Source organism: Streptomyces sp. NPDC044003, assembly GCF_056435185.1.
The window spans coordinates 56,331-147,281 of sequence record NZ_JBWKFA010000008.1 but is presented as its reverse complement, the minus strand read 5'-3'; the positions used below and the strand labels follow the sequence as shown (position 1 = coordinate 147,281).

Annotated in this window: 95 protein-coding genes and 1 pseudogene (1 of these 96 cut by a window edge); 38 read left to right on the top strand and 58 right to left on the bottom strand. The window is 72.2% G+C overall.

Annotation, left to right across the window (positions count from 1 at the left end; genetic code table 11):
* Positions 1-204: 204 nt before the first annotated feature.
* From AC07AW_RS29010 to AC07AW_RS28995, 4 genes are all read right to left on the bottom strand, one after another.
* The gene (locus AC07AW_RS29010) at positions 205-930 is read right to left on the bottom strand and encodes a TIGR04222 domain-containing membrane protein (protein ID WP_478818409.1); all 726 of its coding nucleotides are present in this window, start codon (positions 928-930) and stop codon (positions 205-207) included.
* A gap of 48 nt (positions 931-978) precedes the next feature.
* Positions 979-2,031 (bottom strand): TIGR04222 domain-containing membrane protein, encoded by a 1,053-nt coding sequence (locus tag AC07AW_RS29005; RefSeq protein ID WP_478818408.1) that lies wholly within the window; start codon positions 2,029-2,031, stop codon positions 979-981.
* Between the two features lie 2 nt (positions 2,032-2,033).
* On the bottom strand, positions 2,034-3,422 hold the full coding sequence (locus tag AC07AW_RS29000) for an MbnB/TglH/ChrH family RiPP precursor modification enzyme (protein ID WP_478818407.1): 1,389 nt from the start codon (positions 3,420-3,422) through the stop codon (positions 2,034-2,036).
* Between the two features lie 111 nt (positions 3,423-3,533).
* The gene (locus tag AC07AW_RS28995; protein ID WP_478818406.1) at positions 3,534-4,316 is read right to left on the bottom strand and encodes an MBL fold metallo-hydrolase; all 783 of its coding nucleotides are present in this window, start codon (positions 4,314-4,316) and stop codon (positions 3,534-3,536) included.
* A gap of 85 nt (positions 4,317-4,401) precedes the next feature.
* Between AC07AW_RS28995 and AC07AW_RS28990 the strand changes: the two genes are divergently transcribed.
* Positions 4,402-5,001, top strand: a complete 600-nt coding sequence (locus tag AC07AW_RS28990) for a CGNR zinc finger domain-containing protein (RefSeq protein WP_478818405.1) — start codon at positions 4,402-4,404, stop codon at positions 4,999-5,001.
* A gap of 52 nt (positions 5,002-5,053) precedes the next feature.
* On the opposite strand, the gene AC07AW_RS28985 is transcribed toward AC07AW_RS28990, so the two are convergent.
* Entirely contained in the window at positions 5,054-5,737 is a 684-nt protein-coding gene (locus AC07AW_RS28985; protein WP_478818404.1) for a peptidyl-tRNA hydrolase, read from the bottom strand.
* A 71-nt stretch (positions 5,738-5,808) separates the two neighbouring features.
* On the opposite strand from AC07AW_RS28985, the gene AC07AW_RS28980 reads away from it, so the two are divergent.
* Genes AC07AW_RS28980 through AC07AW_RS28970 form a run of 3 tightly spaced genes read left to right on the top strand, consistent with a single transcriptional unit; the run spans position 5,809 to position 7,980 of the window.
* Positions 5,809-6,486: an AIM24 family protein gene (locus AC07AW_RS28980; protein WP_478818403.1), complete on the top strand. Its 678-nt coding sequence runs from the start codon at positions 5,809-5,811 to the stop codon at positions 6,484-6,486.
* A 10-nt stretch (positions 6,487-6,496) separates the two neighbouring features.
* A complete protein-coding gene (locus tag AC07AW_RS28975; RefSeq protein ID WP_478818402.1) occupies positions 6,497-7,333 on the top strand; it encodes an ATP-binding cassette domain-containing protein in 837 nt (278 codons plus the stop codon).
* A complete protein-coding gene (locus AC07AW_RS28970) occupies positions 7,330-7,980 on the top strand; it encodes an ABC transporter (protein WP_478818401.1) in 651 nt (216 codons plus the stop codon). Before AC07AW_RS28975 ends, AC07AW_RS28970 begins: the two co-directional genes overlap by 4 nt.
* A 215-nt stretch (positions 7,981-8,195) precedes the next feature.
* Here the strand turns inward: AC07AW_RS28970 and AC07AW_RS28965 are convergent, their stop codons facing one another.
* Positions 8,196-9,053 carry a polysaccharide deacetylase family protein gene (locus AC07AW_RS28965; RefSeq protein WP_478818614.1) on the bottom strand — a complete coding sequence of 286 codons (858 nt, stop codon included), beginning with the start codon at positions 9,051-9,053 and terminating at the stop codon, positions 8,196-8,198.
* A gap of 47 nt (positions 9,054-9,100) precedes the next feature.
* Positions 9,101-9,298, bottom strand: coding sequence for a hypothetical protein (locus tag AC07AW_RS28960; RefSeq protein WP_478818400.1), 198 nt, complete (start codon positions 9,296-9,298; stop codon positions 9,101-9,103).
* A gap of 114 nt (positions 9,299-9,412) precedes the next feature.
* On the opposite strand from AC07AW_RS28960, the gene AC07AW_RS28955 reads away from it, so the two are divergent.
* Complete coding sequence (locus AC07AW_RS28955) at positions 9,413-10,900, top strand: helix-turn-helix domain-containing protein (protein WP_478818399.1); 1,488 nt, start codon at positions 9,413-9,415, stop codon at positions 10,898-10,900.
* Here AC07AW_RS28955 and AC07AW_RS28950 read toward each other — a convergent pair.
* From AC07AW_RS28950 to zapE, 5 genes and pseudogenes are all read right to left on the bottom strand, one after another.
* Positions 10,886-11,511: pseudogene (locus AC07AW_RS28950) on the bottom strand (polyphosphate kinase 2 family protein). The gene AC07AW_RS28955 and the pseudogene AC07AW_RS28950 sit on opposite strands and share 15 nt — an antisense overlap.
* Entirely contained in the window at positions 11,435-12,856 is a 1,422-nt protein-coding gene (locus AC07AW_RS28945) for a nucleobase:cation symporter-2 family protein (protein WP_478818398.1), read from the bottom strand. Before AC07AW_RS28945 ends, AC07AW_RS28950 begins: the two are co-directional and overlap by 77 nt.
* Before the next feature lie 93 nt (positions 12,857-12,949).
* Positions 12,950-14,311, bottom strand: a complete 1,362-nt coding sequence (locus AC07AW_RS28940; RefSeq protein WP_478818397.1) for an alkaline phosphatase PhoX — start codon at positions 14,309-14,311, stop codon at positions 12,950-12,952.
* Positions 14,312-14,446: 135 nt separating this feature from the next.
* Complete coding sequence (locus tag AC07AW_RS28935) at positions 14,447-14,872, bottom strand: OsmC family protein (RefSeq protein ID WP_478818396.1); 426 nt, start codon at positions 14,870-14,872, stop codon at positions 14,447-14,449.
* Positions 14,873-14,906: 34 nt separating this feature from the next.
* On the bottom strand, positions 14,907-15,992 hold the full coding sequence (gene zapE / locus AC07AW_RS28930; RefSeq protein ID WP_478818395.1) for a cell division protein ZapE: 1,086 nt from the start codon (positions 15,990-15,992) through the stop codon (positions 14,907-14,909).
* Between the two features lie 36 nt (positions 15,993-16,028).
* On the opposite strand from zapE, the gene AC07AW_RS28925 reads away from it, so the two are divergent.
* The 4 genes from AC07AW_RS28925 (at position 16,029) to msrB (ending at position 19,322) form a co-directional block, all read left to right on the top strand.
* Positions 16,029-16,799: a pyrimidine reductase family protein gene (locus AC07AW_RS28925; protein WP_478818394.1), complete on the top strand. Its 771-nt coding sequence runs from the start codon at positions 16,029-16,031 to the stop codon at positions 16,797-16,799.
* Positions 16,800-16,905: 106 nt separating this feature from the next.
* A complete protein-coding gene (locus AC07AW_RS28920) occupies positions 16,906-17,376 on the top strand; it encodes an indole-3-glycerol phosphate synthase (RefSeq protein WP_478818393.1) in 471 nt (156 codons plus the stop codon).
* Positions 17,377-17,504: 128 nt separating this feature from the next.
* Positions 17,505-18,902 (top strand): UDP-N-acetylmuramate--L-alanine ligase, encoded by a 1,398-nt coding sequence (gene murC, locus AC07AW_RS28915; protein WP_478818392.1) that lies wholly within the window; start codon positions 17,505-17,507, stop codon positions 18,900-18,902.
* Positions 18,903-18,917: 15 nt separating this feature from the next.
* The gene (gene msrB / locus AC07AW_RS28910) at positions 18,918-19,322 is read left to right on the top strand and encodes a peptide-methionine (R)-S-oxide reductase MsrB (RefSeq protein ID WP_478818391.1); all 405 of its coding nucleotides are present in this window, start codon (positions 18,918-18,920) and stop codon (positions 19,320-19,322) included.
* 33 nt (positions 19,323-19,355) lie between these two features.
* Here msrB and AC07AW_RS28905 read toward each other — a convergent pair whose 3' ends face one another.
* The 8 genes from AC07AW_RS28905 to AC07AW_RS28870 form a co-directional block, all read right to left on the bottom strand.
* Positions 19,356-19,775 carry a hypothetical protein gene (locus tag AC07AW_RS28905; RefSeq protein WP_478818390.1) on the bottom strand — a complete coding sequence of 140 codons (420 nt, stop codon included), beginning with the start codon at positions 19,773-19,775 and terminating at the stop codon, positions 19,356-19,358.
* A 577-nt stretch (positions 19,776-20,352) separates the two neighbouring features.
* Positions 20,353-20,892 carry a hypothetical protein gene (locus AC07AW_RS28900; protein ID WP_478818389.1) on the bottom strand — a complete coding sequence of 180 codons (540 nt, stop codon included), beginning with the start codon at positions 20,890-20,892 and terminating at the stop codon, positions 20,353-20,355.
* A gap of 23 nt (positions 20,893-20,915) precedes the next feature.
* Complete coding sequence (locus AC07AW_RS28895; protein WP_392157244.1) at positions 20,916-21,626, bottom strand: vWA domain-containing protein; 711 nt, start codon at positions 21,624-21,626, stop codon at positions 20,916-20,918.
* 16 nt (positions 21,627-21,642) lie between these two features.
* A complete protein-coding gene (locus AC07AW_RS28890; RefSeq protein WP_478818388.1) occupies positions 21,643-22,797 on the bottom strand; it encodes a protein kinase domain-containing protein in 1,155 nt (384 codons plus the stop codon).
* Positions 22,794-24,152, bottom strand: coding sequence for a PP2C family protein-serine/threonine phosphatase (locus AC07AW_RS28885; protein ID WP_478818387.1), 1,359 nt, complete (start codon positions 24,150-24,152; stop codon positions 22,794-22,796). Before AC07AW_RS28885 ends, AC07AW_RS28890 begins: the two co-directional genes overlap by 4 nt.
* Positions 24,152-25,348, bottom strand: coding sequence for a hypothetical protein (locus tag AC07AW_RS28880; protein ID WP_478818386.1), 1,197 nt, complete (start codon positions 25,346-25,348; stop codon positions 24,152-24,154). The genes AC07AW_RS28885 and AC07AW_RS28880 overlap by 1 nt, the downstream gene beginning before the upstream one ends.
* A gap of 29 nt (positions 25,349-25,377) precedes the next feature.
* Positions 25,378-27,627 (bottom strand): hypothetical protein, encoded by a 2,250-nt coding sequence (locus tag AC07AW_RS28875; RefSeq protein WP_478818385.1) that lies wholly within the window; start codon positions 27,625-27,627, stop codon positions 25,378-25,380.
* Positions 27,628-27,732: 105 nt separating this feature from the next.
* Entirely contained in the window at positions 27,733-28,131 is a 399-nt protein-coding gene (locus AC07AW_RS28870; RefSeq protein WP_478818384.1) for a hypothetical protein, read from the bottom strand.
* A 211-nt stretch (positions 28,132-28,342) separates the two neighbouring features.
* Here AC07AW_RS28870 and AC07AW_RS28865 point away from each other — a divergent pair, with 211 nt between their 5' ends.
* Positions 28,343-28,816, top strand: coding sequence for an SUKH-3 domain-containing protein (locus tag AC07AW_RS28865; RefSeq protein ID WP_478818383.1), 474 nt, complete (start codon positions 28,343-28,345; stop codon positions 28,814-28,816).
* Between the two features lie 19 nt (positions 28,817-28,835).
* Here the strand turns inward: AC07AW_RS28865 and AC07AW_RS28860 are convergent, their stop codons facing one another.
* Both AC07AW_RS28860 and AC07AW_RS28855 read right to left on the bottom strand, forming a co-directional pair.
* On the bottom strand, positions 28,836-29,621 hold the full coding sequence (locus AC07AW_RS28860; protein ID WP_478818382.1) for an SDR family NAD(P)-dependent oxidoreductase: 786 nt from the start codon (positions 29,619-29,621) through the stop codon (positions 28,836-28,838).
* A gap of 107 nt (positions 29,622-29,728) precedes the next feature.
* Positions 29,729-30,301, bottom strand: coding sequence for a TetR/AcrR family transcriptional regulator (locus AC07AW_RS28855; RefSeq protein ID WP_478818381.1), 573 nt, complete (start codon positions 30,299-30,301; stop codon positions 29,729-29,731).
* A gap of 131 nt (positions 30,302-30,432) precedes the next feature.
* Here AC07AW_RS28855 and AC07AW_RS28850 point away from each other — a divergent pair, with 131 nt between their 5' ends.
* The 3 genes from AC07AW_RS28850 (at position 30,433) to AC07AW_RS28840 (ending at position 32,751) form a co-directional block, all read left to right on the top strand.
* On the top strand, positions 30,433-31,440 hold the full coding sequence (locus AC07AW_RS28850) for an aldo/keto reductase (protein ID WP_478818380.1): 1,008 nt from the start codon (positions 30,433-30,435) through the stop codon (positions 31,438-31,440).
* A 39-nt stretch (positions 31,441-31,479) separates the two neighbouring features.
* Complete coding sequence (locus tag AC07AW_RS28845) at positions 31,480-31,989, top strand: SUKH-4 family immunity protein (protein ID WP_478818379.1); 510 nt, start codon at positions 31,480-31,482, stop codon at positions 31,987-31,989.
* A gap of 312 nt (positions 31,990-32,301) precedes the next feature.
* Complete coding sequence (locus AC07AW_RS28840; RefSeq protein WP_478818378.1) at positions 32,302-32,751, top strand: hypothetical protein; 450 nt, start codon at positions 32,302-32,304, stop codon at positions 32,749-32,751.
* Positions 32,752-32,881: 130 nt separating this feature from the next.
* Here the strand turns inward: AC07AW_RS28840 and AC07AW_RS28835 are convergent, their stop codons facing one another.
* Complete coding sequence (locus AC07AW_RS28835) at positions 32,882-33,343, bottom strand: MarR family winged helix-turn-helix transcriptional regulator (RefSeq protein WP_478818377.1); 462 nt, start codon at positions 33,341-33,343, stop codon at positions 32,882-32,884.
* A gap of 65 nt (positions 33,344-33,408) precedes the next feature.
* On the opposite strand from AC07AW_RS28835, the gene AC07AW_RS28830 reads away from it, so the two are divergent.
* Complete coding sequence (locus AC07AW_RS28830; protein WP_478818376.1) at positions 33,409-33,777, top strand: VOC family protein; 369 nt, start codon at positions 33,409-33,411, stop codon at positions 33,775-33,777.
* A gap of 112 nt (positions 33,778-33,889) precedes the next feature.
* On the opposite strand, the gene AC07AW_RS28825 is transcribed toward AC07AW_RS28830, so the two are convergent.
* Positions 33,890-34,627: a transposase gene (locus AC07AW_RS28825; protein ID WP_478818375.1), complete on the bottom strand. Its 738-nt coding sequence runs from the start codon at positions 34,625-34,627 to the stop codon at positions 33,890-33,892.
* Positions 34,628-35,425: 798 nt separating this feature from the next.
* Between AC07AW_RS28825 and AC07AW_RS28820 the strand changes: the two genes are divergently transcribed.
* Entirely contained in the window at positions 35,426-36,376 is a 951-nt protein-coding gene (locus tag AC07AW_RS28820; RefSeq protein ID WP_478818374.1) for a hypothetical protein, read from the top strand.
* Positions 36,377-36,494: 118 nt separating this feature from the next.
* Complete coding sequence (locus tag AC07AW_RS28815; RefSeq protein WP_478818373.1) at positions 36,495-37,148, top strand: class I SAM-dependent methyltransferase; 654 nt, start codon at positions 36,495-36,497, stop codon at positions 37,146-37,148.
* Between the two features lie 23 nt (positions 37,149-37,171).
* On the opposite strand, the gene AC07AW_RS28810 is transcribed toward AC07AW_RS28815, so the two are convergent.
* The 3 genes from AC07AW_RS28810 to AC07AW_RS28800 form a co-directional block, all read right to left on the bottom strand.
* Complete coding sequence (locus AC07AW_RS28810; RefSeq protein WP_478818372.1) at positions 37,172-37,897, bottom strand: DUF4232 domain-containing protein; 726 nt, start codon at positions 37,895-37,897, stop codon at positions 37,172-37,174.
* 103 nt (positions 37,898-38,000) lie between these two features.
* Positions 38,001-38,180 carry a DUF397 domain-containing protein gene (locus tag AC07AW_RS28805; protein WP_478818371.1) on the bottom strand — a complete coding sequence of 60 codons (180 nt, stop codon included), beginning with the start codon at positions 38,178-38,180 and terminating at the stop codon, positions 38,001-38,003.
* Positions 38,177-39,010 (bottom strand): helix-turn-helix domain-containing protein, encoded by an 834-nt coding sequence (locus tag AC07AW_RS28800; protein ID WP_478818370.1) that lies wholly within the window; start codon positions 39,008-39,010, stop codon positions 38,177-38,179. The genes AC07AW_RS28805 and AC07AW_RS28800 overlap by 4 nt, the downstream gene beginning before the upstream one ends.
* 149 nt (positions 39,011-39,159) lie before the next feature.
* Between AC07AW_RS28800 and AC07AW_RS28795 the strand changes: the two genes are divergently transcribed.
* Together AC07AW_RS28795 and AC07AW_RS28790 are read left to right on the top strand one after the other, a co-directional pair.
* Positions 39,160-39,654: an ATP-binding protein gene (locus AC07AW_RS28795; RefSeq protein ID WP_478818369.1), complete on the top strand. Its 495-nt coding sequence runs from the start codon at positions 39,160-39,162 to the stop codon at positions 39,652-39,654.
* Positions 39,644-40,033, top strand: coding sequence for a VOC family protein (locus AC07AW_RS28790; RefSeq protein WP_478818368.1), 390 nt, complete (start codon positions 39,644-39,646; stop codon positions 40,031-40,033). Before AC07AW_RS28795 ends, AC07AW_RS28790 begins: the two co-directional genes overlap by 11 nt.
* Before the next feature lie 83 nt (positions 40,034-40,116).
* Here the strand turns inward: AC07AW_RS28790 and AC07AW_RS28785 are convergent, their stop codons facing one another.
* The 4 genes from AC07AW_RS28785 to AC07AW_RS28770 form a co-directional block, all read right to left on the bottom strand.
* Positions 40,117-40,530, bottom strand: coding sequence for a cytidine deaminase family protein (locus AC07AW_RS28785; RefSeq protein WP_478818367.1), 414 nt, complete (start codon positions 40,528-40,530; stop codon positions 40,117-40,119).
* Positions 40,531-40,722: 192 nt separating this feature from the next.
* Positions 40,723-42,714, bottom strand: coding sequence for an elongation factor G (gene fusA, locus AC07AW_RS28780; RefSeq protein WP_478818366.1), 1,992 nt, complete (start codon positions 42,712-42,714; stop codon positions 40,723-40,725).
* 256 nt (positions 42,715-42,970) lie between these two features.
* On the bottom strand, positions 42,971-43,378 hold the full coding sequence (locus AC07AW_RS28775; protein WP_478818365.1) for a VOC family protein: 408 nt from the start codon (positions 43,376-43,378) through the stop codon (positions 42,971-42,973).
* 162 nt (positions 43,379-43,540) lie between these two features.
* Positions 43,541-44,224: a MerR family transcriptional regulator gene (locus AC07AW_RS28770; protein ID WP_478818364.1), complete on the bottom strand. Its 684-nt coding sequence runs from the start codon at positions 44,222-44,224 to the stop codon at positions 43,541-43,543.
* 187 nt (positions 44,225-44,411) lie between these two features.
* On the opposite strand from AC07AW_RS28770, the gene AC07AW_RS28765 reads away from it, so the two are divergent.
* From AC07AW_RS28765 to AC07AW_RS28755, 3 genes are all read left to right on the top strand, one after another.
* The gene (locus AC07AW_RS28765; RefSeq protein WP_478818363.1) at positions 44,412-45,764 is read left to right on the top strand and encodes a YhgE/Pip domain-containing protein; all 1,353 of its coding nucleotides are present in this window, start codon (positions 44,412-44,414) and stop codon (positions 45,762-45,764) included.
* 70 nt (positions 45,765-45,834) lie between these two features.
* Positions 45,835-46,470: a nucleoside/nucleotide kinase family protein gene (locus AC07AW_RS28760; protein ID WP_478818362.1), complete on the top strand. Its 636-nt coding sequence runs from the start codon at positions 45,835-45,837 to the stop codon at positions 46,468-46,470.
* 22 nt (positions 46,471-46,492) lie between these two features.
* A complete protein-coding gene (locus AC07AW_RS28755) occupies positions 46,493-47,002 on the top strand; it encodes a YcxB family protein (RefSeq protein WP_478818361.1) in 510 nt (169 codons plus the stop codon).
* Between the two features lie 94 nt (positions 47,003-47,096).
* Here the strand turns inward: AC07AW_RS28755 and AC07AW_RS28750 are convergent, their stop codons facing one another.
* Positions 47,097-47,834: a CTP synthase C-terminal region-related (seleno)protein gene (locus AC07AW_RS28750; protein ID WP_478818360.1), complete on the bottom strand. Its 738-nt coding sequence runs from the start codon at positions 47,832-47,834 to the stop codon at positions 47,097-47,099.
* Between the two features lie 96 nt (positions 47,835-47,930).
* Here AC07AW_RS28750 and AC07AW_RS28745 point away from each other — a divergent pair, with 96 nt between their 5' ends.
* The 4 genes from AC07AW_RS28745 (at position 47,931) to AC07AW_RS28730 (ending at position 51,598) form a co-directional block, all read left to right on the top strand.
* Positions 47,931-48,455, top strand: coding sequence for a tetratricopeptide repeat protein (locus AC07AW_RS28745; protein WP_478818359.1), 525 nt, complete (start codon positions 47,931-47,933; stop codon positions 48,453-48,455).
* Between the two features lie 4 nt (positions 48,456-48,459).
* Positions 48,460-49,341, top strand: coding sequence for a LysR family transcriptional regulator (locus AC07AW_RS28740; protein ID WP_478818358.1), 882 nt, complete (start codon positions 48,460-48,462; stop codon positions 49,339-49,341).
* A gap of 49 nt (positions 49,342-49,390) precedes the next feature.
* Positions 49,391-50,350 carry a DUF1444 domain-containing protein gene (locus tag AC07AW_RS28735; RefSeq protein WP_478818357.1) on the top strand — a complete coding sequence of 320 codons (960 nt, stop codon included), beginning with the start codon at positions 49,391-49,393 and terminating at the stop codon, positions 50,348-50,350.
* Between the two features lie 105 nt (positions 50,351-50,455).
* Positions 50,456-51,598, top strand: coding sequence for an aminopeptidase P family protein (locus tag AC07AW_RS28730; RefSeq protein ID WP_478818356.1), 1,143 nt, complete (start codon positions 50,456-50,458; stop codon positions 51,596-51,598).
* 7 nt (positions 51,599-51,605) lie between these two features.
* Here AC07AW_RS28730 and AC07AW_RS28725 read toward each other — a convergent pair whose 3' ends face one another.
* The 3 genes from AC07AW_RS28725 to AC07AW_RS28715 are packed head-to-tail and all read right to left on the bottom strand — an operon-like array spanning position 51,606 to position 55,269.
* Entirely contained in the window at positions 51,606-52,460 is an 855-nt protein-coding gene (locus tag AC07AW_RS28725; RefSeq protein WP_478818355.1) for an alpha/beta fold hydrolase, read from the bottom strand.
* A gap of 36 nt (positions 52,461-52,496) precedes the next feature.
* Positions 52,497-54,248, bottom strand: a complete 1,752-nt coding sequence (gene treZ, locus AC07AW_RS28720; RefSeq protein ID WP_478818613.1) for a malto-oligosyltrehalose trehalohydrolase — start codon at positions 54,246-54,248, stop codon at positions 52,497-52,499.
* Between the two features lie 55 nt (positions 54,249-54,303).
* Positions 54,304-55,269 carry a GNAT family N-acetyltransferase gene (locus AC07AW_RS28715; protein ID WP_478818612.1) on the bottom strand — a complete coding sequence of 322 codons (966 nt, stop codon included), beginning with the start codon at positions 55,267-55,269 and terminating at the stop codon, positions 54,304-54,306.
* 319 nt (positions 55,270-55,588) lie between these two features.
* On the opposite strand from AC07AW_RS28715, the gene AC07AW_RS28710 reads away from it, so the two are divergent.
* The 3 genes from AC07AW_RS28710 (at position 55,589) to AC07AW_RS28700 (ending at position 58,005) form a co-directional block, all read left to right on the top strand.
* Entirely contained in the window at positions 55,589-56,137 is a 549-nt protein-coding gene (locus tag AC07AW_RS28710; RefSeq protein WP_369147217.1) for an FHA domain-containing protein, read from the top strand.
* Positions 56,138-56,268: 131 nt separating this feature from the next.
* Positions 56,269-57,438 (top strand): cytochrome P450, encoded by a 1,170-nt coding sequence (locus tag AC07AW_RS28705; RefSeq protein WP_478818354.1) that lies wholly within the window; start codon positions 56,269-56,271, stop codon positions 57,436-57,438.
* Positions 57,439-57,516: 78 nt separating this feature from the next.
* Positions 57,517-58,005 carry a hypothetical protein gene (locus AC07AW_RS28700; protein ID WP_478818353.1) on the top strand — a complete coding sequence of 163 codons (489 nt, stop codon included), beginning with the start codon at positions 57,517-57,519 and terminating at the stop codon, positions 58,003-58,005.
* On the opposite strand, the gene AC07AW_RS28695 is transcribed toward AC07AW_RS28700, so the two are convergent.
* Both AC07AW_RS28695 and treY read right to left on the bottom strand, forming a co-directional pair.
* Positions 57,983-58,552, bottom strand: a complete 570-nt coding sequence (locus AC07AW_RS28695) for a hypothetical protein (protein ID WP_478818352.1) — start codon at positions 58,550-58,552, stop codon at positions 57,983-57,985. The genes AC07AW_RS28700 and AC07AW_RS28695 overlap by 23 nt on opposite strands.
* 34 nt (positions 58,553-58,586) lie before the next feature.
* Positions 58,587-60,914, bottom strand: coding sequence for a malto-oligosyltrehalose synthase (gene treY / locus AC07AW_RS28690; RefSeq protein WP_478818351.1), 2,328 nt, complete (start codon positions 60,912-60,914; stop codon positions 58,587-58,589).
* A gap of 90 nt (positions 60,915-61,004) precedes the next feature.
* On the opposite strand from treY, the gene AC07AW_RS28685 reads away from it, so the two are divergent.
* On the top strand, positions 61,005-62,234 hold the full coding sequence (locus tag AC07AW_RS28685) for an MFS transporter (RefSeq protein ID WP_478818611.1): 1,230 nt from the start codon (positions 61,005-61,007) through the stop codon (positions 62,232-62,234).
* Here AC07AW_RS28685 and glgX read toward each other — a convergent pair.
* Positions 62,203-64,323 (bottom strand): glycogen debranching protein GlgX, encoded by a 2,121-nt coding sequence (glgX, locus tag AC07AW_RS28680; protein ID WP_478818350.1) that lies wholly within the window; start codon positions 64,321-64,323, stop codon positions 62,203-62,205. The genes AC07AW_RS28685 and glgX overlap by 32 nt on opposite strands.
* Before the next feature lie 139 nt (positions 64,324-64,462).
* Between glgX and AC07AW_RS28675 the strand changes: the two genes are divergently transcribed.
* From AC07AW_RS28675 to AC07AW_RS28660, 4 genes are all read left to right on the top strand, one after another.
* The gene (locus tag AC07AW_RS28675; RefSeq protein ID WP_478818349.1) at positions 64,463-65,314 is read left to right on the top strand and encodes a Tat pathway signal sequence domain protein; all 852 of its coding nucleotides are present in this window, start codon (positions 64,463-64,465) and stop codon (positions 65,312-65,314) included.
* A 66-nt stretch (positions 65,315-65,380) separates the two neighbouring features.
* Positions 65,381-66,706, top strand: a complete 1,326-nt coding sequence (locus tag AC07AW_RS28670; protein WP_478818348.1) for a copper amine oxidase — start codon at positions 65,381-65,383, stop codon at positions 66,704-66,706.
* A gap of 121 nt (positions 66,707-66,827) precedes the next feature.
* Entirely contained in the window at positions 66,828-68,150 is a 1,323-nt protein-coding gene (locus tag AC07AW_RS28665) for an SAV2148 family HEPN domain-containing protein (protein WP_478818347.1), read from the top strand.
* An 87-nt stretch (positions 68,151-68,237) separates the two neighbouring features.
* Positions 68,238-68,963: an exonuclease domain-containing protein gene (locus tag AC07AW_RS28660; RefSeq protein ID WP_478818346.1), complete on the top strand. Its 726-nt coding sequence runs from the start codon at positions 68,238-68,240 to the stop codon at positions 68,961-68,963.
* Positions 68,964-68,980: 17 nt separating this feature from the next.
* Here AC07AW_RS28660 and AC07AW_RS28655 read toward each other — a convergent pair whose 3' ends face one another.
* The 4 genes from AC07AW_RS28655 to AC07AW_RS28640 form a co-directional block, all read right to left on the bottom strand.
* Positions 68,981-70,828, bottom strand: a complete 1,848-nt coding sequence (locus AC07AW_RS28655) for an alpha/beta fold hydrolase (RefSeq protein ID WP_478818345.1) — start codon at positions 70,826-70,828, stop codon at positions 68,981-68,983.
* A 309-nt stretch (positions 70,829-71,137) separates the two neighbouring features.
* A complete protein-coding gene (locus tag AC07AW_RS28650; protein WP_478818344.1) occupies positions 71,138-71,272 on the bottom strand; it encodes an alpha/beta fold hydrolase in 135 nt (44 codons plus the stop codon).
* 33 nt (positions 71,273-71,305) lie between these two features.
* Positions 71,306-71,968: an alpha/beta fold hydrolase gene (locus tag AC07AW_RS28645; protein WP_478818343.1), complete on the bottom strand. Its 663-nt coding sequence runs from the start codon at positions 71,966-71,968 to the stop codon at positions 71,306-71,308.
* 46 nt (positions 71,969-72,014) lie between these two features.
* Complete coding sequence (locus AC07AW_RS28640) at positions 72,015-72,872, bottom strand: phosphotransferase enzyme family protein (protein WP_478818342.1); 858 nt, start codon at positions 72,870-72,872, stop codon at positions 72,015-72,017.
* A 144-nt stretch (positions 72,873-73,016) separates the two neighbouring features.
* On the opposite strand from AC07AW_RS28640, the gene AC07AW_RS28635 reads away from it, so the two are divergent.
* From AC07AW_RS28635 to AC07AW_RS28615, 5 genes are all read left to right on the top strand, one after another.
* Positions 73,017-73,961: a carbohydrate ABC transporter permease gene (locus AC07AW_RS28635; protein ID WP_478818341.1), complete on the top strand. Its 945-nt coding sequence runs from the start codon at positions 73,017-73,019 to the stop codon at positions 73,959-73,961.
* Complete coding sequence (locus AC07AW_RS28630; protein ID WP_478818340.1) at positions 73,958-74,800, top strand: carbohydrate ABC transporter permease; 843 nt, start codon at positions 73,958-73,960, stop codon at positions 74,798-74,800. The genes AC07AW_RS28635 and AC07AW_RS28630 overlap by 4 nt, the downstream gene beginning before the upstream one ends.
* Positions 74,797-76,089, top strand: coding sequence for an ABC transporter substrate-binding protein (locus AC07AW_RS28625; protein ID WP_478818339.1), 1,293 nt, complete (start codon positions 74,797-74,799; stop codon positions 76,087-76,089). Before AC07AW_RS28630 ends, AC07AW_RS28625 begins: the two co-directional genes overlap by 4 nt.
* Before the next feature lie 139 nt (positions 76,090-76,228).
* Positions 76,229-76,783, top strand: a complete 555-nt coding sequence (locus AC07AW_RS28620) for a DUF1697 domain-containing protein (RefSeq protein WP_478818338.1) — start codon at positions 76,229-76,231, stop codon at positions 76,781-76,783.
* Positions 76,784-76,912: 129 nt separating this feature from the next.
* On the top strand, positions 76,913-77,548 hold the full coding sequence (locus tag AC07AW_RS28615) for a mycothiol-dependent nitroreductase Rv2466c family protein (protein ID WP_478818337.1): 636 nt from the start codon (positions 76,913-76,915) through the stop codon (positions 77,546-77,548).
* Positions 77,549-77,551: 3 nt separating this feature from the next.
* Here AC07AW_RS28615 and AC07AW_RS28610 read toward each other — a convergent pair whose 3' ends face one another.
* From AC07AW_RS28610 to AC07AW_RS28535, 16 genes are all read right to left on the bottom strand, one after another.
* Positions 77,552-78,295 carry a sirohydrochlorin chelatase gene (locus AC07AW_RS28610; RefSeq protein ID WP_478818336.1) on the bottom strand — a complete coding sequence of 248 codons (744 nt, stop codon included), beginning with the start codon at positions 78,293-78,295 and terminating at the stop codon, positions 77,552-77,554.
* Positions 78,296-78,303: 8 nt separating this feature from the next.
* On the bottom strand, positions 78,304-79,188 hold the full coding sequence (locus tag AC07AW_RS28605) for an ABC transporter permease (protein WP_478818335.1): 885 nt from the start codon (positions 79,186-79,188) through the stop codon (positions 78,304-78,306).
* Positions 79,175-79,969: an ABC transporter ATP-binding protein gene (locus tag AC07AW_RS28600; RefSeq protein WP_478818334.1), complete on the bottom strand. Its 795-nt coding sequence runs from the start codon at positions 79,967-79,969 to the stop codon at positions 79,175-79,177. Before AC07AW_RS28600 ends, AC07AW_RS28605 begins: the two co-directional genes overlap by 14 nt.
* Before the next feature lie 33 nt (positions 79,970-80,002).
* Positions 80,003-81,118, bottom strand: coding sequence for an aliphatic sulfonate ABC transporter substrate-binding protein (locus AC07AW_RS28595; protein ID WP_478818333.1), 1,116 nt, complete (start codon positions 81,116-81,118; stop codon positions 80,003-80,005).
* A 207-nt stretch (positions 81,119-81,325) separates the two neighbouring features.
* Positions 81,326-82,669, bottom strand: coding sequence for a sulfate adenylyltransferase subunit 1 (locus AC07AW_RS28590; RefSeq protein ID WP_478818332.1), 1,344 nt, complete (start codon positions 82,667-82,669; stop codon positions 81,326-81,328).
* Positions 82,669-83,604: a sulfate adenylyltransferase subunit CysD gene (gene cysD / locus AC07AW_RS28585; protein WP_392157161.1), complete on the bottom strand. Its 936-nt coding sequence runs from the start codon at positions 83,602-83,604 to the stop codon at positions 82,669-82,671. Before cysD ends, AC07AW_RS28590 begins: the two co-directional genes overlap by 1 nt.
* Positions 83,601-84,167, bottom strand: a complete 567-nt coding sequence (gene cysC, locus AC07AW_RS28580) for an adenylyl-sulfate kinase (RefSeq protein WP_478818331.1) — start codon at positions 84,165-84,167, stop codon at positions 83,601-83,603. The genes cysD and cysC overlap by 4 nt, the downstream gene beginning before the upstream one ends.
* Entirely contained in the window at positions 84,164-84,871 is a 708-nt protein-coding gene (locus AC07AW_RS28575; RefSeq protein ID WP_478818330.1) for a phosphoadenylyl-sulfate reductase, read from the bottom strand. The genes cysC and AC07AW_RS28575 overlap by 4 nt, the downstream gene beginning before the upstream one ends.
* Entirely contained in the window at positions 84,868-85,047 is a 180-nt protein-coding gene (locus AC07AW_RS28570) for a hypothetical protein (RefSeq protein ID WP_478818329.1), read from the bottom strand. Before AC07AW_RS28570 ends, AC07AW_RS28575 begins: the two co-directional genes overlap by 4 nt.
* Positions 85,044-86,741, bottom strand: a complete 1,698-nt coding sequence (locus AC07AW_RS28565; RefSeq protein WP_478818328.1) for a nitrite/sulfite reductase — start codon at positions 86,739-86,741, stop codon at positions 85,044-85,046. The genes AC07AW_RS28570 and AC07AW_RS28565 overlap by 4 nt, the downstream gene beginning before the upstream one ends.
* A 136-nt stretch (positions 86,742-86,877) precedes the next feature.
* Positions 86,878-86,961 carry a putative leader peptide gene (locus AC07AW_RS28560; protein ID WP_351188065.1) on the bottom strand — a complete coding sequence of 28 codons (84 nt, stop codon included), beginning with the start codon at positions 86,959-86,961 and terminating at the stop codon, positions 86,878-86,880.
* A 145-nt stretch (positions 86,962-87,106) separates the two neighbouring features.
* Positions 87,107-87,676, bottom strand: a complete 570-nt coding sequence (locus tag AC07AW_RS28555) for a GNAT family N-acetyltransferase (RefSeq protein ID WP_478818327.1) — start codon at positions 87,674-87,676, stop codon at positions 87,107-87,109.
* 262 nt (positions 87,677-87,938) lie between these two features.
* Entirely contained in the window at positions 87,939-88,961 is a 1,023-nt protein-coding gene (locus tag AC07AW_RS28550) for a LacI family DNA-binding transcriptional regulator (RefSeq protein WP_478818326.1), read from the bottom strand.
* Positions 88,962-88,994: 33 nt separating this feature from the next.
* A complete protein-coding gene (locus tag AC07AW_RS28545; protein ID WP_478818325.1) occupies positions 88,995-89,801 on the bottom strand; it encodes an ATP-binding cassette domain-containing protein in 807 nt (268 codons plus the stop codon).
* Complete coding sequence (locus AC07AW_RS28540; RefSeq protein ID WP_478818610.1) at positions 89,798-90,739, bottom strand: ABC transporter permease; 942 nt, start codon at positions 90,737-90,739, stop codon at positions 89,798-89,800. Before AC07AW_RS28540 ends, AC07AW_RS28545 begins: the two co-directional genes overlap by 4 nt.
* A gap of 112 nt (positions 90,740-90,851) precedes the next feature.
* On the bottom strand, positions 90,852-90,951 hold the final stretch of the coding sequence (locus tag AC07AW_RS28535) for a substrate-binding domain-containing protein (RefSeq protein WP_478818324.1). 923 nt of this gene lie beyond the right edge of the window; only the last 100 of its 1,023 coding nucleotides appear in the window; its start codon lies beyond the right edge, outside the window — the gene reads right to left on this strand; it ends in the stop codon at positions 90,852-90,854.

Genomic DNA, 90,951 nt, shown 5'->3' with positions numbered 1-90,951 from the left:
TGGCCTGACGGCCGTACGAAACCTGGTGGCGCGCCCGGCTCCCGGCCGGGCGCGCCACCCCTTGACCCGGAAGATCAGACGGCGGGCGGCACCATGTGCCCGCCGCTCCAGCGACACCGGGTCCGGCTCCGGGTGCGGCGCGCGTCACGCGCGCCGCACCGGCGTCATTTCCGGGACTTTTTCCCAGGCCCGCAGGGCCGCTTCTCAGGCCTGCAGGGCCGCGCGGAGCTCCGGCTCCAGGACGGCGGGACCGCGGGTCGCGAGAGCCGTGAGCGGATCGTCCGGCGACAGCCCGGAGAGCAGCCGCTGCCCGGCCGGCGACGCCCAGCGGGTATACGGATAGACCTCGATCCCCTCGATCAGCAGGCAGAGCCCCGACCCGACCAGCGGCAGCGCGAAACCGGCGACGACCAGGGCACGCTCGTCACCCGGCACCAGCAGCGCGGCGACCGTCCCGAGCACCAGCGTCAGCAGGAACCCCGCCCGGACCGCCCGCACCCCGGCCGCCATCTCCCGGCGCGCCTCCTCGGACACGGCGAGCCCCCGGTCGACGAGTCCCTCCGCGAGCAGACGTACGGATTCGGCGGCGGCGACCACCGGACGCACGGCGGGAACCGGCGACTGCCCTCCGGGCCCGATGGCGCCGAGGACCGCGCGCTCGAACTCGTCCCCGGCGCCCGCGGCGTCCACGACCGTCGCCCAGCCGGTGCGCGCGAGCAGCAGCCGCCGCGCCCGGTGCATCGACACCAGGGTCAGATCGGTGACCCGGAACGGCCCGCCGGCGAGGTAGGCCGCCTCACACACGGTGAGCTCCTCCGTACCGCCGGACGACCCGTGGGGCCGGGCGGCGGCGAGCGAGGCACGGCAGACCCGCACACAGCCGACACCGGCCACGACGAACGCCACCAGGAGAAGCGGAACCCAGATCATGTCCCGGTTGTACGGGAGGAGCGGCGGGGCCGCCACCCGAATGGCCCCTCAGCTGCTGGAACTGGAGCTGGAGCACGAACTGGAGCTGGAACTCGAACACGAGCTGCCGGAGCTGGAGCCGCAGCTGGAGCTTGAGCAACTTGAGCTTGAGCCGCCGCAGCTGGAGCCGGAGCACGAACTGCCGCCGGAACCGCCGCAGCCCGAGGAACAGGACCCGGTGCCCGAGCAGGAACCACCGCCCCCACCTCCGCAGGAACTGTTGGTCGCGCACCACTCGGTCGCCACGTCCAGGGCGGCCGCGTCCGAGGAGGAGAAGTGCGTCGGCGCGGGCCGCCCGCCACCGCGCCGGTTCCGCCGCGGCGGCGCGGAGATCCGGGCGGCGGTGACCAGCTGCTCCCGGAGCACCGGGTCCGGCAGGGCCCGCAGCCCGTGCAGGGCCACGAGATGACCGGCGTCCGCGAGATGGCCGTGCGCCCTCCCGTACGCGAGGACCGCACGGCGGCCGGCCGAGGTGACCTGCCGGGCGGAGACCGACCCGCACACGATGCCGGTGATCAGGGCGGCGAACAGCACGGGCGCCACCTTGAAGACGAAGGGCAGCCGGAACTCGTGGTCGACGGAGAAGTCGATCACCGTCAGGACGATCGAGACCGGGAACAGGACGAAGGCCGTCAGGATCAGGGTGGTGCACCAGCGGGCCGTGGTCCGCCGCGTCGCCGGGTCGACGACCAGCCGGCGCGCCGCGAGACCGTCGCCGATCTCCTGGACCGCCGGGTGCCGCATCACACTCAACCGCAGGTGGTGCAGGGCCCCGTGCGGGGCGGCGGCGTGCTCCTGGAGGACGGCGCGCTCCACCGGGTCGTGCGTGGTGGGGCGGACGACCGCGACGATGCCGGGGCCGCCGATCGCCAGCCTGCCGTCGGCCTGGAGGGCGGCGAGGGCGGTGTCGACGACGCGGGCCGGGCCGCCGTTGAGGAAGGCGACCTCGTACCGGTCGTGGACCGGCCTGCCGGGACCGCCGCGCGTCCGGACGACCCGGGTGATGACGAGGGCGATGCCGAGGGCGCCCGCGAGATACATGAGCACGACGAGAAGGTTCATGGTCATCTCCGTACGAGGGCGTGGCGGGCGGCCCGTACGAGCCGGGTGGCACGGCCCGGCGGGCGGCTGCCGGAACGGTCCTGCCACCACTCCGTGAGCCGCCGCCGTGCCGCCGGGTCCTCCGGACGCCCGGCGAGCAGCAGGTGCTCGACGAAGTCGAGCGCGTCGCGGCGGTAGCCGCCGGTCATGGGACGGGACCGGGCGTACGCGAGGAACGCGGGCCGGAAGTCCTTGCCGAGGATCTCCGGCAGCTCCGGCGCGACCTTCGCGACGACTCCGGCCCGCTTGGCGGCGAGGGCGCGGCTCTGCACCCCGATCCGGCGGGTGTCGAAGCCTTCGGGGACGGGGGTGCCGGCGACGAGGGCGGAGAGGAGCGCGGCCTGGGTGACGGCCAGGCGTTGGCGGGCGTCTTCTCGCGGTGCGGGCTCCTCCACGAGGGGCGTGCCGCCCGGCATCGGGCCTCCGGAGACCCTCGCGCCGGCGCCGATGAGGAGCGCCGCGTCTCGGGGTGCGGGTACCAGCGGTCGGGCGCCGTGCGCGTGGGCTGTGCCCACCTGTTCCGCCCTTGCGGAACGTATGCCCACAGCGGCGATCGCCTCCAGCTCCGCCGCCAGCTCCTTCTCCGGCGGGAAGTCGTCGTCCCGTTCCAGGAGGACCCCCGGCGGGGACACCCGGGACGTGAGGTCCGACAGGATGCCGAGGACCTCCCGCGGCACCGGGTGGGCGTGGGTGTCGTGCCAGACCCCGTCCCGCTCGACCCCGCCCGCCACGTGCACGTACGCGATGGCCTCGACCGGCAGTTCGGACAGGGCCCGGGCCGGGTCCTCGCCCCGGTTGACGTGGTTGGTGTGCAGGTTGGCGACGTCGATGAGGAGCCGTACCCCCGTACGCTCCACCAGCTCCGCCAGGAACTGTCCCTCCGTCATCTCCTCGCCCGGCCAGGCGATCAGGGCCGCGATGTTCTCCAGGGCGAGCGGTACGGGCAGGGCGTCCTGGGCGATGCGCACGTTCTCGCAGAGCACGTCGAGCGCGTCCCGGGTCCGGGGCACCGGCAGCAGGTGGCCGGCTTCGAGCAGCGGGGTCGCGGTGAGCGGCCCCCCGGCCCGTACGAACGCGATGTGCTCCGTGACCAGCGGCGCCCCCAGGGCGACCGCCTTCTCCCCGAGCGCCGCGAGCCGTGCCGGGTCCGGCCGGTCCGCGCCGCCGAGTCCGAGCGAGACGCCGTGCGGGACGACCGTCACGCCGCGCTCGCGCAGCCGGGTCAGGGAGTCGGGCAGATGGTCGGCGCAGATGTTCTCCGCGACGACCTCCACCCAGTCGACGCCGTGCAGGGCCTCCACCGCCTCAGCGATCTCGGGACGCCAGCCGATGCCGATGCCGAGTTCCGTCATGTCCCCCTCCTTCGGTCCTCAGTCATCCACCTGATGACCCCGGTGGGTACGTTCGAACCCCAGGAGGGGGACGTTCAGAGCTTCATTTGAGGTTGCGCACCCGGGTGGCGCTCACTCGCCCAGGTCCAGGCGGTCGATCAGCCCGGCGTCGGTGAAGGCGGCGACCAGGTCGTCACGGCCCTCGGTGAAGTGCGCCCAGCTGTCGCAGTGGACGGGCACCACCCTGCGGGCGCCGAGGATCGTGGTGGCCTCGACGGCCAGTGCGCTGTCGAGGACGATCAGCGCGCCGTCGAAGAGCTGGGGGAAGCGAGGAGCTCCGGCGAACAGGATGGCGGTGTCCACCTGGCCGAACCGGTCGGCGATCTCCTTGACCGGGCCGAGTGCGGCGTTGTCGCCGCTGACGTAGACGGTGGGCAGGCCCTCCCCGGTCAGGACGAACCCGACGACCTGGCCGGTTACCGGCTCGACCTCCTCTCGGGGGCCGGGCCCGTGGAGGGCCGGGACGCCCGTGACGGTGACGGTGCCGCCGTCGGGGCGGTCCAGTTCGACCTGCTCCCAGTCGGCCAGCCCCCTGGCCCCCGCGCCCAGGCGCTGTCCGCCTCCGGGCGTGGTCAGGGTGAGGGCGACGTCGGCGAGCAGCGCCCGGCCGGACTCGTCGAGGTTGTCGGGGTGTTCGTCGTGCGAGAGGAGGACCACGTCTATCCGGCCGAGGTCGGCCGGCGCGGCGGAGGCGGGCGCGGTCTTCGTCAGCCGGCCGCCCGGGACGGGGTAGTCGCGGGGGCCGTCGAAGGTGGGATCGGTCAGGAAGCGCAGGCCGCCGTACTCGAAGAGCGCGGTCGGGCCGCCGAGGATACGGACGGGGAACTGCTCGGTGGGCATGCTGGTGTCGACCATGAGAACCTCACGAATAGATGGTGGCGTATCCGTGAGGATCATAGGGGGTGACTCACGGATGAAGGCAACCCGTACCATGACAGTCATGAGCGAGACCTCGACCGTCGAATCCGTGCACCCGCCCGCGCCGGGAGCGGAGGACCACCTCGCCCTCGACTTCGTCAACAGCGCCGTCGCGCTGGCGGGAGGGCACTTCGCCGACGCCCTCAGCACCCCGGGCGACGTGAACCGGTGGCTCACCGCACACGGACTCGCGCCGGCCGACGCCGGGGTGCAGGAGATGTGCGTCGCGCAACTGCGCGCCCTGCGCGAACACATCAGGTCCCTGTTCGCCGCCCGCGTCGCCGGGCTGCCCGCTCCGCCCCCGGCGCTCTCCGCCGTCAACGAGGCGCTGAGCGGGGCTCCCGCGGCCGCCCTGCTGTACTGGGACGAGAAGAACGGCCCCTACCGTGCGGCGCTCTGCCCCACCGACGAGATCCTCGCCCGCGCGCTCGCGACGCTCGCGGCCGACGCGGCCGACCTTCTCACCGGTCCCGAAGCCGAGCGCCTCACCGCCTGCGGCTCCGCCCCCTGCAACCGTTACCTGCTGCGCCGCGGACGCCGTCACTGGTGCTCCACCCGCTGCGGCGACCGCGCCCGCGCCGCCCGCGCCTACGCCCGCCGTACCCGACCGGGGGCAGACTGAAGAACCCCGCACCAGATGCCGGTGCGGGGTTCGGGGAGCGGGGACGGCGGAGTCAGGCGAGCTTCGGGAACGCCGACACCACCGTGCACGAGCCCGGGGCGATCTCCGTGAAGCCCGCGTCGCGGACGACCGGGAGGCCGCTCGTCGTCAGGCCCGCCCAGGCCTCCGCCGGCGCGGTCCGCACCGCGAGCGGGAATCCCGCCTCGCGCCAGGCCTTCCGGTCGTCCTCCGCCATCGCCCACCACAGCAGCTGCGCCCCGTGGCCGGCCTGCGCCATCGCCTTGCCCGCCGACATGTCGAGTTCCGGGTTCAGCCACAGCACCGGCGCCCCCTCCGGTACGGGGCCGGGCGCCGCCGGGTCGTCGAGGTCGGTGCCCGACACCTGGAGCTTGGCGAGGTCCTTGGGCCAGCCGTCCAGCGGGACCGGCGGGAAGACCCGTACCTCCGCCTCCGCGCCGGTCACCGTGATGCCCGGCAGCGTGTTCGCACGGCGCCACTCCGCGCCCCGCGCCCGGCGCACCACCTTGCGGATCCGGGCGTCCTGCCAGTCGGTGATCGCCTGCGCCCACTCGCCCTCGCCGAGGGAACGGTCGTCCGTGAGGATCTCCAGGACGGCCCGCGCCGCGGTCTCCAGCGCGTCGGTACGCGCCGGGGGCGCGTCGCGCTCGATCCTGACGACCAGGGGGAGGACGAACTGGGGCTTCTCATCGCGGAGATCGGTCTCGTTGCTGCTCACTCGGCAAGTCTGCCATCGCGTCGAGGAGCGATTCTTGTGGGAATCATCCCTTCCGGGCCAGGATGCCCCTCATGAAGAGCGATCTTTTCGCCAGCGAGCACCTCGCCGAGGCGGCCACCTTCCCGGGCATGACCCTGCAGAACGCCAAGTCGGTGAAGTACACCGTGAACGGCGAGATGCTCGCCCGCCAGGGCTCCATGATCGCCTTCCGGGGCGACCTCCAGTTCGAGCGCAAGGGCCAGGGCATCGGCGGCATGCTCAAGCGGGCCGTCACCGGCGAGGGCCTGGCGCTGATGGCCGTACGGGGCCAGGGCGAGGCCTGGTTCGCGCACGAGGCGCAGAACTGCTTCATCGTGGAGATCGAGCAGGGCGACGCGTTCTCGGTCAACGGCCGCAACGTGCTCTGCTTCGACAACACCCTGCACTACGAGATCAGGACGGTGAAGGGCGCCGGCATCACCGGCGGCGGCCTCTTCAACTCCGTCTTCTCCGGCTACGGCAAGGTCGCCCTGATGTGCGAGGGCAGCCCGATCGTCATCCCCGTCACCCCGGAGGCGCCCGTCTGCGTCGACACGGACGCCGTCGTCGGCTGGAGCGAGCAGCTCCGCACCTCGCTGCACCGCTCGCAGTCCCTCGGCTCGATGCTCCGCGGCGGCTCGGGCGAGGCCGTGCAGCTCAGGCTGGACGGCCAGGGCTTCGTCGTCGTCCGGCCCAGCGAGCTCACCCCGCAGAAGAACTCCTCGAACTGAGGCTGTCGCGTTGAAGCTGGAGAACGTCGGGCGGCGGCACGGCCCGCGCGGGCCGTGGGCGCTGCGGCAGGTCTCGCTCGACCTGCCCGCCGCCGCCCTCGTCCGGGTCGTCGGCACCAACGGCACGGGCAAGTCCACGCTGCTCCGGCTGCTCGCCGGTATCGACGCGCCCACCGAGGGCCGCGTCACCGGCCGGCCCGCCCGCACCGGGTACGTCCCCGAACGCTTCCCCGTCGCCCTGCCGTTCACGGCCCTCGACTACCTGGTCCACCTCGGCCGGGTCCAAGGGCTCGGCCGTGCGGCGGCGCGGGCCCGGGCGGGGGAGTGGCTGGAGCGCTTCGGGGCCGGCACGCACGCGCGTACCGGTCTGTCGGAGCTCTCCAAGGGCACCGGTCAGAAGGTCGCCGTCGCCCAGGCCCTCCTCGCCGACCCCGCCCTGCTCGTCCTCGACGAGGCCTGGACCGGCCTGGACACCGGCGCCCGCGCCGAACTGGACACCGCCGTCCGCGAACGCCTCGCGGCGGGCGCGACGGTCGTCTTCGTCGACCACGACCCCCGCCGGCTGGTGGGGGAGGCGGGGACGGTGTACCGGGTCGGGGAGGGGCGGGTGCGGGAGGTGACGTCCTCGCACGAGGGGACGGACGTGGCCGCGCCTCCCGTCCGGATCACGGTCTCCGGCGGTCGGTTGCTTCCCGCCCGTCTGCCCGGCGACCCGCTGACCACCCCCGGTCCCGACGGCACCACCCTCCTCACCGTCGACGCGCCGCACTCCGACGCCCTCCTGGGCGTGCTCCTCGCCGCGTCCTGGCACATCCACCACCTCGGCACCGAAGGCGTACGGGTATGACGGCGCTCCTGCGCTACCAGTCGGGTCTGCTTCTCCGCTCCCAGCGCTGGCTCGCACCGCTGCTCCTCTACGTGGCCTTCATCGGCGTCGGTATCCAGGCACGGGAACCGGTCCTCGGCGCGCTCGGCTTCACCGCCGCCGCCCTGCTCCCGGTGTCCGCCTGGTCCGTACGGATCTGCCTCACCCAGGAACCGCCCGCCGCCCGCGGCGTGGTCGCGGCGGCGGCCGGCCGGGAGCGCGCGCATCTCGCGGCGCTGCTCACCGGCGCCGCCTGGCCGGCCCTCGTCGGCACGGTCGCCGTCCTCGCGGTGACCGCGATCGGCGACCGGCACGGGGTCACCGTGCTCGCCGCCGTCACCGCCGGCCTGCTCGCGGCACTGGCCTGCGCCCTGACGGGTGCCGCCGTCGGCGCGCTGGCCTCCCGCCCCTTCCTCCGGGCCCCCGGCTGGTCCCTCGCGGCCCTCGTCCTCGGTTCCCTCCTGGCGCTGGTGACGACCGGCTCCCCGGCGAAGTACGCCATGACGGCCCTGGTCGCCGGCGCCCGTACGACGACCGCCGACCCGCCCTGGCTCGCCTGCGGCGGCGCGCTGCTCCTCGCGGCGGCGACGGCGCTGCTCGCGTGCCGGGCCACGGCGCGCCTGGAGTAGGGACCGCCGGGCCCTAGGGGGGTGTCCGGGAAGTCCCGCACAGCACCCACGGCGCCCGGCACGCACCCTCGCCGCACCGGCCGAAGACCCAAGTAGCTCCTCCCCCACTCTCGGCTTCGCTCGAGCGGGGGGACCCCCATCGAAGGCCTTCGTCCGGCACGCCGAGGGCACGCACCGGACACCGCGGGCACCGCACGGGACTTTCCGGACACCCCCTAGCGGCTCATGAGCTCCGAGACCTTCACGAAGCGGTAGCCGCGCGCGCGGAGCTCCGGGACGATCCGGCGGATCGCCTGCTCGGTCACGGGGGCCGCGCTGCGCGTGCAGTGCATGACGACGAGCGAACCGGGCTTCACCCCGTCGAGGACCTGTTCGGCGACGGCGTCCGCGTCCTTCGCGAAGGCGTCGCCGCTGACCACGTCCCACTGGACCGCGGTGACCCCGACGGGCGCGAGGGCGCGCAGGGCCGCGTCGTCGTAGCAGCCGCCGGGGAAGCGGAAGTACGGGACGACGTTGATGGCCCCGGCGTCCCGGAAGGCGTCGAAGGCGCGCTGCACGTCGGAGGCCATGTCGGGCCCGGGGACGGTCGGCAGGCCGTAGCAGGGGGACGCGAAGGCGTAGTGGCTGTAGGAGTGGTTGGCGATCTCGAAGCGCGGATCGCCGCCGATGGACTTCGCCTGGTCCGGGTACTCCTCCGCCCAGCGGCCGGTCATGAACACGGTCGCGTCCACCTTGAGCCGGCGCAGGGTCGCGATGAGCTCGGGGTTGTCGAAGTGCTCGCCGCGTGTGGCCCGGGGGCCCTGATCGGCCGTCATGTCGGCGTCGAAGGTGAGCGCGACGACCTTCTCGGTGCCTTTCGCGCGGCGCGTGTAGACGGGGGTGAGGCCGCCGGGCCCGGGGGCCATCGTGGGCGGGGCGGCGGGGACGCGCGCGGGCCTCGGGCCGGGGGCGGCGGCGCTGGCCTTCGGTGCGGGGCTTTCGACGACGGCCGCCTTCGGCTTCGGCGCCGGGACGTCGGCCGCGCCGCTGCCGCAGCCGACGAGGGCGGCGCCCAGAAGACCGAGCGCCGCCATTTTTCGTACAGAAGTGTTCACGATCGGAAGTTAACCGATCAATGTGCTTATCGCTCGCGACTCGACAGCAGCAGCACCCGAGTCCACGCGCTGAGCTGACGCACCATCGCCTGGGCGTGCGCGGCCCGCTCGCGGCGGAAGGGCAGGACGAGCAGGGCGGGGACGAAGGCGAGGGTGACGAGGAGCAGAGGCAGGGAGGCGACCAGAACGATCAGGGCGCGCTGGGCCCATCGGAGCGTACGCATGGGGTTCCTCGGGGTAGGGGGCTGGGACGGACCCCCACCGTCGGCGGCATCCGATACGGTGCGAAAGCCGCAACCGTTGCCGGTGTCGTGGCAACGCTCCGGGGGAGGGGTGCGATGACCGAAGTGGCCCGTACGCAGGGGAGTTCGTCGGAGGTCGAGCGGGGAGAGGTCCCGGAGGTTGCGGAGCTCGGCAACGTGTTGAAGGGCCTGTTCAACCGGCTGGGCATCAGCCAGAGCCAGTACGCGTACCGCGTCCACCTCGACAAGTCCGCCGTCTCCCGCTACCTCGCCGGCCGCCGCGTCGCGCCGCAGGACTTCGTCGACCGCCTGGTGAAGGAGGTGGAGGACCACCTGGGGACCCCGCTCCAACTGGAGGCCAAGGAGGCCCTCCACGGCCGGCGCCTCGAGGCGCTGCGGGTCTGCAGCCCGGACGAGCACCGGCTGGAGAGCCTGCGGGACGAGCTGGAGCGGTCGCGACGGGAGACGCAGCGGGCGTACCGCAACATCGAGGCGCTGCACGCGCTGCTGGAGAAGAAGGAGGAGGAGGCGCGGGACGTCGCGGACGGCCTCACGAGCCTCCGCCTGGACTGGGGCGTGGAGCGGTCCGCCCTGGTCCGAGCCCAGGAGGACCTCCGCCGTCAGGTCGACCGGCTCAGGGAGGACCTGGGGGACGCGGAGCACCTCCGACAGGAGGCGGAACGCCACAGCGCGGACCTGCGGGACACGGTCCTGCGCCTGGAGGAGGAGCTGTCCCGGAGCGCGCCGAACGACCTCCCGCTGGAGGCGTTCAAGAACCTGCTGCTCGCGCTGTGGGAGGAGGAGGACCTCCCGGGCGCGGCACGGGAACTGACCGAGGCGGCGTGGTCGCGTCCGCAGGGGGAGGTGGAGGAACTGCTGTACTGGCTGGGCGAGACGCAGGCGTACACGGAAGCCGAGGCCTTCGCTGTGGATGTGGCACGGCTGAGGCCGCTGGACGAGGTCCTGGACACCTACGACGTCGTGAAGGAGCTCGGCTGGGCGGCGCTCCGGGAGACGTGGACGTCCGCCGTCGCGGCCCGGGTCACCCGGAACAACGCGGCCGTCGTCCGCGAGCGTCTGTGGCACACCGACGTCGACCAGGTGCTGGCAGAGGCCGTGCGCCGGGCGGGGAGCGATGCCGACGCGGTCGCCCTCGTCATCGCGGCCTTCTCGGGACAGCCCGACCCGCCGGAGCTCGTCCACCTGGCGAGTGCGGTGGCCGGCGGACGTCGGGACGACTGGCTGGGGCTGCGCGTCATGGTCGGCCTCGCGGAGGCCGGAAGGGCCGACGTGGCCACGCGTCTGCTCGAAAACGGCCTCAGGGTCGTTTCCTACGACAACCTCCCTCGGCACCTGAAGGACCTCCGGAGCGAACAGATCGACACCCTGTTCGCCCTCGTGCCACGACTGGACGACGGGCTGCTCATGACCATGTTCACCGCGAGCGTGGGGCGTGAGCCGGACCTTCTCGACCGCCTGCTCACCGCGCTGACCCAGCAGGGCAGACTCGACGCCCTCGACCCCACCATGACGAAGTCCCTGGCCCAGGCCATCACCCGCTGGCGCCGCTCACGAGGCCAGTAGCCGCGCCCTGCACTCCTCCACGTCGAAGTCCCCCGGCGAGTACTTCGGGTCCAGTGCCTCCAGGTGCTCCAACAGCAGCTTGCTGATCGCCCAGTTGCGGTACCACTTGCGGTCCGCCGAGACCAGGTACCACGGGGCCTCGTCCGTCGTGCAGCGTTCCAGGGCGATCTCGTACGCCTGCTGGTACGCCGGCCACAGCGCCCGCTCCTCGATGTCGCCCGGGTCGAACTTCCCGTGCTTGTCGGGGTTGTCCAGGCGCCGGAGGAGCCGGGCGCGCTGTTCCTCGTACGAGAGGTGGAGGAAGACCTTGACCACGGTCACCCCGTCCTCCGCGAGGGACTTCTCGAAGCGGTTGAGCGTCGGCGGTCGCCTGCGGTGCTCGCCGCGTACAGGCGTTCCTGGAGTTCGGCGAGGCGCGGCCCGAGGGCGGCGGTGGCGGCGAGGCCCGCCGCCTTGTCGGTGGGGCCGGCGGGGGTCGCCGAGGCGTCGTACGCCGTGAGGTCGATCCGGTCGCCTTCCGGGACGCGGAGGAGCTCACGCAGTACGGGTTCGGGGGCCGTCCGCTTCTTCTTGCCGTCCTGCTTCGCCACCGCCGGCCCCTTCCGCCGCACCGCTCGTCCTCTCCCGATCCTGCGTCGGAACCCGGGCCTCCGCGCCCGCGCGCCTGCCGGGTGCGTGGTGGAAGAGGAGGTTCAGGAGGAAGGCGGCGAGGGCCGCGCTGGTGATGCCGCTGCCGAGGATGATCCGGGACCAGGCGGGGAAGCCGTCGTAGATGCCGTCGGCGACCTCCGGCAGCAGGCCGACGCCGAGGGCGACCGCCGCGATCGTGAGGTTGTGGCCCTGGTCCAGGTCGACCCGGCGCAGGGTGTTCACGCCGACCATGGTGACCGTCGCGAAGAGCACGAGGCCGGCGGCGCCGACGACGGGTCCGGGCAGGGCGGCGACGACGGCGCCGAGCCGGGGGAGGAGGCCGAGGACGACGAGGATGCCGCCCGCGACGGCGGTGACGTACCGGCTGGCGACCTTGGTGATGCCGATGAGGCCGACGTTCTGGGTGAAGACCGTGTCCATGAACGAGTTCATCGCGCCGCCGAGGACCCCGGAGAGGCCGTCGGCCGCGAGCCCGCGTGCCAGGTCCTTGTCCGTGACCGGGCGGCCGGTGGCCTCGCCGACGGCGATCATGGAGGCGGTCGACTCGGTGAAGATCACCAGCATCACCACGCACATCGCGATGACGGCGGTCGGCGGGAACTGCGGTGCCCCGAAGTGGAAGGGCGCCGCGAGGCCCACCCAGTCGGTGCCGGAGACCCGGGAGAAGTCGGTGAGTCCGAGGGGTACGGCGGCCAGGGTGCCGAGCACGAGCGCGAGCAGGATGCCGACCTGGCCGAGGAATCCGCGGGTGAAACGGGTGAAGAGGACGATGAAGAGCAGGACGGCGGCCGCGAGCGCCAGGCGTTCACCGGAGGCGTGGTCGGGGGCCTTCGGGTCGTTCCCGGTGATCAGTCCGGCCGCGACCCCGATGAGGGAGAGGCCGACGACGGTGATGACGGTGCCGCTGACGAGCGGCGGGAAGAACCGTACGAGCCGGGCGAAGGGCACCGCCACCAGAAGCCCGAAGAGTCCGGCGGCCAGCATCGAGCCGTAGACGGCCCGCATGCCGTACTCCTGCTCGACCAGGATCATCGGGGTCACGCCGGCGAAGGTCGCGCCGGTGACGACCGGCAGCCGGATGCCGAGGATCCGGCCGACCCCGAGGCTCTGGACCAGGGTGACCAGGCCGGCGATCAGCAGGTCGGCGTTGATGAGGAGCGCGACGGCCGCCGGGTCGAGACCGGCCGCGCCGCCGAAGACCAGCGGGACGGTGACGCAGCCGGTGTACATGATGAGGACGTGCTGCGCGCCGAGGGCGGCGAGCCGCCCGAACGGTGGCCGCCGGTCAATGGGGTGAAGGGTCACCCGGGCATTCACGCAAGCGCTCGTTGACGGTGTGGGGCGGCCGCGCTACGTCCGTGTAACGCGCGTGGCGCGGCCGCCTGAGCGCTCGTCAGCTCAGCACCACGGGCCCGTCACCGCGAACGTCGTACCGGGCGTGTAGCAGTTGACGTACATCGTCGAGCGGTCCGGGGAGAAGGTGACGCCCGCGAACTCGCCCCACTCCGGGGCCTCCGGCGTCCCGATGTTCTGCGCTCCCCGGGCCACCGCGTACACCTCGCCCTCCGTGCTCACCCCGAAGACGTGCTGCGCCCCGTCGCCGTCCTCGCAGACCATCAGGCCTCCGGTCGGCGCCAGACAGATGTTGTCCGGGGACTCGCCGGGGAGCTGGACGTCGGTGCTCGGGCCGAAGACCACGACGAGGGTGAGCCGGCGCCTGTGCGGTTCGTACTTCCACACCTGGCCGAAGTGCGTGGCCGCCGAGCCGTCCTTGGCCCGCGCGAAGGAGGACACGAAGTAGACGGCACGCCCGCCCCAGTAACAGCCCTCCAGCTTCTGGGCGTGGGTGATGCCCCGGGGCCCGAAGTCCTGGTGGCGGATGGAGGTGGTCGTCGCCAGCGGGTCCGGTACGGGGACCCATTCGATGCCGTCGAAGCGGGCGCCGGCCTCCTGGACGACGGACAGGTCGGGTACGCCGGGCACCCGCATGGCCTCCAGGGCGCCGCCCGCGCGCAGCGAGCCGGTGCCGCCGAGCGGCTTCTCCGGGAGGAAGCGGTAGAAGAGCCCGAAGGGCCGTTCGAAGGCGTCCTCCGTCTCGTACACGATGCCGTTCGTCGGGTCGACGGCGATCGCCTCGTGCTGGAAGCGGCCCATCGCGGTGAGCGGGACGGCTCCGGTGCGGTGCGGGTCGGCGCCGTCGACCTCGAAGATGAAGCCGTGGTCCTTGGTGTAGCCGTTGGTGCCGGCCCGGTCCTCGGTCTCCTCGCAGGTCAGCCAGGTGTTCCAGGGGGTGGGCCCGCCCGCGCAGTTGACGGCGGTCCCGGCGATGGCGACCCGCTCGCCGAGGACGTTGTTGCGGCCGTCGAGTTCGAGGACGGTACAGCCGCCCTTGCCGGCGGGGTCGTACGTGAGGCCGGGGACGGTGGGGACGGCGATCTTCCCGGTGACCCGGTTCTCGTGGTTGCGGACGAGGTGCACCCGGCCGCGGCGGCCGGCGAAGGCGCCCATGCCGTCGTGGTTGCTGGGCACGGGGCCCTCGCCGGAGCGGAGGGGGTCGCCCTGCCGGGAGAGCACCTTGTAGCGGAAGCCGGCCGGGAGGTCGAGGAGACCGGCCGGGTCGGGTACGAGAGGGCCGTAGCCGCCCCGGGCCGGCGCGGCGGCGGCGGTTCCGGCGAAGAGTTCGGAGAGGGCGCCCGTGAAGGCGATCCCGGCGACGGAGGCTCCGGTGCGGGAGAGGATCTGACGTCGTGTTGCGGACATGAGGCAACCACTTTTCCTGTTGGCGGACAGGTGTGTGATGTGACGTGTGACCCGCATGTGTGTATCACGCAGTGTGGTGACACGTGAACCATGCGGGCCGCAACGGCCTCATGTGGCGCGCATGCTGACCAGGTGTCAGGCCAGTTCGGCGGTGAGGGTGATCGTGACACCGGTGAGGGCCTGGCTCACCGGGCAGTTCTTCTTGGCGTCCTCGGCCAGCGCCTGGAACTTGTCCGCGTCCAGACCCGGGACCGTGCCGCGCACGGTGAGGTGGCTGGTGGTGATGCCCGTGCCCGGCACGAAGGTCACGTCGGCCTTGGTCTCCAGGCGCTCCGGCGCGTTCCCGGACTTGGCCAGGACGTTGGAGAACGCCATGTTGAAGCACGAGGAGTGCGCGGCGGCGATGAGCTCCTCGGGGCTCGTCTTGCCGTTCGGCTCCTCGGTGCGGGCGGGCCAGGACACGCCGTACGAACCGAGACCGGAGGAGTCGAGGGAGACGACGCCGGAGCCCTTGAGGAGGTCACCCTCCCAGACGGCGTGAGCGCTGCGCGTTGCGGCCATGGTGGATCCCTTTCGATCGGGTACGGCCACCAAGCTACTGCGCGACGAGCCCCTTCGCGTCGCGGGCGAGCGCGGTGAGCCGGGAGATCGCCCGGAAGTACTTCTTGCGGTAGCCGCCGTTCAGCATTTCGTCGCTGAAGAGCTTGTCGAAGGGGAGTCCGGAGGCCAGTACGGGTATCTCGCGGTCGTACAGACGGTCGGCGAGGACCACGAGCCGCAGGGCCGTCGACTGGTCGGGGACCGGCTGGACGTCGGTGAGGCAGACGGCGCTGAGGTCGTCCGTGAGGGCGCCGTACCGGCTCGGGTGAACCCTGGCCAGGTGTTCGAGCAGGTGCGGGAAGTCGTCGAGGGAGGCGCCCGGCGTGGCGTACGCGGTCTCGGTGACCACCTGGTCGGAGTACGGGGACGGGGCCTCGGGCAGGCCGCGGTGGCGGTAGTCCTCGCCGTCGATCCGCAGCGGCCGGAAGTGCGCCGAGAGGCCCTGGATCTCGCGGAGGAAGTCGGCGGCGGCGAAACGGCCCTCGCCGAGCTTGCCCGGAAGCGTGTTCGAGGTGGCGGCGAGGGCCACGCCCGACTCGACGAGCCTGCCGAGGAGGCTGGAGACGAGGACGGTGTCGCCCGGGTCGTCGAGCTCGAACTCGTCGATGCAGAGGAGACGGTGTCCGCTCAGCGTCTTCACGGTCTGCTGGAAGCCGAGCGCGCCGACCAGATTGGTCAGCTCGACGAAGGTGCCGAATGCTTTCAGCGCGGGCTCCGCGGGGGTCGCGTGCCACAGCGAGGCCAGCAGGTGGGTCTTGCCGACGCCGTACCCGCCGTCCAGGTAGACCCCGCGCGGGCCGCTCGGGGCGGCCGGCTTCTTCGCGAACCAGCGGCGCTTGCCCGCGCCGGTGGCGTGCGCCCCGCCGAGGCCCTCGGCGAAGGTGCTCAGGGCCTTGACCGCGTCCGTCTGGCTCGGCTGGTTCGGGTCGGGGAGGTACGTGTCGAAACGTACGGAGTCGAAGCGCGGTGGCGGCACCATCTCCGCGACGAGACGGTCGGCGGGGACGTGGGGCTCTCGGGAGCAGAGCGAGAGCGGGGCCGCTTCGGGAGAAGCGGCTTCGGTGAGGGCACGGGTCGACACAGTTCCCCACTGTAAGCGCCGTGTCAGACTTCGATCATGCGCCAGCTCTTCCCTGTGACGGACATGACAGCCCCCGCCGCCGCCTCCGACCGGGAGTGGTCGCTCGACGCCCTCGCCGATGCCTACGCGTATCCGGAGGTCGACGTTCCGTGGCTGCGGGCCAACATGGTCTCCTCGCTCGACGGGGCAGGCCAGCACGAGGGGCGCTCCCAGCCGCTCTCCTCCGAGACGGACATGCGGATCTTCGGCGTTCTGCGCGGGCTCGCCGACGTGGTCGTGGTGGGTGCGGAAACGGTCCGCCTGGAGGGCTACCGCCCGGCACGCGCGCGTGAGGCCTTCGCGGCCCGCCGGGCCGCCGCCGGACAGGGCCCGGCGCCCGTGATCGCCGTGGTCAGCGCCTCCCTGAACCTCGACTTCTCGCTGCCCCTCTTCACGGAGCCGCTGGCGCCGACCCTGGTGCTCACGGGTGCCGCCGCGCCCGCCGAGCGGATCGAGGCCGCCCGGGCGGCGGGCGCCGTGGTGCTGACCGCGGGCGACGGGCCCGGGGTGGAGCCGGCCCGCGCGGTGGCGGCGCTCGCGGAGCGCGGGCTCCGGCGCCAGCTGACCGAGGGTGGGCCCCGGCTGCTCGGCCAGTTCGTGGCGGCGGGGGCCCTCGACGAGCTGTGTCTGACGGTCTCGCCGACGATGACGGCGGGTGACGCCCAGCGGATCGCCGGAGGCCCTTCGGTGGCCGTCCCGACACGCTTCCAGGTGGCTTCCGTGCTGGAGCAGGACGGCTTCCTCTTCACCCGCTACCGTCGGATCTGACAATCGGCGGAATTTGTCGTTCCGCTTAGCGTTCGCTGGGCAGACTTACTGTCGCAGACCCCGTGCGGGCACGGGGAAGGATGGTTTCCGCAGAAGGGCTCCTGAGGTGTTCACAAGCGTTCTGATGATCGAGAAGCCCCTCACGTCCGTCGACGTGGAATTCGTCACCACCCTGCACGGCGAAGAGGGCGTGTCCTTCATCGTTCTCATGCAGCCGCGTGGTGACCAGGCCGATGTACTGCTGCGTGCCATCGACGACGTCGCCATGGGCGAACTGAAGGAAGCTACCCGGGAGGGCGACGAACCGGAGGGCAAGGAGGCCCGGCCGCTGGCCGAGCAGGGCCTGGAGGTCTCGCTCCAGGCCCTGAGAGCAGCCGGCTGCGAAGCGGTCGGCCAGGTCGTCGAGGACCACCCGCTCGACAAGATGAAGGCGGTGGTCGCCGGGTCGGAGGCGGACGAGGTGATCGTTCTCACCGCCCCGCACTACGTGGAGGAGTTCTTCCACCGCGACTGGGCCTCCCGGGCCCGCCACAAGGTCGGGGTCCCCGTCCTGAAGCTCTTCGCCCACAGCGAGTAGCGGCACAGCCGGGTCCGCGCCCCGTGCAGGGGGCGCGGACCCGGAGCCGTTGCGCCCCGCCGGGCAGGGGCGCGGTGAGCCACTAGGCTGGGGGCTTCCAGAACCACACACCCCGGGGAGAGATCCGCATGGCACCCGCCATCCCTGCCGCCATGGAACGGCCGCACTTCATCGGCATCGGCGGTGCCGGAATGTCGGGCATCGCGAAGATCCTCGCCCAGCGCGGCGCCAAGGTCGCCGGCAGCGACGCCAAGGAGTCCGCGACCGCCGAGTCGCTGCGCGCCCTCGGCGCCACCGTGCACATCGGGCACGCCGCGGAGCACCTCGCCGACGACGCCTCCGCCGTCGTCGTCTCCAGCGCCATCCGCGCCGACAACCCCGAGCTGGCCCGCGCCGCCGAGCTCGGCATCCCCGTCGTCCACCGCTCCGACGCGCTCGCCTCCCTCATGGACGGCCTGCGCGCGATCGCCGTCGCCGGCACGCACGGCAAGACGACCACCACCTCCATGCTGGCCGTCGCCCTCACCGAGCTCGGCCTCGACCCCTCGTACGCCATCGGCGGTGACCTGGCGGGCCCCGGCACGAACGCCCGGCACGGCGCCGGCGAGGTCTTCGTCGCCGAGGCCGACGAGAGCGACCGCAGCTTCCAGAAGTACGACCCCGAGGTCGCGATCGTCCTCAACGTCGAGCTGGACCACCACGCGAACTACGCCTCCATGGACGAGATCTACGAGTCCTTCGAGGCCTTCACCGCCAAGATCCGCCCCGGCGGCACCCTCGTCGTCGGCGAGCACGCGGGCGCCCGCGAGCTGGCCCGCCGCGTCGCGGACCGCGACGGCCTGGAGATCGTCACCGTCGGCGAGTCCGCCGACTCCGACGCCCGCATCCTGAAGATCGTCCCGAACGGGATGAAGAGCGAGGTGACGGTCCTCCTCGACGGCGTCGAGCACACCTTCACCGTCTCCGTCCCCGGCCGCCACTACGCCCACAACGCCGCCGCGGCCCTCGCCGCCGGCGCCCGCGTCGGCATCGACCCGGCCGAGCTCGCCCAGGCGCTCACCGCGTACACCGGCGTCGGCCGCCGCCTCCAGCTCAAGGGCGAGGCCAAGGGCGTCCAGGTCATCGACTCGTACGCGCACCACCCCACCGAGATGACCGCCGACCTGGAGGCCATGCGCGGCGCCGCCGGGGCCTCCCGCCTCCTCGTCGTCTTCCAGCCGCACCTCTTCTCCCGCACCCAGGAGCTGGGCAAGGAGATGGGCGACGCGCTGGCCCTCGCGGACGCCTCCGTCGTCCTCGACATCTACCCCGCCCGAGAGGACCCGATCCCCGGTGTCACCAGCGAGCTGATCATCGCCGCGGCCGAGCGGGCCGGCGCCGCCGTCACGGCCGTTCGTGCCGTCGACATGGACACCGTCCCCGAGGTCATCGCGGGAATGGCAGGCCCCGGCGACCTCGTTCTCACCATGGGCGCGGGTGACGTCACGGACCTCGGTCCGAAGATCCTCGCCCGCCTGTCGAACTGAGGGAGTGGACGAACGATGGCGTACGAGGTCGAGAAGTCGGACCAGGAGTGGCAGGCCCAGCTGACCCCGTCGGAGTACCAGGTGCTCCGGCTCGCCGGCACGGAGCCCGCCTTCCGCGGTGAGTACACGGACACCACGGCCAAGGGTGTCTACTCCTGCCGCGCCTGCGGCGCGGAGCTCTTCACCTCGAACGAGAAGTTCGAGTCGCACTGCGGCTGGCCGTCCTTCTTCGACCCGAAGGACAGCTCCGCCGTCGAACTGATCGCCGACACCTCCCACGGCATGATCCGCACCGAGGTCCGCTGCGCCCGCTGCGGCTCGCACCTGGGCCACGTCTTCGAGGGCGAGGGCTACCCGACCCCGACGGACCAGCGGTACTGCATCAACTCGATCTCGCTGCGCCTGGAGCCGACGGAGTAGGGGCCTTCACGACGGACGAGGGGCGCGAGGGGCTCAGCTCGGATTCGGTTCCGGGGTGAGCTCCTCGCGGCCGATCCGGGTGCCCGACTTGTAGACGGTCACCGTGCCGCCGCGGATCACATAGCGGTACGGGCTGTTCGTCGCCTCGTAGCCGTCGCTCGTCGCCGTCGCCTTCATGGCGATGCCCGGCTCCCGCTGGTCGCTGAACTCGCCGAAGTAGAAGAGCTTCCCCGAGCCCGTGCGGCAGAGCGTGATCTGCTTGTTCTCCGTACGGAAGGCCTTGACGAGCTCGGCGCCGTCGCCGTCCGGGAGCTCGGCCGCGATGCGGGACGGGCAGGAGGCGGCCTTACTGCTCGGACGGGTCGTCGGCTCGGAGTCGTCCGGGCTCAGCGAGTCGAGCATCCCGGAGCAGCTGTTGGCGAGGAACCCGACGAGCAGGATGGCACCGGCCACGCCCAGACATCCCGTCCCGCAGCCCTTCTCCTTCGGCTTCGACGGCCGGCTCGGCGGCGTGTACACGGGACGCGGGGCCATGGGCCGAGGAGGCGGGGGCGGCGTCGCCGCGGGCGGGGTGTACCTCGGGGTGTAGCCGCCCGTGGCCGGCGGCGGATAGAAGACGCCCGTGGGACGGGACCCGGTCGACCCCGTACGCGGTGGCGTCGGCGTGGTCGGGGGCGTCCGGCGGGGCGTCGGCCGCTTCGGGGCCGGCTTGGGTGCCGCCTTCTTCGCGGGAGCCGGCTTCGGTGTGGCCTTCTTGGCGGGGGCCGGCCGGGGCGTGGACCTCGGCGGCGTGCTGCCCGAGGACGACGTACCCGAGGCGGCCGGTTTGGGCGGAGTGCGCTTGGGCGAGGGGCGCTTCGCCGCCGGACGCGGGGGTGCGGCGGGCGGCGGCAGCTTCGTACGACGGGTCGACCCGCAGGTCGTACAGGCCTTGTCTCCCGCCCCGTTGTTGCTGTCGCAGTCCGCGCATCGCCAGTTGGCCGAGCCAGCCACCCCTGTCGTCCCTCTCTCCGCCGTCCGTCGTCCGGTGTCAGTTGTCGCCGATGTCGGGGCGTGCCATCACGTCCCGGAACAGTTCTTCTGAACGCTGCCCCACCGGGTTGACGATCCAGTCACGTCCCGCGGTCACCCGCTCCAGGACCGCCTCGGCCGAAGCCGGAGCCGGTGTCGGTGCCGAAGCCGAAGCCGAAGCCGAAGCCGGAGCCGGTGTCGGTGCCGAAGCGGGCGCGGGTGCCGGCGTGGCCTTCGCCACGGCCACGGCCACGGCCACGGGGGCCGGTCCCTCGTGCCTCTTCGTCCCGGAGGCCGGGTGGTCCGGGATCGAATGCTCGGACCAGAGCGCGTCGACGAACCGCTGGGCGTCCTCAAGGCGGCCCGGAGGCACCTCCGCGCGCAGGGCGAGCGCCGACTCGGTCGGCGCCCCGCCCAGGAAGGCGAACTCGAAGACCAGCCGCCGGCCCTCCCGATCGTCCGAGGGGTGCAGCGAGGCCGAGACGCAGTGCGCCGACTGCACCTCGAAGACGCCCCCGCCGGGCCAGGAGAACTCCAGGCCCGACGGGGTCGACTCCACGCGAAAACCGTCCCAGGCCAGGATCACAGGCTGTTCGCGATCGTCTCGATGATCTCGTCCATCTCGAACTCCTCCAGCCCCTCGCCCGCCTTGGAGGCGAAGTGCAGGGTGAGGTCCCACTCCTCGGCGATCGGGTCCGACCAGGGGGCCTCCTCCGGGGCGAAGAGCACCAGGCGCTTGGCGGACTGCTCCATCACCGAGGTCTGGCTGCGCGCGTACCCCCACTGCTCGAACAGGTCGTCCAGGCTGCGCGGGATGTGCCGGGGGTAGGTGTGGGTGTCGGCGCCGACCGTGCCGAGGGCGTGGGCGGGCGCGTCCGTGAACATCACGATGACATGGCGGCGCCGGTCGAGCCCGGTCTCCCAGGGGGAGTTGATCGCCAGGGCGAGGGCTTCGAGGCCGGACTCCGGGATGTCGCCGCCGCCCGTCGCGTCGATCGCGGCGACGAACTGCTCGAACTCCCGTGCCTGGGCCGGGAGCTGGAGGAAGTCGGTCTCCTCGATGGCGTTGGACGGATCGTCGCCGAAGTCACGGAAGGCGATGACCTTCAGCCGCAGCTGGCTGATGGACTTGCCCTTCTTCGCCATGACGTCGTCGAGCCGCTGGTGGAACTGGAGGGCGCTCGACTTCACCGTGTCGAGGACGGGGTACATGCTGCCGGTCGCGTCGATGCAGAGGGCGATGTCGACGGCGTACTGCAGATTGCCCTGGTACTGGCCGTGGGCGTCGGTCATGAAGGCTTCTCCTCTGTCAGGGGGTGCGGCGGTCGTCGCCGCGGCCACCGAGGTTGATACGGACCCGGGACGCACCCGGTGCGGGTGCGGGTGCCGGCGGTGGTGCGGGGGTCGGCTCCGGTGGCGGCGCGGTGGGCGGGGTCGCCTCGGTGGGCGGCGGCGTGGATGCGGGCCGCTCCTTCCCCCTCCCGAACTTCACGCGGCTGACCTTCTTCGTCATGCGCGTGCCCCCGGGCTCCGGGATCGGGGGCGGCGGCTTGGTGGTGCCCGGCCTGCGGTGCTGGAGCGTGCACACCCCGGAGTCGGCGAGCGTCTCCAGGAAGACGCCGATGCCGGGGCGTACGCGGGGATCGGCGGCCGTCATCCGGCGCAGCAGGCCGAGCAGTTCGTCGGAGAGCCGAGGGTCGAGCCGGAGTTCCTCCCCGGCGTTCACCGCGTCCGACGGCGAGCCGAACCGGGCGTCGTGCGAGGGGAGTTCACCCGTCACGTACAGATGGGTCATCAGGCCGAGCGCGAAGATGTCGACGGCGCAGGTGAGGTCCTTCGGCCCGGTCGCCCCGTCCTCCTGGAGGTACCGGCGCCACTCCGGCGCGCCGTACGCCGAGTCGCCGGAGATGTCCTCCGGCTTCGGCGGTGCCCCGGACTCGTAGGAGTCGTCGAAGTCGATCAGCTTGGCGACGTGGAAGGCGGCGCCCTCGCGCTTCTGGATCAGGACGTTCAGCGGCTTGAGGTCGCCGTGCACGATCCCGAACTCGTGCAGCATCTTCAGGCTGGCGCCGAGTGTCTTGAGCAGGACCGCTTTCTGGTTCGGTTCCAGCGACTGCGGCCGGTCGAGGCTGGAGGTGTCGATCCGCTCCGTGACCTTGTAGTAGGTGCTGCCCTCGTGGAAGAAGTCCATGGCGAGCACGATGTTGCCGCCGTCGAGCCGGTCCGAGCGCAGCCGCTTCATGATCGTGCGGTGCCGCTCCTCGAACTCCCGGGCGACCTCGCGGCGGATCCGTACGCTCTTGGAGTCGGCGGCGTCGTCCTTGGGGCGCTTCGGCTCCAGGAACTGCTTGATGAAGTACTGCCGGCCGTCCCGCTCCGCGAAGGCCCAGATGCACTTGCCCCCGTTGGCGTTGGTGGGGTCGGTGACGATGCGGTAGCCCGCGATCGTGTCGCCCTTCTTCATCGGTGCTCCTCGGATGCGGGCGGCAGATGGCTCTCGTAGCCGCTGCGGTACGCCTGCCAGCTCTGGTCCTGCCAGGCGCGGATGCGGGCGTGGGTCTCGCGCGGGTCCGCCGGGGCCGTGCCCGGTGCTCCCGCGTCGCCCGGGCGGGCGGGGGTGCGGTCCAGGACGGCCGGGCGGTCCCGCTGAAGGAGTCCGTCCAGCTCCCGGTAGCGCCGCTCGAAGGCGTCGCGCAGCGCCCGGAAGTCCGGGTGGCCGAGGGCGACCAGGGCGAGCGAGGCGTCGTCCCCCGTGTACCTCTGCACCTCGCGGCGCAGCAGGTCGGCCCATTCGGACTCGTTGCTCGACTTCCCGAGGGTGCGCAGCAGCAGGTGCTCGAAGTCGGCGGGTGTGTCGACATAGCCGAAGTACCCGTCGGTCGCGGCGACCAGCACACACGGCAGCTCGAAGGCGGCGAGGTCGTGCGTGTCGACGGTGAACTCGCGGTCCGCGCAGACCACGTTGGTCATCGGCGGATCGGTGCGCAGCAGCTCCAGGGCGTCGCTCTCGCGCGTGTGGTCCCGGGTGAGGACGTGCAGCCCGCCCGTCGCGGTGAGCACGTACGCGCGTGAGTCGCCCGCCCACAGGGGCCGCAGCTCGACCCTCCAGTCGGTCTTGTGCACCTGGTAGTGGACCGCCGCCAGGGTGGTGGGCAGCTGGCGGCGCATGGTGCCGCCGATCTTGCTGCGCCGCTGCGGGGCCTTGGCCAGGAACCACGACAGGTACTCGTGCAGGCTCTCCGGGCCGAGCGGTTCGTTGTCCTGGGCGACCTCGCGGAACCAGCAGTCCGTGGCGAGCCGGGCGATCCGGGCGCCGACCCAGGCCCCGGTGTGCGAGACGCCGTCCTCGTCCTGCCAGACGGGGGTGGCGCCCGCGCCGCCGGAGCCGTCGAACACGGCGAGCAGGCCCTGGTCGGTGCCCCAGTGGTGGGCGACGAAGGGTTCGGCGTCCTCGCCGTGACCGGGGACCTGCTCGGTCCACACCGAGAGCGCCTGCACGCCGCGCGCGGTGCCCTCGGTCGACCAGATGGCCTGGGGCAGCAGTGCCGGCCGCTCCGGGGAGGGCCCCGGTGGAGCGGTGTCCTCCCGAGGGGGAGCCGGAACCGACGGGCCCACGACGCCCGCCGAGGCCGACGGCTGTCGTGGCGCGCCGGGCGAGGGCGGCCCCGCCGGGGGCGGCGGCGGTCCGAGCGGCGCCACCGGGGGCGGTGGTCCGGGGGGTCCCGGGGGCGGCGGCGGCCCGACGGGGGGCTTTCCGGCACCGTGCGGGTGCGGGTGCGAGGAGACGGCGTGCCGGGCCCTGCGCTCGTGGTCGGCCATCAGTGCTCCTTGTCGTGTCCGCGGCCGGGGGTGTCCCGCTTGGTGGTGCCCCGCACCCTGCTGACCCGGGGCGGCGGGGGATCCGCCGGAGCCTCGGCGGGACGGGCCGCCGGCGGCGTGTACCCCGGAGACCCGCCGCCCCCGGGGTACATCTCGCGGCCCTCCGGTAGCGGCTCGTCCTCGGGCGGACCGGACGGCGGACCGGACGCCGTCCGGGACGGAGGCTCGTACCGGGGCCGGGACCGCGGTCGGTCCTCCCGGATCACCTCGCCCCGCAGCCGCCTGGGCCCGGGCTCCTCGTAGGAGGGTTCCGGAGCGGGTTCGATGGCGCGCGCCAGGGAGCCGCGCAGCCGCCCGCGCCGGGCGGCGCCGTCGAAGAGGCCGTCGCTCTCGCGCAGCACCTCCTCCAGGACGGTGCGCTCCAGCTCGGCCTGCTCGAAGGGTTCGCGGTCGGCGTCGCCGCGCTCCAGGACGAGGCGCATGATCTCGCGCTTCACCTCGCGCTTCTCGCCCTCGTTCTTCTCGATCCAGGTGAGCGCGGCCCGGGGCCCCTCCTTCTCCATGATCTCGGCGATCAGACCGTCGAGGCCCTCCTCGCGGATCATGTCGAGGTGGCGTCCGCGCCGCATGCCGGCGAGCCGGGTCTCCCGTACGACGTCCCGGAACTCGCGCCCGCTGGTGGTGATCTCGTCCTCGTCGACGAGGAGTTCGACCTGCACGTTCCGCAGGCGTACCGCGTCGTCGCCGGTGAACCCGGCCATCGCCCCGTTCAACGCCCGCTCGGCCTGGTGGAATTCGGCGATGTCGTACTCCCGCGCGACCTCGCGGAGCGTCTTGCGGAGGTGGCCGAAGAGCGCGCCGCTCATGTCCCGGATGCCGCGGGCCACCACCTGCGCCGGGTCCGCGACCCGGCAGACCAGGTCGACCCGGCTGCGGAAGGAGAAGGTGGGGTCGCGGCTGAGCAGCGGGATGTCCAGGACCAGCCGGTGCTCGGTCAGGTCGACCGTGAACATGCCGCTGTAGGCGCCGAAGCGCGACGACGGGATCTCCTCGCCGCTGCGGATCGTCAGCGACGAGCCGCTCTCCCGCACCAGGACGATCGCGCGTCCCGGCTCCGGCGGCCGGACCGGCTTCGTCAGCCGCCACTTGGGCAGCTCCTCGAAGGACAGCACCGGGTCGTAGGTCTGCTTCTCCACGGGTTCCTCCTTTCTCCTCGTCGGTGCGCTCAGGACGTACGGGACAGGCGTGCGTGCAGCAGGGCCGCGTTGCGCGAGGGCTGTTCGCGCTCGTGCGACCACTTGTCCAGCCACCACAGCAGCCGTGCGCGGTGCGAGCCCGGCCGGCGGGCGATCTCGGTGAGGAGGCCGCCGAGCGCGTCGAGCGCGGACGGTCCCGCCCGGTCGGCGTGGACGTCGATCCAGTCGCGCAGCGCGAGGAGCGCCGTGTCCTGCACGGGCCGGCGGGCCAGGGACCGGGCCCACAGTTCGGCGAGCGCCGCCCGGTGGGCGGGCAGTCCGCTGAGCAGCAGGGGCACCCCCGCGACCCCGTCCACGGGCCCGTCGACGCCGGGCTCGTACGGCCGGGTCGTCGCGAAGACGAAGGCGGAGAGCGACTTCACCACCATGGGGGAGAGGTCCCGGGGCGCGGACCAGTCGAGGTACGCGGCGAGCAGCGCTGCGGCCTGCCCCTGGTGGACGAGGTGTACTCCGCCCCAGGCGACGGACGGCAGGGTGCCCCAGTCGTCGTCGCGGTCCAGGGCGTCGCGCAGCACGGCCACGGCCCGCCCGGGCGCGGTACGGCCGAGGATCCCGCCCGCCGTGTTCGCCGCCGTCCCGGCCAGTCGGCGTGCGCGGGCGGAGCTGCCGCCGCGCGCCCAGTCGTGCAGCAGCGCCCAGACGGCCTCGGTCGAGTCCTCGTCGCCGCCGGCCACGCCGAGGGCGGTCGCGGCGGCCTGGCGCAGCGGCCAGGACTCGCCGGCCGCCCAGGTGGTGAGGTAGCGGTGCACGGCGTAGTGGTGGTCGGCCCAGGCGAGCACTCCGGCGGCGACCGCGGCCCGCGCGCGGACCTCCAGGTCGGTGTGGCCGAGGAGTTGCCGCAGCCAGGAGAGCAGGGGCTCGCGCCAGCCGTCGAGGCCGGTCCACGCGTAGAGCAGCACGACCTGGCCGAGCAGCGGGTTGCGGAAGCGGACGCGGGGCGCGCCGCCGCCCGTGGTGTCGAGCCTGATCCACTGCTGCTCGTCGCCGAGCCGGTCCCTGAACCGTACGTCCGGGGGCGCGAGTCCGGGTTCGGTGAGGGAGGACCGCAGTTTCACCGCGGCTTCGGCGACGGTCAGGTAGCCGCTGTCCTCCAGGACGGCCGCGGCGAGCGCGAACGCCACCGCCTCCGGGTTCCGGTGCCGGTCGAACCAGGCCGTCACCTGGTCGCTGGGGTCGCGCAGCGCCGCGGCCGCGGCGGCCACGTCCCGCCCCGCGGAGATGTCGGCGGCGAGCCGTGCGGCGTGCCGCGCGGCCGGCAGCTCCTTGAGGGTGTCGACGACTCCGCCCGAGGCGAGCCGGGCCCGCAGCGCGGTGTGCGCCTCCGGGGCGGCGCCGAGCCCGAGGACCCGCCGTTCGAGGACGGCGAGGGGGTCGACGGGGTCGAGGACGTGTGCGGCGACCTCCGTGCCGCCGTCACCGCGGACGGCGACGGCGAGGTCCTGGCCGCCCGTGAGCACCAGATGGCAGCCCTTGGCCTTCAGGGCCGCCACCACGGCGGGCAGCAGCCGGGGGAGCGCGTCGAAGCCGCGCGCCCCGGCCGGTCCGTCCTCGACGTGGGCGAGGTATCCGCTGTCCGGCACCGGCGGCTCCCAGCCGGGCGTGAGCAGGGCGGACGCGTCGAGGAGCCGGTGGCAGATCCCGCCGCCGTCGGCGCCCGCCAGGGCGAGCGCCTCGGCGAGCAGGTTGACGGCGGTGGCCTCGCGCCCGCTGCCGGACGGACCCGTCAGGACGAGGAACCGCCGCTCGCGCAGCACGCCGAGCACGGAGCGGTACGCCGACGGCTCGACGAACCGCGTGGTGTGGTCGTCCAGTTCGGCGGAGTCCAGCGGCAGGACCGAGCCCTCGCCCGCGGCGGGCCGCTCCCGGTGCCGCCGCCCGCCGTCCGTGTGGAAGCCGCCGCCGAAGCTGACGGTGTCGTTGAAGAGCGCCAGGGTGCCGATCCGGGTGCCGGAGGCGTCGGCGCTGAGGCGCTGGGCGATCAGGTCCGCGATGGCGCCCGCGCGCTGCGCCTCGGAACGCTCGGCGTCGTCGGTCCCGCTCCCCTCGGCGAGGGAGCGCAGCGCGTCGGACTCGCTGACGGGACCGTCCTGTTCCGGTCCTGCGCCCCGCCGCTCGCGCTCCGGCGGGGCCTTCGCGTCCGCCTCGGCCTCGGGGGGCTTCGGGGCGGGTTCGGGGCTCGGCTTCGTCCCGCCGGACGGGGCGGTGACTTCCTCACTCATGGCACACGGACTTCCGGGAGGGATGGCGGCATGACGGACGGCGTCATGCCGTCGCGAGGGCGCGACGCCATGACGGGGCGGCGCCGCGCGGCGCCGGTCGCACCGTCAGGAGACGTTCCAGTCGCCCTTGATCTCGACCTTCTCGTTGAAGACCTGGGCGTTCTTGATCAGGGCGGCGCTGACCTGCGCACCGCCGCGTCCACCGGCGGCCACGGCCTCGTCGACGAGGCGCCGCAGGTCGTCCTCGAACTGCCGGTCCCGCAGCATGTGGGCCGCGAGCATCCGCTCCAGGTCCTGCTGCCCGGACTCGTCGTCCGGCGCGTCCGTGACGCGCTCAAGGGCGGCCTCGGCCTCGGTGTCCCCGCGGAACCGCGCCCTGATCCGCTCCACGAGCCGGGCGCCGCCGTTCCAGCCACTGCGGCCGGCTTCCTGGCCGGTGGCCTCAAGAGCACCCTTGACGACGAGCGCGACGCCCGCGGCAGCGATGGCGGTCAGTGGATCCATGTGCACCCCCGATTGTTCCTCGCACACGAGTGAGGCCATTCAAGTGGTCCTCGCGGGCATCGCCAGGGGGTCCGCCGACAATGACCGAAAACCGTAGGGCTGCCGGGGGCGCGTGTGGCCGATTCTGCGCGGTGGAACGCGCCCTCTGTCGGGTCGCCGCCCGCGCAGGGGCAGGATGGGGATCACCGCCCCAGCAGCTCAGGAGCTTCCCATGCCCCACTTCGGAGTCCCCGCGGACGTCGACACCTGGTTCGGCGAGTACGGCTGGTATCCCGGCCGGAACGCCGGAGACCGCGCTGCGGCGTTCGTGGCGGAGACCGTCGAGGAGAGCCGGAGCAGCGGATTCCCGCTGGAGCCCGTCGCACCCGCGACCGACTTCCTCACCGAGCACGCCGGGCTCAGGGTGATGCACGACGTCCAGCGGGACGACTACATCGACTTCACGCCCGTTCCCGTCTGGAGCGACACCTTCGAGAACATGGCGGAACTGAGCCGCAGCCTCGGCGTGCGGCTCTTCCCGGTCGGCTGGGACTCCACGGACGGAGAGGTGTACGTCGTGGACGAGCGGAACCGGTTCTTCTGTATGCACCACACCGGCGACTACTACCTGGGCGAGGGCAAGCACGGCGCGATGATCGGCCTCTACGCCTTTCCCCTGCAGGACGCGGAGGACTTCTACGTCTGACCCGGGCGGGGACGGGGCCTCAGTGGACCGAGAACCCGCCGTCCACGAAGAGGGACTGGCCCGTGACGTACGCCGAGGAGGTGCTCGCCAGGAAGACGGCCGCGCCCGCGAAGTCCCCGGCCAGGCCGTTGCGGCCGACCATCGTGCGGGCGGCCAGGGCGGCGACCTTCTCCGGGTCGGAGGAGAGGCGCTGGTTGAGCGGGGTCATCACGAAGCCGGGGACCAGGGTGTTGGCGGTGACGCCGTACGGGGACCAGGCCTCGGCCTGCGAGCGGGCAAGCGACTCCAGGGCGCCCTTGGAGACTCCGTACGCCCCGCTCTGCACGAACGCGCGGTGCGCCTGCTGCGAGGTGATGTGGATGATCCGGCCGAAGCCCCGCTCGGCCATGCCGGGGCCGAAGCGCTGCCCGAGGAGGAACGGCGCCTCCAGGTTGATCGTCATCGTCGTGTCCCACACCTCCTCGCCCAGCTCGCCGAACGGCGGACGGAGGTTGATGCCGGCCGAGTTCACCAGGATGTCCGGCTCCCCGAAGACGGCCGCAGCCTCCTCCGCCCCCGCCTTGATGCCCTCCCGGGTGCTCAGGTCGGCGCTCACCCAGGCCGCCCGGCAGCCGTCGGCCGTCAGCTCGTCGACGGTCGCGACGAGCTCGGTCTCCTTGCGGGCCAGGATCACCACGCTCGCCCCCGCCCGGGCCAGGGCCCCGGCGATGGCCTTGCCGATGCCGGAACTCCCGCCGGTGACCAGGGCGTTGCGCCCTTCGAGCGAGAACAGTCCGGAGAGGTAGCCGGCGGGGGTGGTGCTCATCGGGATCGCTCCTCGTGTCGGTGGCGGGCAGGTACACGCATCCTGGCACACGCCTTTCCCGAGGCGCGCGGCCGCGTGCCGCGCCGGAGCGGTGGCCGCTCCCGGTGTCAGCGCTGTGGGCGGAATCCGTCGAACACCACGGCCAGCGCACGGGTGCGCAGTTCGCCGTCCCACTCGCTGCGCTCCGCCGCCATGCAGATCGCGCTCAGCAGGGCGAGGAGTTCCGGCATGCGCAGGTCCTCGCGCACGGCGCCAGCCCGCTGGGCTCGCGTCAGGAGTGCCTCGATGGCCTCCCGCATCGCCTTTCCGGTCTCCGACATGCCTGCCTTGATGTCGATGCCGGCCTCCGCGAGCACGTCCGCCATGGCGCGCTGCCGGGTGGAGTTCGCGACGATCTCCGTGAAGAAGCCGAAGAACGCGGCGCCCGCGTCCGCGGCCTCGCGCAGGGTCGCCGCGTGGTCGATCAGCCCCTGCACGCGCTCGACGATGATCGCCTCGTACAGGACTTCCTGTGTGGGGAAGTGCCGGTAGATGGTGCCGAGGCCCACCCCGGCCTCCTGCGCGATCGACCGCATGGAAGCGCCCATCCCCTCCCGCGCCAGAACGGTCTCGGCCGCCCTCAGGACGCGCGCCCGGTTGCGACGGGCGTCCGCCCGCATCGGCCTGTCCTCCGCGTTCATGGCCGTCCCACTCCTCTTCTGACTCGTTGACATCCGGAACAGCTGTTCCGTATCGTCCTAACCGGAACACGTGATCCGATTCTAGTGACCTGACCCCGCCCGCTCGCCGGACGAGCAGGAAGGCGCCTCGCGTGGATGTGGAATACGTACGACTCGGCGACTCCGGCCTGAAGGTCTCCCGGGCCTGCCTCGGCACCATGAACTTCGGCCCGCCCGGCGGCCCGGGCGTCGGCAGCTGCGACGAGACGGAGGCGCGCCGTATCGTCGACGCCTTCACGGACGCCGGCCACAACTTCATCGACACCGCCGACGCCTACACCGGCGGCGAGTCCGAGCGGATCGTCGGCCGCGCGGTCAGAGGCCGCCGCGACTCCGTCGTGCTCGCCACCAAGGCGTTCCTCCCGCAGGGAGCCGGACCCAACGACCGCGGACTCTCCCGTGTCCACCTCACCAGGGCGCTGGAGGCGAGCCTGCGCCGGCTAGGCACGGACTTCGTCGACCTCTATCAGTGCCACCAATGGGACCCCGACACGCCCATCGAGGAGACCATGGCCACCCTCGACGGCTTCGTGCGCTCCGGCAAGGTCCGCCACATCGGCTGCTCCAACTTCAGCGCGGCCCAGATCGTGGAGGCCCAGTGGGCCGCGGCCCGGGTCGGCGGAACGCCGTTCATCAGCCTCCAGCCCCAGTACTCCCTGCTGGTCAGGGACATCGAGACCGAGATACTGCCGACGTGCGAACGGCACGGCCTCGGAACCCTCGTCTGGTGCCCCCTGGGCGGCGGCGTCCTGACCGGTCGCTACTCCCGGGACACCACCCCCGACACGCACTCCCGCATGGGCCGGCTGCTCGCCTCTCCCTCACCACTGGCCCGCGCCTGGGCCGAAGACCTGCTCACCGAACGCAACCTGCGGATCGCCGACGAGGTCACGGAGATCGCCACCGGTCTCGGCGCCACACCCACCGCCGTGGCCCTTGCCTGGGTACGGCAGCGACGGGGAGTCACCTCGGTCGTCATCGGCCCACGCACCACGGCCCAACTGGCCGGGAACCTGGCGGGCTTCACCCTGGAACTGCCCGAGCACGCGATCGCACGGCTCGACGCTGCCTCCGACGGGCGGCCACGCCTGACCGTGTGATCAAGGTTCTGTCGGGCAGTCCACTGGGAGGATCTGCGGGTGAGCCAGCCCCTGCCGCAGTTGCCGAAGCCCGAGTTCGTCCTGATCGCCCTCGAGGCGCCACCCGAAGTGCCCACCCAGATCGCTGTCGCTCTCAGGGAGACCGGCATTCCAGGGGGGTTGATCGGATACGAGTACCGGCCATTGAGCGAGCCGGTGTACCTCGGGGGGACCGGGGAGCGGGGGCTGGTCGCCATCGCGACGAGTGGCCTGTTCGGACGTATCGCCATCGACGTGGCCAGTGGTCACGTGGTGCAGATCCCCCATGTCGAGTCATCGACGACCCATCATGTGAACCGCGACCTCGACTCCTTCAGCCGATGCATCGCGGCTGTGATCGCGCGCTTCCCGTTCTATGCGGAGGGCGACGAGGAGAGGTTCGAGGAGGTGGCGGAAGAAGTGCGCGAGCTCGTCTCCGGCATCGACGGGACCGCTCTCGCGGGCGACGGCTTCTGGGAGACCTTCTGCGACGACGTGGCGATCGGTGACTATGCGGACTGGGATGCGTAATCCGGACCAGTCCCCGAGGTTGGTCAGCCGTCCAGGCTCAGGCCGGTGGCAGCGATCAGTCGTCGACGACGTCAGGGCGGTACTGGAACTTCTTGAGCCGACGTTTCGCGCCGCTGGTGATCTAGGGCCTGTCTCCTTGATGAGTCGATCCACTCCCGTGGTCCCGAGGGTTTTCCCGCGTTCAGGTGGTTTGCCGTCTTGTGGCGCATCTTCAGGGCTTCTGCAGCGTTGCCCGGTGGTCCGGCCGATCTGCGGTCCGGCCCACTTGTCGCCGCAGGAGGCCGCGGCGATCACCAGGCGAAGGAGTCGCCCATGGGAACCTTGCGCAACGGCGTCTATCACATCATCTGCCTCGGCTCCGACTCCGAGGCGCGGTACCTCACAGCAACCGAGCAAGGTGTGACCGTTGCGGCTAAGGGGGCTGTGCCGGAAAGAGGGCAAGAGTTTCGCGTGGAGTGCACCGAGGACGGCTGCGCCATCCAGTTCCCAGCCACGATCATCCCTAGTGCTTCCCTGAGTTACAAGGAGCCTCAGTCCGGCGAGAGGCTGATCCTGGGGCCGCTGAGTGATTTCCCCACGCGTATGTGGCAGATCGAGGGACTTCCCGTGCCGACCGTGCCGCAGCCCTTCGTCATGCGTGTTCCCGATACCGACCTGGCAGTGGGAATTTCGCCGAAGTCTATCCACCCGCCTCAGCTCGAACTGATGCTGCTCGGCACCGACGAGCCCCCTGCCTGGGCGTTCGAGTTCCTCCACGAGTGATAGCCGCGTGACGCCCGGGTGAGGACACCGTCCCCATCTGCGGACAGTCACGTAATTCGGCTCTGGCGCTGATCTTGTGACGGCGTCGGATCAGGGCAGGGGCACGGCAAAGTCGTAAATTCCGGAGCGGTTACGTCGCCGATGCGGGCGGTTCGGTCAGTGAGGCGATGCACGTCGTGAGCAGGCGCCGCATCTGGTCTTGTTCGCTGGCATCCAGATTGGCCAGCATGTCTTGCTCGACGCGGCGAACCGCGGCGCTGGCCACCTTGAGCTGGTGGCGCCCGCGGGCGGTCAGCTCGGTGGGCAGGGCCCTGCCGACGGGTGCCTGTGCCGGGCGGACGACGAGTCCCTGGCGTTCGAGGGCCTGCAGGAGCACGTTCATCGACTGCCGGGTGACGAAGGTGCCGCGGGCAAGCTCGGAGTTGGACAGACCCGGTCGCTGGGCAAGCAGCTCCAGGCAGGAGTAATGGGTGATCGTCATGCCCAACGGCCTCAGCACGGCCTCCAGGGCGGAGTGCAGAGCGCTCGCGGCCGCCTTCAGCATGTACCCCAGCGATGTGTCCAGCTCGATTCCGGGCTCACCTTGACTCATGTCAGTAGTCTGACATACGTTGAGGCATGTCAGAAGACTGACATATCCATGAGGAGGTAAGAATCGTGGCCGTTACCGGACCCGACTTCATTTCGCTGCAGGTGCGCGACCTGGAGCGCTCTGCCGTCTTCTACGAGCAGTACCTGGGGCTAAAACGCTCTGACGCAGGACCGCCGCACGCTGTCGTGTTCGACACCAAGCCGATCGCGTTCGCCGTCCGCGACGTCGTCGCGGGCGTCAACCTGGACGCGATCGCGCAGCCGGGCCAAGGGATGGCGCTGTGGCTGCACGCCCCCGACGCACAGGACATCCACGACGCCCTCGCCGCCGCCGGCACGACGATCGTCGCAGCGCCCGTCGACGGGCCGTTCGGCCGCACTTTCACGTTCGCGGACCCCGACGGCTACCAGGTGACCCTCCACGACCGCGGCTGAGCCGGGCGTCCTGGTCTTTGGCGCGGCAGGCGCCCTGAGCGGGCTTCTCGCAACGGCGGTTATGACACCTCAGGTCACGGCCTACTTCATGACTTTCCCGGGCCCCTGCGGGTCAGGGCGTGAGGAGTACGCGTTTGCGCAGGAAGTCGAGGTTGGCTCGTCCATACCCTTGTCTTTTGAGGAGTTTCGTCCTTGTGACCTGCCCTTCGGCCTGGCCGGAGCTCCAGGGGGTGGAGAGCCCGGCGATAACGGCGTCGATGTCGCGGCTCAGTCCGGCAATCAGGGAGTGCAGGGCGGGCAGGTCATCGGCGAGGACGCGCTCCATCCAGACGGGCAGTTGATCGCCCCGCAGGTCACGCATCATGGCGGCGAAGTCGCGGACGTGGTGGGTGACGGCGTCGAGTTCGCGACAGCCAGTCCGGATCTCCTTGAGGTCGGCGGCATCATCGACGGTCAGGTTTCCGGGATCGGTCATGATCCAGCGGACGATGCGGCGGGGCCGTGGAGCCGGGCGGCGCGCGGGTGGCGCAACGGTGGCAGCCTTGAACGGGCGGAGGTAGCGGCGGACGGTCTGGAGGCTTCCGGCGAAACCCAGGGCCACGATCTCCTGGTGGAGTTGGGCACTGCTGTGACAGCCCTCGTTCCACCGCTGGTGGAGGTAGGGCTTGTACTCGTCCAGGATGGTGGATCGGTTCGTCGCTTTGACCAGCAGTTCGTCGACACTGGTGGCGCGGGCGAAGCGGCGCACGGTGGACCGGTCCAGCTGCAGTGTCCGGCAGATGTCCTCCAGCGTGCTGCCGTCGTCCAGGAGCTGTCGCACGGCGGTGTGGCGTTCCCTGGTCCGGGTCACCAGTCGGCGTTCCCGTCCGCAGACGTCGAGCAGCGCGGCAGCCGGTGCCGGCGGCGTCAGCCATATGTCATCGCCGACCGGCGGGGTGGTCGGGACGGTGTTCTCGAACGTGGTCCGGACGCAGGCGTGGTGGGCGGAGACGGTTTCTTCTCCCCGGCCTCGAAGCGGACGACAGCCTGCAACCGGTTCCGCTCCCGCGCGGCCCTCTCGGCGTCGGTCAGCCCACGACCCTGCGCATATCTCACCCCCCAGGAGCTACCGGTGCATGCCCGGCCAACTCGCCTGGATATTCGGCTCCGGCGAGTGCTGGGATTGCCCCGACCGCGTCGCCACCTGCTTGGCCCGCACACTGCATTTCCTGAAACACGATCCTCGGGCCGTTGATCCGCTCCCGCGACCTTGGCTCTCCACGGGAATGCCGGCCTACCGGCTGTCGCCCCAGTAGGATCGCCCGGTGAGTCGACCGTGTTATCCGACGCTCGTCACCTCTTCAACTGCCTATCCCGCAAAGGCTGATGGGCCCGACCCGGGGCAGACATTCGCTTGCGGGAGCTGGGCCGGAGTGATTCACTGGAACTAGCGAATCACCCCCATCTGGTTGAACGAGTCCAGTGTGCTGAGGGTCGAGCCTCGCCACTGAGCCCCCCTCGCAGTGAAGCCATTACGGCGCGCGTCATGCCACGCCGCGCAAACCTGTGCGCGATGAGTCGCGTTTCCATCTGCCGGTCGTGCGTGCGTGTGTCCGACTTCTCTGCGCTGTCTCACAGTGGAAACCGTCACGAAGCCAGGGAGAATTCCATGGCTGTCACTTATGAGTCAAGCCTCTTGTCGGCCGCCGAACAGGAGAGGGCGCCGGCCATCGAGATCGACTTCAGCGAAGATCTCACCTCGGAGCAGCGCAAGATCGCCCAGCGTTCGGTCGAACGTATGGCGGCCGCCGGCGTCGAAGCGCGGGAGCAGCAACGCGCCGTGGAAGCGGGGTATCAGGAGCTCTCCGACGCCATCAACGCTCCCCTCCGGCAACTGGTGGAAGCGGACGAGGCGACGCGCAGGAAGTTCGAGCACCTGCGCGACCACACGCCGCTGAGGTTCGACGAGCCGACCCTTCTGGAGAACGGTGCCGAATACCCGGTCGCGGTCGAAGCGGCCGACATGCATCTTCTTGACGTCCGTGCGACGCAAGTCTTCAGTCCGCCCTATCACTTCGAATGGCGATGGCACAACACCGGCGGAAGTGCCCCCTACACCTCCTCCACCAACCGCCCCGTGGGGCAGGCATCGCTGCAAGGCCGGTGCGGCCCCTGGATTCCGGGCGCCGGCGGCAAGTTCGTCGAAGCGCACGCAGGGTTCGGCCTACTCTTCCGGCCGACCGTCAACGGGCTGCTCTCCGGAGACTCGCTGAGAGTGCTGGGATTCTTCTGGGTCGTGGGAGCCTTCGGTGTCGGCAGCAACGCCACCGTCGAAGGCGGTACGGAGTGCACGATCCTCGAGGACGGCAAGCTCAAGGCCATCAATTCCCACAAGCTGTGGCGCAAGCGCGTCAGCGTCAACGAATGGGCTGACTTCGTTCAGACCAATCCCGTGACAGACACGTCGATGAGGACCCAGTTCCCGATGCGTGCCGGCCACGAGTACACGTTCAACGTGGGCTTCTGGATCTACGCCGACAACACCGCGGGGGTCGGCACCTCCGGGGCGATCTCCGGGCTCGGCGGGCGTGTTCCCAGCATGGTCGTCACCCAGCCCTAGGGGCACGGCGGCCACCCCCACCGGAGGTGGCCGCCCTCTCGGCTTGCCGGGGCAAGCCCTCGGAGACCGTAGCGGGAGGCATCAGGAAAGGCAGCGTTGCCGTACTAGGGTTGCCCGCATGGCCATGCCCTCCTTTCTGACCGCTGTGCGGGAGTCGTACGACACGGTCGCCGCCGACTACGTCGCACGCGTCCCGCCTCCGGCCGAGATGGACCCGATGTCCCGCGCGATGCTGGCGGGGTTCGCCGAACTCGTGCGGACGGCCGGTCCGGGGCCGGTCGCGGACCTGGGGTGCGGACCCGGCCGCATCACGGCGCACCTTGCCGCGCTGGGGGTGCCCGCCTTCGGCGTCGATCTGTCACCGAAGATGATCGAGCTGGCCCGCGACGCCTATCCGGACCTGCGCTTCACCGAGGGCTCGATGACCGCCCTGGAGACGGGGGACGACGAACTCGGCGGCATCCTGGCCTGGTACTCCACCCACCACACGCCCCCGCAGTGGCTGCCGGCGGTGTTCGCCGAGTTCCACCGCGCGCTCGCGCCCGGCGGCTTCCTGCTCTGGGGAGACTACGTCGGCGACGAACGGCTGCAGCCGACCAGCGGCTACGGCCGTGCGGTGTCCTACGAGTCGTACCTCCTGCCCCTGGACCGCGTGGCCGGCCTGCTGGGCCGGGCCGGACTCGTCGTCACCGCGCGACTGGAGCAGGAGCCAGGCGGACGGGCGAACAGACCCCATGCCTGCCTCCTGGCCCGCAAGCCCGAAAGGCCCTGACAGAGCGACAGCACCGCGCGGCGTCACCGGGCCTTGAACACGAACTTCTCGACCTCGCTGCGGGAGAGGTTCCAGAACGTGACCGAGGGGTTCTGGCCGACCGTGACGAACTGGACGTCGTCGGACAGCGCGACGTCGATCGGCGACCCGTCGTCGGTGCTGTTCGGGTCCCGGTACGCGATGCCGAACGACTCGTACGTCGTCGTCTTCTCGCCGCCCAGGAACAGCTTCACGCCCGCGTACGCCTTCTCCTTCGGCCCGATCGTGGCGACGGCCTTCGCCGGGGACTCCATCGGCTGGAGCGGGCTGTCGACGTCCTGGCCGAAGGTGATGAAGGGGTAGTGGTAGAGCGTGCAGGGTTTGTCGGTGACGTTCGTCGCCGTGATCAGGAGGTGCTGACCCGAGTCGTGCGCCCAGTACGACGTGCCGATGGAGACGTCCTGGTCGCCACAGGCCGGGGCCTTCTCCTTGCCGTCACCGCTGCCGCTGCCGCTGCTGGGCTTCGCGGAGTCGGTGGCGGTGGGCTGCGGGGCCTCGGTGCTCGGGCTGGGGGTGGTGGGGGCGGGCGAGGTGGTGTCGGTCGCGGTCGCGGTACTGGACGGGGCCTGGCTCGCGGCCCCGTCCTCCGTACCGCCGTCCGGCCCGCACGCCGTGGCCGAGAGGAGCGCGGCGACGGCCGCGGCTCCCATGGCGGACGTCTTCCAGCTCTTGCGGGCAGCGCGCATGGTGGTCCCCCGTGTACTTCGCATGGCTCGAATGTGGTGCCGTCGAGCTGATGATGCACCGGTGCGGCCGCCGTATTCCGGTGGCCCGTGTCTCGTTACGAACCACGGACGTGGAGGTGATGCTTCCTCATCCGAGCCGGGCGAGGAACTCCGTCCAGGCGGCGGGGGCCAGGGCGAGCCGGGGGCCGGTGGGGTTCTTGGAGTCGCGGACGTGGACGGTGGAGGGGCAGGTGGCGACCTCGACGCAGTCGCCATCGCCGCTGCTGCTGTAGCTGCTCTTGAACCAGGCCAGATCTGTCGTGCTCATAGTGCTCCTCGGATCTCCCGCAACAGGCCCACGGATGCTTCTACAGACAGAGCCTGTGCTCGCATCCTGGCATATCGCTGCTGGAGGATGCTGACCACTTTGGTGTCGGAGAGCAGTTGACCGGTCCCTTGGCCCTCGCAGTAGGCGTACCAGGCATTTTCCTCGGTTTCCAGGAGTTGCAAGGGGCCGCCGAGGCCGGCGTGATGCCCGCGCGACTGCGGCATGACCTGGAGGTCGATGTTGCGTCGCTCGCCGAGGGTGAGGAGGTGGTCGATCTGCTCCCGCATGAGCTCCGGTTCGGTCACCTGGCGGCGAAGCACGTGTTCCTCGATGATGAAGCTGTAGATCGTCCGCGGATGGTCGGTGACCAGTTGCATCCGCTCCACGCGGGCGGCCATCTTCGATTCGATCTGGTCGTCGTTCAACGCCGGGAGCTGCTTCTCGAAGAGCGTCCGGGCGTACCCGGGCGTCTGGATCAGGCCGGGGACGAATCGGTTCTCGAAGATGTAGAACGTCACCGCCAGCGGCTCCAGGCCCGCCCACTTCTCGAACCACTTCGCCAAGCCCTCCCTCCGCGTGAGGTGCTTCGCCGCCGCCCGGATCACCCCGAACGCGTCCAGCACCTCCTCCGCGCGGTCCACGAACTCCTTGGACGGCAGGCGTCGGCCCTGTTCGATCGAGGCGATCATCGGGACCGAGTAGCCGACCATCGGGGCGAACTGTTCCTGCGTCAGGCCCGCGCGTCTGCGGAAGACCTTGACCACTTCCCCGAATGCCTTCAGGCTCTCCGACGTCTCCGGTTCGTTTCCCTTCGGGACCTCGTCCGTCACCCCGCCACCTCCCGTACCCGTGTGCTCGCGCTGAACGCATCAAGGCTCACAGATAGTTACCGGTACGGTCCAGAGTGTGAACTCGTACGCTGCGCAGCGTACGAGTTGCTGAGCTGGTAACTCGTCCCGGCCGCCGCCACATTGGCCCCATGACCTCCCCCGTGACCCGCGAACCCACCGTCACCGTACGTGTGTTCACCCAGCGCTTCAGCTCGACCCCGCGCGGCGCTCGCCTCGCCCGGCGGCTCGTTCTCCATCAGCTGGACCGCTGGCAGCTCCCGTACGGCTCCGAGACATCCGACGTCGTCGGGCTCCTCGTCGCCGAGCTCGCCGCCAACGCCGTCACCCACGGCCGGGTGCCCGGTCGGGACTTCGAGCTGACGCTCTCGTACACGCCCGGGTTGCGGCTCCGGGTCGACGTCTCCGACACACGGGGCGAGCGGCGGCCGACCGCCGTGGCGCCGGGGCCGCTCGACGAGGGTGGGCGGGGCCTGCTGCTCGTCGAGGCGCTGGCCTCGCGGTGGGCGGTGCTCGACCGCGTGCCGGTCGGGAAGACCGTACGGGCCGAGCTCGACCTGCCCGGACCCGGAGCGGTCGGTACGCTGGGCCCTTTCCGCGCTGGCTGGGAGAGTCATGACAAGTAGGTTCACCGAGTTGGCCGTTGACTGCCACAACCCGGAGATGCTCGCGGCCTTCTGGTGCGAGGTCCTGGACTTCAAGGTGATCGACCGGAGTGAGGGTCAGGTCGAGATCGGCTCCTGGGTGCCGACGGTCGAGGAGGTCCGGGCTCGCCAGATGCCGGCCACCCTGTGCTTCATGCAGGTGCCCGAGGGCAAGATCGTGAAGAACCGGCTGCACATCGACGTCAGCCCGATCGACGCCAGCACCGAGGACGAGGTGACCAGACTGCTCGGCCTCGGCGCCACCAAGGCGGATGTGGGTCAGGGAGAGGGCCGGAGCTGGGTGGTCATGGCCGACCCCGAGGGCAACGAGTTCTGCGTCCTGCGGACCCTGGCGCCGTAGAACCAGGGCCGCGGTGGGCTGGGAGCGGCGGAGTTGTTCGCGCCGCTGGTGGGCGGCCGGCGGAGCCGGCTCGACCGAGCGGTTCAGTCGGAGTCGAGCTGGTGGTCCGCCCAGACGTAGCTCTCGGGCAGCAGGTCGGTGATGAGGACGGCTCGGATGCGGTCGCCTTCGCCGACGATGACCTTGAGGGTCGGGAAGTAGTCGAGGAGGACCTGACGGCACCGGCCGCACGGGGGAACCACCCCTCGGTCGCGGTCGCCCACTGCGACGATCGTCTTGAGGTCGTAGGCGCCCTGGGCGGCTGCGGTGCCGATGAGGACCAGCTCGGCGCAGGGGCCTCCGGTGAAGTGGTAGGCGTTCACGGCGGTGACGATCCGGCCGTCCTCGGTGCGGGCTGCGGCGGCCATGGTGTGGTTGTCGCCCTGGCAGCGTGTGCGAGCGACGTCTGCCGCGGCCTCGATGAGTTCGTGGTCGACGGGGTGGGTCTGCCGGGTCATCTTCTTCTGCTTTCGTCAGGTGTCAGGTGACGTTGACCCGTGCGACGAGGGTGCGCAAGCGAATATCGGCGGTGTGCTTGTTCCGCCGGACGGTGTTGCGGCGGATCGTGCTGACCTGTTTCTTGTGGCGGTCACGGCCGGGGCCGGCGCCGCGTGTTCGGCCCGCACCGTCGGTGCGGGCCGAACGTGGCCTCAGACCCGAGCCGCCTCGTACCCGGCCGGGCGGGTCGTGAACGTGCCCCGGCCCTGGGTACGGCCGCGGAGGCGGGACGCGTAGCCGAAGAGTTCGGCCAGCGGGACCGTCGCCGAGACCACCGACGTACCGGAGCGGGTCGTCTGGTCCGTGACCCGGCCGCGGCGGGCCGCGAGGTCGCCGAGGACCGAGCCGACCGACTCGGCGGGCACGGTGACCGTCACCTCGGCCACCGGTTCGAGCAGGGTCATGACGCTCGCGCGGAGCGCCTCGCGCAGGGCGAAGCGGCCCGCCGTGCGGAACGCCATCTCCGAGGAGTCCTTGGGATGCGTGGCGCCGTCCGTGAGCGTGACCCGGACGCCCGTCACCGGGTGGCCGCCGAGGGGGCCCTCGACGAGGGCGTCCCGGCAGCCGGCCTCGACCGCGCGGATGTACTCCTGCGGGACGCGGCCGCCCGTGACGGTCGAACGGAACTCGAACTCCTCCTGCTCGCTGTCCGTCGGTTCGACGGTGATGACGACGTGGGCGAACTGGCCCGCCCCGCCGTCCTGTTTGACGTGGCGGTGGAGCAGGTCCGTCACGCCCTTCGTCACCGTCTCCCGGTACGCGACCTGCGGACGGCCGACCGTGACCTCAAGGCCCCGGTCGCGCCGCAGCTTCTCCACCGCGACCTCCAGGTGCAGCTCGCCGAGACCGGACAGGACGGTCTGGCCCGTCTCCGGGTCGGACCGCACGACGAGCGACGGGTCCTCCTCCGTCATCCGGGCGAGGGCCGTCGCGAGCCGGCCCGTGTCCGTGCTGCGGCGGGCCTCCACGGCGACCGAGACGACCGGGTCGGCGGTCGTGGGCGGTTCGAGGACGACCGGCGCGTCCGGCGCGCAGAGCGTCGCCCCGGCGCGGGCGGACTTGGGCCCGACGACGGCGACGATGTCACCGGCGCGCGCCTCGTCCACCTCGGTCGCCCGGTCGGCCTGGACGCGCAGGATGCGGGCGATGCGCTCGGTGCGGGTGGTGGTGGCGTCGAGCACGGTGTCTCCCTTCCTGAGCGTGCCCGCGTAGACGCGGAGGTAGGTCATGCGGCCGGTGGCGGTGGCGTTCACCTTGAAGGCGAGCGCGGTGAACGGCGCCTCCGGGTCCGCCGGGACCTCGCCGCGTACGGGTGGCATGTCCGACGGGGCCGGGAGGTACGCGACGACGGCGTCGAGCAGGGGCTCGATGCCACGGTTGCGGTACGCGGAGCCGCACAGCACGACCACGGCCTCGCCGGTGAGGGTGAGGTCCCGGAGCGCGCCCGTCAGCGTCCCGGCGGAGAGCGCCGAATCCGCGCAGAACTCCTCCAGGGCCCCCGGATGCAGCTCCGCCACCGTCTCCTCCAGGCCTCGCCTGCGGCGACGGGCCTCGTCCCGGAGTTCGTCGGGAACCGGCAGGTCGGCGAACGTGTCGGCGCCGTCGGCCCACACGTACGCCCGCATCCTGACCAGGTCCACGACTCCGGTGAAGCCGTCCTCGCGCCCGATGGGGAGCTGGACGGGGAGCGGGACGGTGCCCAGGCGCGTACGGATCGACTCGACGGCGCTGTCGAGCTCCGCGCCCGCGCGGTCCAGCTTGTTGACGAACGCGATCCTCGGGACGCCGTGGCGGTCGGCCTGGCGCCACACGGTCTCGCTCTGCGGCTCGACGCCCGCGACGGCGTCGAAGACGGCGACGGCGCCGTCGAGGACGCGCAGCGAACGCTCGACCTCGTCGGAGAAGTCGACGTGACCGGGGGTGTCGATCAGGTTGACGCGATGACCCGCCCAGTCGCAGCTGACGGCCGCGGCGAAGATCGTGATGCCCCGGTCCCGCTCCTGCGGGTCGAAGTCGGTGACGGTCGTGCCGTCGTGGACCTCGCCGCGCTTGTGGGTGGCGCCGGTGAGGTAGAGGAAGCGCTCGGTGACGGTGGTCTTGCCCGCGTCGACGTGGGCGAGGATGCCGAGATTGCGGATGCGCATGGTGGTGCCTTTCGCTGCTGCGTGAAGAACGGGGCAGCGCGGTTCCCGGACGGATCCCTAAGGGATCGTGGTCATGTCACGGGTCGGCGATGGCGGGCGCGCAGCCGCCACCGGCCGGGGCGAGAGGCGAGGATCACGTCGAAGCGGCGCGTACGCACGGTCGGCTCTCCTCGGTAGACACTCGCGGCACGGCACACCGGTCGGTGCGCCGTGCCGCGAGTGTAGGGAGCGCCGCCGCGCGGGCGACACCGGTTTTTCAGGCTGCCGGCTGCAGGAGGTCCCAGCGGTTGCCGTAGAGGTCCTCGAAGACGGCGACGGAGCCGTACGGCTCGTGGCGCGGCTCCTCCAGGAACTTCACGCCGGCCGCGGTCATGCGCTCGTGGTCGGCGGCGAAGTCCTCGGTGTGGAGGAAGAAGCCGACCCGGCCGCCGGTCTGGTGGCCGACCGAGGCCTCCTGCTCCTCGTTCTTGGCCCTGGCCAGGAGCAGCCCGGTGTTGCCGAGGCCGCCGACGCCGGCCGCGCCGCGCGGGCGGACGACGACCCAGCGGCTTCCGTCGCCGCGGTCGGTGTCCTCGACGAGGTCGAAGCCGAGGGCGTCGGTGTAGAAGGCGATGGCCTCGTCGTAGTCACGGACGACGAGGGTGACGAGTGCGATGGACGGCATTTCCTCAACGTAATACGCGGAAGGGGCGGAACCTATCCGTGTTAACCCGCGTGGTCGTGCGGGTTGACCCTTGTCGGACGGGGGGTGCGAACGAGGGTCCGGGGGAGGGGTGGGCGAGGGTCCCCCCTGGTGGTCCACCCGAGGATCGGTCCCGTCCGCTCCTCAGGGGGAGTCGGTCGGCGGGGTCGGGGCGGCGGCTTCTCCGGGCGTGCGCGCCCACGCGGCCCGGCGCCGGGTCTCGTTCTCCTGCGCCATGCGACGCAGCAGGGCCAGGACCGGTTCCAGGAGGAGGACGACGATGGCGGCGTGCTCGGCGAGCCTGAGCCGGTCCTCGGCGTCGTCGAGCTCCTCGACCCGGTCGACGTCGAGCTTCGCGGCGGCCGCGGCCAGTTCGGCGTACGGCAGCAGGTCCTCCGTGCCGTACTCGACGCCGAGGCGGCTGAGGTCCATCAGGCTCGCGGCGAGTGCGCGGCGGTGCGGGGAGTCCGGGGAGACGTCCCAGCCCATCGCGCGGACGAGCTCGTCGACCCGGGGCGCCTGCTCGTCCACCGCGTCGGTCTCGGCGGCGTCGACGGGTGTCGGGAGCGCGTAGTGCACGACGCCGAGGGTGGCGAGCGGGTCGAGGGGCTCGTCGATCGCCGAGAGCACGTCACGGGTGGCGGCGATGGACAGGCCGCCGCGGGCGGTCAGGGCGCGGATCAGGCGGAGGCGCTGGACGTGCTCGTCGCCGTACAGGGTGAGCGTGGCCCCGAGCGGGCGGCCGGGCGGCAGCAGGCCTTCCCGCAGGTAGTACTTGATCGTTCCGACCGGCGTTCCGGACAGACGGCTCAGGTCAGAGATCTTCATGGGCACTCTCGCTCGAAGGCTGTTCCCGGGTGGCCCGGGCGTGGTCCGGGGGTGATCCGTGTGTGAGCAGTCTCCCAGGGGCTCGAATGGACACGTCCACTAGATAGTGCCACTCTCTAGTTAGAAAGTGAAGGTTTCTTAGGTGTCGCCGACCAGCGACGACACCCCACCGAAGCGGGAGCCCTGCATGTCCGAACCCACCCACCTGCTGCGCGTGAGCGCACGCGGACTGCTGCGCCGGCGTGGCGTGTGGCTGCCGTCGGCGGTGATCCTCGGCCTGCTGTCGTTCGTCCTGTCCCTGCTCTACCTGGGCGCCAACAACGACCCGGTCGGCTCGACGAAGGACCTGCCGATCGCCCTGGTCAACACGGACCGGGGCACCCAGGTGGCCGGGAAGCGGATCGACCTCGGCGCACAGATCACCACGAAGATCACCGGATCGGCCGACCTCAAGGAGAAGGTCGACTGGAAGCAGGTCGACCGCCGCACCGCCGACGACCTGCTCGCCCGCGGCAAGGTGTTCGGCGCCCTCGTCATCCCCGACGACTTCTCCGCCTCCGTGGCCGCACTCGCCGGGCCCGCGCAGCGCACGCCGCATCCGCCGACCATGACGGTCCTGACCAACCCCGCCGCCGGAAGCTTCGGCTCCTCCATGGCCACCGAGATCAACCGCAAGGTCGTCGAGACCACCTCCGCGGAGGTCGGCAAGCAACTGGGCCGGGCGGCGGCCGCACACAGGCCCGCACCGGGCTCCACGGGCCACACCGCCACCGCGCACGCCGCACCCGCACCGGGCGCCGCCGCGCAGCTGATGATCGCCGACCCGGTGCACCTCTCCGTCCAGGAGGGCCACCCCCTCGGGCAGCACAGCGGGCTCGGCCTGAGCGCCTTCTTCTACGCGCTCATCCTCGTCCTCGGCGGCATGCTCGGCGCCAACGTCATCCACACCCAGGTCGACACCGCACTCGGGTACATCGCCAGCGACAAGGGTCCGTTCCGCGTCGTCAAGCCCGTCCAGCACGCCACCCGGGTGCACCACTTCCTGGTCTGCTCGGCACTCATGGTCGCCCTGTCGATGCTGACCTCCGCGCTCGCCATGACCGCGGCCGTCGGCGTCATCGGCATCGACGCCTCCCACCTGCCCCTGCTCTGGCTCTTCGGCACCTGCGCCACGGCCGCCATGGGCATCACCGCGCTCGCCCTCCTCGCCGTCTTCGGCACCCCGGGCCCGCTCGTCTCCATGCTGGTCCTGATCGGTCTCGCCATCCCGTCCGCCGGCGCCACCATCCCGATCCAGGCACTCCCGGACTTCTACCGCTTCCTCGCCGGGTTCGAACCGTTCCGTCAGGTCGTCGACGGCGTCCGGTCCATCCTCTACTTCGGGGCCCGGACCGACGCCGGACTCGGCCGCGCCTGGACCATGGTCGGCATCGGCTTCGCCGTGTCGCTCGCCCTCGGCCTCGCCCTCACGCGCCTGTACGACCGCCGGGGCCTGCACCGCGCGACTCCCCACCTGACACACCCGGTCCCGGTGGGCTGAGCCCAGGACCCGGCGTCGCGGGGCAGACGGGAAGGTGACGACCGGCCCCAGGAGCGGCGGCGGTGCGAGAATGCGCCGCATGGACGCACAGGAGTTCGACCGGCTCGCCGTACGGGCGCGGGCGCTCGCCGTGCCGGGGCAGCGCCGGGTCCTCGGGATCGCCGGGGCGCCCGGGGCCGGGAAGTCCACGCTCGCCGCGCGGCTCGTCGCCCGGCTCGACGGGCTCGCCGCGCTCGTACCGATGGACGGGTTCCATCTGGCACAGGCCGAGCTCGAGCGGCTCGGGCGGGCCGGTCGCAAGGGCGCGCCGGACACCTTCGACGCCGCCGGGTACACCGCGCTCCTCGCCCGGCTCCGTACCCCCGTCCCCGGCACCACCGTGTACGCCCCGGCCTTCGACCGCTCCCTGGAGGAGCCCGTCGCCGGGGCGATACCCGTCGCGCCCGAGATCCCGCTCGTCGTCACCGAGGGCAACTACCTCCTGCACGACGAGGGCGCCTGGGCCGGCGTCCTGCCCCTTCTCGACGAGGCCTGGTACCTGGACCTGGACGCCCGCCGCCGCGTCCCCCGGCTCGTCGAGCGGCACGTCCGGTTCGGCAAGGACCGGGCCCACGCCGAGCGCTGGGTCCACGACTCCGACGAGGCCAACGCCCGCCTGGTGGCCCGCGGCCGGGGCCGCGCCCACGTGGTCGTGAGGATGAGTTAGCCCGGCACTACGATCCCAGCCCATGGACATGGACACGGACACGGACAAGGTCGAGCTCGCCTACCGGCCCACCCGGGCCGACATACTCACCGGCGTCCTCGTGCGCGAGCGCCTCCGCCGTCTCCACCTGGTCCGGTGGGGGTTCACCGCCCTCTTCGGGGCCGGTGCCCTGCTGACCCTCGCCTCGCGGCAGCCCTCCGCGGTGTCGTTCGTGCTCGCCGTCTTCTGCGCCGTCCTGATCTGGTCGATGCCCCGCCTCCAGGCCCACCACGTGCTGCGCACGGTCTCCTGGCAGGGCGAGTACCGCGCGACCGTGAGCGGGACCGGGATCACGGTCGAGACCGCGCACGTGTCGCTCCTCCAGCGCTGGTCGGTCTTCCGCGGCCACCGCGAGACCCGCGACCACCTGGTGCTCCTCAGCCGCGACCCGAACATCCTGCTCGTGGAGGTGCTGCCGCTGCGCGGGCTGACCTCCCCGGAGGAGGCGGAGCGGCTGCGCGCACTGGTGGGCCGACAGCTGCCTCCGCTCTGAGCGGGCCCGCGGAGGGGCGCTGCCAGCCGATCGGTTCCTGGCACGCCCCCGCCACGACCAGGGCCTAGTGCCCCCCGCCCGGCACGCCCCATCGCTACGCCGCCCGGCGCCCCCCGCCCGCGTGCTCCGTCGCCGCCATCGCCAGCGCCCGGATCAACGGGTGCGGACGGGTGCCGTCGCCCGCCAGTTCCGGCTGGAACAGGGTCGCCAGGAAGAAGGGGTGCGAGGGGAGTTCGACGACGCGGATGCGACCCTCCTCGTCCGCGCCCGTGAAGCGGAGGCCCTTGGCCCGCAGGGTGTCCAGGTGACGGCTGTCGAAGCCGTAGTTGCACTGGTACCGCTCCGTCGTCCGCTCCGCGCCGAGCGCCTTCTCGGCGAGCGACCCGGGGGTGACCCGTACGACCCCCTCGTGGCCCACGAGCGAGCAGGCGAGCGGCGCGATCAGCAGGTCGTCCGGGTCCGCCGACGGGTCGTACTCGGCGTGCGCCGCCCGCTCCAGGCCGCAGACGTCCCGCGCGTACTCGATCAGGGCGTGATGGAAGCCGGCGCAGGTGCCGAGGAACGGGATGCCTTCCTCGCGGGCCGTGCGGATCGCGGCCAGCGCCCCCGCCTCGCTCGCGTACGGGCTCCCCGGGAGCAGCCACACCGCGTCGAAGCCCTTCACCGAGCCCAGGGACTGCGCTTCGGCCGTCGGGATCCAGTACGCGTCGAGGACGAGCCCGTCCCGCTGCGCGAGGGCGTCGAGGAGGACGGGGATGCGGACGTGCGCGCCGACGTGCGGGGAGCGGTCGCCGACCAGGGCGATCCGGGGCGTGTGCGGGGGTGTGTTCATGGCAGTCATGCTCGTCGGGCGGTCCCGTTCACGTCCAACGATGATTGCTGCTCCTGCCATCGCGGACGCTTATCCTCACCCCGCTAGGGTGGCCGTATGACGAACGATCACGACTGGGAGTCCCGCGTCACCGCCCTCTGGGAGCGTCTCGACGACCTCGAACCCGCCGACTTCCGCGCCCGCGTCGCCGCCCTCGCCGCCGAGCGGCCCTCCGACGACGCGGCCGCCGTCTTCGAGCAGGGCGCCGCCCACGACTCCACCGGCATGCCGGAAGAGGCCGTCGTCCACTACCAGCGGGCCCTGGGGCTCGGCCTCACCGGGCTGCGCCGCCGCCGGGCCGTCATCCAGCTCGCCAGCAGCCTGCGCAACCTCGGCCGCCCCGACCGCAGCGTCGAACTCCTCACCGCCGAGCGCGACATCCCCGCCGAGCGGCTCGACGCCGACGAGCAGGCCCTCTCCGCCGCCGTCGACGCCTTCCTCGCCCTCGCCCTCGCCGACACCGGCCGCGACCGCGAGGCCGCCTCCCTCGCCCTCGGCGCCCTCGCACCCCTGCTGCCCCGCTACAACCGCTCCCTCGCGTACTACGCCAAGGACCTCCTGAAGACCCCCTTCGGGTCCTGAACGGGTGGACCCGCACCTCCTCCGCACGTACGTCACCGTCGCCCGGCTCGCCTCCTTCTCCGAGGCCGCGCGCGACCTCGGCTACACCCAGTCCGCCGTCTCCCAGCACATCGCCGCCCTGGAGAGCGACCTCGGACTGGCCCTGCTCACCCGGCGGCCCGTCGCCCCCACCCCGGCCGGGGAGCGGCTCCTCGAACACGCCGGGGCGCTGCTGCTCCGCCTCGACGCGGCCCGCGCCGACCTCGACCGGTTCTCCGCCGCGCCCCGCGCGACTCTGGACGTCGCCGCCTCCCCGCTCGCCCTCACCGCCCGTACCCTGGCTGCCCTGCCCGCCACCGGCGTCACCCTGCGCGCCCTGCCCCGCGAGCGGGTGCCCGTCGCCGTCGCCACCGGCGAGGCCGACGCCGGGCTCGTCGACGGGATCGCCGCGCCCAGCGACCCGCTGCGGCTCACGGACGTCGCCCCGCTCGCCGCGACCCGCGTCGCCGAGGAGCCCCTCGCCGTCGTCCTGCCCGCCCACCACCCGCTCGCCGGCCGCCCCGGGCTTCGCCTCGACGACCTCGTCGACGCCCGCTGGCTGGACGCGCCCGACGCCGGGATCTCCCTGGACCGGCTGCGGGCCGTCCACGGCGGGCCTGCCGGGCGCGGCTTCCGCGACGCCCTGCGCTACGAGGGCACCGACACCCGCACCCTCGGGGCCCTCGCCGCCGCCGGGCGCGGTCTGGCCCTGCTTCCGCTGCCCGCGGCGCGGAGCGTCCCGGGCGCGGCCGCCGTCCCCCTGGTCGCGCCCCGCCTCGTCCACCGCACCGAACTCCTCCTCCCGGCGGGTACGGGCCGCGAACCGTCCGGCCCGGTGGCCGAGTTCGCCCGACGGCTCAAGGGCTGACATCCGCAGTCGCTACCCTGTGCGCAACGGCGACGGAAGGCGGACGGGTGTGAGGTGGCTGCGACGAGGACCCCGGCGGGACGGCGACGACGCACCGAGGGACCCCGAGTTCGCGTACTTCTCCGAGCGGGAGGCCGCGCTCTTCCGCGGCCGGGTCCGTGAGACCTTCGCCGAACTCGGCCTGGAGGTCACCGTCTACGCCGACCACGTCGTCGACGACAAGGGCCGCCGCTACGGCCTCGGCAACCTCGCCGCCGTCTGCCACCAGGACCGCCGCGGCCCCCGCGTCTGGCCCGGCACGATCCACCGTCACATCGGTCTCGTCGTCCGCGCCATGGAGGGACCCTCCGCGCTCGACACCCTGCGGCCCGAGCAGATCCGCGCCCAGCTCTACCCCCGGGTCGTCAGCGGCGACGGCATCGACGCCGGCGCCTTCGGCTACGCCAGGACGGTCGCCCCCGGGCTCTACGAGATCCTCGCCCTCGACCTGCCGGAGAGCGTCATGATGCTCACCGACGAGGCACTCGAACGGCTCGGGGACCACGCGCAGCTCCGCGACCGGGCCCTGCGCAATCTGCGCGGGCTGCCCGTCGAGGAGCACGAGACGGTCCGCGACGCCGACGGCATGTGCTTCGAGATCATCCTCGGCGACTCCTTCTACACCGCCAGCCGCGTCCTCGACCTCGACGGCGTCGTCCAGCGCGTCACCGGCCTCCCGCTCGGCGAGCACGGCGCCCTCGTCGCCCTGCCCTTCCGGCACCAGCTCGCCTTCCACCCCATCCGCGACACCTCGATCATCCCGGCCCTCGGCGCGATGGCCTCCTTCGCCGCCGCCGGGTACGAGGACGTGCCGGGCGCCATCAGCCCGTACGTCTTCTGGTGGCGCGACGGCACCCTCACGCAGCTCAGCGAGCACGACGAGGAGCGGGGCGACCTGCGGATCGTCGTCGGCGACGACTTCCACGAGCTCCTGGAACGGCTCATCGCCCAGGGCCCCGACCGCCGCTGATCCGGTCACGCCCGTCCGGTATCCGGTCGCGCCCCGCGCCCCCGCCCGGCAGGATGCTGTACGTCGTACCGGACGAGGCCGTCGAGAAATCGAGGAGAAGCCACCATGTCGAGCACGGACGCCCCCGAACAGGTCGTGCCCTTCACCGCGGACGACTACCGGGCCCGGATGGCCCGTGCCGCCGAGTCCGCCGCCGCCGCCGGACTCGCGGGCGTGCTCGTCGCCCCCGGCCCCGACCTGGTCTACCTCACCGGCTACCAGCCGACCGCGATCACCGAGCGGCTCACCGTCCTCGTCCTCGCCGCCGGCCGGGAACCGGTGCTCGTCGTCCCGACCCTGGAGGCCCCCGACGCCGAGAAGGCCACCGGGGCCGCCGCGCTCACCCTGCGCGACTGGACCGACGGCAAGGACCCCTACGCGGTCACCGCCCCGCTCCTCGACGGCGACGGCCGCTTCGGCGTCAGCGACAACGCCTGGGCCATGCACCTCCTCGGCCTCCAGCAGGCGCTGCCCGGCACCTCGTACGTCTCCCTCACCGAGGCCCTGCCGATGCTCCGGGGCGTCAAGGACGCCCACGAGCTCGCCCGGATCGCGGCCGCCGGAGCCGCCGCCGACCAGGCGTACGGCGAGATCCTCAAGGTCCGCTTCGCCGGCCGCAAGGAGACCGACGTCGCCGCCGACCTCGCCCGGCTCCTCATGGAGTTCGGCCACTCCCAGGTCGACTTCACCGTCGTCGGCTCAGGACCCAACGGAGCCAACCCGCACCACGAGGCCGGCGACCGGGTCATCGAGCGCGGCGACATGGTCGTCCTCGACTTCGGCGGCCTCAAGCACGGCTACGGCTCCGACACCACCCGCACCGTCCACGTCGGCGAGCCCACCGACGAGGAGCGCCGCGTCCACGACCTCGTCCGCGAGGCCCAGCAGGCCGGCTTCGAGGCGGTACGCCCCGGCGTCGCCTGTCAGGAGGTCGACCGGGCGGCCCGCAAGGTCATCACGGACGCCGGGTACGGCGAGTACTTCATCCACCGCACCGGCCACGGCATCGGCGTCACCACGCACGAACCGCCGTACATGATCGAGGGCGAGGAGCTCCCGATCGTCCCCGGCATGTGCTTCTCCATCGAACCCGGCGTCTACCTCCCGGGCCGCTTCGGCGTCCGCATCGAGGACATCGTCACCGCGACCGAGGACGGCGGGGGCCGCCGCTTCAACAACACCCCGCACGAGATGGCCGTCGTCGAGTAGGCCGTGCCTACGCGGTGGGGGAGACCAGGGCGGCGATCCGCTCCGGGAACTCCTCCACCACCAGGTGCCCCGCGTCCGGTACGACTCCGAGCTCCGCGCCGCCCAGGCGGGCGCGGACCGCCGGCCGCAACCGCTCCGGCGGCAGGAACACATCGTGCTCCCCGGTCACGGCCGCCGTCGGCGCCTTCCGGGCGCGCCGCTCGGCGAGCCCGGGCGCCCCGCTGGACCGGGCGTGCCGGGCGACGAGCGTCATCCACTCCACCAGCTCCGCCCGGGGCTCGTGCCCGGGCGCGAGCATCGCCCGCAGCAGCCGCGCGCTGCGCGCGGGCGTGGGCCGCAGGAACCAGGCGGCCGAGGCGGCGAGCAGCGCGGGCGGAAGACGCAGCGAGGACAGGCCGCCGGGGGAGACCAGGACCAGCCGCTCGACGGGCGCGGAGGAGGCGGACAGGGCGATCGCCGCGCCGAAGGAGTGCCCGAGGACCGTGACGGGCCGCCCGCCGCAGGTCTCCGCCACGGCCTCGTCCAGCCAGGTCCCGTACCAGCTCAACTTCCCGTCGGCGAGGCCGCGTTCGCCGGAGCTCAGCCCCGGCTGGCCGGGCACGTCGAGCAGGACGACCCGGTGGCCGGCCGCGAGCAGCGCGTCGGCCAGCGGCAGGGAAGCGGCGGCGTTGAAGTTGGTGCCGGGAACGAGGACGACCGTCGTCCCCGCCGGCCCGGGGGAGCCCGCCGTCACCGCGTGCGTCGCCGCGCCCGCCGCGCCGAAGACGTCCCGCTCGTGCGGCACAGGCCACGCGTCGAGCCGGTCGAAGCACCAGCCCCGTATCTGCTCCCGGCCGGCCTCGCTGCGGTAGATGGAGGTCATCGGGAGAGCGTATCCACCGGTCGACGCCCGGCGGTGTCAGCCGTCCGTGAGGACGATCGCCGACTCGCCGGGGAGGCGGAGGAAGCCGTCCGACGCCGGGCCCTCGACCGCGTCCCAGGCGGCCAGGACCCGGTCGCGGCCGTTGGAGCCGAGCGGGATCACCGCCGGCTCCTTGCCCAGGTTCACGGCCACCCGCAGGACCCCGCGCCGGAAGACGAGCCAGCGGGCCTCCTCGTCGAAGGCCACCTTCACGCCCGCCAGGTCCGGGTCCGTCAGGTCGGGCAGGGTGCGGCGCAGCGCGATGAGCTGGCGGTGCCAGGCGAGGAGCCGCTTGTGCGGGTCCCGCTCGCGTTCCGTCCGGTCCAGGACCGACCGGTCCCGGGTGGCCGGCTCCTGGGGGTCGGGGACCTCGTCCTCGGACCAGCCGTGCGCCGCGAACTCCCGCTTCCGGCCCCGCCGTACGGCCTCCGCCAGCTCCGGGTCCGTGTGGTCGGTGAAGTACATCCAGGGAGTGCCCGCCCCCCACTCCTCGCCCATGAACAGCATCGGCACCGAAGGGCCGGTGAGGACGAGCGTCGCCGCGCAGGCGAGCAGACCGGGGGAGAGGGAGGCCGAGAGACGGTCGCCGAGGGCCCGGTTGCCGACCTGGTCGTGCGTCTGGGCGTACCCCAGGAAGCGGTGGGCGGGGGTGCGTTCGCGGTCCACCGGACGCCCGTGGTGGCGGCCACGGAACGTCGAGTACGTGCCGTCGTGGAAGAAGACGCGGGTGAGCGTCTTGGCGAGCGCCGCCATCGGGGCGCGCGCGAAGTCCCCGTAGTAGCCCTGGGACTCGCCGGTCAGGGCGGTGTGCAGGGCGTGGTGGAAGTCGTCGTTCCACTGGGCGTGCACGCCGAGCCCGCCCAGCGTGCGCGGGGTGGTCGTGCGCGGGTCGGCGAGGTCGGACTCGGCGATCAGGAAGTGCTGGCGGCCCTGCTCCTTCGCCAACGCGTCCACGGCGGCGGACAGTTCCTCCAGGAAGGTCAGGGCCCGCGTGTCGGCCAGGGCGTGCACCGCGTCGAGCCGCAGCCCGTCGATCCGGTAGTCCCGCAGCCAGGCGAGCGCGCTCCCCAGGAAGTACGCCCGCACCTCGTCCGAACCCGGCGCGTCCAGGTTCACCGCCGCGCCCCACGGCGTTTGGTGGCTGTCGGTGAAGTACGGCCCGAAGGACGGGAGATGGTTGCCGGACGGGCCCAGGTGGTTGTGCACCACGTCGAGGACCACACCCATGCCGAGCCCGTGCGCCGCGTCCGTGAACCGCTTCAGCGCCTCGGGCCCGCCGTACGGCTCGTGCACCGCCCATGGCGCCACCCCGTCGTACCCCCAGCCCCGCACCCCGGGGAACGGGCACAGCGGCATCAGCTCCACGTGGGTGATGCCGAGGCCCGCGAGCTCCCCGAGCCGCCCGGCCGCCGCGTCGAGCGTGCCCTCCGGGGTGAAGGTGCCGATGTGCAGCTCGTACAGGACGGCGCCGCGCAGCCGCAGGCGCGGGGAGTCGTGGCCCCAGGCGTACGCCGAGTGGTCGACGACCGCGCTCAGCCCGTCGGGCCCGTCGGGCAGCCGGCGCGAGCGCGGGTCCGGCAGCACGGGACCGCCGTCGAGCGAGAAGCCGTACCGGTCGCCGTCCCCGGCGGGCACGACCCCCGACCACCAGCCGTCCCGCTCCGCGTCCCGGTCCAGGGGATGGTCGGAGCCGTTCAGCTCCAGCGTCACCCGGTCACGGGCGCTCGGCGCCCACACCTCGAAGAGCACGGGAATCCCCTCGTCGACGGTCACTCAAGGACGGCTACCGCGACCATCCTGGCAGTCAGGACCCCGACTCGCCCGGCGCGTCCCACACGTAGTTGATCGCGTGCTCGAACGCCACGTAACCCGCACGGGCGAAGGACGCCGCCATCGGCACGTTCCCCAGGTCCGTCGCCGCCCGGATCCTGGGCACGTCGGCGGCGGCCAGGATCCGGGTCCCCTCCGCCAGGATGTCGTCGATGTACCCGTGCCCGCGGTGGGCGGGCAGCACACCGATGTACGCGATGGTGTGGTGGTAGTTGTTCCGCGCGGGGACGACGAAGCCGACCGGCTCGCCGGACTCCGGCAGCTCGGCGACCCGCCACCACGCGCGCGGCGAGGAGTACGTCCCGAGCTCCTCGTCGTAGTGCAGCTCCGCCGCCTCCCGCGCCGACAGGCCGGAGGCCAGATCGGCCCGGCCGTGCGCGTCGAGCGTGCCCTCCATGACCGGCGTCATCAGGGCGAGGAGGTCCTCGCGGTCCCGCACGGGACGGAACGCGAGACGGCCCTTCGGCTCCGGTACGGGGGTGCCGGGCCGCCACTCCAGACGCAGCCGCTCGACCAGCGGACGCGCGCCCGTGCGCTCCAGGACGGAGAACAGGGACTCCAAGCGGGCCCGGCTCTCCGGGACCTCGCGCCAGTCCGCCGGGATGAACCGCCCGAACTCGGGGCGCGGCGCACCCGCCGGGACCACCGCGGCCGTCGCCGTCGTCAGGAGCCGCAGACCGACCTCGGCGCGCTCCTCCGCGTCCAGCTCGGGGGCGAGGTCGAAGAAGTCGAGCGCCTGCGGTGCCTCGCCCGCCGCGTGGGTCCACCAGGCGAGCCGGCCGACGACCCGCTCGCCGTCGAGGGCCACCCACATCCAGGCGGGGAGGCGGCGGCCGGTGGCGAGGTCCTCGGCGAGCTCGTGGTCGAGCTGGTACGTGAGGCGGAGGAAGAGGTCGAGTTCCTCGGGCCCGGCGAGCGGGCGGACGGAGAGGCCGGGCACGAGGGAGGAGGGAACCGCGGCGGCGCGGCGCGGGTCGTGCTCGTCGGGGTGCGGGTTGTGCTTGTGGTGGTGCGGGTCGTGCCGGTCGTGCTCGTCGTGCGGGTCGTGCTCGTGGTGGTGCGGGTCGTGCGGGTCGTGCTCGTGGTGATGCGGGTCGTGCGTGGACGAAGAAGACGTGGTCACGTCGTGTTTCCCCCTGGGGATCTCTGGTGTGGAGACCGCAGACCGTAACAGCGACCCTGCCGTTGCCGGTACGGAGTTTCCCCAGGCCCGGGGCCCTTCTGGACACGTCGGGGCCGACGGACCGACAATCTCGGGTGTGACGACCCCTTTCGAGCTTCCGGCGAACTCCCCTCGGCTGACCGACGCCGAGCGGGACCGCGCGCTGGTGCTGCTCCGTGAGGGCGCCGCCCAGGGCCGCCTCTCGCACGACACCTTCCTCTTCCGGATGGAGCGGGCGCTCCAGGCCCGCCGGCCAGACGAACTCGCCCTGCTCACCGCCGACCTGCGGACCGAGGGCACCTGGACCCGGCGGGTGGTCGGCGCGGTCGAGCGGATGTCCGCGTTCACCGCGCGGATCGGGCGCGCCTGGAGTGCGGAGCGGCTGCCGAAGCTGCTCCTGCCGCACCCCGGCCCGCACCCGCTGCGGATCGGGCGCGACCCGGTCAACGGGCTGCGGCTCAGCCACGAGACGGCCTCCCGTCTGCACGCCGAACTCTCGCTCCAGGGCGGTCTGTGGGTGCTCCGCGACCTCGGGTCGACGAACGGCACCACCGTCAACGGGCGGCGGGTCACCGGCGCCGTGGTGGTGCGGGCCGGGGACGTGGTCGGCTTCGGCCAGATGTCGTTCCGACTGTCGGTCGACTGAGCGGGCCCCCGGGGATCTTCACTCGTTCGGCGGTATGCGGCGGGCGGTGGGGCCCGCGCGGTGATGGGCTGGACAGACGCGGGCCGTGATCTCCGGCCGCGGTACCCACCGCCGATCGACAGGGGGGCGAGATGAGCGACGCGCCGAACCGCGAGCCGAACCGCGGCATACGGAGCGAGCGGCCGGAGGAGCCGGAGGAGCCGGGCGACCCGTGGACCCGCCTGCCGTCGATGGCCCCGGCCACACCGTCGGCACCTTCGGGCACGACCCGTACGACGACGGAGTCCGGCGCCGGCGCCCCGGACCGTACGCCCGGCCCCGGCCCCCTCCCCGGCCACGTGCGCCCGCTCGTCGACCGTGCCGCCGCCGGGCCCGTCCCGCCCGGTGGGCGGACCGTCGCGCCGAGCCCCCTCGACCCCGGTGCCTCGTGGGACCCGCACGGGATCCACCGGACCCTGCGCGAGGAGTTCCCGCTCACGTACGACCCGTTGCTGCGGGCCTGGGTCCTCAGCCGGTACGCGGACGTGGCCGCCGCCCTCACCGACGCGCGCTTCACGCACGGGCACCGGCCCGGTGACCCGCCGTGCGCGCGGGCCCACGTCGACGTCGACGTCGGGGCCCTGCGCGCGGTCACCGAACGCACCGCCTACGTCCTGGCCCGCCGGATCTCCGAACGGCCCCGGGCCGACCTGGTCGCCGACTTCTGCCACTGGCTGCCCGCCGGCACCGTCGCCGCGGCCGTCGGCGTGCCCTACCGCGACATGATGCGGCTCGTCCGCGGCCGCGCGGCCGGCGCGCTGGCGGGGGAGTGCGGCGGCCAGATCGCCGTACGGGAGAAGGCGCTCGCCTCCTTCCTCGGCAACGTCCTCGCGGACCCCGACCAGGTCGCCGCCCTCCGTGACGCGCCCGCCGGTCTCGTCGCCCGCGCCTGGACCGAGTCGCTGCGCCGGGACCCGCCCGTGCAGATCGCCGTGCGCCGCACGAGCGCCGAGGTGCCGGTGAGCGGCGGGGTCGTCCCGGCGGGCGCGTCCGTCGCGCTGCTCGTCGGCTCGGCGGGCCGCGACCCGGAGCGTTTCCGCGAGCCCGACCGCTTCGACCCGTTCCGGGACGACCCGGGGCAGCTCACGTACGGGTCGGGGTTCTGCCCGGCGGTCCTGCTCGCCGGGTTCGAGGCGGAGTACGCACTGCGGGCCCTCTTCACGGCCATGCCCCGGCTGCGTCTGGCCGACGGCTTCCGCTCCGCACCCATGGGGCTCATCACACGGGCCCCCCGGAGTCTCATCGTCCGGCCGGGCGGCTGAGGGTCCCGCGACCGCTGTTAGGGTGACGTGCGCTCGTCAACGGGCGTTCGTTTTACCACTTTCAACGGGGATTCAAACATGAAGATGCGTCATGTCCGTGCGATCGCTGTCTTCGGCATCGCGGTCGTCGCCCTCACCGGCGCCCGCGGCTCGCACGGCGGCAGCTGCGGCGGCAGCTCCGGCAGCAGCCACAGCGGCAGCAGCCACAGCGACAACGACAGCACGTCGAGCAGCAGCTCCAGCGGCTCCGTCTCCGGCAGCTCCGGCAGCTCCAACAAGGCCATTCGCGATGTCACCATCGACGAGTGCAAGTACGACCCGGCGACCAAGAACCTGGTCGCCCGGGTCACCGTGAAGAACGACGGCGTGCTCGACTACGACTACGACCTCACGATGAAGTTCAACGGCGACGCCGGCAGCAGCGCCGTCCCCGCCACCGCCAGGGTGACCGCCGTCGCGGTCGCGGCGGGGGCCTCCAAGAGCGTCGAGCTGTCCACCCAGTACCCCGGAACCGGCGACGGCTCCGAGTACACCGAGTGCGTCGTCACGCGGGCGTCCCGCTCCTGACCCCGGACTCCGCTGCGGCCGGGTCCGTACGGCCCGGCCGCAGCACCGAGGCGAGCAGCAGGAGGCCGGGCAGGATTCCGGCGACGGTCCGGATCGCGGCGACCGGGGCGTCGAAGGCCGCCAGGGCCAGGCCCGCCGCGCCGCAGACCGCGATCGCCGCTCCCAGCGCGTGGAGCGCGGGCCTGCGCCAGGCGACCGCAAGACCGGAGAAGTGCACGCCCACGATGAAGGCGATCCAGCCCACGGAGGCCTGAGGGGTGTGCAGCACCCGGGCGATCACCAGGAGCCCGGCCGCGAGCCCCGCGACCTCGGCCGCCACCACGTACCAGTAGCGCCGGCCGAACCGGGTGCCCGGCTCGCCCGACGCCGCCGCCGGAGTCGGCGGCCGCTCGCCGCGCCGTCCGAAGACGGCCACCCAGATGAAGCCGGCGAGGGCCAGCAGGCGCAGCGGCGTGGCGACCGCCGTCGGCAGGGTTCCCGCGTTGGCCTGGACGAACACGAGTCCGAACGCGGCGCCGATGATCCGCCCGGTCTGATCTTTTGTCATGATCATCAGCTTGTCATGGTCGCGGCACCGTCCTTCACTCCACCCGGGTCAGCAGCGCCACCGGCCGCTCCGCGAAGAGCTCCGCCAGCTTGACCTCCGTCGCCGGTCCTCCCGTGAACTCCCGTACGCCGTCCAGCGCGTCGACCCAACGCCCCTCGGGCAGCACCAGCTCCGTGTCCTGCCAGCCGCCCGCCTGCGCGAGCCGCAGGGAGAGCCGGGTCACGGCCGTGATCGCCCGGCCGGAGCGGGCGAACGCCAGGCAGTGCGCCGCGGCCGGACCCTCCGCCGCCAGCGGGACGTACGTGCCGCCCGGTCCGAAGGCCTCCGGGTGCGCGCGCCGCAGCCGCAGCGCCGCCCGGACCAGAGCCGTACGGTCGTCGTCCTCGCCGACCGCGAACGGCGCCCGGTTGTCCGGGTCGACGAGCGCCCGGTACTCCCGCTCCGTGTTCTGGTACAGCTCCGGCACCCCCGGCATCGTCAGCTGCGCGAGCACGGCGCCCAGCGCGTGCGCCCGGATGTGCGGCTCCAGGGCGAAGGCCGCCTCCGAGGCCGCCCGGAGCGGGATCCGGCCGGGCCCGGCCGCCGCGAACTCGGCCACCGTCCGCTCGTACTCCGCGTCCGGCTCGGTCCAGCTCGTCCGCAGCCCCGCCTCCCGGACGGACTTGAGGATCGCCGGAACCAGCCGGTCCGCGTCCGGGGCGCCGAAGCCGAAGGCCGTCTGCCAGGCCGTCCACGCCACGTGCGCATCCGGCGCGGGCACCCCGGCGACCTCCGCGAGGAGCTCCGCCCACACCTCCGGGCACTGGGAGAGCACCGCGATCCCGGCCCGGACGTCCGCGCTGCGCTTGGTGTCGTGCGTGGAGAGCACGGTGCCGGTGCCCGGCCAGTCCCGGGCGATCCGCAGGCAGTACGCGTGGAACTCCTCCACCGGCACCGCCGGACGCCCCGCGTCGCCGCCGACCTCGTTCGCCGAGAGCAGCGGCGTGTAGCGGTAGAAGGCGGTGTCCTCCACGGACTTGGCCCGCAGCGCGGACGAGGTCTGCGCGAACCGGGCGCGGAACGCCCGGTGTTCGGGCCCTTCGCCGAGTGAGCCGAGCGCCAGGTCCCGTACGAGGTCGACCGCAGCCGCCTCCTCCGGCACCGCGAAGGCGGCCTTCGCGCCGCGCGCCGCCTCCGGGGTCAGCACCTCCTCGCCGCCGGTCCGGTAGGGGCGGTAGACGGGGACCCGGACGAGGAGCTCCCGGACCGCCGTGCGCAGCGCCCAGGGGGCGTGGTCCCGGAGTGCGGGGTCGGCGGCGCAGATCCGGCGGGCGATCCGGGTCAGCGCGGCCGTCTCGGACGCCAGGTCATGGGTGACCACCTCGTACGCCGCGCGGCGCTCGGTCGCCTCCCAGCGGCCGCCACGGTCGCCGGCCTTGCCGACGAACTCCCGGTAGACATCGGCGAGTTCGTCGGCTCCCACCGGGTCGGTGAAGACACCGTCGAGCCGGCGCAGCGCGTCGTACCCGGTGGTGCCAGCGACCGGCCAGGCGGCCGGCAGCGTCTCCTGCCCGGTGAGGATCTTCTCGACGACCGTCCAGCAGCGCCCGCCGGTCGCCTCCGCCAGAGCCTCCAGATAGCCCTGGGGGTCGGCGACTCCGTCCGGGTGGTCGATGCGCAGCCCCTCGATCACCCCGTCCGCGACCAGCTCCACGATCTTCGCGTGGCTCGCCGCGAACATCTCGGGGTCCTCCACCCGCACCCCGATGAGCTCCGAGACGGTGAAGAAGCGGCGGTAGCCGAGCTCGGTGCGGGCGAGCCGCCACCAGCCGAGCCGGTACCACTGGGCGTCGAGCAGCTCGTCCAGCGGCAGCCCCTCGGTGCCCGGACGGAGCGGGAACTCCTGGCCGTCCAGGTGCAGGGACCCGCCCGAGACCCGGAACCGGTCCCGTACCTCCGGGAGTCGCGCGGGCAGCACCGGCAGCAGCATCCGGCCGTCCCCGGCCCGCCAGTCGATGTCGAACCAGCGGGCGTACGGCGAGTCCGGGCCCTCGCGGAGCACGGCGCGCAGCGCGTGGTTGTGGCGCGGGGAGACCGCCATGTGGTTGGGCACCAGGTCCACGACGAGCCCGAGGCCGTGCGCCCGCGCGGTCGCCGCCAGGGCCCGCAGCCCCTGCTCGCCGCCCAGTTCGGCCCGTACGGACCGGTGGTCGGTGACGTCGTAGCCGTGGGTCGAGCCGGGCACCGCCTCCAGGACCGGGGAGAGGTGGAGGTGCGAGACCCCGAGGCCGGCCAGGTACGGCACGGCGCGCTCGGCGGCCGCGAACGGGAACTCCGGCTGGAGCTGCAGCCGGTAGGTCGAGGTGGGTGGAATGGGCGTCATGCGAACGTACGTACCCCGCTGGAGGGCTTCTGTGTCATTGCCCCATGCACCCGTTCGAGTGCATCGCGTTACGTTCGCGTGATGCTCCGGATGTATCGCGACACGCTGTCCCTGCTCGGACCGGCCCTGCCGGTCGTCTCGTTCCTCGGCCGGCTGCCCACCGCCATGTGCCAGCTCGGCAGCCTGCTCCTGGTCGCCGAGACGAGCGGCTCGCTCGCCACCGCCGGCCTCACGGGCGGCGCGCTCGCCGCCGGACAGACCGTCGCCGGGCCCGTCATCGGCCGGCTCGCCGACCGGCACGGCCAGCGCGGGGTCGTCCTCGCGGCCTCCCTCGCCAACGCGGTCGCCGTCACCGCCCTGGTCCTCGCCGCCCTCGCCGACGCCGCCACCGGCCCGCTCATGGCGCTCGGGGCGCTCGCCGGGGCCACCGTCCCACAGGTCGGGCCGCTTGCCCGGACCCGCTCGGTGGCCCTCGCCCGCCGCTCCGGCGCGGACGACCGGCTCGTCGGAGCGGTCCTCTCCTTCGAGGGCACCCTCGACGAGGTCTCCTTCGTCCTCGGCCCGGCGCTCGTCGGCCTCGCCGCCGCCCTCGCCCACCCGGCGGTCGCGCTGCTCCTGGCGGCGCTCCTGCTCGCCGCCTGCGGGACGGCCTTCGCCCTCCACTCGACGGCCCGGGCGACCGCCCCCGAGACGTCGCCGACTTCCACCCGTACGAGTGCCGCCGAACGGACGCGGCTGCCGGGATCCGCGTACGCCCTGCGCGGCACGATGGTCCTCCAGGGCGCCATGTTCGGTGCCTCGCAGGCCGGGATCACCGCCCTCACCGAGGAGCTCGGCGCGCCCGCCCAGGCCGGTCTCGTCTACGCCGCCATGGGTGTCATGAGCGCCGCCGTCGGCCTCTCCATGGCCGCCGTGCCCGCCCGGATCGGACTCACGACCCGCTGGCGCGCCGCGACCGCCGGACTCGTCGTCCTCTCCGTACCGCTGCTGTTCGTCGGCTCCCTGGGCGCGCTGTACGCGGTCGTCGTCGTCCTCGGCGCCGCCTACGCCCCGCACCTGATCACCGTCTTCGGCCTCACCGAGCGAAGCGTGCCGGCTGCCCGGCTCGCCGAGTCGATGGCCTTCCTCACCAGCGGGATCGTGGGCGGCCAGGCCCTCGCCCTGGCCGTCTCGGGCCGGCTCGCCGAAGGCCGGGGCGCCCCCGCCGCCTTCGCGGTGGCGGTGGGGGCGGCCGTGGCCTGCGCGGTCCTCTCCTGGTCGGTACGGGTCAAGAGCCCCGCACGCGCGCTCAGGCCGGCCGGCGCAGAACGGTCAGGCTGAGCGGCGCGAGCGTCACCCGCTCGCCGCCCGCGAGCTCCGGGCCCTCCTGCGGCGGCATGCCCTCCGGGTCCGAGGTGTCCACCACCATCCGCCAGCAACGCCCGTGGCTGTCCGGGACCGCGAACTCCAGCTCCTTCGACGAGGCGTTGAACATCAGCAGGAAGGAGTCGTCGGCGATCCGCTCGCCCTGCGTGCCCGGTTCCGAGATCGCGTTGCCGTTGAGGAAGACCGTCAGCGCCTGCGCGTGCGCCGCCTGCCAGTCGCGGGAGGTCATCTCCTCGCCCTCGGGCGTGAACCAGGCGATGTCCGTCAGCTCGTCGTGGGTGCCCTCCACCGGCCGGCCGTGGAAGAAACGGCGGCGCCGGAAGACCGGATGGTCCCGGCGCAGCCGGACCATCGCGCGCGTGAAGCGCAGCAGCGTGGCCTCCGCCTCGCTGTTCTCCTTCGGCCACCGCACCCAGGAGACCTCGTTGTCCTGGCAGTACGCGTTGTTGTTGCCTCCCTGCGTCCGCCCGAACTCGTCGCCGTGGCTGAGCATCGGCACGCCCTGGGACAGCATCAGCGTGGCGAGGAAGTTGCGCATCTGGCGGGCGCGCAGCTCCGCGATCCCGACGTCCTCGGTCTCGCCCTCCACGCCGCAGTTCCAGGAGCGGTTGTAGCTCTCGCCGTCCCGGTTGCCCTCGCCGTTCGCCTCGTTGTGCTTGTCGTTGTACGAGACGAGGTCCCGCAGGGTGAAGCCGTCGTGGCAGGTCACGAAGTTGACCGAGGCGAGCGGGCGGCGCCCGTCGTCCTGGTACAGGTCGGAGGAGCCGGTGAGGCGCGAGGCGAACTCGGCGAGGGTGCGCGGCTCGCCCCGCCACAGGTCCCGCACGCAGTCCCGGTACTTGCCGTTCCACTCGGTCCACAGCGGCGGGAAGTTGCCCACCTGGTAGCCGCCCTCGCCCACGTCCCACGGCTCGGCGATCAGCTTCACCTGGCTCACCACCGGATCCTGCTGCACCAGGTCGAAGAACGAGGACAGCCGGTCCACCTCGTGGAACTGGCGGGCCAGGGTGGCCGCCAGGTCGAAGCGGAAACCGTCCACGTGCATCTCGGTCACCCAGTACCGCAGGCTGTCCATGATCAGCTGGAGCACGTGCGGGGAGCGCATGAGCAGCGAGTTCCCGGTGCCGGTCGTGTCCGTGTAGTACCGGGGATCGTTCGAGAGCCGGTAGTACGAGGGGTTGTCCAGGCCTCGGAAGGAGAGCGTCGGCCCCAGGTGGTTGCCCTCGGCCGTGTGGTTGTAGACCACGTCGAGGATGACCTCGATACCGGCCTGGTGCAGCGCCCGGACCGCCGACTTGAACTCCAGGACCTGCTGGCCCCGGTCGCCCCAGGACGCGTAGGCGTTGTGCGGGGCGAAGAAGCCGATCGTGTTGTAGCCCCAGTAGTTGGCGAGCCCCGCGTCCACCAGACGGTGGTCGTTCACGAACTGGTGGACGGGCATCAGTTCGAGCGCGGTGACACCCAGTTCCTTCAGGTGGCCGATGACCGACGGGTGCGCGAGCCCCGCGTACGTCCCGCGCAGCTCCTCCGGAAGGTCCGGGTGCAGCATCGTCAGGCCCTTCACATGGGCCTCGTAGATCACCGTGTGGTGGTACTCGGTGCGCGGACGCCGGTCGTCGCCCCAGTCGAAGTACGGGTTCACGACCACCGAGGTCATCGTGTGCGGGCCCGAGTCGAGGTCGTTGCGCGCGTCCGGCCGCCCGAACGGGTAGCCGTACACCGCCTCGCCCCACTTCACCTGCCCCGACACCGCGCGCGCGTACGGGTCGAGCAGCAGCTTCGCCGCGTTGCAGCGCAGCCCGCGCTCCGGTGCGTACGGGCCGTGCACCCGGAACCCGTACCGCTGACCGGGCATCACACCCGGCAGATAGGCGTGTCGTACGAACGCGTCGGTCTCGCGCAGTTCCACCGCCGTCTCCGAGCCGTCGTCGTGCAGCAGACACAGCTCGATCCTGTGGGCGGCCTCCGAGAAGACCGCGAAGTTGGTTCCCGCTCCGTCGTAGGTGGCGCCCAGGGGGTACGCCTGTCCCGGCCAGACCTGCATGGATATGGATTCTTCCTCTTCTGTCCGGGTTTTGTGGGTGTTCTTCGGCCAGATCCTGCCCGAAAGAAGGGCAACCACCTAGGACTTCGCCCCGTCCTACCGGGTGACCGCAGACCTAGAGGGGGAAAGAGGGGGAAGTGTGTACGAAATAGTGCGCCGCCACTTGGGGAAGGTGGTGGCCGGAGCGGCCATGGCGGTGACGGGAACCGCCGTCGCCGTCGCGATCAGCCTGCCGGGCCAGGCGGGAGCGAACGGGGCCGCCGGAACCGGGGGGTCCACCGGCATCGCCGGAGCGGCCGGCACGCCGGCCGAGGGCGGCACGGGCAGTGCCTCCCAGCAGGGGGAGACGGGCGAGCAGGCCACGGGCACCGCGCCGCAGCCCGCCACCGTGGTCCCGGCCGCGGCCGAGGGGAAGAAGGGCGTCGGCAGCGACCCGCTCACCGACGACGAGCTCGCACGGGCCGAGGCACTGGCGCTGACCCCGCCCGCCGCCACCGCCCAGCAGGACGTCAACGGCGGCCGCGGCCCCCAGCGCCTCGGCACCCGGCTCGCCGACCCCGTCCCGGGCGACCCGTCCCGCCGCGCCGAGGTCCGCCTCTACGACTACGCGCGCGACGAGCTCGTCACGAAGACCGTCAACCTCGACAGCGGCAAGGTCGAGAAGTCCGGCGCGCAGCGCGGGGTCCAGCCCTCCGCCCACCCCGAAGAACTGCGCGAGGCCCTGGAGCTGATCCTCGCGAGCCCGCTCGGCAAGGGCGTCAAGGAGGACTACAAGGACGCCACCGGCAAGGAGCTCACCTCCACCGGACAGCTGTGGTTCAACGGCGACGTCTACCGCACCTACCGCGAGTCCAACGTGCCCGCGCAGCTCGCCCGTTGCGGGGAGCACCGGTGCGTCCGGCTCGTCACCAAGGTCCTCAACGGGGCCTGGATCGACACCCGGAACCTGATCGTCGACCTCTCCGCGAGGACCGTCACCCGCGTCGGCTGACCACCGCCGCACCGGACCTCGCCTCTCCACAGCCTCCTCACGACACGTACGAGGGAGTACGTCCCCATGTCCAACCGGAGAATCCCGCGCGCCCGCAAGCGGGGCGCCGTCCTGACCGCCGCCGTGCTGCTCGGCACCGCCACGGCCGCCGCCGGGCCGGTGGCCGGCGCCACCGCCGCCACGGCCCCGCCCGGCTCGACGGCCGCGGCGCCCGCCGCGCCCGACTGCTCGGCCGCGTACCGCATCACGCAGAAGCTCGACGGCGGCACCACCTGGCGCATGTGCTGGCGCTACGACACCGACGCCGGTCTCACGCTCGACCACGTCACCTACCAGCCGCCCGGCGCCACCGCGCCCATCAAGGTCCTCAACAGCGGCCGGCTCGCCCAGATCCACGTGCCGTACGACGACGGCGGCGCCGAGTACGACGACCTCACCGGCGCCGGCTTCGGCTGGGGCCTGCAGAACCTCAAGCCGGCCGAGTGCCCCGGCGGCACCCTCACCACCGTCAAGGTGGCCGAGGTCGGCGACGTCAAGGGCCTGTGCACCACCACGCGGGCGCGCGGGCACGCGTACCGCATGGCCAGCGACAGCGGCTCCAAGGTCTGGCAGGCCCAGGCCAAGGACCTGCTCGTCTACACCGTCAACAAGGTCGGCTGGTACGAGTACATCACCGAGTGGCGCTTCACCGCCGACGGCACCATCGGTGCCAACGTCGGGGCCACCGGCAGCCTCTCGCCCGTCGACTACAACGCCACCGACGGCCGCGGCTGGCCCCTCGGCAAGGGCGCCCGCGGCTACGCCACCAGCCACGCCCACAACGTCTTCTGGAAGCTCGACTTCGGGCTCGACGGCTCCACCAAGGACCGGATCGAGCAGTTCGACTCCACCGTCACCGCGCCCGCCGCAGGCGGCGGCGGACCCACCGTGAAGACGAAGAAGACCGTCGTCACCAAGGAACTCGCCGGCGACGCGAAGAACATGCGCTGGTGGCGGGTGGTCAGCGGCACCGGCAAGAACGCCGACGGCCACGCCCGCTCGTACGAGATCGTGCCCGGGCACACCGACACGCACGCGGGCCGCGGCTTCACCAAGCACGACGTGTACTTCACCCAGGCCCGCGCCTGCGAGAAGTTCGCGAGCAACAACATCGGCGCCTGCGCGGCGGGCGCCGGTGACAGCGTCGACAAGTGGGTCAACGGCGAGACGCTGACCCAGCCGTCCGTGTGGGTCAACATCGGGTTCCACCACATCGCCCGGGACGAGGACCAGCAGCCGATGCCGGTCCACTGGCAGGGCTTCCAGCTCGCGCCCAGGGACGTAACCGCTATGAATCCGCTCACTCCGGCCGATCTCGCCTCCCAGAACGGGCAGCCCGATCTGGGGAGTTGAGGAAGCAGCCTGACGATCCTGCTGCACCGCCTCCCGCTCGCGGAGTACCCTTCCTTGATCGTTGTCACATGGTCATCCAGTCCGCCGGAACGGGTGTCCGGGAGCAGAAGGCGGTGCGCGGGTGAGCTCGGGAGGTCTGGAGCTGCCCCCAGGTGACGCGGGTCACGAGGGGGGTCCGGCCGACCCCGCAGAGGCGCCGCCCGGAGCGGTCGCGCCACCGGGCGCGGCCGTACCCCCGGGCGTGGTCCTGCCGCCGGGCGCGGTCGTGCCGCCCGGCACGGTCACCGTCGGACGACCGGTGGAGATCGGGGCGGAGCTCGACTGGGGCGCCGATGCCTGGAGCGAGGTCCGCACCCGGGCCCAGCGCGCCGGCCGTGCCTACATCTGGCTGAACCTCGTCGAGCAGCGGCTGAGGGCCGTGGTCGCCGCCGTCCTGCGACCCGTGTACGAACCGGTGCACGGCGAGGAGTGGGTGGTGGCCGCGGCCGGGCCGGCCGGCCAGGAATGGGTCCAGCGGGCCGTCGCCGTCCGCGAGGTCTCCCGGCGCAAGGGCTACCTCCTCGACCCGGCCGACGACAACGTGCTGAGCTTCCTCACGCTGCCCCAGCTGCGCGAGCTGATGGTGCAGCACTGGCCCTGCTTCGAGCCCTACTTCGACGACCGGCGCGAGGTCGAGCTCGCCCTGGACGAGCTGGAGGTCACGCGCAACGTGGTCTCCCGCAACCGGGCGCTGTCGCTGACCGTCCTCGCCCAGTCCGAGCGGGCCTCCGCCCGCATCCTGGAGATCCTCGGCGGCGGCGCCGGGGTCCCGTCCGCCGACCGGCTGCCCGTGGACGCGGTCGAGGACCTCGTCGGCGACCGGTACGCGGACGTCGTCTCCGTCCACCCCGACCGGGTCAGGCTCCAGCGGCAGCTGCCCGCCGAGGACCTCTTCGGCGGGGCCCGCCGCCTCGACGCCACCGGCATAGGCCTCAATCTGCTCGTGCAGAACTTCTCCGGCCGCCGCATGGTCCGGCTCGCCGAGTCCGGCTGCCGGACCCGGCTCCTCTTCCTCAACCCGGCGAGCAGCGCCGTCAAGCGCCGCGAGCGCGAACTCGGCCTGAAGAAGGGCGAGCTGAGCCGCTCGGTCGAGATGAACATCCTGCACATGCGCCGGGTCCGTTCGAAACTGCGCGACCCGGGCGCCTTCCAGATCCACGTCTTCGACGAGACCCCCCGCTTCACCGCCTACCTCGTCGACGGCGACGGTCCGGACGGGGTCGGTGTCGTCCAGTCCTATCTGCGTCGGGCCCGGGGCATGGAGGCCCCGGTTCTCGTCCTGCGCGGCGGCGGACGGAACGTCGTCCGGCACGGGCAGCCGGCCCATGACGGAGATCACGGACTTTTCGAGACATACCGGGAGGAATTCGAGTCGGTCTGGCTCGACTCCCGGCCCGTCTCCTGACCCGTCGACGGGGGTAGCCGGAGGCGTTGTCAGTGGTGCGTGCGAGGGTGGTCAGCACCACGGGGGAGATCACGTAAGGAGGACCCGATGGCTTGGCACGGCGACACGCTGGTCGGCTTCGACCTGGAGACGACCGGCACGGAACCGCTGGAGGCCCGTATCGTCACGGCCTCGATCGTCGAGGTCGACGGCGGCGGACAGGTCGGGCGGCGGCGGGACTGGCTCGCCGATCCGGGCATCCGCATCCCGGAGCAGGCCTCCGCGATCCACGGCATCAGCACCGAGCGCGCGGCGGCCGAGGGCCGGCCGGCCCGCGAGGTCGCCGACGAGATCGCGCGGACCCTCACCGCGTACTGGGAGGACGGCGTCCCGGTCGTCGCGTACAACGCCTCCTTCGACCTCACGCTCCTCGCCGCCGAGCTGCGCCGCCACGGCCTTCCCTCCCTGGAGGAGCGGCTCGGCGGGACGGCCATCGGGCCGGTCGTCGACCCGTACACCATCGACCGGGCCGTCGACCGCTACCGGCGCGGCAAGCGGACCCTGGAAGCGGTCTGCGGGGAGTACGGCGTGGTCCTCGAAGCCGCCCACCAGGCCGCCGCCGACGCGCTCGCCGCCGTCCGGGTCGCCGTGGCGATAGCCGAGCGGCACCCCCAGGTCGCCGCCCTCGACCCGGCCGAGCTGCACGAGCGGCAGATCGGCTGGTACCGGACCTGGGCCGAGAACTTCCAGGACTTCCTGCGCCGCAAGGGCGACGCGGAGGCGGTCGTCGACTCCACGTGGCCCCTGCGCGAGACGGTCGCTGCGGCGGTCTAGGACGCCGCCCGGGCGGGTCAGCCCAGCGGCAGCGTCAGATGGGCCGCCCGGTCGTCGGCCGAGGTGATCACCGTGGTGGTGATGGTGTCGGCGCCGGCGTCGCTGAGGGCGTCGGAGTAGAGCGCGTCCTTGCTGTTGACCACGAGCATGAGGCGGTGGCCCGCGGCCACGTCGTAGCCCGCGGCCTGGAGCCTCCAGCTGGTCGTGTGGTCCTGGCCGGGAGTCAGCTCGCTGAGGGTGAGGGGCTCGTGGGTGATGATGCGGGCCGTGTCGTCGGGCGTGACGTCGAAGAGGTACGCCACGAGCGTCGCGGATTCCGCGCTGCTGCGGACGGTGAGCGTGAGCTCGGGGACGCCCCGGACGCGGCGGGCGACGCCGTTCGCGGTGGCGTCGAGGGGGCCCGTGGTCCAGACGGCGAGGTGCTGCCGGTCGAAATCGTCCGTGACGTAGGTCTTCGGGTTGCCCTTCCACTCGGCCTGGCCGGTGATGATGATCTTGTCGACCGCGGTGGCGTCCGTGAGCCGGCCCGCGGTGAACTCCCGCTTCCAGCCGGTGTCCGCCTCCCCGGCGAGGCCGCCGTCACGGCTGTCGGAGCCGACGGAGGTCAGATACCAGCGCTCGGTGGAAGTGGTGAACTCCGACCAGGAGGCCTTGGGCTCGCGGACGGCGGGTTCCGTGATGACCTCCTTCCCGGTCGTCGGGTCGGTCTTCGTCTGGTACGTGAACATGATCTGGCTGTGGACCGCGGGCCATTCGGGCACGCCGTTGGCGGCACCCAGCACATGGTGGTCGAGCCAGGCGAAGGCCTCCTCGACGGGGACGTTCGGCCCGCTGAACGGAATGCTCAGACCGGCGCCCTCGGGAGCGGCGTGGTCGCCGATCCACAGGTTCAGATGCTTGGGCACGGTCAGCCGCTCGAAGTGCTCGACGACCTGGTTGACCGGGAACAGCGTCTCGTGCCAGGTGTTGGAGAGGAACGTCGGGATGTTCCGGTCGTTGGTCTCCTCGACGTACGAGGAGGGCGCCCGCTCCGTGCCCCAGGCGACCACGTCGTCGAGGTGCTTTCCGGCCCTGAAGTTCGCCAGGAGCTCCCGGGTGGCGGGGTCGAACTTCCGCGCCTCGGGGCCGCCGGTGAAGCCGACCAGGGACTTCACGGCCTCCAGGTGCCGGGTGCCGTTGTCGTAGAGGCTGGTGGCGAGATTGCCCCAGGTGCTGAAGGCGACGACCGCGTCGACGCGGTCGGCCGGGTCGTGCGCCGCGACGAGCTGGCTGATGCCGGAGCCGTACGACTCACCGAGGAAGGCGATCTTGCTCGGGTTGAAGTGCTGCTGCGCGTAGTCGATGACCGTGGAGCCGTCGGCCCAGTCGTTCGGTCCGGCGACGTCGATCGTGCCGCCGGAGGTGAACGGCCCGTCGACGTAACCGCCGCCGATCTCGAACGTCTGCCCGATGCCACGCGGGGTGTACGCGAGGACGTGGTAGCCGCGCAGCGCCAACTGGAGGTACGTGTACGCGAAGATGGACCAGCCGAACGGCGTCCAGCCGGCCGGCACGATCACCACCGGGCGGGGCTCGTCGCCGTTGAGCTTGATCGTGTGCGCCGACAGCTTCGCACCGTCGTGCGTGGTGATCCTCGGCAGACCGATGGTCGACCTGGCCCGTACCTGTTCCGTCAGCTCCTGGAGCTCGGGCGTGAGCAGGGACCGCTCCGCCGTGCCGGTCAGCGTGGCGATCAGGGCCTCGGCCAGGTTGGTGGCGGCCGGGTCGAGTTCGGTGGCAGAGGCGTAGATGCCGTGGTCGGCGAGATGCGCCACCTGGGCCGCGGTGACCGCGGTGATCTCGTTGTCGTCCTGCGGGTTGCTCACGAAGCCGTCCTCTCGCTGGGGCCGGCCGACGGGGCGGCCGGCTCGCGCCGGTACTGGAGAGTCCCCGCCGGTTCCCCGGCCTTGCGGCGCGCGGGGAGCGGGGACGGCGGCATCGTTCCAGCTCAGAAGGGATGACTACGCGGAAAATGGACACCGCCCCCGGCTTCCGGCGACGGCTCGGTACTCACTCTCCAGGAGCGTTTGAACGCGCCCACCGCCGAGCCCTCTCCACGGAAACGATCACCTTCCGTCGAGCGTCCGACGGAAGTGGTCAGCCGGGATCAGCGACGATCGGCCGGAACCGGTCCGTCAGGAGTTCTCCTTGAGGAAGGACAGCAGCAGCTCGTTGACCTTCTCCGGCTGGTCCAGCTGGAGCCAGTGCCCCGCGTCCTCGACCCGCTCGTAGCGCCAGCCGCCCGACACGTACTCCTCCGTCCCGGACATCGAGCGCTCGGTGAGGAACCGGTCGCCGGTCGATCACACACCCATCACCGGCACGGACTCCGGCAGCGGCACCGCCGGCGCCTCGACCCCGAACTGGACCTCCGCCGGGATGCCCGCACGGTAGATGTTCAGCGCGGCCGTCAGCGCGCCCGGCGCCCGCAGCCCCTCGATCACGGCCTCCGCGTCCGGGTGCTCGCCCAGCATGTCCCGCAGCCCCGCGAAGTCGTCCCGCGCCAGCCAGTCCTCGGCGAGCCCGGCCAGCTGGAACAGCAGCATGTACCAGGAGCGCTGCTTCTGCTCCCAGCCCGCGGACCGGATCGACGCCAGATGCCCCACGGACAGGATGCTCAGGCTCCGCACCCGGTCGGGGAAGAACTGCGTCAGGCCCTGGGCGATGCCCGAACCCCAGTCGTGGCCCACCAGATGGACCCGGTCGAGCTCCAGCCGGGCGAGCAGCTCGACCAGGTCGCCGACGTGCTTGGCCGGGTGGTACGCCTCCGGGCCGCCCTCGGGACGGTCGGAGGCGCCGAAGCCCCGCAGGGTGGGTGCGACGGTCCGGAAACCGGCCGCGTTCAGCGCCGGGACCTGGTGCCGCCACAGATGGTGGCTGTCGGGGAAGCCGTGGACGAGCAGTACGGCCGGTCCCTCCCCGCTCACCTCGACGTCGAGGGTCACCTCGGACAGTTCGACACGCATCTCAACACCCCGTTCGTTACCGGCCGGTTCGACGGGGAACATGATGTCAGAAGGGGTACCAGCGCACCTCGGGGTCGCCGTCCCGCAGCGAGGCCACCCGCCGCTCGAACTCGGCGAGCGCCTTCGGGTTCGAGGGCGCGTGCTGCGCCACCCACGCGCAGCTCGCGGTCTCCCGCGCCCCGCGCAGCACCGCGCACCCCTCCCACGCGCGGACGTCCCAGCCGTACGCCTCGGTGAACGCCTCGTACGCCGCCGGGTCCAGGCCGTACCGGTCCCGGGAGAGGGCGAGGACCACCAGGTCGTGCTCGCGCAGGTCCGAGGAGAAGGTCTCCAGGTCCACCAGGACCGGACCGTCCGGGCCGACGTGGACGTTCCGGGGGAGGGCGTCCCCGTGGATCGGGCCCGGGGTCAGGTGCGGAGTGAGCGCGGCCGCCGCCGGGGCGAAGGAGTCGCGCCGCTCCCGCAGGAAGGCCGCGTCCGCCGGGTCGATCGCGTCCCCCGCGAGCCGCAGCCACCGCTCGACCCCGCCGAGCAGCTCACGGCGCGGGAGCGTGAACCCGGTCGGTTCGGGCAGGGCGTGGACGGCCCGCAGCAGTGGGGCGAGATCACGGGGCTCCGTGGGCCGCACCGCCTCCGGCAGCCGGTGCCAGACGGTCACCGGAAGCCCGTCCACCAGGCGCGGCTTCTCCTCGGCGGCCCGGACCGCCGGGACCCCGGCGGCTTCCAGCCAGGAGGCCAGCGCGAGCTCCCGCTCGGCCCGCTCGATCAGCTCCGCGTCCCGGCCGACCTTCACCACCAGGTCGCCCAGGGCGAAGACCGCGTTCTCGCCCAGGGCGAGCAGCCGCGCACCCGCGACCGGCAGCCCCGCCCCGCCCAGGATCTCCCGTGCCCGCGCCTCGTCCATCGACCTCTCCCTTACCCGTGTGTTTGCGCCAAAGTCTCCCATCCGCGCAGCTCACCGCGCCCGTCTCCTTGACGGGCCGACGCGCCGTCAGCACCATGGCGGGATTCCGGACGGCGGCAGCAGCGGTGTGGACGGGGGCGGATCGTGAGCGCAGTGACCGCGACCAAACGGCCCGGCCGAGCGCGCACACCACGCGCCGCCCCGGGGACACGCCCGCGCGGCCCCGACCTCGGCGCCTGGTTCCTGGTGCTCCCGGCGCTCCTGCCGATCCTCGTCCTCAGCGTCGGCCCGCTCCTCTACGGCATCGCGCTCGCCTTCACCGACGCCCAGTCCGGCCGCACCCAGGCCACCCGGTGGGTCGGCACCCTCAACTTCCAGGACCTGCTCCACGACACCCTCTTCTGGGACTCGTTCCGCATCGGCGCGGTCTGGGCCGTCGGTGTCACCATCCCCCAGTTCCTGCTCGCCCTCGGCCTCGCCCTCCTGCTCAACCAGAAGCTCCGCTTCCGCTGGCTGGCGCGGGCCCTCGCCATCGTCCCCTGGGCGATGCCGGAGGTCGTCGTCGGCATCATGTGGCGGCTCGTCTACAACCCCGACGCCGGCATCCTCAACGAGACCCTCCGGAACCTCGGCCTCGGCGAGGGCCACGACTGGCTCTCCGGCCTCGCCACCGCCCTCCCCGCCGTCATCGTCGTCGGCGTCTGGGCCGGCATGCCGCAGACCACCGTCGCCCTGCTCGCCGGACTCCAGAACACCCCCGGCGAACTCCACGAGGCGGCCGCCCTCGACGGCGCCGGCGCCTGGCGCCGCTTCCGCGCCGTCACCTGGCCCGCGCTCCGGCCGGTGGCCCTCGCCATCACCGCCCTCAACCTCATCTGGAACTTCAACTCCTTCGCCCTGGTCTACGTCCTGACCAACGGCGGACCGGGCGGCCGGACCCGGCTCCCCATGCTCTTCGCCTACGAAGAGGCCTTCCGCTACGGGCAGTTCGGCTACGCCGCCGCGATGGGCTGCGTGATGGTCGCCGCCGTCTCCGTGCTCATCGCCCTCTCCCTCGTACGCCGTCTGAAAGGGGACCAGGACCGGTGAGCGCCCTCCGGACGAGCGGGCCCGCGCGAGCAGGCCAGTACCTGGCCCTCCTCGCCTACCTGGTCTTCCTCGCCTTCCCCTTCCTCTGGCTGGTCTCCACCGCCTTCAAGCCCGCCCCCGAGCTGGCCTCGCTCCACCCCACCTGGATCCCGAAGGACCCCACCCTCGACAACTTCCGGCAGGCCTTCGACGAGCAACCCCTGCTCAGGGCCGCCGCGAACAGCCTGCTCGCCGCCGTCTCCGCCGCCGTGATCGCGGTGGCCGTCGCGACCCCGCTCGCCTATGTGACGGCCCGTCACCGCGGCCGGCTCGCCGGGGCCGCCACCGGCTGGGTGGTGATCAGCCAGGCGTTCCCCTTCGTCCTCGTGATCATCCCGCTCTTCCTCGTCCTCAAGAACCTGCACCTGATCAACAGCGTCGCCGGGCTCGTCCTGGTGTACGTGGTGTGGTCGCTGCCCTTCGCCCTCTGGATGCTCACGGGGTACGTCAGGGCCGTGCCAGCCGAGCTGGAGGAGGCCGCGGCCGTCGACGGCGCCGGCCGGATCCGTACCCTCGTCTCGGTCACCGCCCCGCTGCTCGTCCCGGGCGTCGTCGCCACCGCGCTCTTCGCCTTCGTCACCGCCTGGAACGAGTTCTTCTTCGCGCTGGTCCTGCTCAAGACCCCCGAGAAGCAGACCCTTCCCGTCGTCCTCACCCACTTCCTCGGCGCCGAGGGCGTCGCCGACCTCGGCCCGCTCGCCGCCGCGGCCTTCCTCGCCACCCTGCCGTCCCTCCTCGTCTTCGGCCTCCTCCAGAGACGGATCACCGGCGGGATGCTGACCGGGGCGGTGAAGTCATGAGACGGTTCCTCGCCCTCGCCGCCGCACTCCTGCTCCTCCTCACCGGCTGCACCGCAGCCGACGACAGCCCCGACGACGGGGTCGTCCACCTCCGCTTCCAGTCCCTCGCCTGGCAGAAGGAGTCCGTCGACGCCAACCGCCAACTGGTGAAGGAGTGGAACGCCACCCACCCCGACATCCAGGTCGAGTACGTCCAGGGCAGCTGGGACTCCGTCCACGACCAGCTCCTCACCTCCTTCGAGGGCGGCGAGGCGCCCGACATCATCCACGACGCCTCCGACGACCTCGCCGACTTCGCCTACGGCGGCCACCTCGCCGACCTGCGACCGCTGCTCCCCGAGCGGCTGCGCACCGACATCCCCGCCCGCAGCTGGGAGACCACCACCTTCGGCGAGGGCGTCTACGGCGTGCCCTTCCTCCAGGAACCGCGCGTCCTCATCGCCAACCGGAAGATCCTGGAGTCCTCCGGCGTCCGCGTCCCCACCCCGGAGAAACCCTGGAGCTGGACCGAGTTCCGGCAGATCGCCCAGGACCTCACCCGGACCATGGGGCCCGGCCGGTACGCGGTCGCCTGGCCCCTCAAGGAACCCGTCTCCGTCAGCCTCAACCTCGGTGTCTCGGCCGGCGGCCGGCTCTTCCACCGGGACCCGGACGGCCGGGTGACCCTCGACTTCACCGAGGCCGACGCCATCGTCCCGGGCACCGTCCACGACCAGGTCGTCACCGACCGGACCGCCCCGCGGACCACGCTCGGCAGCGGCGGCTCCGACACCCTGCCCGGCTTCTTCGCCGGCAAGTACGCCATGGTTCCCCTGGGTTTCGCCTACCGGCAGCAGATCGCGCAGCAGGCGCCCGAGGGCTTCGAATGGACCGTGCTGCCGGCGCCCGCAGGCGACGAAGGGCTCGCCCAGGGCGTCTCCCCGCAGACCCTGTCGATCGCCGAGGACAGCCCCCACAAGAAGGAGGCCGCCCAGTTCCTCGACTTCTTCCTGCGCCCGGCGAACCTGGTGCGGCTCGCGCGCGGCGACTGGATGCTGCCGACCGGCACGGCCGCGCTCGCCGACCCCTCCCTGCACACCGCGCGGGACGGCTGGGCGACCGGGGCGGCGGTGGCCGAAAACCTGCGGCCCGCGCCCGCGCAGTCGGTGCGCGGATACCCGGAGTGGAAGGACAAGGTGGCGACCCCGGCCTTCCAGGAGTACTACAGCGGTGCCATCGACGGTGCCGAACTGCGCAGGCGCCTGGTCGAGGACGGCAACCGGGTCCTCGCCCGCTATCAGCGCAGATGACGGATTCGTGATTACGAAACATTGTTGAATAAGTCACAGATGGGTGAAGGGTCTTCTCCGGAACCTCTCCATCGGACAGTGTTCGAACCGGCCACCGTGCCGCCCCCCACGCGGCACGGTGGCCGACTAGATTGAGCCCATGACGAAGACCTACGCGGCCCTGCTCCGCGGCATCAACGTGAGCGGGCACCGCAAGGTCCCCATGGCGGAACTCCGCAAGCTCCTCGAAGAGCTCGGGCACACGGACGTCCGCACCTACCTCCAGAGCGGCAACGCCGTCTTCACCACCGACTCCGGCGCCGGCGAGGACGAGCTCAGGGGCGCCCTCGAAGACGCGATCGAGGAGCGCTTCGGCTTCCGCGTCGACTGCCTCGTCCGCGACGGCGACTACCTCGCCGCCGTCGCCGACGCCTGCCCCTTCCCGGCCGCCGACCTGGAGGGCAAGCAGCTCCACGCCATCTACTACTCCGAGACCGCCGACCCCGAGCGCTTCGCCTCGATCGACCGGGAGGCCCATCTCCCCGAGGACTTCGCCCTCGGCGACCGCGTGCTCTACCTCTACGCCCCCGAAGGCCTCGGGAAGTCCAAGCTCGGCGAAGCGGTCTCCCGCCCGTCCGTGGTGAAGGGCCTCGTCGCCACCGGCCGGAACTGGAACACCGTGGTCAAGCTCGTCGAGATGACACGGCAGAACTGACCCGAACCGGCCCGGAACCGGGCCCTGATCCGGCCCCGAACCGGCCCCGGATTGGCCCCGGATTGGCCCAGTCAAGAGGTCGCGCAATGGCCCGTGGCCGCGGGCCAACTCCGCACTAGATTCGATGTCATGACGAGCACCGAGCACACCGCGACCACACCCCGCCCCACCGTCGACTTCTACTTCGACCCCGCCTGCCCCTTCGCCTGGATCACCTCCCGCTGGATCCTGGAGGTCGAGCAGCACCGGGACATCGACCTCCGCTTCAAGGTCATGAGCCTGTACTTCCACAACGAGGGCAACACCCTGCCCGACTGGTACCGCGAGCTCGTCGACGCCTCCATCGGCCCGGTCCGGGTGGCGGCCGCCGCCGCCGAACAGCACGGCGAGGAGATCCTGCGCCCGCTCTACACCGCGTACGGCACCCGCATCCACGAGAAGAAGCAGAAGGACTTCGACGCCGTCATCGCCGAGTCGCTCATCGAGCTCGGCCTCCCGCCCGAGCTGGCCGCCGCCGCCCACGACCCGGCCTACGACGCGGCGGTCCGCCGCAGCCACGACGCGGGCAAGGACCCCGAGGCCGAGGGGTACGTCGGCACCCCGACGATCCACGTCGACGGCACCGTCTGGTTCGGTCCGGTCCTGCGGGCGATCCCGCGCGGTGAGAAGGCCGCCGAACTCTTCGACAGCTTCCGGGTCCTCGCCTCCCACCCCGACCTCTTCGAACTCAAGCGCACCCGTACGGGCGGTCTCGACTTCAGCTAGAGGTCAGGCGGTCCTGGCGACCGGGCGGCGGGCCGCGTGGGCGCCGTCGTAGCGCTCCAGGAGCAGGCGGGCCAGTTCGGGGGAGGGGCCCAGGACGTCCGCCAGGATGTCGGCCTCCGTCGCGCCCGCCGCGATGCGGTCCGGGAGACGGCCCGGGGCGATGACGTACGGGGCCACCGCCACCCGCCGGACGCCCGGCTCGGTGCGCAGGGCGCGGACGGCGTCCTCCGTACGGGGAAGAGATGCGGAGGCGAACGCGGGTCGCACGGAGCACCAACCGGTGCGCCGCAGCTCCCGCGCCGTTTCTGCGATCACCGCGATCGCCTCCGGGTCTGTGGAGCCCGCCGAGGCCAGGACGACCCCGGTCGTGCTCTTGTCGGCGGACGTGAGGCCCGCCTCGTACAGCCGTCGCTCCACCGCCGCGATCAGCAGCGGCGAGGGGCCGAGGACCTCCGCCTGGCGGATGTTCAGGGACGGCGGGGCCTGCCGCAGTACGGCGGGGATGTCGGCCTTCGCGTGGAAGGCCCGGGTCAGGAGGAGCGGCAGGGCCACGACCTCCCGTACCCCGTCGGCCGCGAGCCGGTCGAGCACCCCCGGCACCGACGGGAGGTTGAAGTCCAGGAACGCCGTCTCCACGCGCAGCCCCGGCCGCAGCGCACCGGCCCGGCGCACCAGCGCCTGGACGGTCGCCGCGTGCCGCGGATCGCGGCTGCCGTGGGCGATCACGAGGAGGACGGGGCGGTTCATGGTCCGGTTCAGCCCTTCGCGAGCAGGCCGCGGCGGCGGAGCACCGCGCGCTCCAGCGGGCTGAAGATGAGCAGGTCGATGGCGATGCCGACGATCAGGATCAGGATGATCGCCAGGAAGATGCCGGCCATGTCGATGTTGTTGCGGCCGTTCTCCAGGAGCTGGCCGAGGCCGAGGCCCAGGTCCGGCGAGGAGGCGATGATCTCCGCGGCCATCAGCGAACGCCAGGAGAACGCCCAGCCCTGCTTGAGGCCCGCGAGGTAGCCGGGGAGCGCGGCCGGCATCACGATGTACCAGGCGCCCTTGATGCCCGTCGCGCCGAGCGTCTGCCCGGCCCGCAGGAAGAGCGGCGGGACCTGGTCGACGCCGGCGACGAGGCCGTTGGCGATCGAGGGGACGGCGCCGAGCAGGATCACCGCGTACATCATGCTGTCGTTGAGGCCGAGCCACAGGACGGCCGGTGCGACCCAGGCCACCGAGGGCAGCGACTGGAGCCCCGCGAGGATCGGGCCGATCGCCGCGCGCACGAACTTCACGCGGGAGACGAGCAGGCCCAGCGGGGTGCCGATGGCGAGCGCCAGGAGGAAGCCGAACAGGGCCCGGGAGACGCTGGTCCACAGGACCTGGAGGAGCGTGCCCTCCAGCCACATCGTGGTCAGGCTGTCCCACACGGCGGACGGCGCGGGCAGCTTGTACTCGTCGGTGACCTTCAGGGACACCAGGAGCTGCCACACGATCAGGACGAGCACGACGGCGACGACCGGCGGCAGCACCTTCTTGACCAGCACCTCGCGGACCGGGGTCCGCCGGATCTGCACGGTGTCGAGGGCGTCCAGACCGGCTTCGAGGCCGGCGAGGTCGTCGGTCTTCGGTGTGATGTCAGTGCTGGCCATGACGGCGGATCTCCCCACGCAGGTGCTCGGTGATCTCGAGGGACAGCTCCGCGACGGCGGCGTCCTCGATGCGGCGCGGCTGAGGGATGTCGATGGTCCACTCGTGCGCGATCCGGCCGGGCCGGGACGAGAGGAGGACGACACGCTCGGCCAGCCGCACGGCCTCGCGCACGTTGTGGGTGACGAAGAGCACCGACAGCTTCGTCTCCCGCCAGATCCGGGTCAGCTCGTCGTGCAGCACGTCCCGGGTGATGGCGTCGAGCGCGGCGAACGGCTCGTCCATCAGGAGCAGGTCGCTGTCCTGGGCGAGCGCGCGGGCCAGCGCGACGCGCTGGCGCATGCCGCCGGACAGCTCGTGGACCCGCTTGTCGTACGAGCCGCCGAGCCGGACGAGGTTCAGGAGCCGCTCGGCCTCCTCGCGCCGCTCGGCCTTGGGCACCCCGCGCAGCCGCAGGGCCAGTTCGATGTTCTTGCCCGCGGTGAGCCACGGGAAGAGGGCGTGCTCCTGGAACATCAGGGCCGGCCGGCCGCCGGGGGTCTCGATGGACCCCGCGGACGGCCGGTCGAGCCCGGCGACCAGGTTGAGCAGCGTGGACTTGCCGCAGCCCGAAGCGCCCAGGAGGGTGACGAACTCGCCGGGGGCGACATCGAGCGAGATGTCGTCGAGGACGAGCTGCCCGCCGGCGGGTCCGCCGAAGGACTTGGAGACATGCTCGATGCGGGCGGCATGGGTCACCGCCGCACGGTCCTCGGCCTTGGCGAGCGTCGCGGTCGTGGCCATGGTCGTCACCTCCTGGGGATCAGCTGCGGGCTGTTACTTCGCGCCGAGACCGGCGTCGGAGACCTCGGGCTGACCCGCGGCCTTCAGGACCTTGTTGAGCGGCTTCAGGTCGTAGATGCCGGACAGCTCGGGCTCCTTCAGGAGACCGGCCTTCACCGCGTGGTCGGCCTGGGCCTGGAGGGTGGCCGCCAGCGGGTCGTTGGTGAACCCGATGGACGGCCACGCGGCGTCGATCACCTTCGCGCCGAGCGCCTTGCCCGAGAGGGCCTTCAGCTTGGCGTTGGCCGAGGCCTTCGCCTTGTCCTGGTTGGCGTTGATCCACTCGTTGGTCTTCACCGAGCCGCGCAGGAACGCCTCGACGACGTCCGGGTGCTCCTTCAGGAACTTCTGCGACACGATGATGTTCGTGATGACGAACTTCTTGTCCGGCCACAGGTCGGACTCGTCGAGCAGCACCTTCGCGCCCTCGCTGACCAGCTTCGACGCGGTCGGCTCGGGCACCCAGGCACCGTCGACGGCGCCGGAGGCGTAGGCGTTCGGGGTGACCTTGTTGTCCGTGCGGACCACGGAGACGTCGCCCTTGCCGCTCTGGGCGTCGACCTTCCAGCCCTTCTCGGAGATCCAGTTGAGGAAGGCCACGTCCTGCGTGTTGCCGAGCTGCGGGGTGGCGATCTTCTTGCCCTTGAGGTCGTCCAGGGTCTTGATCTTCGCCGGGTTCACCACGAGCTTCACGCCACCGGAGGCGGCGCCGCCGATGATGCGGAGGTTGGTGCCCTTGGTCTTGACGTAGCCGTTGATGGACGGCGAGGGGCCGATGAAGCCGATGTCGATCGAGCCGGCGTTCAGCGCCTCGATCTCGGACGGGCCCGCGTTGAAGGTGGTGGGCACCAGCTTCGTGCCGCCCAGCTCCTTCTGGAGGATGCCCTCCTGGTCACCGACGAGCGCGGTGGCGTGCGTGAGGTTGGGGAAGTACCCGAGCCGTACGGTGTCTGCGGAGAGCTTCTCGCCCTCGGCGGCCACCTTCTTCGTGGAGTCGTCGTTCTTGGCCTCGGAGCCGTAGCCGCAGGAGGCGAGCGCGCCGATCAGCAGCGGCAGTGCGGCGGCGGCGGCCAGGCCGCGGCGCAGGGTCGTACGGGTGGTGGCAGGCACGGGTGGTGTTCCCCTCGATTCAACTTCTCAGCGAAGTCTGCGTTTATGTCGTTCGGGGTGGAGCGGGTGGAGCCGGTTCGTACCGCTCACGCGGCACATCGAGGTCAGCACGCACATCGCGCGACACCTCCCATGCCCGCACCGAGGGCACCGGAGCCCACCCGGCCGCCCTCCTTCGCGAAGGTGGCGTAGACGTTCTCGCTCATGTCAGAAGTCCCACCCTTCTTCCTCGTCCACCGCGGCGACGGCCTTGGTCGTGGCGAAGGACTCGCCCGCCATGCCGGCCGCGAGCGTGGTGCCGTCCGCGGGGTCGATCAGCAGGAACGAACCCGTACGGCGGGAGTCCACGTACGCGTCGAGCGCGAGCGGCTCGGCGGTGCGGACCACGACCCGGCCGATGTCGTTGGCGACCAGCTGCCCGGGGTTCGGGTGCTGGGACAGGTCGTCCAGGGTCAGCCGCGAGGGGATGTCCTTGACGATCGCCTTGACCGTGCGCGTGGTGTGCTTGAGCAGCACCCGCTGGCCGACGGCGAGCGGCTGGTCCGCCACGTGGCAGACGGTCGCCTCGACGTCCTGGCTGGTGGCCGGGGCGTCGCCGCTCGGGGCGAGCAGGTCGCCGCGCGAGATGTCGATGTCGTCGGCGAGCCGGATCGTCACCGACTGCGGGGCCCAGGCGATGTCCACGGACTCGCCCAGCGCGTCGATCCCGGTGATCGTCGACTTCTTCCCCGACGGCAGGACGGTGATCTCCTCGCCGACGCGGAAGGCACCGGCGGCGATCTGGCCGGCGTAGCCCCGGTAGTCGGGGTGCTCGGCGGTCTGCGGGCGGATCACGTACTGCACGGGGAAGCGGGCGTGGCAGGCCGTCAGGTCGTGGCTGACCGGGACGGTCTCCAGGTGCTCCAGGACCGTCGGGCCGCCGTACCAGTCCATGTTCGCGGACGGCTCCACGACGTTGTCGCCGGCGAGCGCCGAGATGGGGATCGCGGTGATCTCCGGGACGCCGAGCTCGGAGGCGTACGTCGTGAACTCCTCGGCGATCGCGGCGAAGACGGGCTCCTGGTAGTCGACCAGGTCCATCTTGTTCACGGCGAGGACCACGTGCGGGACGCGGAGCAGCGCGGCGACGGCCGCGTGCCGGCGGGTCTGCTCGACGACGCCGTTGCGGGCGTCGACGAGGACCACGGCCAGCTCGGCGGTGGAGGCGCCGGTGACCATGTTCCGGGTGTACTGCACGTGCCCGGGGGTGTCGGCGAGGATGAAGCGGCGGCGGGGCGTCGCGAAGTAGCGGTAGGCCACGTCGATGGTGATGCCCTGCTCGCGCTCGGCCCGCAGACCGTCGGTGAGGAGCGCCAGGTCGGGCGCCTCCTGGCCGCGGGAGCGCGAGGCGTGCTCCACGGCCTCCAGCTGGTCGGCGAGGACCGACTTGGAGTCGTGGAGGAGCCGGCCCACCAGGGTGGACTTGCCGTCGTCGACGGACCCGGCGGTGGCGAAACGCAGCAGGGTGGTGGCCGCCAGCTGGTCGGACAGCTGCTCGGTGGACGTGCTCATTAGAAGTACCCTTCGCGCTTGCGGTCTTCCATCGCGGCCTCGGACAGCTTGTCGTCGGCCCGGGTGGCACCCCGCTCGGTGAGCCGGGAGGCGGCGATCTCGGCGATGACGGCGTCCAGCGTGGTGGCGTCGGAGTCGACGGCGCCGGTGCAGGACATGTCGCCGACGGTGCGGTAGCGGATCAGCCGCTTCTCGACCGTCTCCGACTCCTTCGGGCCGCCCCATTCGCCGGCCGTCAGCCACATGCCGCTGCGGGCGAACACCTCGCGCTCGTGGGCGAAGTAGATCTCGGGGAGCTCGATCTTCTCGCGCTGGATGTACTGCCAGACGTCCAGCTCGGTCCAGTTGGAGAGCGGGAAGACCCGGACGTGCTCGCCGGGGGCGTGCCGGCCGTTGTAGAGCTGCCACAGCTCGGGGCGCTGGCGGCGCGGGTCCCACTGCGAGAACTCGTCGCGCAGCGAGAACACCCGCTCCTTGGCGCGGGCCTTCTCCTCGTCGCGGCGGCCGCCGCCGAAGACGGCGTCGAAGCGGTGCTGCTGGATCGCCTCGGTCAGCGGGACGGTCTGCAGCGGGTTGCGGGTGCCGTCGGGGCGCTCGCGGAGCTTTCCGGCGTCGATGTACTCCTGCACGGAGGCCACGTGCAGCCGCAGCCCGTGCTGCGCGACGACGCGGTCGCGGTACTCGATGACCTCGGGGAAGTTGTGCCCGGTGTCGACGTGGAGGAGCGTGAAGGGGACCGGCGCGGGGGCGAAGGCCTTCAGCGCCAGGTGCAGCATGACGATGGAGTCCTTGCCGCCGGAGAAGAGGATCACCGGCCGCTCGAACTCGCCCGCCACCTCACGGAAGATGTGGACGGCCTCGGACTCCAGGGAGTCGAGGTGCGACAGCGCGAACGGACTGTCCGTGGTGTCGTGGACATGAGCGACGGTGGTCACAGCAGACCCCTCTCGGTGAGCAGCGCGTGGAGCTGCGCCGCGGACTCCTGCACGGTCTGGTTCTGGGACTCGATCCGCAGATCGGGTGTCTCGGGCGCCTCGTACGGGTCGTCGACGCCGGTGAGGCCGGAGATCTCGCCCGCGGCCTGCTTGGCGTAGAGGCCCTTCACGTCGCGGACGGAGCAGACCTCGACGGGGGTGGCCACGTGCACCTCGACGAAGGCGGTGCCCTCGGCCTGGTGGCGCTTGCGGACCGCCTCGCGGCTGTCGTTGTACGGGGCGATGACCGGGACCAGGACCTTCACGCCGTGCGAGGCGAGCAGCTCGGCGACGAAGCCGATCCGCTGCACGTTGGTGTGCCGGTCCTCGCGGGTGAAGCCGAGGCCCGCGGAGAGGAACTCGCGGATCTCGTCGCCGTCGAGGATCTCGGCGGCGTGGCCCTCCTCGCGGAGGCGGCCGGCCAGCTCGTACGCGATGGTGGTCTTTCCGGCGCTCGGCAGGCCGGTGAGCCAGATGGTGGCACCGGTCACGTGGTTCTCCTGGGGTGTCTGAGTGTCCGTCATCCGTGCAGCCCGCATTCGGTCTTGGCGCGGCCCGCCCAGCGTCCGGCGCGGGCGTCCTCGCCCGCCTCGACGCGGCGGGTGCAGGGGGCGCAGCCGACGGAGGCGTACCCGTCCATGAGGAGCGGGTTGGTGAGGACACCGTGCTCCGTGACGTACGCGTCGACGTCGTCCTGTGTCCAGCGGGCGATGGGGGAGACCTTGACCTTCTGCCGCTTCTCGTCCCAGCCGACGACCGGGGTGTTCGCCCGGGTCGGGGACTCGTCGCGGCGCAGGCCGGTGGCCCACGCGCCGTACGCGGTGAGGCCCTCCTCCAGCGGCTTGACCTTGCGGAGTGCGCAGCACAGGTCGGGGTCGCGGTCGTGGAGCTTCGGTCCGTGCTCGGCGTCCTGCTCGGCCACGGTCTGACGCGGGGTCAGGGTGATGACGTTGACGTCCATGACGGCGTCCACGGCGTCGCGGGTGCCGATGGTCTCCTCGAAGTGGTAGCCCGTGTCGAGGAAGACGACGTCCACGCCGGGCCTGACCCGGGAGGCGAGGTGCGCGACGACCGCGTCCTCCATGGAGGAGGTGACGCAGAAGCGGTCGCCGAAGGTGTCCACGGCCCAGCGGAGGATCTCCAGCGCGGAGGCGTCCTCCAGATCACGGCCGGCCTGCTCGGCGAGTGCCTTGAGGTCGGCCGCGGTGGCGTCCTGAGTGACCGTCATATGTCTTCCCTCCCAGTGGTGTTGCCCGGAGTCGCCGGGGCGAGGAGCCCCAGGAACTTCAGCTGGAAGGCTCGACTGCACGCGGCGCATTCCCAGGCGCCGTGACCCTGCTCGTTGGGACGCAGGTCCTCGTCCCCGCAGTAGGGGCAGTGGAACGGTGCGGCACGCTCGCTCATGACAGGGCCTCCTCGGAGGCGCGTGCCGCCCAGGTCGCGAAGCGCTCGCCGGTCTCGCGCTCCGCCTGGAAGCGCTTGAGGACCCGCTCCACGTAGTCCGGGAGCTCGTCCGACGTCACCTTGTGACCGCGGAGCTTGCGGCCGAAGCCGGCCTCCAGGCCGAGCGCGCCGCCCAGGTGCACCTGGTAGCCCTCGACCCGGTTGCCGTCGGCGTCCAGGACCAGCTGGCCCTTGAGGCCGATGTCCGCGACCTGGATGCGGGCGCAGGCGTTCGGGCAGCCGTTGACGTTGATCGTCAGCGGTTCGTCGAACTCCGGGATGCGGCGCTCCAGTTCGTCGATGAGCGAGGAGGCGCGGCCCTTCGTCTCGACGATCGCGAGCTTGCAGAACTCGATGCCGGTGCAGGCCATCGTGCCGCGCCGGAACGGGGTCGGGTTGACCCGGAGGTCGAGCGACTCCAGGGCCGCGACCGCGGAGTCGACCTGGTCCTGCTCGATGTCCAGGAGAAGCATCTTCTGGTCCGCCGTGGTCCGCACCCGGCCGGAGCCGTGCCGCTCGGCCAGGTCGGCGATCTTGGTCAGGGTGGCGCCGTCGACCCGGCCCACGCGCGGGGCGAAGCCGATGTAGAAGCGGCCGTCCTGCTGTTCGTGCACGCCCATGTGGTCGCGCCACTGACCCGCGGGCTGCTCGGGGGCGGGGCCGTCCGTCAGCTTGCGCTCGAGGTACTCGTCCTCCAGGACCTGGCGGAACTTCTCCGGGCCCCAGTCGGCGACGAGGAACTTCAGCCGGGCGCGGTTGCGCAGCCGGCGGTAGCCGTAGTCGCGGAAGATCGAGATGACGCCCTCGTAGACGTCGGGGACCTCGTCGAGGGAGACCCAGGTGCCGAGGCGGACGCCGAGCTTGGGGTTGGTGGACAGGCCGCCGCCGACCCACACGTCGAAGCCGGGGCCGTGCTCCGGGTGCTCCACGCCGACGAAGGCGATGTCGTTGATCTCGTGCGCCACGTCGAGCTGCGGCGAGCCGGAGACCGCGGACTTGAACTTCCGGGGCAGGTTGGAGAAGTCCTTGTTGCCGACGATGCGCCGGTAGATCTCCTCGATGGCGGGGGTGCCGTCGAGGATCTCGTCGGCGGCGATGCCGGCCACGGGGGAGCCGAGGATGACACGCGGGGTGTCACCGCAGGCCTCGGTGGTGGACAGGCCGACCGCCTCCAGGCGGTTCCAGATCTCGGGGACGTCCTCGATGCGGATCCAGTGGTACTGGACGTTCTGGCGGTCCGTGATGTCGGCGGTGCCGCGGGCGAACTCCTCGGAGATCTCGCCGATGACCCGGAGCTGCTCGGTGGTCAGTCGGCCGCCGTCGATGCGGACGCGGAGCATGAAGTACTCGTCGTCCAGCTCCTCCGGCTCGAGGACACCCGTCTTGGTGCCGTCCAGACCCTGCTTGCGCTGGGTGTAGAGGCCCCACCAGCGCATGCGTCCGCGCAGGTCGTTGGGGTCGATCGAGTCGAAGCCGCGCTTCGAATAGACCGTCTCAATACGTGTCCGCACATTGAGACCGTCGTCGTCCTTCTTGAACTGCTCATTGCCGTTCAGGGGGGTGAAGTGCCCCACGGCCCACTGACCCTCGCCACGGTGGCGCCCGACCTTGCGGCGGGCGGTGGCGGGAGTGGGGTTTTCCGGAGTGGCGGCCATGGCGTTTCGTCCTTCGGGACTGCGAGAGGGCGGCTCTGACCTGCACACTCGCGCTCAGGTCAGAGGGTGGCGCGTCAGTGCGCAGCAGGGTGGGGCAGAGTCGGGCTGGAAAGAATGCGCGGCGGTGCTGGTTCTCTCAGCGCGCCGAACAGATGGCGCTGGACATGCGGCCGAGGTCGACGTGCCGCCGACTCACCAAGGCAATTCCAGTTCCAGACATGACGGAAGCGTGTCACGGGACTTTGGACCCAGTCCAGCATCGTCCAGGATTTGGACATAGTCGTCTCGTTGCGCGAGACGGTGTGGTGCGGGTCACGCGAAAGGGGCCCCGTTCGGGGCCCCTTCGAGGTGCTGCGGTCGGCGTCTCAGGCGTACGCGCCGGGCCACGGGCCGGGGGTCTGGGCCTCCTCGGCCTCCTCGACCTTGGTGTCGAAGAGCCGGAAGCCGCGCCGCTCGTAGTTGGCCATGGCGTGCGGCCCGTCGAGCGAGCAGGTGTGCAGCCAGACCCGCTTCGTGGCCTCCCGCTCCGGCCAGCGCTCCGCCAGGTCCCAGGCCCGCGCCGTCCCGTAGGAGAGGAGATGGCCGCCGATCCGGCGGCCCCGGAAGGCCGGGATCAGGCCGAAGTAGACGATCTCCACCACGCCGTCGTCCTGCGGGTCGAGCTCCACGTACCCGGCCGGCGTCCCCTTGTCGTACGCCACCCATATCTCGGCGCCGGGCTTCTCCACGATCTCCTGCCACTGCTTGTACGTCAGCGACAGCCGGTCGGCCCAGCGGATGTCACCGCCGACCGCGGTGTAGAGGAAGCGGCTGAACTCCGCCGAGGGCACCTCGGCGCGCCGGATCACCACGTCGTCGCCCTCCGGCGGGGTGGCGGGACGGAGATCGGACGGCGAGGTCTGTTCGAGGGACCAGGTGGTGAGAGTGATGCTCATGGGGTCATCGCATCATGCGGAGCGCCGGATTCCCACTCTGTTCGGTGGGGGCGGACAGGCTGTCCGCCATGCGGACAGCCTGGACGGCCGGGCTCCGGCGCTTCCGGGCGGCCGGCAGAGCGGCGGCCGGCCCGGCTCGGGTTGACGGTGGCCGGCCCTGCTCAAGCCGACGGGGGCCGGCCCGGGCTCAGGTTGACGGTGGCCGGCCCGGTTCAGGCCGACGGCGGTCGTCCCGGTTCAGGTTGACGGCGGCTGGCCCTGCTCAGGCCGACGGGGGCCGCAGCTCGCCCGAGCCGCGCGGGATCAGGGTCACCGGCACCGTGCGGGTCACCGCGCGCGAGCGGTCCCCGTCGAGCCGGGCGAGAAGCTGCTCCGCCGCCACCCGTCCCATCGCCGCCGGATCCTGGGCGACGACCGTGAGGCCCGGCTCCAGGACCCCCGCGAGCGGTATGTCGTCGAAGCCGACCAGGGCCACGTCCCGCCGCCCCGCCTCCGCCAGCGCGGGGAGCACCCCCAGGGTGGCGAAGTTGTTCCCCGCGAAGACCGCGGTCGGCGGATCGGCGAGGGCGAGCAGTCGGCGTACCGCCACCCCCGCCGTGTAGGGATCGTGCGCGGTGACCGCCAGGGCCGGGTCGGGTGCGAGGCCCGCCTCCTCCAGGGCCCGCTGGTAGCCGCGCTGGCGGGTCCTGCGGGTGTACAGCCGGGCCGGCCGGTCGCCGATGAAGGCGATCCGCCGGTGGCCGTGCGCGATCAGATGCGCCACCCCGGTGCGCGCCCCGTCCTCGTTGGCGCTGACCACGGCGTCCGCCGCGAGACCCGCACCGGGCCGGTCCAGGAAGACCAGGGGAAGTCCGCTCTCGCGCTCGCGGCGCAGGAAACGGTGGTCGCTCCCGGTGGCCGGGACGACGAGGAGACCGCTGATCCGGCGGGCCAGGAAGGTGGTGATCAGTGCGTGTTCCGCGGTCTCCCGCTCCCCGGACGAGCCCATGAGGAGCGTGAGGCCCCGGTCCCGTACGGCCTGCTCGACGCCGCCCGCGACCGTGCCGAAGAACGGGTTGCCCATGTCCGGCACGACCAGGCCCACCGTCGAGTCACGCGCCCCCACCCGCATGTTGCGGGCCATGAGGTTGGGCCGGAAGCCCAGCTCCTCGACGACCGCGAGCACCTTCTCACGGGTCGCGGCGGAGACCGGACCGTCCTCGTTGAGCACCCGGGACACGGTCTTCGGGGTCACACCGACCCGCTCCGCCACATCGGCAAGGGTCGGCCGCCGGGTGCCCGCCATGATCACCGCTCCTCGTCGTGCCGGGCCCGGTTCTCAGGCCCTTCGCGGGTCGACCGTACCTCCGTCCCCCTCCTCCACGGTGAGGGCCCCGGTCATGATCGCGACGACCTCGGCCATCGAGTGGTCCCCGGGGCGGATCTGCGCCACCCGGCGGCCGAGCCGCTGGACGTGGATCCGGTCCGCGATCTCGAAGACGTGCGGCATGTTGTGGCTGATCAGCACCACCGGCAGACCCCGGTCGCGGACCCGCCGGATCATGTCCAGCACCTGACCCGATTCCTTCACCCCGAGCGCGGCCGTCGGCTCGTCCATCACCACCACGTGCCGCGCCCAGGCGACGGCCCGCGCCACCGCCACGCCCTGCCGCTGGCCGCCGGAGAGCGTCTCCACGGCCTGGCCGAGGGACCGCAGCCCGATCTTCAGGTCGGCCATGTGCGCCGCCGACTCCTCCCGCATCCTCTTCTTGTCGAGCATGCGGAGGACGGAGCCGAGCGGCCCGCGCCGGCGCACCTCGCGGCCGAGGAACATGTTGCTCGCGATGTCCAGGGAGGCCGCCACCGCCAGGTCCTGGTACACGGTCTCGATGCCGTGGCGTCGCGCGTCGAGCGGGTCGCGCAGCCGGACCGGCTTCCCGTCGAGCTCGATCGTGCCCTCGTCGGGCTGGAGGGCGCCGGTGAGCGCCTTGATCAGACTGGACTTGCCGGCGCCGTTGTCGCCGATGACGGCGAGCACCTCGCCGGGCATGAGGTCGAAGTCGGCGCCGTCGAGCGCGGTGACCTGGCCGTACCGCTTGACCAGTCCGCGGGCCCGGAGGACGGGGGTGGTGGTCTGCGTGCTCATCGGCGGGCCTTCCTGCGGGAGAACTGGTCGACCGTCACGGCGAGGATCACCAGGCCGCCGGTGATCAGGGTCTGGTAGATCGAGCCCACCCCCATCAGCTGGAGGCCGTTGCGGAACACGCCCACGATCAGCGCGCCGACGAGCGTGCCGAGGACCGCGCCGCGCCCGCCGAAGAGGCTGGTGCCGCCGAGCACCACCGCTGTGATGGCGTCGAGGTTGTCGGTCTGGCCTGCCTTGGGGTCGCCGACGCCGGTGCGCGAGACCAGGAGCAGGGCTGCGATCCCGTAGATCACCCCGGCGAGGGTGTAGAGGCCGATCAGCAGCCGGTTGGTGCGGATGCCGGTGAGTCGGGCGACGTCGGGGCTGTTGCCGAGCGCGTACGTGTGCCGGCCCCAGGCGGTCTGGCCGAGGAAGTACGCGAAGGCCAGGAAGAGCGCGATGGTGAGGACCGAGCCGTACGTGATGTCGGTCCGGCCCAGCGGGAAGGTCGCGCCGAGGGCGGTGAGCGCGCCGGGGATCTCGGTGACGGTCTGCTCGTCGGAGTAGATGTGGGTGAGCGCGAAGGCGATGTTGAGCATGCCGAGCGTCACGATGAACGGCGGCAGCTTCACGTACGTGACGAGGGCGCCGTTGGCCAGGCCGAACAGGGCGCAGACGCCGATCCCGGCGACGACCGCGAGGAGCGGCGGGAGGGTGCCGTCGGCGGCGAGCTTCGCCATGGTGATCGAGCCGAAGGCCATCACCGCGCCGCAGGACAGGTCGATGCCGGCGGTGAGGATGATCAGGGTCTGGCCGAGGGCGAGGGTGCCGACGACCATGACCTGCTGGACGACCAGGGAGAGGTTTCCGCCGGAGAGGAACTGGTCGCTCTGGAAGGAGAAGAAGAGACAGGCGGCGAGGAGGGCGACGAGCGGGCCCGCGGTGGGATGGCTGAGCAGCTGCCGTCCGCGTACGGCGGCGGGCGCGGGGGCGGGCGGCGCGGCGGCGACGGGTGTGCTGGTGGTCAACGGTGCTCCTGGGTAGATCGGTTCACGGGGGAAGGGGCACCGGTCAGCCCCAGCAGTTGTCCAGGCCGTACGCCGTGTCCTTCGCCTCCACGCCGGAGGCGGGCCGGTCGGTGACGAGGGTGACGCCGGTGTCGACGTACCCG

Bases quoted from the DNA above. Each gene is read 5' to 3' on its own strand.
- AC07AW_RS29010 (WP_478818409.1), bottom strand. From the start codon at position 930: ATGATCTGGGTTCCGCTTCTCCTGGTGGCGTTCGTCGTGGCCGGTGTC.
- AC07AW_RS29005 (WP_478818408.1), bottom strand. From the start codon at position 2,031: ATGAACCTTCTCGTCGTGCTCATGTATCTCGCGGGCGCCCTCGGCATC.
- AC07AW_RS29000 (WP_478818407.1), bottom strand. From the start codon at position 3,422: ATGACGGAACTCGGCATCGGCATCGGCTGGCGTCCCGAGATCGCTGAG.
- AC07AW_RS28995 (WP_478818406.1), bottom strand. From the start codon at position 4,316: ATGGTCGACACCAGCATGCCCACCGAGCAGTTCCCCGTCCGTATCCTC.
- AC07AW_RS28990 (WP_478818405.1), top strand. From the start codon at position 4,402: ATGAGCGAGACCTCGACCGTCGAATCCGTGCACCCGCCCGCGCCGGGA.
- AC07AW_RS28980 (WP_478818403.1), top strand. From the start codon at position 5,809: ATGAAGAGCGATCTTTTCGCCAGCGAGCACCTCGCCGAGGCGGCCACC.
- AC07AW_RS28970 (WP_478818401.1), top strand. From the start codon at position 7,330: ATGACGGCGCTCCTGCGCTACCAGTCGGGTCTGCTTCTCCGCTCCCAG.
- AC07AW_RS28965 (WP_478818614.1), bottom strand. From the start codon at position 9,053: ATGGCGGCGCTCGGTCTTCTGGGCGCCGCCCTCGTCGGCTGCGGCAGC.
- AC07AW_RS28960 (WP_478818400.1), bottom strand. From the start codon at position 9,298: ATGCGTACGCTCCGATGGGCCCAGCGCGCCCTGATCGTTCTGGTCGCC.
- AC07AW_RS28955 (WP_478818399.1), top strand. From the start codon at position 9,413: ATGACCGAAGTGGCCCGTACGCAGGGGAGTTCGTCGGAGGTCGAGCGG.
- AC07AW_RS28940 (WP_478818397.1), bottom strand. From the start codon at position 14,311: ATGTCCGCAACACGACGTCAGATCCTCTCCCGCACCGGAGCCTCCGTC.
- AC07AW_RS28935 (WP_478818396.1), bottom strand. From the start codon at position 14,872: ATGGCCGCAACGCGCAGCGCTCACGCCGTCTGGGAGGGTGACCTCCTC.
- AC07AW_RS28925 (WP_478818394.1), top strand. From the start codon at position 16,029: ATGCGCCAGCTCTTCCCTGTGACGGACATGACAGCCCCCGCCGCCGCC.
- murC (WP_478818392.1), top strand. From the start codon at position 17,505: ATGGCACCCGCCATCCCTGCCGCCATGGAACGGCCGCACTTCATCGGC.
- msrB (WP_478818391.1), top strand. From the start codon at position 18,918: ATGGCGTACGAGGTCGAGAAGTCGGACCAGGAGTGGCAGGCCCAGCTG.
- AC07AW_RS28895 (WP_392157244.1), bottom strand. From the start codon at position 21,626: ATGACCGACGCCCACGGCCAGTACCAGGGCAATCTGCAGTACGCCGTC.
- AC07AW_RS28890 (WP_478818388.1), bottom strand. From the start codon at position 22,797: ATGAAGAAGGGCGACACGATCGCGGGCTACCGCATCGTCACCGACCCC.
- AC07AW_RS28885 (WP_478818387.1), bottom strand. From the start codon at position 24,152: ATGGCCGACCACGAGCGCAGGGCCCGGCACGCCGTCTCCTCGCACCCG.
- AC07AW_RS28875 (WP_478818385.1), bottom strand. From the start codon at position 27,627: ATGAGTGAGGAAGTCACCGCCCCGTCCGGCGGGACGAAGCCGAGCCCC.
- AC07AW_RS28870 (WP_478818384.1), bottom strand. From the start codon at position 28,131: ATGGATCCACTGACCGCCATCGCTGCCGCGGGCGTCGCGCTCGTCGTC.
- AC07AW_RS28865 (WP_478818383.1), top strand. From the start codon at position 28,343: ATGCCCCACTTCGGAGTCCCCGCGGACGTCGACACCTGGTTCGGCGAG.
- AC07AW_RS28860 (WP_478818382.1), bottom strand. From the start codon at position 29,621: ATGAGCACCACCCCCGCCGGCTACCTCTCCGGACTGTTCTCGCTCGAA.
- AC07AW_RS28855 (WP_478818381.1), bottom strand. From the start codon at position 30,301: ATGAACGCGGAGGACAGGCCGATGCGGGCGGACGCCCGTCGCAACCGG.
- AC07AW_RS28840 (WP_478818378.1), top strand. From the start codon at position 32,302: ATGGGAACCTTGCGCAACGGCGTCTATCACATCATCTGCCTCGGCTCC.
- AC07AW_RS28835 (WP_478818377.1), bottom strand. From the start codon at position 33,343: ATGAGTCAAGGTGAGCCCGGAATCGAGCTGGACACATCGCTGGGGTAC.
- AC07AW_RS28820 (WP_478818374.1), top strand. From the start codon at position 35,426: ATGGCTGTCACTTATGAGTCAAGCCTCTTGTCGGCCGCCGAACAGGAG.
- AC07AW_RS28815 (WP_478818373.1), top strand. From the start codon at position 36,495: ATGGCCATGCCCTCCTTTCTGACCGCTGTGCGGGAGTCGTACGACACG.
- AC07AW_RS28810 (WP_478818372.1), bottom strand. From the start codon at position 37,897: ATGCGAAGTACACGGGGGACCACCATGCGCGCTGCCCGCAAGAGCTGG.
- AC07AW_RS28805 (WP_478818371.1), bottom strand. From the start codon at position 38,180: ATGAGCACGACAGATCTGGCCTGGTTCAAGAGCAGCTACAGCAGCAGC.
- AC07AW_RS28795 (WP_478818369.1), top strand. From the start codon at position 39,160: ATGACCTCCCCCGTGACCCGCGAACCCACCGTCACCGTACGTGTGTTC.
- AC07AW_RS28790 (WP_478818368.1), top strand. From the start codon at position 39,644: ATGACAAGTAGGTTCACCGAGTTGGCCGTTGACTGCCACAACCCGGAG.
- AC07AW_RS28785 (WP_478818367.1), bottom strand. From the start codon at position 40,530: ATGACCCGGCAGACCCACCCCGTCGACCACGAACTCATCGAGGCCGCG.
- fusA (WP_478818366.1), bottom strand. From the start codon at position 42,714: ATGCGCATCCGCAATCTCGGCATCCTCGCCCACGTCGACGCGGGCAAG.
- AC07AW_RS28775 (WP_478818365.1), bottom strand. From the start codon at position 43,378: ATGCCGTCCATCGCACTCGTCACCCTCGTCGTCCGTGACTACGACGAG.
- AC07AW_RS28770 (WP_478818364.1), bottom strand. From the start codon at position 44,224: ATGAAGATCTCTGACCTGAGCCGTCTGTCCGGAACGCCGGTCGGAACG.
- AC07AW_RS28765 (WP_478818363.1), top strand. From the start codon at position 44,412: ATGTCCGAACCCACCCACCTGCTGCGCGTGAGCGCACGCGGACTGCTG.
- AC07AW_RS28760 (WP_478818362.1), top strand. From the start codon at position 45,835: ATGCGCCGCATGGACGCACAGGAGTTCGACCGGCTCGCCGTACGGGCG.
- AC07AW_RS28755 (WP_478818361.1), top strand. From the start codon at position 46,493: ATGGACATGGACACGGACACGGACAAGGTCGAGCTCGCCTACCGGCCC.
- AC07AW_RS28750 (WP_478818360.1), bottom strand. From the start codon at position 47,834: ATGAACACACCCCCGCACACGCCCCGGATCGCCCTGGTCGGCGACCGC.
- AC07AW_RS28745 (WP_478818359.1), top strand. From the start codon at position 47,931: ATGACGAACGATCACGACTGGGAGTCCCGCGTCACCGCCCTCTGGGAG.
- AC07AW_RS28730 (WP_478818356.1), top strand. From the start codon at position 50,456: ATGTCGAGCACGGACGCCCCCGAACAGGTCGTGCCCTTCACCGCGGAC.
- AC07AW_RS28725 (WP_478818355.1), bottom strand. From the start codon at position 52,460: ATGACCTCCATCTACCGCAGCGAGGCCGGCCGGGAGCAGATACGGGGC.
- AC07AW_RS28705 (WP_478818354.1), top strand. From the start codon at position 56,269: ATGAGCGACGCGCCGAACCGCGAGCCGAACCGCGGCATACGGAGCGAG.
- AC07AW_RS28700 (WP_478818353.1), top strand. From the start codon at position 57,517: ATGAAGATGCGTCATGTCCGTGCGATCGCTGTCTTCGGCATCGCGGTC.
- AC07AW_RS28695 (WP_478818352.1), bottom strand. From the start codon at position 58,552: ATGACAAAAGATCAGACCGGGCGGATCATCGGCGCCGCGTTCGGACTC.
- treY (WP_478818351.1), bottom strand. From the start codon at position 60,914: ATGACGCCCATTCCACCCACCTCGACCTACCGGCTGCAGCTCCAGCCG.
- AC07AW_RS28685 (WP_478818611.1), top strand. From the start codon at position 61,005: ATGTATCGCGACACGCTGTCCCTGCTCGGACCGGCCCTGCCGGTCGTC.
- glgX (WP_478818350.1), bottom strand. From the start codon at position 64,323: ATGCAGGTCTGGCCGGGACAGGCGTACCCCCTGGGCGCCACCTACGAC.
- AC07AW_RS28670 (WP_478818348.1), top strand. From the start codon at position 65,381: ATGTCCAACCGGAGAATCCCGCGCGCCCGCAAGCGGGGCGCCGTCCTG.
- AC07AW_RS28660 (WP_478818346.1), top strand. From the start codon at position 68,238: ATGGCTTGGCACGGCGACACGCTGGTCGGCTTCGACCTGGAGACGACC.
- AC07AW_RS28650 (WP_478818344.1), bottom strand. From the start codon at position 71,272: ATGTCCGGGACGGAGGAGTACGTGTCGGGCGGCTGGCGCTACGAGCGG.
- AC07AW_RS28645 (WP_478818343.1), bottom strand. From the start codon at position 71,968: ATGCGTGTCGAACTGTCCGAGGTGACCCTCGACGTCGAGGTGAGCGGG.
- AC07AW_RS28640 (WP_478818342.1), bottom strand. From the start codon at position 72,872: ATGGACGAGGCGCGGGCACGGGAGATCCTGGGCGGGGCGGGGCTGCCG.
- AC07AW_RS28625 (WP_478818339.1), top strand. From the start codon at position 74,797: ATGAGACGGTTCCTCGCCCTCGCCGCCGCACTCCTGCTCCTCCTCACC.
- AC07AW_RS28620 (WP_478818338.1), top strand. From the start codon at position 76,229: ATGACGAAGACCTACGCGGCCCTGCTCCGCGGCATCAACGTGAGCGGG.
- AC07AW_RS28615 (WP_478818337.1), top strand. From the start codon at position 76,913: ATGACGAGCACCGAGCACACCGCGACCACACCCCGCCCCACCGTCGAC.
- AC07AW_RS28610 (WP_478818336.1), bottom strand. From the start codon at position 78,295: ATGAACCGCCCCGTCCTCCTCGTGATCGCCCACGGCAGCCGCGATCCG.
- AC07AW_RS28605 (WP_478818335.1), bottom strand. From the start codon at position 79,188: ATGGCCAGCACTGACATCACACCGAAGACCGACGACCTCGCCGGCCTC.
- AC07AW_RS28600 (WP_478818334.1), bottom strand. From the start codon at position 79,969: ATGGCCACGACCGCGACGCTCGCCAAGGCCGAGGACCGTGCGGCGGTG.
- AC07AW_RS28590 (WP_478818332.1), bottom strand. From the start codon at position 82,669: ATGAGCACGTCCACCGAGCAGCTGTCCGACCAGCTGGCGGCCACCACC.
- cysC (WP_478818331.1), bottom strand. From the start codon at position 84,167: ATGACGGACACTCAGACACCCCAGGAGAACCACGTGACCGGTGCCACC.
- AC07AW_RS28575 (WP_478818330.1), bottom strand. From the start codon at position 84,871: ATGACGGTCACTCAGGACGCCACCGCGGCCGACCTCAAGGCACTCGCC.
- AC07AW_RS28570 (WP_478818329.1), bottom strand. From the start codon at position 85,047: ATGAGCGAGCGTGCCGCACCGTTCCACTGCCCCTACTGCGGGGACGAG.
- AC07AW_RS28565 (WP_478818328.1), bottom strand. From the start codon at position 86,741: ATGGCCGCCACTCCGGAAAACCCCACTCCCGCCACCGCCCGCCGCAAG.
- AC07AW_RS28560 (WP_351188065.1), bottom strand. From the start codon at position 86,961: ATGTCTGGAACTGGAATTGCCTTGGTGAGTCGGCGGCACGTCGACCTC.
- AC07AW_RS28555 (WP_478818327.1), bottom strand. From the start codon at position 87,676: ATGAGCATCACTCTCACCACCTGGTCCCTCGAACAGACCTCGCCGTCC.
- AC07AW_RS28550 (WP_478818326.1), bottom strand. From the start codon at position 88,961: ATGGCGGGCACCCGGCGGCCGACCCTTGCCGATGTGGCGGAGCGGGTC.
- AC07AW_RS28545 (WP_478818325.1), bottom strand. From the start codon at position 89,801: ATGAGCACGCAGACCACCACCCCCGTCCTCCGGGCCCGCGGACTGGTC.